We start from the raw sequence: 115,343 nt of genomic DNA on the forward strand, positions 1-115,343 counted from the left end.
AGATGTAGTTTCTTTCACCACAATCAGTACATGCTAAAGTTACATTTACGCGCATGATGAACCCTCCTATTCTTATTTCAATTAATATACGACCTTATTATAATACCATCTATGCTTATATAATTCCAGTACTATTTTTCAATAGGTTCATAGTGTTCACCAGTTATATAATAATAGCAACTTTCACTGATATTCGTGATGTGGTCTCCTATTCTTTCTAAGTATCTTGCAGCAAGATGTGCTTGACCAGAAATAAATGGATCGTTATCGATTAAATATGTCGTGTTATTAATCTCACGATATAAATCATCAATATCATTGTCGCGATCGATAATTTCTTTTATCAACAATATATCTTTATCATTAACTGCCGCTTCTAAATCTTTTAACATTAGCATAGCCAATTTACCCATCGTTTTTAATCTCGTTAGTATAAAGTAATCTGTTATTTTAACTCTTTTTCTGATTTGAGCAATATTAGTAGAATTGTCTGCCATTCGCTCTAATTCAGAAGCTATTTTTAAACCTGAAATCATAACACGAAGGTCTGTCGCTATAGGTTGTTGCTTTGTAATTAGCATAACTACTTTTTCATTAATGTCATATTCCATTTGGTTAATTTTTTTATCGTATTTGATTAAATTACGAGCATTGTTTCTATCTTCATCACTCAATACAGATATTGATTGTTCTATCATAAAGTATACTTCTTTACCCAACACAAATAAATCATTAATGAGTGAATTTAATTCATCTTCATATTTTTCTCTAATAACCATATTATCCAAATCTCCCAGAAATATAGTCTTCTGTTTTCTTATCTGTTGGGTTAGAGAAGATTTTATCTGTTTGATCGAACTCATTTACATAACCGTTTAAGAAGAACGCTGTTTTATCAGAAATTCTAGCTGCTTGCTGCATGTTATGTGTCACGATAATGATTGAGTATTTAGTTTTTAATTCTTGCACTAATTCTTCAACTTTTAATGTTGAAATAGGATCAAGTGCTGAAGTTGGCTCATCCATTAAAATAACATCTGGTTCAATTGCTAAACATCTCGCTATACAAATTCTTTGCTGTTGTCCACCAGATAATCCATATGCATTCTTATCTAGTCTGTCTTTACATTCATCCCAGATTGCTGCACCTTTTAATGAACGTTCAACGATTTCATCTAGTACCTTTTTATCTGTAATACCATGAATTCTAGGTCCATAAGTAATATTGTCATATATTGATTTCGGGAATGGGTTTGGTTTTTGAAACACCATACCAACATTCGTTCTTAATTCTTCAACACTGTATTTTTTGTCGAAAATGTTTTTATCTCTATAAATGATCTCACCAGATGTTTTAACACTTGGAATTAATTCAATCATTCTATTTAATGTTTTAATATAAGTTGATTTACCACATCCAGATGGTCCAATAATTGCCGTCACTTCATTTTCTGCAATATCTAAATTTATATTTTTAAGCGCATGAAAATCTCCATACCATAAATCTAAATTATTCGTTTTATAAACAATATTTTTATCTTCTACTGCTATTTGTTGATTTGCTGTCATTTCATTTGAAGGTATATTTTGAGATAAATCTCTAATTTTTACGTCTGTCATAGTCATGACCCCTCTTCATTTTGATTATTATAATTTTCTTTGATATTTATTTCTAATATAGATTGCGATTGAGTTCATAAGAATTAAAATTACGAGTAATACGATAATTGCTGCTGATGAAACGAACTGAAATTCTGCTTGTGGCAACTTAGCCCAGTTGTATATTTGCATTGGTAAAGCTTGGAAAGATTCAAATATACTATTAGGTGTTTTCATCAATATGGCAGGAATACCGATTACAACAAGTGGAGCTGTTTCTCCAAGTGCTCTTGATAGTGCAAGAATTGTCCCTGTTAAAATACCAGGTATTGAAGCTGGTAATACGATGTTTTTAATCGTTTGCCATTTAGTACCACCTAATCCTAATGATGCTTCTCTAATAGATGATGGAACAGCTTTAATTGCTTCCTGACTTGCTACGATAATAATTGGTAAAATCATAAGTGACATCGTTAATGCTGCTGCAATAACTGTCTTACCTAGAGATAAGTTTTCAATACCTGCACCACGTACAAATATTGTTAATCCTAATAAACCAAATACGACTGATGGCACACCTGCTAAATTTGAAATATTAACTCTTATAAATTTCGTAAACCAGTTTTCTTTTGCGTATTCAACCATGTATATCGCTGTACCAACACCAAGAATGATAGATATAGGTGCTATTGTCATCATGAGCCAAAGTGTCCCAATTAAAGCACCTTTAATACCTGCACGTTCAGGTGATGTTGATGAGAAGTTTGTGAAGAAATCTGTACTTAGATAAGGAATACCTTTTCTAAATATGTCAAATAGCAAAATAGCTAATACGATTAAGCCAATTAATGTACAAACGAAAAATATTGATTTTATGACTTTATTTTTCATTAGTCTTGTCGGTAGCTTTTTACGAACGACGGTTTGATCAACTAAATTAACTTCTGACATATTAATACTCCTCTCTAAATCGTTTTGTAATCCATTGTGAAATGATATTCATAATAAATGTGAATATAAACAATGTGAAACCTACAGCATAAATACTGTAATAAATATCAGATCCGTAAGTCGCATCTCCAGTTGCAACTTGGACAATGAATCCTGTCATTGTTTGGATAGATCCTATTAAACTAAAGCTTGAATCCGGTGTACTACCTGCCGCTAAAGATACGATCATTGTTTCACCAATAGCTCTTGATATCGCTAATACAACAGATGCGATGATACCAGATAAAGCCGCTGGAAATACGATTTTAGTTGCAAGTTCAAACTTTGTTGCACCTAATCCCAGTGCGCCTTCTTTAATTGAATCAGGTACCGAACTCATTGCGTCTTCACTCATACTCGTAATCATCGGTATAATCATGACCCCCACGACTAAACCTGGACTAATTGAGTTAAAGCTTCCTAAATCAGGGAATATACCTCTTAAAATTGGCGTTACAAATGTTAACGCAAAAAATCCGTAAACAATTGTCGGAATACCTGCTAATATTTCAAGAATGGGTTTAATAATTCTTCTTGATCTATCAGAAGCATACTCACTCAAATATAGTGCTGCACCTAATCCAACTGGAACAGCAAAGATTGTCGCTACTGCTGTAACTTTCAACGTTCCTAAAATCAGTGCGAAAATACCGTATTTAGGATCAGATGAAAATGGTGCCCAGTCTTTCGTAAATAAAAATTCAAATGGATTCACTCTCGTGAAAAATGTTGCTGTTTCAGTTACAAGTGTGAATAATATCCCGATTGTTGTAAGTACAGAAACTGAAGCGATTAACAATAAAATAATGGGAACAGCTTTATCCGCAAAAACTTTACCTTTATTATTGCTATTTTGCTTAATCAATTCTTGTACTGAAGTTTGTTGTTTCATAAAAATAACTCCTTCATTTTGAAAAAGGGCGATTACTGACCGCCCTCTGCTTAAATTTATTAATGATTATTTTTTAAATTTTTCTAACGTTTCTTTATCTTCTTTATACTCATCATCTTTCAACGGAACATAACCAGCATCTTTAGCAGCATCAGCTGAGTTATCAATTACATATTCCATAAATCCGTAAAACGCATCATTATCTTCTAGTGATTTATTTTTCGCATATACGAATAATGGTCTACTTAAAGGATAGCTACCATCATTTACTGTTTTATCTGTAGGTTCTATTGCTTTTCCATCATCTTTAATCTTCACAGCTTTAAGTGAATCTTTATTTTCTTGATAGAAGTTATATCCAAAGAATCCGATCGAATCTTTATTATCTTGGACAGATTTAACGATGACATTCGTGTCAGCATTTTTCTCAGATTGTAAATCTTTTTCATCTAATACTTCTTCACTAAAGAAGTCGTAAGTACCATGTGATTGGTCTGGTGAAAATGCTTTGATCTTTTTATCAGGGAATTTTGAATTAACATCTTTCCACGTTTTTGCTTTGCCGCTATAAATTTTTGCTAATTCATCCATACTCAACTCATCAACAAAGTCATTATCTTTGTTAACAGCTACTGTTAAGCCGTCTTGAGCAACTTTAAACTCAGTGTATTCTATTTTAGCTTTTTTCAATTTTTCTTTTTCTTCATCTTTAATATCTCTAGAAGCATTTGAAAAGTCTGTTTCTCCCGCTATGAACTTTTCAAATCCACCACCAGTTCCTGATACACCAATTGAAACTGAAACATCAGGTTGCTCGGCTGAGAAGTCTTCGTTTATTTTTTCCATAACTGGTGCAACAGTTGATGAACCATCACCTTTAACTTCACCACTTAATTTTTTATCATCTGAAGATTTAGTATCCCCGGAACTAGATTTTTCAGCTGCCCCACCACAAGCTCCTAATAAAAGTACAGAACTTAAAGCTGTTGTTGATCCGATTAATTGCCACTTTTTCATGTTAAATCCTCCTAATTAATATCGCCTTAATCTTTATTACATCTTTACTTTACAATTTCTTTATTAAGTACAAATAAATTGAATGTAAATTTTGTGTTAACTTCGTATGAAAACGTTTTAAAATGTAAAAAATGAAGAGAATGGTGTTTTATTATGGGGATATTAGTTACAAAAGTCGCAAGAACTGTAAATAAGAGCCCCCATAGTTACAAAAGTCGGGAGAACTGTAAATAAGAGCCCCCATAGTTACAAAAGTCGGGAGAACTGTTAATATAGACCCCTTAGTTACAAAAGTCCGGAGAACTGTAATTATGCATGCACAAACAAAATCGTAATCTACTCGAAAAACAAATTCACAAACAAAAAAATAACACCTCATTTCTACTGAATTAATCAGTAAAATGAGATGTTATATTGATTCAATCTTTATATTGAGTTATTTTCTATCTTTAAAGTAATAGTTAATAATATCTCGACCTAAATCCCCACCTGGTAACCATGGTTCTGGTACGGGTTGGTTTGTATATGTGATAGAGAATGATAATTCAGGATTTTTAGCAGGTGCATATCCAATATATGTTGAGTTTACTTTCGGTTTACCATCTTTGAATACTTCTGCTGTACCTGTTTTACCAGCTGATCTTACGACCGTTTTATTAAAACTAGAATAACCTGTTCCTTCTGGCTTATTAAATGCCATATCGAAACCTTTTTGTACTTGTTTTATTTCTGCATCACTATTATTAACCTTATTCATCACTTCACCTTTAAATGTCTTTTTAATAGGTCCAAGTGAATCTTCATTTGTAGAATTTCTAATTTCTTTTGCTAAATGTGGTTTCAATCTATATCCATCGTTCGCAATAGTTGCGACATATTGTGATAACTGTATAGGTGTATAAGTATCAAATTGTCCGATTGCTAAATCAATGTAGTTACCTGGGTTATCTTTAATTGGTTCAATTTGACCTGCTGATTCATTTGGTAAATCAATGCCTGTTTTAACACCTAAACCAACTTGATTTAAACCTTTACGTAATTTGATACCTGCTTGTTCTACATCAGATGGTAGTGACATACCACTACTGTATGGAGATCCAGCTAATAACAATGCTGTCTTATACATAAATACGTTTGATGAATGCATTAAAGCTTCAGCATCTGTAATTGTTTTTCTGCCATTTTGGTTAAAGTATGATCGTTTTGTTAAACCACCACTAAATTTTAATGGTTCATCGACCATTGTATCGCCAACATTTAATACGCCGTTTTGGTAGCCAGTAAGTAATGTAGCACCTTTAACAGATGAACCTACTGTATATTGACTCGTGAAGTTACCTATATGGTTATCCGTAATCTTGCCATTTTTGTCAATATCACGTCCGGCCATTGCTAATACATCACCATTTCTAGGATCTTGGACAACAACCATAACTCTGTCCATATCTGTAGCGCCTTTACTTCTTAATGATTCAATGTGTTTATCAATATATTCTTCAACTTTTTTCTGTAAATCTATATCGATTGTTAACACTAAATCGTTACCACGTGAACCTTGTGAAATAACTTCAGAACTTGTTATTTTCCCAGATTTATCAGTGACATATTTCATTTTCTTCTTAGAGCCTTTTAAAATATCTTCATATTGATATTCTAAGTAAGATTTACCAACTCTATCATTTCTAGAATATCCTTTCGCGAGATAGTCATTCACTAACTCTTTAGGCAAACCTTCTTCTTTACTTGAAACATTTCCAAATAAAGTTCTTAAAGTGTCACCATAAGGATAACGTCTTTCCCAGTCCATTGTTGTATTAACGCCAGGCAGTTCAGATAAATGTTGAGATACAGCTGCATACTCATCATTTTTAACACCTTCATTTTTTATAACAACAGGACTCAGCTGAGATCCAGAATTCATTTCTCTAAATATCGCAAGGATTTGTAAATCCTTTTTAGATAATTTATCTGTATATTTAGATGTCACTTTGTCGTACAAAGCTTTATCATAATCATCTTGACTAATATTGCCATCTGAGAATAAAGCTTGTTCATCTTTCATTAACTTATGAACTTCATCTTGATTTCTCAATATCCAAAAATCTTGCTTATCACGTTCTGTAATCTTTGAAGTATCCATCTTCATTAAGTGAGATAGTTTTTCAGCGATTTTTAAAATATCATCTTGGCTCGTTCTTCTATCTCTCGTGTATGTAATTGCCTTTTTAGACTCATTGTCTACTAATACTTTACCGTTTCTATCATATATACGGCCTCTAGGCACCGATTCATTAACTGTAATAGATTCTGTACTATCTATCGCACGCTTGTATTCTCCGCCTTTTACAATTTGTAAATAACCTAACCGCATAATGAGCACAGAGAATAAAATGACGACTACTGCCAATATTAGGCTTACGCGTTTATTCATTAATAGGCGAAATGCTTCTTCTTTTGATTTCTTTTTTACTCGTTTCAACAACTAAACCTACCTTTTTAACTCTATTATAATAATTTCATCATATATTATTATGACTTACATTGCTATTGATATAGGTAAATTTTTATAAAAAAAGAGTGGAGCTGAAATCTCGTTTAAATAAAAAGATTTCATTGCTCCACCCCATCAGGATGATTGTTTTATTAATCAGTCATCCAAATTTAAAGTCGAATTATTTTGCAGCTTGGTATAATTCGTTTACTTTATCCCAATTTACAACGTTCCAGAATGCATTAATGTAATCTGGGCGTCTGTTTTGGTAGTTTAAGTAGTAAGCATGTTCCCAAACATCTAAACCTAAAATTGGAAGTTTACCTTCTGAAATTGGGTTATCTTGGTTTGGAGTTGAAACAATCGCTAATTCGCCATTATCTACAACTAACCATGCCCATCCTGAACCAAAACGGCCAGCTGCTGCAGCTGCAAATTCTTCTTTGAATTTGTCTAATGAACCAAATGTAGAACTAATTGCATCTACAACTTCTCCTGAAGGCTCAGAAGCATTTGGAGTTAATAGTTCCCAGAATAATGAATGATTATAATGTCCGCCACCATTGTTTTGAACTGCAGTACGGATATCATCAGGAACAGAGTTTAAGTTTTTAACAATATCTTCAATAGATTTGCTTTCTAAATCTGTACCTTTCACTGCATCATTTAATTTTGTTACATAAGTGTTATGGTGTTTCGTATGATGAATCTCCATAGTTTCTTTATCGATGTGTGGTTCTAATGCATCATACGCATATGGTAATTTTGGTAATTCAAAAGCCATAAAAAATCATCCTCCTCATTTGTTTTACATACCTATCTTATCAAGATTAAAGTTTTATAACAAATAATTTGTTTAATAAATAATCAAAAAATTTTTAATTCTTATGTATCGCCTTGCAACAGGTGTTTTTAAACATTATTATTAAGTGAAGAAGAGGTGAATTTATGCAGTATATAAAAGAGCTTAAAAGGTTATTTAAGCATCCTAGTAAGTATCCAATGTTTAGAATTACGAAGTTAAGATACATATTCCTTCATATATTATTATTAAGTTGGATATTAATCATACCTAATTCTATTCAATACATACAAATCACTCAAAATTTATCAACGTTAGTCAATGATGAAGTGACAGAGATACCTGATTTTGAAATCAATCAGAACAAAATGATTTTATCACAAGATAAATCTATCCAATTAAATCATCATCAAACGGTAGAATTTACTAAATCTAATGATTTCGAGATGAAAGATCACCATTTAATCGTGTTTAAACCAAATCATATTGAGATTTCAAATTATAGTGACTACACAGAAATTAGCTATGGTTCCCTATCTTCCCTTGTTACCAATCAAGACGATTTAATTAAGTTTATTGAAACGATAAATGATTCTAAATATTTTTACTTAAGTTTGATTGTTGTCTTTCTATTATTTATTCAATTTTTAAGCTTATCTATCAAAATTGGTATTCTAGCATTTGCTGGACATTTATTGGGAATGATTTTACGAAGAAAGACTCGCTTTATGACTTGGTTCAAAATGATGACATTTGTGATAACGCTTCCGACTTTAGTCCTATTATTAGGAATGATTACAGTGATTCCTTTATTAATAATTGCTTCATGGTGTATAATCATTTTAAGCATTGTTATGATTGCTATGTATTTACCTAAAGGAAAAAGACCTGCTAAAGTGTAAAGATTAGCAAATTTAAACAAAGGAGTCTTATCATGTCAGAAATCATTCATCGCACTAAAACGAGACCTGTTAAAGTTGGGGATTTAACGATTGGCGGTTCAGATGAAGTTATTATTCAAAGTATGACGACTACAAAAACATATGATGTTGATGCAACTGTAGCTGAAATCAAACGATTAGAAGAAGCTGGTTGCCAAATTGTTAGAGTAGCTTGTCCAAATGAAGAAGACGCATATGCAATTAAAGATATTAAAGCGCAAATCAATATACCTTTAGTTGTAGATATTCATTTCAATTACAAATTAGCTTTAATTGCAATTGAAAATGGCGCAGATAAGATTCGAATCAATCCAGGAAACATTGGTAGACGTGAAAAAGTTGAAGCAGTTGTCAAAGCATGTAAAGAAAAAGGTATTCCTATTCGAATAGGTGTTAATGCAGGATCATTAGAAAAACATATTATTAAAAAATATGGCTACCCTACTGCTGATGGTATGGTTGAAAGTGCATTACATCATATTAAAATACTCGAAGATTTAGATTTTCATGACATTATCGTATCAATGAAAGCAAGTGACGTAAATTTAGCTATTGAAGCATACACGAAAGCAGCTCAAGCTTTTGACTATCCACTACATTTAGGTATAACAGAAAGTGGCACACTATTTAATGGAACGGTTAAATCGTCTGCAGGATTAGGCGCAATACTAAGCTTAGGGATTGGAAATACGTGTAGAATTTCCTTATCAGCTGATCCAGTCGAAGAAGTTAAAGTAGCGAAATCTTTGCTTAAAGCATTTGGTTTAGCGAGTAATGCTGCTACATTAATTGCTTGCCCTACTTGTGGACGAATAGAAATTGATTTAATCTCGATAGCAAATGAAGTAGAAGAATATATTTCAAACCTTCAAGTCCCATTAAAAGTAGCTGTACTTGGTTGTGCAGTTAACGGTCCTGGTGAAGCAAGAGAAGCTGATATCGGTATTGCTGGTGCACGTGGTGAAGGATTACTGTTTATGAAAGGCAAAACCGTTCGTAAAGTACCTGAAAAAACAATGGTTGAAGAATTAAAAAAAGAGATAGATAAATTAGCAATTGAAATGGAACAAAATAAAGAAGCTCAAAAAGCATAAAGTAAAAGGTGAATTTTTATGAATCAAAAGCCAAGATTAGGTATAGATATTGACGGCACAGTTACATGTCCAAAAACATTTGTACCTTATTTACAAAGAGATTTTAATCAACAACTTAAATATGAAGATATTACAGAATACAATTTAGCAAATGTCTTAAACTGTAAAGAAGAAGAAATGTTGAGTTGGTTTAAAAATAATGAATCACATATATACCAACATTCCCCTGTTGCAGAAGGTGCAAAAGACATTTTGAATCAATTAAAAGATGACTACGAACTTTATTATATAAGTGCAAGACATCATTATTTAGAAGATATTACGAAAGAATGGTTCCAATCTCATCATATACCATTTGATCAAATTACATTAACAGGCAGTCATAATAAATTAGAAGTAACAAAAGAACAGAATATTGATATTTTCTTTGAAGATAAATTAGATAACGCAGAAGATATCAATCATTATTTAAATATCCCTGTTTTCTTGTTTGACACACCATATAACCAGAAAGATTTACAAAATGATATATATAGAATTAAAAATTGGCATGAAGTATCAACGTTACTTAATAGAATATAGTTAAAACCTGGCCCATATGTGAGATGGACCAGGTTTTTTCATGTATTGTGTAATTAAATGGTCGGCTAACGATCTTGTTTTGTTTTCTTGAACGTTAGATTTTCTAACGATCTTGTTTTTGAGTCTTGATCGTTAGCGTACATAATTTTTTATTTTTTGCATATAAAGTGTCGGCTAACGATCTTGTTTTGTTTTCTTGAACGTTAGAATTTCTAACGATCTTGTTTTTGAGTCTTGATCGTTAGCGCACATAATTTTTTATTTTTTTGCGTATAAATTGCCGGCTAACGATCTTGTTTTCCATTCTTGAACGTTAGAATTTCTAACGATCTTGTTTTTGAGTCTTGATCGTTAGCGCATATTCAATTCTACCTGTTTCCCTCCAAATAAAAAAATGGTAGCTCCTCAAGCTACCATTTTTCTCTTATTATACTGTTTTGCATTGTTCACATTTACCGTATACTTCTAATTTATGTGATGCTATTTCTACATTTGGTAATTGTTGTTTAATTGAATCCATTGGGCAAAAGTCTATTACTTTTGTTGTACCACATGATTCACAAATAAAATGATGATGATGGTGACTTTGACATGCAATTCTAAATTTCATTTCGCCGTCTATTTCAGTACTTTCGATAATATTCAAGTCTTTAAATAAGTATAAATTACGATAAATTGTATCGAAAGATAATCCATTATAATCATCTTTCAATGCTTCTTGAATATATTTAGCTGTGATATATTTATCTTCATCTACAAATAATGAGATGATATCACGACGTTTATTTGTGTACTTATGTCCATCATTTTTCAATATTTGAATGGCTTCCTCTACTTTCAAGATGATAGCCTCCTTTTTTAATCAATACTTTACTATACGCAATACTAGCAAGTAATTCTATAATCAATAATCCTACTATAATACCTCCTGGTGAAATATTCAAATAGAAGGATAATATCAATCCTAGTACTACTGAGATTTCACCGAATAAAATACTTAATGCGATTAACTGTTTAAATCCTTTAGCTAATCTCATACTTGTAGCGACTGGCAATGTCATTAAACTACTCACTAACAAGATACCAACGACTCTCATTGAAGCTGAAATAACAAGTGCGACAATGACAATAAATAATAATTGGATCCACTTTGGCATGCCAATAACTTTTGAGTACTCTTCATCGAATGATAATACAAATAATGACTTGTACAATAACATAACAAAGATTAAGACAATGACCGTAATGACGATAATTGTAAATAAATCACTTAAGTTTACGGCACTAATTGAACCGAATAAATATCCAAATAAATCTTGGTTAAATCCATTTGCTAAAGAAATAAATATAACACTAATACCAATACCACCACTCATAATAATGGGTATCGCGATTTCTTGGTAATGTTTATATTCAGTTCTTAATTGTTCTATTAATAACGCGCCTGCTATTGAAAAAATAATACCAAACCATATCGGATTTATAGTAGCAAACAATGGACTAACACTCATTAAGAACAGTCCCATTGATATACCACCTAACGTCACATGGCTTAAAGCATCCGCAATGAGCGATAGCCTTCTAACTACAATAAATGCCCCTATTAAAGGTGCAATCAATCCTACTAAAATTCCACTTATAAATGAATATCTTATAAAATCAAAATTTAAAAACGCATCAATCACGATATAACACTCCTTCATTCAGGAGCATAAATCTATCTCTCGTTTCAACTGACATATCCAATCTCCTTATTTAAAATCTATTTATTTATTCTGCTCGACGTTAACTTTGTACTAATTCTTCAACTTCTTCATGTGCACAACAGTCACGATCATGTTGATGATCGACAAATTGTACGGGATGTCCATAGATTTTAGATATTGAGACTTCATCTAATGATTTAAATGACTCACTTGTACCATGGAAATGTATATGTTGATTTAAGCAAGCTACTTTACTTGCCGTATCAGCTACAACACCAATATCATGCGTTACAAGAATGATTGTAATCCCTTCTTGTTTTAATTGCGTCAGTAATTGATAAAATTCTGAAACATGTCTCGCATCAATACCTACAGTAGGTTCATCTAATATTAAAATACTCGGTTTAGAAATTAATGCTCTAGCAATAAACGTTCTTTGCTGCTGACCACCTGACAACTGTGCAATATTTTCATTCTTAAGATCACTTATATTTAATCTTTCTAATATGGCATCTACTTGTGCAGCATCTTCTTTATTAAACCATTTGAAAAGACTTTTATTTTTAGTTAAGCCACTCATGACAACTTCTTTTACTGTCGCTGGAAAGCCAGAACTAAAAGCATTAGATTTTTGTGATACGTAACTAATTTTTTCCCAAGATTTATATTGATTAATTTTTTTACCACTTATTAAGATATCACCTTTTTGTAAAGGTAATAAGCCTAATATCAGTTTCAGTAAAGTCGATTTCCCAGAGCCATTTGGGCCAACTATTGCCAAGAAATCTCCTTTATAAATTTGTATATTAATATGGCTAAGTGCCAATTTATTTGGATAGCTATAACTGATATCTTTTAACTCGAAAATCGGTGTTTCTTTTTCCATCTTCATCACCTCGTCAATAGAATACTATACAATGAATATGAAAGAATGTAAATAGTAATGTTTACGAACAAAAAAAGTCTGGGACATAATGTAATGTCTCAGACTTTTCTAGTATCTTGGCAGTAGATGTCTGAATTGAAAATGCGCTTGTACCAAGCTTTTTTCAACTCTAGTCATCCTTGCCGGGGCGGGACTACGAAATCTTTTTATACAAATTAGATTTCTGTCCCGCTCCCTGAATAATGTTATTGATTAAAGATTTTTTCTTTTAAATCTGGATCGAATGTACCATTTTTAATCATTTCGATTTCATATTTATATGGTGGTTTTTTATTCTTTTTGTCATCACCAACATATGGTGTTTCTAAGATTTTAGGTACTTCTTTAAATGCATCATGATTGACGATATAGTGCAATGCATCATAACCAATTGATCCAAAACCAATATTTTCGTGTCTATCTTTTCTTGCACCTTGTGGATTCTTACTGTCGTTTACGTGAAGTACTTTAATACGATCGATACCAACGATTTTATCAAACTCATTTAATACACCATCAAAGTCTTCTTTAACGTTGTAACCAGCATCATTTGTATGACAAGTATCGAAACATACAGATAATCTTTCATTATGGTTAACACCATCAATGATTTGAGCAAGTTCTTCGAATGTTTTACCACATTCAGAACCTTTACCTGCCATTGTTTCCAATGCGATACGTACATCATTATTATTTGTTAATACTTCATTTAAACCTTCAATAATTTTTTGAATACCTTTTTCTTCACCAGCACCAACATGAGCACCTGGATGAAGAACGATGTCTTTAGCACCTAGTGCTTCAGTACGTTCAATTTCTGATTGTAAGAATTCAACACCTAAATTAAATACTTCTGGTTTAGTTGTATTTGCAATATTAATGATATATGGTGCATGCACAACAATGTTAGATAAACCATATTCTTTCATTGCTGCTTTACCATTTTCAATATTTAAATCTTCAATCTTTTTACGTCTTGTGTTTTGTGGAGCACCTGTATAAATCATAAATGTAGAAGCATTATAACTTGCCGCTTCTTCTGCTGCTTGTAATAGCATCTTCTTACCACTCATTGAAACGTGTGATCCAATTAACATATTTGACACCTATCCTTTTCTACTTTGTCTTTTAGTTCTCTTAGAATGAGCTTTCTTCTCTTTAAATTTCAACTCATCTAATTCTCGTTTGAATTTCTTCTTATATCCAGGTTTTACTTTATTTTTATTGTTTCTTTTAATTTTTTGTTTTAGTGATTTTTCAATATTATCTTCTTTTTTTACACGTTTCGTACGCTTTTGACGATCTTTAATTTCTACAAATTCATCGTTTTTAATATCGACATGTTTAAACTTGTAATTATGCTTCTCAATTTGTGTAATTAAATCATCTTCATCTGGTGTATATAATGTAATTGCGATACCTTTATAATCACCACGACCTGTACGACCAACTCTATGTGTAAAGAAGTCTATTTCTTTAGGTAAATCATAGTTGATAACGTGACTTACGCCTTCAATATCAATACCACGTGATGCTAAATCACTTGCGACAACAAATTCAAAGTCTAATTGTTTAATACGCTTCATTTGTTGTGTTCTTTCTCTAGGTGATAAACCACCATGGATAACCCCAACTTTATATCCCTCTTCTGATAAATACGCAACTAATTCATCTGCTCTATCACGGCTATTAGCAAATATAATTGCTAAATAAGGATTAATCACATTCATAACTTTTAAGACTTTTTCTTTTTTCTCAACACCTTTAGTCGGTATTAAGTAAAAGTCGATATTGTCTTTGTTAGATGATGCTGTTTCAATTTCAACAAATTCAGGATTACTTAAATATTTATTTAAGAATGGATGTAATGCTTTAGGAATCGTTGCACTAAATACTGAAATTTGTGCGTTTTCATCTAATCTACTCGCAATACTATCTACTTTAGGCATAAATCCTAAATCAATCATTAAATCTGCTTCATCTACAACTACTGACTTCGCTAGATGTAAATCTAAAGCACGCTCTACAGCCATATCATCAATTCTATTCGGTGTTCCTACAACAACATGTGGTGTATTTTTAGATTTATCAATATCTCTTGATTTATCTGTTCCACCAATGTATAAGCTAACTTTTACACCTTTTTTAAATTGAGTTAAATGTGAAGCTGCATCATATAATTGCTTTGCTAATTCTCTTGTTGGTGCCAAAATAATCACTTGTGGTTCTTTTATATCGACGTCAATTTTATCAAATAATGGTAATAGAAATGCGTGTGATTTCCCAGTACCAGTTTGAGATTGTCCTATTATATTAGATCCTTTTTTAATTTTGGGTATAACTCTTCGCTGTATTTCTGTTGGCTGGTTAAAATGTAAATCTTTAACGGCCTCTACTAATTCATTTTCAAGTTGAAAATGTTCAAACGGATGCTTAGACATAAGCGACCCTCCTCGTTTCTTTTTCACTTCATACATTATATAGTAAATGCGCACTTTATGATAGGCTAAAAGATTTATTTTGAATTTTTATTTCGTTTCTTTAAGACTTGTGTGTTTGTTATAATAGACATTAATAAGGAGGGCAATTTATGGAAATTATAAAGATTACCCCTAGAGGCTATTGTTACGGTGTTGTAGACGCTATGGTTATTGCTAGAAATGCATCTTTAGATAAGTCACTTCCAAGACCCATTTATATACTAGGCATGATTGTTCATAATAAACATGTGACTGATGCTTTTGAATCTGATGGCATTATTACGTTAGATGGTCCGAACAGATTGAAGATTTTAGAACAAATTGATGAAGGTACCGTTATATTTACTGCGCATGGTGTGTCACCTGAAGTCAAAAGACGTGCTAAAGAAAAAGGACTCGTTTGTATAGATGCGACATGTCCAGATGTAGATAATACACATCAGTTAATACGTGACGTTAAATCAAATGGTTATCACGTCATTTATATTGGTAAAAAAGGACACCCAGAACCTGAAGGCGCAGTTGGTGTGGCACCTGATATCGTACATCTCGTTCAAACTTTAGAAGATATCGATGCCTTGCCTGAAGCATTAATGAACCAAAAACTCATCGTAACGAATCAAACAACTATGTCACAATGGGATGTTAAACATCTTATTGATGAATTAAAAGTTAAATATCCTCATATTGAAGTACATGAAGAAATTTGTTTAGCAACACAAGTTAGACAAGAAGCTGTTGCCACACAAGCAGATAAAGCAGATTTACTCATTGTCGTTGGTGATCCTAAAAGTAATAATTCAAATAGATTAGCCCAAGTTTCTAAAGAAATCGCACATACAAACGCATATCGAATTGCTGATTTAAGTGAATTAAAATTAGAATGGCTACAAGACATCGAAAGTGTAGCTGTAACGGCAGGTGCTTCAACTCCAACACCTATCGTTAAAGAAGTCATAGATTATATTAAAAATTATGACCCAACAGAAGTAAATGACGCAAACTTAACCAGTAATGTACCTGTTGAAAAAATATTACCAAAAATCAAAAAGCCTAAACCTGTAAAAATAATGGACTAAAAAAACTGCCGAGTGAATTCGGCAGTTTTTTACATATATTGATAAGGATCTGTATTAATAGAAGATGTTAACACTTTAATCGTTCCATTTGTCCATTCTTCTAATAATGACTTTAATCCTTCTTTCATAACATACTCACTATAATGATTAACATCTAAGACGTTTATACCGTCCATTAGTGCATCTAATGCTTCGTGATGTTTAACGTCTCCAGTAATAAATAAATCAGCTTGTTGTGCTTTAGCTAAATTTGCATATTCAATACCCGCACCACCAACAATTGCGACGCGTTTTATTTGCGCTGATTGGTCTCCTATAAATCTAACTGCTGGTATAGCGAGCTTTTCTTTATAGTTTTGCACAAATTCATTTACTGATTGCGTTACATTTAATTCTCCGATAATTCCTAAGCCTACAGAAGATGTTCTCGACATTTTGATGAAATCATAAACGGGTTCTTCATATGGATGCGTTTGAATAATGAGTTCTTTAGCAAGTGCTAAATCTTTATCATCAACCATTAATTCTAATTTCGTTTCATAAACTGTCTCAGTCTTATCAGCTTGTCCAAGGTGTGGATTAGCTGTTGCGCTCGGTTTAAATTGGCCTTTACCTTGAGACTGGAAAAATACTTCGCTGTATTCTTCTGTTTGAGCTAAATGATGTTCATTAAATGCAGCTTTCATTGCTTCAACATCTTGATCAGGTAAGAAAATTTGTACTTTATAATATGATTCTTGTTGTTCTTCTAATACTTTCATATTACTTAATCCTATTTGTTGTCCAATCATGTAACTAACGCCTTTAGGATGTACATCAAGATTTGTATGAAGTGCTATCAAATTGATGTCATGCTGAATCAATTTACGAATAATTGGACCATAGCTTTTATCCGTAATATTTTTAACACCTTTAAAAATAAGTGGATGATGTGCAATTATCGTATTGATATTGTTTTGAATGGCTTCATCTACAACTTCTAACGTACAATCTAATGTTGTTAATACACCGTTCACTTCACTTTTTTCTGAACCAATTAATAAACCAACATTATCCCAAGATTCACTCGTAGAAAATGGAACTTGTTTATCAATTTCGTGTAATAGCTCTTGAATAATCATTAAAGCACCTCTTTTATTTGAAGTATTTGTTGATTAATTTCATTATACCTATTTTTATCCTCATGATGTTCTAATTGTTTACTAATTTTATTAAGTGACTCTAACTCTCTTTCCCATTTTTCATAGAATAAATCATTTTTATTGGCTAATAATTTAGGACCAAATTTTAATTCTAATTCATTTAGGTCCATCTCACCTTTTTTAGCCACTATGATTTCATATATATGTTTTTTATCTTTAATAAGTTGTTCATCAACGATTTGATAACCAATGCTTTGTAATACTTTTCTAATTGGTAACGCATGTATATTAGCTTGTAAAATTAGATCAGGATGCCCAGTTAACTTATGCTTTCCTTCTTCAATAATTTGAGCAATTAATGGACCACCCATGCCACAAATCGTGATGGCATCGATCGTATCGTCTACTACTTCTAAACCGTCGCCCAGTTTAACTTCAATAAGTTCATTCATACCATATAATTTAGTATTCTTTTGAGCAGCAAGAAAAGGTCCTTTAACAACTTCTCCAGCAATCGCTTCTTTAATTAATCCATTTTGAATTGCGTATATAGGTAAATATGCATGATCGGAACCGATATCTGCTAATTTATGATGATTTAAATATTCACTTACCTTCATTAAACGTTTATTTATTTGGATCATTATTTTTCCCTTTCATTAAAAAAATCTTTTGCAATAGCAAAAGATTTTTTTGTGTTATTTAGCGCCATCTTTTAAGTACTTGACAAGTGTGTCTAAATCTTTATTTGAAATAGTAGCTTCGTCATGTGCAGGCATTGAACCTTTACCTTCACGAATGATTTTTTTCATTTCATCGGCACCTTTTTTGCTTCCAGCTAATTTAGGTCCCATTCCACCTTCAAGATTTTGTCCATGACAACTTGTACAATTGTCCTTAGCGAATGTAGCTGCATCAAACTTTTCAGTTTTTGCACCGCCACCGCCTTCTTTTTCTTCCTCTTTGTTAGCACCATGTGCTGACATGAAGAATATTAATCCTACACCGAGTAGTAAAATCAGAATAAACGGGATAACAGGATTACGATTCATTCATACAACCTCCCTTTTGTTAAACCTTCATACAATTATATTTTATATTAAAACAAGGCATTGTCAAAGGCTTTTTGGGATTAATATAAACTTTTCATGTTTAATCCATAAAATCTTTCAAACGCTTACTTCTAGATGGGTGTCTTAACTTGCGTAATGCCTTCGCTTCTATTTGACGAATACGTTCTCTTGTAACACCAAATACTTTACCAACTTCTTCAAGAGTTCTTGTTCTACCATCATCAAGACCAAATCTTAATCTTAATACATTTTCTTCTCTGTCAGTTAATGTATCTAATACATCTTCTAATTGTTCTTTAAGCAATTCATATGCAGCATGATCTGATGGACTTTGTGCATCTTGGTCTTCAATAAAGTCGCCTAAGTGACTGTCATCTTCTTCACCAATTGGCGTTTCTAATGATACTGGTTCTTGAGCAATTTTCAGAATTTCACGAACTTTTTCTGGTGGTAAGTCCATTTCTTCACCAATTTCTTCAGGAGATGGGTCTCTGCCTAAATCTTGTAGTAATTGACGTTGAACACGAATCAATTTATTGATTGTTTCAACCATATGAACTGGGATACGGATTGTACGTGCTTGGTCAGCAATCGCTCTTGTAATTGCTTGACGAATCCACCATGTTGCATATGTTGAGAATTTGAAACCTTTGTTAAAGTCGAATTTTTCTACGGCTTTGATTAGACCCATATTACCTTCTTGAATAAGATCTAGGAATAACATACCTCTACCTACATAACGTTTAGCGATACTTACAACAAGTCTTAAGTTCGCTTCAGCAAGACGTGATTTCGCAACTTCGTCACCTTGCTCGATACGTTTAGCTAATTCGATTTCTTCTTGTGCAGTTAATAAATTGACGCGTCCGATTTCTTTTAAGTACATTCTTACTGGGTCGTTTATTTTAACACCTGGAGGAGCACTTAAGTCATTTAAATTTAGTTTGTCATTTGTATCACTTGAATCTTTTTCATTAATAAGATTGATTTCATTCTCATTAATTAAATCAAAGAAATCATCCATTTGATCTGGATCCATTTCGAAGTTTTGCAATTTATCTGCAATTTCTTCGTGACTCAAATGTCCTGCTTTTTTACCTTGTTCAATTAATTGGTGCTTAACTTGTTCAATTGTAAGCACTTCTTCATTATTAGCGCTATTAATTTTGTTTAATTCTTTATCAGACATGAATAGGCCTCCCGGGTTATTAACTCTTACATTCTATTCCGATTATATTGTACAATTTGTTCTAAATATTGCCTTTGCAGTGCGATATCGCCTGCTTGCATTGCTTTATTCAATTGTTGATTCAAATATTCTATGGAATTTTCTTTGTGTTCGTTAGGACTGATAATCCTAATGTAGTCTTCGATTTCTTCTGTCTCTGGTTCATCATTGATGAGCAATGAATCTAGATACATAACCGTTTCAATGATTTGATGTTCTTCAATGTAACTTGAAAAATCACTTATGTTAAAAACATCGTTATTCTTATAATACCCATTTAAACGTGAAAAAATCACTCTATTATTCAATGAAGTGAAGTCTTCTTGATTAATCCTAGAATGATATTCTAAAAATAGCTGTTTATGATTCATAAAATGTTTTAACAACGCTTGCTCTGCTCTACCGACTTTATCAAGTTTTTTTTCCTTCATTTCAGGAACGAAATTATTATAATCGGTATAATTTTGAACAATATTAGGCGAAAGTCGATTTTTTAGACTGTTAACATCTACTTTATACAAATCTGCTACTTGTTGCAATACTTTTTTTCTTAAAAATTCCGATTGAATCAGATTGATGTCATGAATCAACTCTTCAATATGTTGTTCATGTTTTAAATCATTATTTTCGTTGGCATAATATAATTGTTGCGCTTTATATGCAACATATGATTGTTTTTGCCCTTCAACAAATGATTTGAAAGCATCACTTCCGTATTCTGTAATATAATCATCAGGGTCCATCGTTTTTGGTAAATTGACAACAAAGACATTTAATCCTTCATTTAATAAGTCTTTACCAACATTTATGGCAGCTTCTTTTCCTGCGAAATCTCCATCATACAGTAAAGTTACATTAGATGCCAGTTTTTTGACCATCGTAACGTGTTCTCTAGATAATGCTGTACCCATTGTTGCTACAACTTGTTTAATATCCGCTTCGAATGATTTTATGACATCCATAAATCCTTCTAATAGAATAACTTCATCATTTTGTCTTATAAATTTCCTTGCGCGATCAATGTTGTATAACATTTTTCTTTTTTGGAATATAGGTGTTTCTGGACTGTTTAAATATTTCGGCGATTGATCGGTATACGTTCGACCAGAGAAACCAACTGTCTTACCTTGGAAATTTAACAATGGAAAGATGATTCTGTCTCTGAATCGGTCAAAGTAATCAAACGTTTCATCATTTCGGCTTAACAAACCTGCTTCATAAGCAAGTACAGCATCATAACCATTTTTCTCTAAAAAGTCATGCGTGAATTTCGAATGGTTTGGTGCATATCCAATTTTTCTATCATTAATCAATTCTTCAGTGAAACCTCTTGATTTTAAATAGTTTAAAGCTGCCTCACCTTCTTCAGTATGCTTCAATATATAATGGTAGTTATTTGCCATCAACTCATGCATTTCAATCATTTTGATATGGTCATCCACAATACCTTCAGTTGGTGCTGTTTCTTGCTGTTCTATATGAATATCTACTTTATCACCCAATTCTCTGACTGCATCGACAAATGATATTCCTTTAATTTCTTGAATAAATTGAAAAACATTGCCGCCTTTCTTACAACCAAAGCAATGACAAATTTGTTTATCTTCAGATACTGAAAACGACGGTGTCTTTTCATCATGGAAAGGACATAATCCAATGTAATTACGTCCTCTCTTTTCTAGTTTCACATATTCACTTACGACATCTAATATGTCATTCTTCTCACGTATTTCATTAATGAGTTCTTGTTCTATACGCATCCTGTCACCCTTTAACGGTTTTGTTGTGTAATGATTTTAATAATGTCATTTGCTGTTTCTTCTATAGCTTTGTCAGAAACATCTAGTACAGGACAGCCAATTTTCTCAACAATTTCCTCGAAGTATCTTAATTCTTCTTCGATTCTGTCATCTTTCGCATAATTAGCATCATCACTTAAACCTAATTGAATTAATCTTGCTCTTCTAATCGCATTAAGGTTTTTTTGATTAATTTTTAAAGCGATACATTTCTTAGGATCTATTTCAAATAATCCTTCTGGTGGTGCAACTTCAGGCACTAATGGTACATTCATTACTTTATAACGTTTATGTGCCAAGTATTGTGACAATGGTGTTTTTGAAGTTCTAGATACACCAATAAGAATGATATCAGCTTTTGGTAAGCCACGTGGATCTCTACCATCATCATATTTAACCGCAAATTCGATTGCTTCAATTTTCTTGAAATAATCTTCATCTAATTTATGGATATTGCCTGGCTCATTAAGTGGGGCTTCATTAAGTTCATTGCTTAATATGCTCATCAATGGACCCATAATGTCTACATTTTCTATATTATTTTCTTCTAATTTTTCTTTTAAGTATAATCGCATTTCTGGTTTAACCAATGTATAAACGACTATTGATTTTTGTTCTAATGCTAATGATACAACTTCATTAATATTACTTTCATTCTCTATATACGGTAATCTGACAATATCTAAAGCATTTCCTTCTGTCTTATATTGAGACGTACATGCTTTCGTAACAAGCTCTGCCGTTTCTCCTACTGAATCGGATGCTATAATTATTCTTATCTCTTCCATTTAACTAATTCCTCCTACTCATCTTCAATAAGTGAAACAAATGCTCTTGTGATCGTTGTTTTTGTAATTCTGCCTTTAACTTTCATTTTGTCGCCTTTAAGTTTTTTGACAACTGGTATTGCATCTATTTGTTTATCAATTAATAATTTAGCTGCATAAATCAATAAGTCATCTTCTAAACATACTGTTATGTTTGGCATTCTACTCATATTAATACTAACAGGTGTATCTTTTAAGCTTTGACCACCTATTGCTGCTCTCAGTAAATCTTTTCTCGAACAAACGCCGATTAAATTCCCTTCATTATTTATAACAAATAATGTGCCAACATCTTCTAAAAACATCTTACATATTGCTTCATATACAGAAATACTTTCTTCTATTACGACTGGTATCGCCATCGATTCTTTTACGGTCATTTTTTTAATTGAATCACTTAATAATTGTGTACTTGATTTCCCTGTATAAAAATATCCTACTCTAGGTCTTGCATCAAGATAACCTGCCATTGTTAAAATTGCTAAATCTGGTCTTAAAGTTGCTCTTGTTAAACTTAATCGTTCAGCTATTTTTTCTCCTGTAATGGGTCCATTGTTCTTAACAATTTGTACAATTTGTTCTTGTCTTTGATTTAATTCGATTGCTCTCACCCCTTCGAACACAATTCAGATAGATTAATTATAACATGTAACGCAAATATTGCTCAATTTGAATATCTGTTTTCACTTGATAACTCTCCCATACCGTGCTATATTTTAATTAACTTTGAAATAAAAGCGAGTTAAGGATGGTGAAAGCTTAACATTAAAGTTTTGGCTTACAAAATTTTATAAAAAGTGAGTGGCTACACTAATTTGGGTGGAACCGCGGGTAATATACTCGTCCCAAGGCATTATTTGATGATGTCTTGGGGCTTTTTTAATTTAATTGAGGAGTGAATTTTTATGGCAAAAGATATGGATAAGGTAGTAACATTAGCAAAACATAGAGGGTTTGTATTCCCTGGTAGTGAAATTTATGGTGGTTTAGCAAACACTTGGGACTATGGTCCACTTGGTGTTGAACTAAAAAATAACATTAAAAAAGCATGGTGGCAAAAGTTTGTTCAACAATCTCCATACAACGTTGGACTAGATGCAGCTATTTTAATGAACCCAAGAACTTGGGAAGCTTCAGGTCACTTATCAAACTTTAACGATCCAATGATAGACAACAAAGATTCTAAAATTCGTTACAGAGCAGATAAATTAATTGAAGATTACATGCATAATGTTGAAGGTGATGAGAACTTTATCGCTGACGGTATGAGCTTTGATGAAATGAAACAATTAATTGATGATAAAGGCATCACTTGTCCTGAAAGTGGTACAGCAAACTGGACAGACATTCGTCAATTCAACTTAATGTTCAAAACATTCCAAGGTGTTACTGAATCTTCAACAAACGAAATTTTCTTACGTCCTGAAACTGCACAAGGTATTTTCGTAAACTATAAAAACGTTCAACGTTCTATGCGTAAAAAATTACCATTCGGTATTGCGCAAGTTGGTAAATCATTCAGAAACGAAATTACACCTGGTAACTTCATTTTCAGAACAAGAGAATTCGAACAAATGGAACTTGAATTCTTCTGTAAACCTGGTACTGAAATTGAATGGCAAAATTACTGGAAAGACTTTGCTGCAAAATGGTTAAAAGATTTAGGTATTAAAGAAGAAAATACAAAATTACGTGACCATGACGAAGACGAATTAAGTCACTACTCAAATGCAACAACAGATATCGAATATAAATTCCCATTTGGTTGGGGAGAACTTTGGGGTATCGCTTCACGAACAGATTACGACTTAAAACAACATAGTGAATTCAGTGGTGAAGACTTCAAATATCACGATCAAGAAACAAATGAAAAATTCATCCCTTACTGTATCGAACCATCATTAGGTGCTGACCGTGTAACATTAGCATTCTTATGTGACGCATACGAAGAAGAAAATGAAGGTGAGAAAGACCAACGTACAGTATTGCATTTCCACCCTGCTTTAGCACCTTATAAAGCAGCAATCTTACCATTAAGCAAAAAACTTTCACCAGATGCTATTAAAGTATATGAAAAATTAAGTGAAAGATTTGCAATCGACTTTGATGAGTCACAATCAATCGGTAAACGTTACCGTAGACAAGATGAAATTGGTACACCATACTGTATCACATTTGACTTCGATTCATTAGAAGACAACCAAGTTACAGTACGTGACAGAGACACAATGGAACAAGTACGTATGCCAATTGATGAAGTTGAAAACTTCTTAGCTGAAAAAATTAGATTCTAATACTAAACAAAAAACAGAGCAAAAACTTATAAATTAAGTTTAGCTCTGTTTTTTTATAATTAAGTTGTTAAGAAACCATTACGAAACACTTCACATAAGACTTTTACATTTTTAAGTTTTCGAGTTGGTTGAGTAATTTTTTGGTTCTAAATACAACTCCAACGTATTCGTCATACATATTATCGATTAAAGTTTGTATTTCTTTTTTGACTTGTTCGTTTATTTTAAAACTGTTTAAATGTTTGATCGGTAATTGATACATAAGATTCATAAAATATAATGCTCTATTAGATATTCGATATGCATGTTCATCGTGTATTAATGCTTGATTGCTAAGTGGTCCGTTATATTTGAAACTATAGGCATTTAGTTGCTGTTGATCCATATCTCCTGTTACGACGCACGCATTAAAAGTTGGTTCATAACCATATTTAGGCATACATTTCAACGCAACAATCATGCTCATCGTATCTGCATCAACGCCTCTTTCTACTGCTTGAAATACACCTAACAATAAATCATAAAAGAATACATCATGTTCTTCCGCTTCTAACGCCTTATCTACGACTTCTATACAATATGCACCATATGCACTTTTAAAAATATCGGATTGCATCGTTCTATGACTGTTTATAATATCAGCAGATGATAGTGTGCCCATTCCTTTAAACTTCGAAAAAATAAACAAGCCATGTACAAAGGGCTGAGTAGCACCTTGTAGTGGATGACTTGTTTTTTTAGCACCACGTGCCATTAATGGAACTTTATGACCGTGTTCATTTAATATAGTGATGATTTTATTGTTTTCACCATAATCTACAGAGCGAATGACAAATCCTTCTTGTTTATAAAGCATTATATCATCGCCTCCATTCTACTTAATACTCGTCTTCTCTATAACCAATTTGTTTAATGAAATTAGGTTTATTACGCCAATCTTTTTGTACTTTAACCCATAAATCCAAGTATACTTTTGAGCCAAGTAGCATTTCAATATCTCTTCTTGCACGTTTACCTATTTCTTTAAGCATTTTACCGCCTTTACCAATGACAATGCCTTTTTGTGAGTCTCTTTCAACATAAATTGTTGCTTCTACTTGGACTTTCTCACCTTCTGCTTTAGTCATTTTATCAACGTTCACACCGATAGCATGCGGAATTTCTTGATTCGTAAGGTGTAATGCTTTCTCTCTTATCAACTCAGCTACAACAAATTGTTCTGGGTGATCAGAAATTTGGTCTTTAGGATAATACATTGGACCTTCTTCAAGGTACTTTTTAAATTGTTCTAGTAGTGTCTCAATGTTTAATCCTTCTAATGCTGAAATTGGAATAATTTCTGCAAAATCCATTGTTTTTTGATACTTTTCAATTTCAACTAATAGTTGATCAGGGTGAATTAAATCTATTTTATTTAACACTAAAAATACTGGTGTTTTCGTTTGTTTCAACAATTCGATAATGTATTCGTCGCCTTTACCGATGCTTTCATCAACATTAACCATAAACATGATTAAGTCTACTTCTTTTAAAGTATTTTTAGCGATTTTCATCATGTAATCACCTAAAGCATGTTTAGGTTTATGAATACCAGGTGTATCAATAAATATCATTTGAGCATCATTTGTTGTTAATACACCTTGCACTTTGTTTCGAGTCGTTTGTGCTTTATCAGACATTATCGCTACTTTATGACCAATAACTTTATTCATAAAAGTAGATTTACCAACATTAGGTCTACCTATTATAGATATAAACCCTGATTTAAATTCATTCATTTATTCTAGATCCTTTCCTGAGAAACCTAAAGGTAATAATTCATTAACTGTAGTTTCAATTCTTTCATTTGTTTGATGTGTTAAAAATACTGGCATGTCATCATCACATAACTCTTTTAACACTTGTCTGCATGTGCCACATGGAGATGATGGTTTATCAGCATCTACTGTAACTGTAATACATTTGAAGTCTCCCGGTCTATACCCATCTGACATTGCTGCAACGAGTGCAGATCTCTCAGCACAAATTGTTGATGGGTAAGCTGCATTTTCAATGTTAGCACCATAATAAGCTTTACCATCTTTCGTTACTAAATATGCACCTACATTAAATTTAGAATATGGTGTATATGCTCTCTTTTGTGCTTCTCTTGCACCTTCATACCACTCTTGTTTGAATTCCATACCATTTCCCCCTATATGTTTATATTATTTTTGGTAAAAATATGATTATCCCGATTATTGCAGCCATTATTGATGTTAATAAAACGGCTAAAGCGGCTGTATCTTTAGCATGTTTAGCAAGTAAGTTATATTCATCCGTAAACATATCTACTACATACTCTATAGAAGTATTAATAACCTCTACAATGAGTACACTAAATATTGCAAATAAAATCCATAACCATTCAAATGTATTGAGATTTAATATTAAACTAACAATCAATACAAGTACAGCGAATATAAGATGTAATAAAAAGTTTTTATCTTTTTTTAGAATCGTCACTAAACCTGCTAAAGGAAATTTAAAGCGATTTACAAATTTATTCACGTGTTAATCCAAATTCATTTAATATTTCATCTTGTCGAGAAAACATTTCTTTTTCATCTTCTTCAGTCATATGATCATAACCTAGTAAATGTAAAAATCCATGTAATGCTAAAAATCCTAATTCTCTACTCAAACTATGATTATAAGACTCAGCTTGCTCTTTAGCAACTTCAAGACAGATGATAATATCACCTAACACTCTAGGCATATCTAAGCCTTCTATTTCAGGCTCATCTTCTTCTAACGAAAATGAAATAACATCTGTTACTTTATCTTTATCGCGATAATCACGATTGATAGCTTGAATCTCTTCTTCATCGACAAATGAAATTGAAAGTTCTGCTTCTTCAGTAATATTTTCCTTTTTAGCAGCAAAAGTGAGCAATGATTCAATTTGATTTTTTGTATCTTCATCAATTACTTGTTGCTCATCTATAAAATCCATTGTTAGCATATTATTTCTCCTCTTCGTATGCGTTTATTATTTTACCTACTAATGGGTGTCTCACAACGTCTGTTTGTTCTAAGTATGTCATTGCTATACCTTTTACACCACTTAATCGTTGATCAGCTTCAATTAATCCACTTTTCACACCTTTAGGTAAATCGATTTGTGTACGGTCACCTGTTACAACCATTTTTGAACCGAAACCTAATCTTGTTAAGAACATCTTCATCTGTGGGTGTGTTGTATTCTGAGCTTCATCTAGGATTACAAACGCATCATCTAATGTACGACCTCGCATATAAGCAAGTGGTGCGATTTCTATCGTACCTCTTTCAATTAAGCGTGATGTTTGCTCAGTTCCTAACACTGTATGAAGCCCATCATATAAAGGTCTTAAATAAGGGTCTACTTTTTCTTTTAAATCACCTGGTAAGAAACCTAATGATTCACCTGCTTCAACTGCAGGACGCGTTAATACGATACGTTTCACTTGTCCTAGGCGCAATGCCCTTGCAGCCATTACAACAGCTAAGAAGGTCTTCCCTGTACCTGCTGGACCTATACCGAATACTAAGTCATTGTTCTTTATATTATTGATATATACTCTTTGACCCATTGTTTTAGCTCTTATTATTTTGCCATTACTATCTTTAGTGATTTCTTCATCATATAAATTAATGAGTTGATCGATTGTTCCTTTGTCAGCCATTTTAACAGCTGCTTGGACATCATTAATCGTTATACTCGCACCACTCTCGATTACTTTTAATAAGTTCAATAATACTTTTTCAGCTTTTTCAACATTTTCTATACGTTTACCACGGACAGCAATTTCTTGTCCACGTGTTAATATATCCACCTCGAGTTCATTTTCAATATACTTTATGTGCTCATCTCCGTTACCCAACAGAGCTTGAGCTTGATCCATATTCTCGATTTGAATTAATGTAGGCATTAAATATCTCCTTTATAAGTTGAATTGTTGACACTTTAAATGTACCAAACCTTATTGTAACGTGCAATCTTATGCACTTTATTTTGTATATTATTTAGTTTTTCACGTGCAATAATGAGATTTCTAACTTTTTCATATTCATGTAGTCTATTGCTATTATTTAATTTAATTTTAGGATTAATTCGAATTAATGTAATAATAAACTCACGTTCTTCAATTGGACTCACTTTTTCGACCAATTCACCTTTTGAAACAATTTCTAACATACTGTTGCCTTCTATGGATTTAGTCATATTAATTTGATCGATATCAAAGATATTGTAACGATTTTTGAATAATCCTCTTCTTATGGATAAAAAATGCTCTTTTATTGTGTATCTTTCAAAAAGAATGTTTAAAATTATAAGAAAAACGAGAATAAAAGTAATGACTATTAAATACTTATTACTAATAAAAAGCGGTATTAAAGCAATAAAAAATAATAAAATCGAAATGATAATAGATAATATACTCTGTTTTTTCTTAAATACCATTTTCATCACACCCTCTTGAATCCTACCTTTATTGTAAGTCTAAATGGTATTTTTGTGAATAAAAAACAAGCTGAGACATTACATTATGTCCCAGCTTGTTTATATTCGTTATTTTAATTCATTTGGTCTTTTTAAAATTTCTGACCAAATGATACCATTTACGACTTGGTTTTCATCAACATTGATTGCTTCATCGTTAAACTTATGTTTACTGTTTAAATAGAGTTGTTTAACCATCGCTCTTCTCGTTCTTTCTGAAAGTTGCGTGTTGTTGATAATTTGCTCTGCTTCTTTTTCAACATCAGCTATACTTTCACGCTGTACATTCATTAAAGACTTTTTCTCTTCTTGGCTGTATGCCAATAGCTGTTTGATTGCTTCTTGTTGTTTTTTAGGTCTATTTTTATGAATTTGTTCTTTCTTCTGATTGATATAAGCATTCTCATGCTCATTAGATGTTTGCTCTGGTTGTTGTTCTACTTTATGTGTTTGAACAACAGGTCTTTCAACATCTATATTATATTGTTTAAGATGATTGGCAAGTTGATCTGCTAAGTTTTTATAATGGCCAGACATTCGTTCAGTTGAACTTGTTTCTGCTTTTTGTTTATAAGTTTCATACTTATTAACTAACTCTTTTAATTCTTGCTCAGCAGATTTTTTCTTATCTTCAGCTTGTCTATTTACTGGATTTTGTCTTTGTCTTGTTTGAGGTTGCTTATTTTTCTTTTTATTTTTAGAAGCGCCTTCGATTATACCGCTCACGACACTAAAAATAACCCAAATAACAAAGATGATAATGCCTATTTCCATTTTAAATCACCTCTCTTATTGGTTCGGTGAATTAGAATCTTGTGGCTTTGTACTCTTATTGATTGCTTCTCTCATGCCAGTGTCAGCTTCTATATTTTTTAAATTATAGTAGTCTTTAACACCTAAATTGCCTGATTTAAGTGCTTCTGCCATTGCAAGTGGTACTTCTGCTTCTGATTCAACAACTTTAGAACGCATTTCTTGTACTCTTGCTTTCATTTCTTGCTCAGTAGCAACGGCCATTGCACGACGTTCTTCGGCTTTAGCTTGTGCAATATTTTTATCAGCAAGTGCTTGTTCAGTTTGCAAGTCTGCACCAATGTTTTTACCGATATCCACATCAGCAATATCAATTGATAGAATTTCAAATGCTGTACCTGAATCTAAACCTTTACTTAATACTGTTTGTGAAATACTATCTGGATTTTCAAGTACTTTAGTGTGATGTTGACTTGAACCAATAGTTGATACAATACCTTCACCAACACGTGCGATGATTGTATCTTCACCAGCACCACCGACTAATCGATCAATGTTCGCTCTAACTGTAATTCTAGCTTTTGCTTTAACTTCGATACCATTCATCGCAACACCTGAGATAAATGGTGTTTCAATTACTTTAGGGTTAACGGACATTTGAACAGCTTCTAAAACGTCACGACCAGCTAAATCAATCGCTGCCCCTCTTTCAAATACTAAGTTGATTTCTGCTCTTTGAGCCGCAATAATTGCATCAACTACTCTATCAACATTACCTCCTGCAAGATAATGAGATTCTAACTGGTTCGTTGTTAATGCTAAACCAGCTTTGTGCGCTTTGATTAATGGGTTAATAACACGTCTAGGTGATACACGTCTCAAACGCATACCAACTAAAGTACCAATACCTACTTTTACGCCTGCTGCAATAGCTGAAATCCATAATCCTACTGGTACAAATGAGAATAAAATCATAAGTAGTACGATTAATATGACAGCAATAATTACAAAAGCAATTAAACCTGATAACATATGCATTTCTCTCCTTGTCTAAATTAAATTTCTCTTACGACAACTCTTGTACCTTCAACCTGTACAATTTTAACTTGCTTATCCTTCTGAATAAAACTACCATCTGAAACAGCATCTATTCTTTCGTCATCAACAAGTATAATTCCTGAGGGCCTCAATGCAGTGTATGTTGTACATATTTTGCCAATCAAATGACTTCTATCATCATGAGATGTATAGCCAGATTCTTTATTTGTAGAGTCTCTAAGAATGACTTTATCAAAGAATGGTATTTTACGATTGAATCCTTTCACTAATATCACCCACTCTATCGTTGTTAGAATTAATGCTACAGCAATAATCATACCCATAGTTAAGATATTTTCTCCAACTAATACGAAACTACCAATAATGGCAATAAAACCAAGGATACCTAGTACTGCTCCTATAACAAATAATTCAATTATTACTAACAATGCACCGATCCCAAAAAGTAAAACAGAAATCAAACTAATTTCATCAATTAAAACGTAGCCGATGAAAAAGATAAGTGTACAAATAAAGCTTAAAATTCCCGCAAAATTAATACGTTCTGAATATAATTGATATAGTGCACCTAGAAAAATAATACAAGTCAGTATCAATGTGACTAATGGCGTTGTAATAAACTCACCAATAGACGACATACTTTGACTTGAAACAATACCTAAATTCAAGTTGTTCTGAAAATAAGCAAATATGTATTCATACCCTGATGTCAATAATCTCACCCCTCATATTTATTATACAATAAAATAGCCGTGAACTAAAACGTATATACATAATATTCTAAATTTATAAACTTAAATGTTTTTCAAATAAATAAAAGAACACATAAACGATATCGTTTATGTGTTCTTTATGACGTTCAACGTTAAATATTGTTCATTATAATTAATTAATATTCATTGAGGGAGTTCAATAAAAAATTAATTATTTAAATTTACGTTTACGTGCTGCTTCTGATTTCTTCTTACGCTTAACACTTGGTTTTTCATAGAACTCACGTTTACGCACTTCTTGAATCGTACCGCTTTTTGAAACTGTACGTTTGAAGCGACGTAATGCATCTTCGATTGATTCGTTTTTACGAACTACTGTTTTAGACATCTGTATTTCCCTCCCTCCAAATATCAACAAAGCTTTATATGTCATTTACATAGTATATATTACTATGTACTTAAACATTATAAAATAAGTCATTTTTTAAGTCAATAATCATTTGTTATGAATATTAATATGCAACTAATCTTTCGTCTTTATTTGTTGCATGATCCACAACTTTTACAAGTTTACCTTTATTGATAGGATAACCTGGTGTTATAACTTTCACTTTCACTAATTCTCCAATTAGTGATTCATCGCCTTCAAATTCAATCTTCATGTAATTATCTGCATATCCGACTAGTTTACCATCAGTTGAACCTTTTTCTTCAGGTATCACTTCTAATACAGTTTGATCAAATTTAGAAGCATAATCTTTAGCTAATTGATTTGATAATTCAATTAAACGATGTACGCGTTCATTTTTAACTTCTTCATCAATTTGATCTGTCATTCTAGCTGCTGGTGTTCCTGTTCTCATAGAATAAGGGAACACGTGTAATTCAGAAAATTGATGTTTAACAATGAAGTCATATGTTTCTTGGAATTCTTCTTCAGTTTCACCGGGGAATCCAACAATTACATCACTTGTAACAGCTAAACCTGGTAAAGCTTTATGCAATTTTTGTAATCTTTCAGAGAAGTGTGCCATCGTATATTTTCTTCTCATACGTTTCAATACAGTATCAGAACCTGATTGTAATGGTATATGAAGATGTCTTACAACTTTAGTTGATTTATCGATAACATCAATAACTTCATCTGTAAGCTGACTCGCTTCTATAGATGAAATACGAATTCTTTCAAGATTTTCAACTTGTTCTAGATCTCTTAATAATTGCGCTAAGTTATAATCTTTTAAATCTTCACCATATCCACCTGTATGAATACCTGTTAAAACAATTTCTTTATATCCTGAGTTTACAAGTGTTGTTGCTTGGCTTACTACTTGTTCAGGATCTCTTGATCTCATTAACCCTCTTGCCCATGGAATGATACAGAAAGTACAGAAATTATTACAGCCTTCTTGAATTTTTAATGATGCACGTGTTCTGTCAGTAAAGTATGGAACTTCTAATTCTTCATACTTTCTGTTTTTCATAATATTACCTACACCATTAATAGGTTGTCTGCTTTGTTTATAGTCCTCAATATAAGAAATAAGTTTATGTCTATCTTGAGTACCTACAACAATATCAACGCCCGGAATTGCCATAATTTCAGCAGGAGATGTTTGAGCATAACAACCTGTTACACAAACAACTGCATCTGGATTTTTACGTATTGCTCTTCTAATCACTTGTCTACTCTTCTTGTCGCCTGTATTTGTTACAGTACAAGTATTAATGATAAAGACGTCAGCATTCGTTTCAAAATCCACTCTTTCGTAATCATTTTCCTTAAATAATTGCCAAATTGCTTCAGTTTCATAATGGTTTACTTTACAACCTAACGTATGGAACGCTACTGTAGCCAATTTTATTCACCTCATTAATTCTAATTGATAGCTTAAAGCAGCTAAAGCATACAATGGAGCGGTTTCAGCTCTTAATATTCTAGGTCCTAAACTCACCTTAATAGCATCATCATAAAGATTAACTTCATTTTCAGTTAATCCACCTTCTGGTCCAAATATCATTAAAACCTTTTGTCCATGTTTAAGGTTAGAACCAATTTGATGAAATTTGCTTGTTCCCCCACTTTTAGCTTCTTCTTCATAAGCTATTATTACATAATCATATTCATTCATATTATCATAAATTGATTTAAAATTCGACTTATACTTTATACTTGGTATAGTAAGTCTCATACTTTGTTCACTAGCTTCTTTAACAATTTTTTGCCATCTATCTAATTTTTTAGATATTTTTTTCTCGTCTAATTTGACAATAGATCTTTCGGATTGGACAGCAATAAAATGATGCGCACCCATTTCAGTTGCTTTTTGAAGCAACCATTCATATTTATCGCCTTTAATAAGCCCACTCGCAATCGTTATATCAACAGGTAGTTCCGTTTGTCTTGTAATGTCTTCTACCGTTTCTAACTCAATGCTATCGTCATGAAAAGCAATGATTTTTGAAATTAACGACTTTTGATCTTCAAAAGTTAATATAATTTCTTGATCGATACTTTTGCGCATCACATTTTTAATATGATGTATATCATCTGTATTATGTATAAAAAAACGCTGATTTAACTCAGCGTTTTCTTGTAAGAAATATCTTTGCATCATTTCTCCTACTTTCTAGCTCGTATTGAAACCCAACCATCTTCACGTAGTACTTTTTCGATAGTATAACCAGTATTTTGTAGTTTTTCAATTATTTCATCGGATTTTTCTTCAATAATGCCTGAAGTAATAAAGTAGCCATTATCATTCAATCTTTCATAACTATCTTCTATCATTAAATCAATAATATGCGCTAATATATTTGCAATAACCACGTCATATTGTTCTGTTTCTTCAGTAAGCAAATTGCCAGTATCTGCGACGATATCTTTTTCACAATCATTGATTTCAAAGTTTTCTTTAGCAACTTTAATTGCTAAATCATCTAAATCCACCGCTTTAATGTCGTTTACCCCTAGTAAATGACAAGCTATGCTTAGAATACCTGAACCTGTACCAACATCAATCACTTTGTGTTGAGGTTGTACAACCTCTTCTATATGTCTTAAACACATACTTGTTGTGGGGTGGTCACCTGTACCAAAAGCCATACCTGGATCCAGTTTGATGCAAAGATCACCTTCGTTATTTTGATATCCTTCTTGTTCCCAACTTGGAACAATCGCAAATCTTTCAGAAGCTTTAAACGGATGGAAATAATTTTTCCATTCATTTTCCCAATCTGATTCTTTAATAATCGTTTTCTCAAACGATAAAATTTCTGACTGAATGCCATTTACATTTGCAATTGTTTCTTGAATTTCTTGTTCTAATTGATCCGTAAATACTAATTCATTAAAATAACATTTAACCCTAATATCATGATCAGGATAATCTGCGGGATTTAATTCATAAATCTCACCGTATACATCTGTATGTTCTTTCTCTAATTCTGCTGAATCTTCAATTACGACACCATTTGCACCTAATTCATTTAACAATGCTGTAACTTCTGGTTCTGCTTCGCTATTTATCATGATAGAATACTCAATCCAATTCACAGGCTATTCTCCTTTAAAAAACTTTTTGGCTCTGTCTTTAAAGCTAGATGGTTGTTCTGTAATAGTTTCTCCACCTATTTCAGCAAACTCACGTAATAGTTCTTCTTGTCTTTCAGTCATTTTATCTGGTGTTACAACTTTAACAGTTACAAAGTAATCACCTTTACCGTAACCATGAACGTTTTGAACACCTTTTTCTCTCAATCTAAATTGTTTACCAGTTTGTGTACCTGCTGGAACGGTTAATGATACATTACCAGTCAATGTAGGAACAGTAATTTCATCACCTAATGCTGCTTGAGGAAATGATAGATTTAGATCATAGAAGATATTGTCTCCATCACGTCTAAATTTACTGTGTGGTTTCACTCTGAACACAACATATAAATCGCCTGCAGGTCCACCATTTACACCTGGTCCACCTTTACCAGCTAAGCGAATTTGTTGGTCATTATCAACACCTTCAGGTACTTTCACTTTGATTGTAACTTTTTTGTTTTGAGTACCTTTACCATGACAATCTGAACATTTTTCTTCAAATACTTGTCCAGAACCTTCACATTCAGGACAAACTTTTTGCGTTTGCATTCTGCCTAGAATAGTATTTTGTTCAACTGTTACATGACCTTGTCCGTTACAGTACGTACAAGTTTTTTTCTTAGTGCCAGGTTTAGCACCATTACCATGACATGTATCACATTCTACATCTTTACGAACTGTAATATCTTTTTCAGTACCAAATACAGCTTCTTCAAATGTTAATGTCATGCTATATTGTAAGTCATCACCTTGTCTTGGAGCGTTAGGATCTCTTCTAGCGCCACCGCCACCAAAGAATGAACCGAAAATATCTTCAAAGCCACCGAATCCAGAGAAGTCTTGTCCTCCAAATCCTTGTGATCCACCGAATCCTTGTTGCGGACCACTATGACCGAATCTGTCGTATTGCGCACGTTTGTTTTCATCACTTAGCACTTCATATGCTTCTGAAATTTCTTTAAACTTTGCGTCAGCACCTTCTTCTTGATTGATATCAGGATGGTACTTTTTTGATAATTTACGATAAGCTTTTTTTATTTCATCTTTAGAAGCATCTTTGGATACGCCAAGTACTTCATAATAGTCTCTTTTTGCCAATGTAATCTCTCCTTTACACACTGATTTATAATACGTATATGAATTAAAAAAGTCAAAGCCAATCACATTGACTTTGACTTTTTAATGATTAGTATTATTTTTTATCGTCTTCGTTGACTTCTGTATATTCAGCATCAACTACGTCATCATCGTTTGAAGTAGATTGGCCTTCAGCGCCTTCCGCACCTTGTTGTGCTTGTGCAGCTTGTTCATACATTTTAACAGATAATTGTTGTACGATTTCTTGAAGTGCATCTTTTTTAGTTCTGATATCTTCTATATCAGTACCTTCAAGTGCTTTTTTCAATTCTTCTTTAGCTTCTTCAGCTTTAGCTTTTTCGCTTTCATCAACGTTATCGCCAAGATCATTTAAAGTTTTTTCAACAGTAAATACCATTTGGTCTGCTTCATTTCTTAAATCGATTTCTTCACGACGTTTTTTGTCTGCTTCAGCATTTTTCTCTGCATCTTGAACCATACGATCGATTTCTTCATCTGATAATGATGAGCTTGATTCAATCGTAATTTTTTGTTCTTTGTTTGTACCTAAATCTTTAGCTGTTACATTAACGATACCATTTTTATCGATATCAAATGATACTTCGATTTGTGGCACACCACGTGGAGCTGGTGGAATATCCGTTAATTGGAATCGACCAAGTGTTTTGTTATCTGCTGCTAATTGACGTTCACCTTGTAATACGTGAATATCAACTGCTGGTTGGTTGTCAGCTGCAGTAGAGAATACTTGAGATTTAGATGTTGGAATTGTTGTATTTCTTTCGATTAATACTGTAGATACGCCACCCATAGTTTCGATACCTAATGATAATGGTGTAACGTCAAGTAATACTACATCTTTAACATCACCAGTGATTACGCCACCTTGAATTGCAGCACCCATTGCTACTACTTCATCAGGGTTAACACCTTTGTTAGGTTCTTTACCGATTTCTTTTTTGATTGCTTCTTGAACAGCTGGGATACGAGTTGAACCACCAACTAAAATAACTTCATCGATATCAGAATTAGATAATCCTGCATCTTTCATTGCTTGGCGAGTTGGACCCATTGTTCTTTCTACTAAATCGCTTGTTAATGATTCAAATTTAGCTCTTGAAAGTGTTGTTTCTAAGTGTAATGGACCATTTGCGCCACCAGAGATGAATGGTAATGAAATTTGAGTTGAAGATACGCCTGATAAGTCTTTTTTAGCTTTTTCAGCAGCATCTTTAAGACGTTGTAATGCCATTTTATCTTGTGATAAATCTATGCCATTTTCTTTTTTGAATTCTTCAACTAAATATTTAATGATAACGTCATCGAAATCGTCACCACCAAGTTTATTGTCACCTGCAGTTGCTAATACTTCGAATACACCGTCACCTAATTCAAGGATAGATACGTCGAAAGTACCACCACCAAGGTCAAATACTAATACTTTTTGATCTGTTTCAGTTTTATCTAAACCGTAAGCTAATGCTGCTGCAGTTGGTTCGTTAATAATACGTTCTACTTCTAAACCAGCGATTCTACCAGCATCTTTAGTTGCTTGACGTTCTGAGTCATTGAAATAAGCTGGAACTGTAATAACAGCTTTAGTTACTTTTTCACCTAAATAACTTTCAGCAGTTGATTTTAAGTTTTGTAAAATCATAGCTGAGATTTCTTGTGGTGTATATTCTTTATCTTCAACTTTCTCTTTATAATCAGTACCCATGTGACGTTTAACTGATTGAATTGTATTTGGGTTAGTTACTGCTTGACGTTTAGCAACTTCACCAACTTGTGTTTCACCATCTTTAAATGCAACAACTGATGGTGTTGTTCTGTTACCTTCTGGATTTTGGATTACTTTAGGTTCTCCACCTTCTAATACTGAAACTACTGAATTTGTTGTACCTAAGTCTATACCTATTACTTTACTCATAAGAATTATTCCTCCAATTTATAATTAATTAATCATCGAGTTCATTATTCGTTTACTTTAACCATTGCTGGTCTTAAAACACGATCTTTCAATTTATATCCTCTTTGTAACTCTTCAGTTACAACACCTGATTCAAAGTCAGGATTGTTATCTTGCATTACTGCTTGATGTACATTTGGATCGAATGGTTGGTTGTAAGATTCGATTTCTTCTAAACCATTATCTTTTAATGATTTAAGTAAATCGTTATAAACCATGTCTACACCTTTTTTGAAAGTTAAGAAGTCTTCAGACTCACCTTCTTGTTTAAGTGCACGATCCATATTATCTAGCGCAGGTAAAACATCTGTAAGTACACGCTGTGCTTGATAATCTTTAATAATGCTTGCTTCTTGTTTCATTCTACGTTTATAGTTTTCAAACTCAGCGTATAAACGTAAGTATTTTTCTTCTTCTTCATTTGCTTTTTGTTTAAGTTGTTCGAGTTCAGCTTCCGGAATTTCGACTACTTTATCTTGCTCAACCTCTTCAACATTTTCTTCAGTTTCATTTGCTTCTACTTCTTCAGTAGCGACAGATTGAGTTTGATCATTAGTTTCATCGAATTGTTCATTTTGCTTTTCTTCCGTCATTTCATGCCCTCCATTTTCTTTCCTTATTTAAAAATGATTCAAAAGTTGAATCACTTTGTTATAATGCATTGCAGTTGGACCAATAACGGCTAAATGACCAGTTATATCACCAGAAATTTCATAATTGGTACTTATAATCGAAATACCATGTAAATCTTTATTAATTTCTTGTCCAATTTTGACACTTATCGAATCATTAGAAGTTTCATTTAAAAATTGAGCGATACGTTCAGATTCAAGATACTTTAAAATCGATTGAATCATAGATACATTTGTTACATCTAACGCGTCAATTAGGTGCATCTTACCACCTAGAAACATTTCTTCATTATGATCATTAATTTGCGTTAATAATGCTTGTTTAAAATTATTAATAAATTCTTGATCAATGAATGACAACGATAATGATTCTAACGTTTTTATCATTGTAGTTAAAGTATTTTGCTTAAAATATTGGTTTAAGTAGTTCATAAATTTCTCAATCTGTAATTGATTTAAAGATTCATGAATTTGAATATGAACTTTCTCTACATAACCATCTGTAAATACAATGACGCCCATGAGATGAGTTGGGCTGACTCTCACAAAATGAATTTCAAATATAAATCTTGAAAATTTATTCGGTCCGAGTACTACAGTTGTATAATGTGAACGATTTGAAATTTCTAATGCTAACCATTTAAGCATTGCGTTGACATCATATTGATTTTTATCTTGAAAATGTTCAAACCAATTTAAACTTTTCTTACTTTGAGATTTAGTCTCAAGTAATTGATTAACATAATACTTAATCCCTTGTTCAGAAGGAATACGACCTGATGACGTATGTGTCTTCTCAAGAAGGTTCAAATCTTCTAATTGTTTCATTTCATTTCTAACTGTCGCTGGACTAATCGGCAATTGATGCCTTTCAATAATCGACTTAGAACCAATTGGTTGTCCTAACTCAACATAATCCTCAACAATTACATTCAAAATTTGTAATTGCCTCTCAGTAATCATGTCATCACCTCGATTAGCACTCTATCTTCCCAAGTGCTAATTATAATTTATCAAATTGGTCAAAGAAAGTCAACGTTAAAGCATTCAATTTTTATATCTTTTTTTAATACATATTTTTAGCTTAATAAAAACTTCTCAAACACTTCATTCCCGATTATTTGTCCGCGATTACTTAAGCGTAAATAATCTTGTTCATCTAGTAATAATTCTTGTTCAATGAGTTCTTTCACATGTTGACCAAATACATCTTCTATTGATTGGTCAAACTTATTTTTGAATTTTGATTTAGAAACACCTTTTGTCATTCTTAATCCAAGAAACATTTCTTCTTCCATTTGTTCTTTCAATGACACTTCTGTACTTTGCAATACAGGCATTTCACCATTCTTTAATTTCTTAATATATTGATTAACCGGATTAATATTGCCATAGCGTACACCATTAATATAACCATGAGCACCTGCACCGAAACCATAATATTCTTCATTTTTCCAATATACTTTATTATGAAGAGATTCATGCCCTTCTTTCGAGAAGTTTGAGATTTCATATTGATTTAGGTTAGAATCTGCTAATTTCTTTTTCAAATGTTGATACATTTCTTCACCTAAATCTTCATTAGGTAACTTCAAACGCCCTTTTCTATATAAATTATAGAATTGCGTCTTAGGTTCAAGTATAAGTGCATAACTTGAAATATGATCTACATCAAGTGATAGTGCCTTATTAAGTGAATCATCAAATTGTTCTAATGTTTGACCTGGTAAATGAAACATAAGATCTAAACTTACAGAAGGAATTTTGTGTTTTCTAGATAATGTAACGGCTTTTTCAATATCGTCACTATGATGAGTTCTTCCTAACACTTTTAACAATTCATCATCAAATGTTTGAACACCTAATGACAATCTGTTCACACCATATTGTTTGAGTAATTTTATTTTTGCTTCTGTTAATTCATCTGGATTAGCTTCAAATGTATACTCTTTTGTAATCACAAATAAATCGTTAATAGCTTGCAGTAATCTTTCAAGTTGTGCTTCAGATAATGCTGTAGGTGTACCTCCACCAACAAAGACAGTCTCAACTTCTTTATCTTTTCTCGTTGACATCTCTTTTATCAAACAATCTAAGTACTCATCTACCGGCTGATTAGCAATATAGAACTTATTAAAATCGCAATAAGTACAAATTCTCACACAGAAAGGTATATGAATATATACACTTTTTGCCATATAAACGCTCCTTTAAAAATAGAAACAGCTACATATTATGCAGCTGTTTCAAAATTATTCTTCATCCATTTTAAGCACGGCTAAGAAAGCATCTTGTGGAATTTCCACATTACCTACTGATTTCATCTTAGCTTTACCTGCTTTTTGTTTTTCAAGTAATTTACGTTTACGGCTAATATCCCCACCGTAACATTTTGCTAAAACATTTTTACCCATAGATTTAATGTTTGTTCGAGCTACTATTTTATTACCAATTGCTGCTTGAACTGGTACTTCAAATTGTTGTCTAGGGATTAATGTTTTTAATTTATCTACTATTGCTTTACCTCTATCATATGCAAACTCTTTATGGACGATAAAGCTTAATGCATCTACTTTATCACCATTTAATAAAATATCCATTTTAACAAGTTTACTCTCTTGATATCCAATTAATTCATAATCAAACGATGCATAACCTTTCGTATTAGATTTCAACTGATCAAAGAAATCAAATACGACTTCAGATAATGGAAGTTCATAAATAATATTGACACGAATATCATCTAAATAATCCATCGTCTTAAAGTTACCACGTTTTTTCTGACAAAGTTCCATTACAGCACCCACATAATCATTCGGAACCATCATTGTTGCTTTAACGTATGGTTCATATATTCTGTTGATTTTTTGTGGGTCTGGGAATTGTGATGGGTTATCAATTTGTAATTTTTCGCCATCTGTTAATTCACATTCATAAATAACTGAAGGTGCCGTCGCAATCAGTTCAATATTAAATTCTCTTTCAATTCTTTCTTGAATAATTTCCATGTGTAGTAAACCTAAGAATCCTGTTCTGAAACCAAAGCCTAAAGCTTGAGAAGTTTCAGCTTCAAATTCTAAAGATGCATCATTAAGTTGAAGCTTTTCAAGTGCTTCTCTTAAATCATTGTATTTACTATTATCGATTGGATATAATCCACAGAATACCATTGGATTCATCTTTTTATATCCTTTTAAAGGTTTCTCAGCAGGTCTGTCAGCTAAAGTGATTGTATCACCAACATTGGAATCTCCAACATTTTTAATTGAAGCTACAATGTATCCTACATCTCCGACAGATAACGTATCAACTGGAAGTTGTTTCGGTGTATTAATCCCCACTTCAGTAACTTCAAATGTCTTACCTGTAGACATCATTTGAATTTTGTCTCCAGCTTTAACTGAACCTTCAACAACACGTATAGAAGAAATTACACCTCTATAAGCATCAAAAGAAGAATCAAAAATAAGTGCTTGTAATGGGTTATCTGGATCACCTTCTGGAGGTGGTACCATCTCTACAACTTTCTCTAATATGTCTTCAATTCCAATATTAGATTTAGCGCTTGCAAGTACAGCATCACTTGCATCTAAACCAATTACGTCTTCAATTTCTTGTTTAACACGCTCTGGTTCAGCTGCAGGTAAATCAATTTTATTGACTACAGGTATTAATTCTAAGTCATTGTCTAATGCTAAATATACGTTTGCTAACGTTTGAGCTTCGATACCTTGTGCAGCATCTACAACTAAAATCGCACCTTCACATGCTGCTAGTGATCTTGAAACTTCATATGTAAAATCGACATGCCCCGGTGTATCAATTAAATGTAAGATATATGTTTCCCCATCTTTAGCAGTATAATTTAATCGAACAGCATTAAGTTTGATTGTTATACCACGTTCTCTTTCAAGATCCATAGAATCTAATAATTGTTCTTTCATTTCACGTGATTCTACACTTTTTGTATTTTCCAAAATTCTATCAGCTAACGTAGATTTACCATGGTCAATATGAGCAATGATAGAAAAGTTTCTAATTTTATTTTGGCGCTCTAGGCGTTTAGTTCTGTCCATTTGAACTCCAACTTTCTCGTTAATTTTACATGTATTAAATGTAAGTCGCATCTTTGATATGATACCGTCTTTATGAAATAAATGCAAACGTATTATCAAACTATCAATAAAGTGTTATGCTTTATAAGGAATGTGTAAATAATCATTGCACTTATGCCCTACATTTGATAAAATATTTTTTGTTGCAATCAAAAATTCTTTGATCACGGACAACATATTTAGGAGGTGACTCTCATGCCAAACATTAAATCTGCTATTAAACGCGTTGCTGTTACAGAAAAGAAAGACGCTGCTAACATTTCACAAAAAAATGATATGCGTTCAGCTGTAAAAGCTGCTAAAACTGCAATCGAAAACAATGCTGAAAACAAAGCTGAATTAGTTTCATTAGCTGTTAAAAAAGTTGATAAAGCTTCTAAAAACAATCTAATTCATTCAAATAAAGCTGATAGAATTAAATCAAGCTTAATGTCAAAAGCTAACTAATTATGTGAGAGCGTGACACAGAACATTCTGTGTCACGCCCTTTTTTTATGGAATGAAATACCAACCTCACATCTTATATTTTTAAAATGAAAAGTTCTAATATGAGTACTTTATCCATATATGAAGATTTCAATTGGTAATCTGTATCAGCACAAATATCAATAGTCGATAATAAACGATCGAGTGATAGCTTTCTCGTAATACGAAGTGCCAGTTTAACCCTATATGGATGTACACCAATCGTTTTGGCTATTTGTTGTTCGCTATAATGTTTACCAGCAAGAATCTTACATTGATAATACAAGCGATAATTACTTGTGATTAACGCTAATAGCTTAATCGGCTCTTCTTTCATATTGATTAAGTCTTTCAGTAAATTAATAGACTTTTCTTTTTGACCCTTCTGAATATATTCCGTTAATAAAAATACATTCTGTTCTAGAGAACGACTCACAATTTCTTTAACGTCTTGTTTATTAATAACCGCTTCATCACCAATAAATAACACTAATTTATCTAATTCTGCTTTAATAATATTAAATTGAATACCTGTCAGTTCTAAAAATTCTATTAGTGCATCTTCTTTTATATCTTTATATTGTTCATGCAAATAAGATTTAATCCATTGTTTTATTTCTTGTTCAGTCATTTGGTCAATTTTATTGAGCCTTGCATTTTTCTTAACTGTTTTAACGAGTTTCTTTCTTTCATCTAATTTCTCATTAAATACATCAAATACGACTAACGTTTCACCATCATATTGTTCAATAAATTGAATTAATTGATCGATATTTTGATTGATTTGAGTACTAACTTTTTCTCCTGTAAATAAATAAGCATTCTTAATATGTACGACTTTTTTGTCTGAGAGGAATGGTAAAGTTAATGATTCTTCTATCGCGCTTGAAATAGGTGTTTCATATAAATCAAATTTAACATAATTGAAATCGTCTCTTTCTCCACCTAAATATTGATTTATAATTTCGTCAGATTTTTTCTCAATAAGTGCATTTACTGCACCATAATTCAATACAATATTGTCTTCCAAAATAAGTCTCCCTCTCTTATAAAGTTCTAATTAAGTATAGCATTTTTAAGTTTAATATCATATAATGAAAGTAAGTATAGGAGGGAGTCATATGAACAGATTTGAAGGTGAAAATACTCAAGGGCGTAACAATGATGTTAAAGACTCTGGATTTGGATTTATAATTGGTTTCGTATTCTTAGCAGCAATTTATATTATTGCACAAGTATTCAGTTTACTACCAAACTAATATATCAAATCCATTTATATAAGCTTACAAACGACTACTGTCGATTGTAAGCTTTTTTATTATGTTCTTGTAGTCCATTTGTCATCATCATGTTGTCTTTATTGATTTCAAATTGCACCATTCCGTAATCTTGTGTATTGAACACTTTACAATTGTTTTGTTTAAGTTTATTTACAATAGCCTCTTTCGGAAGTCCATGCCTATTATGTCGACCAGAACTTATGACACAAATATGTGGCTTTGCTTTGAATAAAAAGCGATCACTTGTACTTGTCAAACTACCATGATGCGCTACTTTTAAAATATCATAATTCCCTTTAAGTTGACTCAATATACTTTCCTCTACCTTTGCTGTTGCATCACCTGTTGTTAATATTGCTCTGCCAAACGTAGTGATTTCAGTAACGATTGATGTATCATTCTTATCTTCATAATTCGGACTATTTTGGTTAAAAAACTTATATGTCGATTCTCCAATCTTTAATTCGCTCAAATATGAGCTATCTACAATTTGTGTGTTCGTTTCTTTAACCTCTTCTAACAAATGTTTTAATTCAAGGCTATCCCAAGTCTTCTTATTAATAATTAAATGTTTGATTGATACTTGTTTACTCAAAGTACCTAATTCTCCCATATGATCTGCATATGGATGTGTAATGATTAAATAATCAATCTTTTGAAATCCCTTTTCTTTAAGTTCGGGCACAATAATTGAATCTGTATAATTTGATATTTTACTTCTAGTTTGCCATGGTTTCTTCTTCAATTTATCTTTACCACCAGTATCTATCATCACAACTTGATTCACATCATGATGATAAGCAATCATTGCATCTCCTTGACCAATATCAAGAAATTTTAAAACAACCTCGTTATGATTAAAATGGTATGTGATTCCAATGACTAACATTGCGAAAAGGAGTAACGATGTTATATATTTCTTTTTAATAAATAACATTAAAACTAGTACTACAATAATGAGAATGATTAAATATATCCATTCTGAGAGATTTCTTACAACCAACTCATTTATTGGAATATGACTCATAACATCTATTAATTTAAAAGTTTGATTCATACAGATTTCTATTAGTGTTGTAAATAAATTGGGAACTTTACCAAAAGTGGCAAACATTAACATGAATAACATAACAAGTGGAAAAATAATTAATTCAAAAAGTGGGATAAAGATGAAGTTTGTTATAAACCCTAACCATTGAAAAGTATTAAAGTGAATCAGTAATATGACAAATGAGGATAATTGAGATACGACATTGATCGTAATGATTTTGTGGATTGTATTAAAAGACTTTATAAGTGGTACACATAAAATGATAAACGTGGAGACGATATAGGATAATTGGAAACCATAATCGAAAATAATGTGAGGATTATAAATTGTATAAACAATAAAAGTGATAGATAGTATTTGTAAAGCGTCTATTTTCATGATTTTATTCAAAATCATATAAACCATTACTACCCCTACTGCTCTAAGAACACTCGGACTTAAGCCAGTTAAGACAGCATATATTGGCAACAATATAAATATCATATTCTCGGCATGATGATATTTGATATTCATTCTAAGTAATAATTTAAATAAAAATATATTTAACAATGCGACATGTGATCCACTTACAGCATACAAATGATATATACCTAATTTCTTAAGTTGATCTATTCTTTCTTCACTTAAATAACTTGTATCACCTAACGTGAGCGCAATAATATCATCAACACCATCTATATCAAGTTGTTTCATCTCATAAATTAAATTCGTTCGATATAGTTGAATACGTTCGATAATAGATAATGACCGATTCGAACAAGTATTTAAAAATAAGTGTTCTATCTTAATAACACCTTTAATATCATGATTTTGCAAAAACTCAAAGTATTGAAATTTTAATGCGTTAGTATTAGGTAAAGTTTGATTAACAGAGTATGTAATACGGCAATTTTTTAAATAAGGCATTTTCTTCAAAAATTTAAGCTTTTCTTTTTCATTTTTAATCGTATAAAATGCTTTATACGTTTGATTATGGATTTGTCCTTCAGCTTGAAAGCCGTCTCCATCAATCGTTATCTTATCTCCAAACTGAATCATTTCAGTATAATTTTTATGATTTTTTGAAACTTTAAATGATTCGTAATATTGTATTGGATCATTCGGATAAATTAAGCAACCTATCATAAAAAATATAAAGCTCATCACCAAAATTTTTAATGATTGCCATTTAATATAGCAACTTATAACTAAGATAATGAGCATGACTATACTTACATAGGGATGTACAAAGAAAATTAAACCGGACAATAAATAAAGTGCAAAATAAAACCACATCTTATATATTAGTCCTTACTTCAAATATTTAATAATGTCTTCTGGATGGAAATTAATTTTTTCATAGTGTACACCAGACTGTTCTAGCAATTGTATTGCATATGTATGATTATGATAATCGTCAGCATAATAAATTTGTTTAATACCAGCTTGTATAATTGATTTCGTGCAATTTAGACAAGGAAAATGTGTAACATAAATAGTTGCACCTTCTGAGGAAACACCTAACTTAGCACATTGTATAATTGCATTCATTTCAGCATGAATGGTTCTTATACAATGACCGTCCACTACAAGGCAGCCATTATCTATACAATGTTCTTCTCCTGAAACAGACCCATTATATCCACCAGCAATTACTCTATTATCTTTAACAATTGTTGCACCAACAGATAATCTTTCACATGTTGACCTTAATGATAATAGATGACTTTGAGCCATAAAATATTCTTTCCATTCAATTCTATCCATTACACATCGACCTACCTTTCATATATTCTTATTGTAAAATTTAACAAGTATAAATGCAATTCAATTTAAAACGATAAAGTCTTTTAAACTTTCTACTGTTTTATCTCCAAATCCTTTAACATTCTTCAAATCATCCACAGTTTTAAATTCTCCATTTGTTTCTCTATATTGTAAAATGGCATCTGCTTTACTCGGACCGATACCAGGTAATTTTTCAATTTCTGATTTATCTCCTGTGTTGATATTAACTTCTACTTTATCATTAGAAGGTTGGTTTGTATTAACACTTGGCACATGTTCTCCAGTTATTGGAACATATATATACATTTGATCTTTAAGTCGTTCTGATAGATTGATTTTAGACAAATCTGCATTATGCTTTGTTTGAGCTTTCTTTAATACATCATGTACGCGATCCTTTGAAGACATTGAATATGTATTTGGATAATTAACAGCTCCTTTCACATCTACTACTACGTTTCTATTAACTTCTTTAGTAGATTTAGATTCATCCATCTTATCAACTGACTTCTCTTCTGAAGACTGTTGTTTAACTTCATTTATAGTATCTTGTTGATGAATAATAGCTTCATGATCATCATTACCAGTGAAAAGGCTATTACAAATAAAAAACAATACAACAATCATGATGATTGCAAGTTGATAATTCTCTATTATCCATTCTTTTATTTTATGAATGTATTTCAAAAAAACACCTCCTACATAATTAAACGTAGGAAGTGTTCTAAATTACTTTCGTGCAACTATAAAATGTCTATCGCCTTTTTCATCAAATTGTTCAATATTGAAATCAGTAAATACATTTTCAACTTTAAATCCAGCAAAGTCTAAAAGTTGTTTATAAAGGTCGATTTCATATGTGACTTGATAATGTTCTTCATCGAATCGTTCGTAAAGTCCATCTTCTCTTTCAATGAAAAATGACATTTGATGATATACACTATTTGGTTCTTCACCAGCAATAGCTTGCCAGGCTAAAGTTAATTGTTCGGTTTCATCAATATAGTTACGGTTATTAAATTGGTGATTCATCTTATATAGTGAATGCACATCAAATATAAGTAATCCACCATCATTTAAAAATTGATTAACATAGTTAAATACTTGAAGAACTTCTTCAGGGTCGGTTATATAGTTCAAGCTGTCACAAAAGATGGTAATTACATTGTAACTTTGAGGTAAGTCTAAATCTCTCATATCTTGACAATACCAATTAATATTAGGATTACGACTTTCAGCTACTTCTAACATCTCTTCACTTAAATCAAGACCACTTACGCGACCATATTCTAATAATTGCTCTGTTAAGCGTCCTGTCCCACAACCAATATCCAAAATATCGTTATCATTACCTGTAACATAATGACCGACGATGTGTTTCCATTTATCATATGGTTGATCTTCAGTTAGAAGGTCATAATAATGACTCATACGATTGTATGCCATTATTGTGCTACCTCATTTAGTGTAATAATTGGTGCGTCTTTATATAATCTTTCTAAATCGTAGTAATCACGTTCTTCTCTATGGAATACGTGTACAACAACATCGCCTAAATCAATTAATACCCATCTTGCTTCATTAAAGCCTTCTAGTCTTTTTACTAATACATCATTAATTTCCGCTTCGTCTTTAACATTTCTTGCAATAGCTTGAACTTGCTTGTCACTGTTACCATGACATACAACAAAATAATCAGCTATATCGCTAATACCTTTCATATCAATTGCAATAATATCTTCAGCACGTTTATCATCACATGCAAGTAACGTTTGTTTCATTAAATCATTTGAATTCATTTAACCATTCCTTTATTGTTCTGAATGCATATTATAATAATTTAAGCATTCTATAGTTTTTAAATGTACTGTTTTATCCTTATTAATTAAGTGTAACACTGTACGTTTTGATATTTCATAAACTGCTTTATCCAAGTTGCGTTCTTTAAAGACAATATCTCTAATTTCATCTACACCTGGAGTTGTTCTTTTAGGTTCAATATAGTCAGCAATAAAAATTATTTTTTCAGTCTTATTCATTTGTGCTCTACCAGTCGTATGATTATAAATTGCATAATAAATATCTTCGTCATTTATATCATATTGATCTTTAAGCCTTGCAGCAGCAACTGGTCCATGTAGTATTTCTGAGCCATAACTTAATAAATCTTGCCCTAGATCATACTGCGTTACACTTTGGTATAACGCTGAAAGTTCTTCATATTTACATAAATCATGCAGTATACCTGCTAATTCAACTTTTTTCATATCACCATCAAAGATTTCTGCCATTTTCTTACCTGTTTCGGCAACTCTCATAGAGTGATTATATCTTTTTGTTGGTAACGTTTCTTCAACCAATTTGACTGCTTTTTTAATTTTCATACAATCGTCCCCTTTTGATATATCTTTCAATTCGTGGCGTAACGAGCATCTTTATAGATTGACGATTTTTACATCTATTGCGAATGTCTGTTGAGCTTACATCAATTCTAGGAATGTGTAATGCTAACATCCCTTCTTTTACATCTTGTTTATCAACTTCTCTATTAACTACGACAAATGTTAATAATTCTTTCAATTCCGCAATGTTTCTCCATTTATGCAAATTCTCGTATTGATCTGAACCGATTACAAAATATATTTGATAATCAGGAAATTCTTGTTTAAATTCTTTAATTGTATCAAATGTGTAACTCGTACCTTTTCTATTAAGTTCTCTCTCATCAACTTCACCGAATTGCAAATCTTCAATAGCTAATTCTAACATTTTTACACGTTCTGATTCTATTAAATAAGATTCGTTATGTTCTTTAAGTGGTGATTGATAACTTGGTAAGAAAATGAATTTATCAGGTTGAACAAATTGATATGCTTCACTCGCAACTAACATATGTCCAATATGAATTGGATTAAATTGACCTCCATAGATCATGAGCTTTTTCATAATATTATGGTAGTTCTAATCTTTTATTTTCTTTAGATTCTTTATATAAGACAATAATATTACCGATAAGTTGTACGAGTTCAGCACCTGCTTGTTCAGCGATTGATTCAGCTACTTCTTTATGATCATCCATATTGTTTTGTAAGATATGAATTTTGATCAATTCTCTTTTTTCAAGTACGTCTTGCACTTGTTCTATCATATTGTCATTTAATCCACCTTTACCAATTTGGAAAATTGGATCTAAATGATGCGCTTCTTTTCTTAAATATCTCTTTTGTTTACCTGTTAACATAATGATCTCCTTTTAAGTTCCTCTTGTACTTTATTTCTCATTGATTCTATATGAGCTTCTTGGCCCGTCCATATTTTAAAACTTTCTGCGCCTTGATAAACGAACATATCCAATCCGTTATATATTGCAATACCTGCTTGTTCACATGCTTTGAGTAGCGGTGTCTTGTCAGGAATATAGATAATATCACAAACTAAACTACTTTTACTTATCTTCTCCACAGGAATAATGAATTCACTATGCTGAGTATTCATGCCTACCGGTGTAGTATTAATAATAATATCAAATGTATGAAGAATAGATTGAACATCTGTAAGACTTATTGTATTTATATCAATTTGCCAATTATCAAATCTAGACATTGTTCTATTTGCTACTGTTATTTTATGATTCGTGAACTTCTGCATTTCCGAAACAATACCTTTACTCGCACCACCAGCACCGAGCACTAAAATTTTACGTTCTTGAATACTACCATAATGTTCAATTAAACCTTTAACAAAACCAATACCATCTGTATTATACCCAATCCATTTATTATCATGTATTAGAACGGTGTTAACAGCACCAATATGCTTAGCATTTGATGATACTTCATCTAAATAAGGCAAGATGGATTCTTTATGCGGTATTGTAATATTAAATCCATCTAAAGCTTTTTCATTTATAATTTCTTTAATTTGTTTAAATTGTTCTGGTGGGATATCTAAAGCACCATATTCATCTTCTCTACCTAATGCTTCAAAATTTGCTGCATGCATAATCGGTGAAAGTGAATGGCTAATAGGATGTCCGATAACTCCAAACTTCATTTAATTCACCTCTTATAAAATAGATGTTCTTAATGTAACTTCAACTTCTTTAGGTGCCGTAACATGTATTTCTGCACCTGCATCTACAGTTACAAATCCTAATCCAGAAATCATAACATCTTTTCTTTCAGCTTCAGTTGTAATCTTAGTTGTTTTTAAGTTGTCGAAGTTAAAGTTCGTTGGATCATATGGAGGTTTAAGCAGTTCACCAATTTGACGTTTCCATAAATCATCAGCGTTTGATAACTTTGTTCTATGAATGTGTACGTCGTTTGATACAAAACATGTTAAAGAACGTCTACCGCCACTTACATAATCTACTCTAACTAAACCACCTAAGAATAAGCTTTGTTCTTCGTTTAATTGATACACTTTAGGCTTAATTTCTTTTTTAGGCATAACAACTTTTAATTCTTTATCTGTAACGTAATGTGTCATTTGATGACTTTGAATAATACCTGGTGTATCAAACATATATGAATCATCATCTAATGGAATATCAATCATGTCTAATGTTGTACCTGGAAAATGACTTGTTGTAATCACTTCTTTTTCGCCAACACTCTTTTCAATCAATCTATTGATTAATGTAGATTTACCTACGTTTGTTGTACCCACTACATAAACATCTTTACCATCTCTAACTTTCTCGATAGTTGATAATAAATCATCAATTCCTTGATTTTTATATGCAGAAATCAGTACAACTTCGTCTGGATTAAGTCCAAAGTCTTTCGCACGATTTCTTAACCAAATTTCAACTCTTCTTTTATTAATGGCTTTAGGTAAGATATCCATTTTATTCGCGACAAGTACAACTTTTTTCTTACCTACTATATCTTTTAAGCGATGTATCATTGATCCTTCTAAATCAAATACATCCACAACATTGACGATTAGACCATCTTCATTGTGAAGAGATTTCAACATATTTAGAAAATCTTCACTTGTTAAATCAACATCTTGGACTTCATTATAATTTTTAAGTCTAAAACATCTTTTACAAATGACATCTTCTTTATTCAAACTTGATTGTGGAACGTATCCAGCTTCATTCGGATTTTCAGATTGAAGTGTTGCACCACAACCAATACATTTAGCAAACTCTGTCAAATTTATTCCTCCCAGTTAATTAAACCTTTTCTCTTAAAGTAATTTAAAAATCTTCTTTCAATTAATCGATTGAATTTCGTAACGAAACCGTCTGTCTTTTTCACAGGTACGACCATAATTGTATATAATCCGTTTCTATTTCCACCAAACACATCTGTTAACATTTGATCACCAATAACAACTACTTCAGACTTATTGACGTTCATTAATTTAGCTGCTTGTCTAAAAGCTTTACCACGTGGTTTACGCGCTTTAAAAATATAATCAATATTTAATGTTGATGAAAATGACGCAACACGTTCTTGATTATTATTAGAAACAATCGTAACTGTTATACCATTATCTTTCATATTTTCAAACCAATTTCTCACTTCATCTGTTGGATCTTTAACATCCCAACCAACTAATGTATTATCTAAGTCTGTGATAATTGCTTTTATATTTTTAGATTTTAAATGTTCAGGTTCGATTTTAAATACTGATTGAACATATTCATTTGGTAAAAAATATTTTGTAAATAATCCCATTATTACACCTCAATATTATCTTTTATTTTAACATAAATTATATTTACATTCCTTTAGTTCAATACAAAATAAAAGTGTTGCAAATCACTTACGATTCGCAACACTAAATATTATTCTGTAATTTCACGGTCAGAAGATTTTTCAACTTCTGTATTCGCATAAATCACATAACCAACAAGTGCTGTAGCAATGACAGCGATAGCCATTAATATTAACATGAAACTGCCTCCTTATGCCACTCTATTTAATAATAATTTTACAATTTTACTAGAATTGACGCAAGCTACTTTTAAAAATTCTTCAAAAGTAACATCAGATTCTTTATCTGCTAAATCTGAAACAGCTCTCGTAACAATAATAGGCACATTATATTGGTAACAAGTTTGCGCAATTGCACCAGCTTCCATCTCTACGACACTTGCAGTAGGAAAGTTAGATTTAATCACTTTACGCTGATCAATTGAGCCAATGAAACTATCACCTGTAGCAACTTCACCAACAATACCATTTAAATCAAGTTGTTCTATTGATGATTTAGCTAAGTCAATTAATTCCTTATCAGTTTCATAAACTTCTGGCATACTTGGTACTTGTCCCAATTTGTAGCCAAATGCCGTTGCATTGACATCATGATAATAAACTTTATTACTAATAATGATATCACCAATATTTAATTCGCTATCAACAGAACCTGCTGATCCCGTATTGATGATTAAATCTGGTTTAAATTCATTGATTAGTAATGTTGCTGTAATTGCAGCATTTACTTTACCAATACCACTTTGTGCTAATACAACTTGTTTATCTTCTATATTACCTTTATAAAAAATAACATGTGCAATTTGGATTGTTTCTCTATTTTCAATAGATGACTTTAATATTTCTACTTCTTCTTCCATTGCTCCAATAATACCAATCATGCTTTATCACTCCATCATATTCATTCAATATTTATATTAACATAATTAGTATACTTTGAAATAAGTTTTTAACTATTCCACAAACTTTGTAAGCCTTGTAATGATAATACCCCTGCTATTAATGTTGTAACAACAGCAACAACACCAATTACAATCATCCAAGTTGGGTGTTTATAGTCACCAACGATACTTTTCTTCTTAGAAGCAATTAAAATTGTTCCTAAAGTTACTGGTAAAATTAAACCGTTCAATGCACCAGCAATAATCAACAATTTAACTGGCTTACCAATTGTTAAGAATACAATAGATGAAACAACTATAAAGATAATAATAACTAAGTTTCTATGATTTTTAATAGATGGATGTAATGATTGAATAAATGTTGTACTTGTATATGCACAGCCAATTACGGATGATAATGCAGCTGCAAATAATACAACACCGAATACTTGTTTACCGACAGGTCCTAATACATGTTCAAATACAGAAGCTGGTGGATTGTCTGGATTTAAAGTGAATCCTGTAACAACAACACCAAGTACTGCTAAGAATAAAAATGTTCTCATTATACCCGTTGTTAAAATACCTGAAATGGCCGCTCTATTTACAAATGGAATATAGCCTTTTCCAGTGATACCCGCTTCTAACAATCTATGAGCACCTGCAAATGTAATATAACCACCAACAGTTCCACCAACCAATGTGATGATTGGTACGATGAGTTTACTAATATCATCAGGTACAATCATTTTTTGTGCCGCTTCGACAACTGGTGGTTTCGTTAATACCATTACATAAGCAACAATGGCAATCATGAGCACACCTAAAATTTGTGTAATAATATCTACGACTTTTTGTGCGTTTTTAACAACAAATATTAAAATCGCTAATACGCCTGTAATACCTGCACCAATTCTTACATCTAAACCGAATATCGCATTAAGTCCTAGTCCAGCACCTGCAACGTTACCGATGTTAAATGCTAGCCCACCAATAGCGATTAATATTGCGATAAATGTACCTAACCCCTTAAACACATCATTCGCGATATCTTGTCCACCTTTACCGACAACTGTGATAACGCGCCAAATATTAATTTGCGCACCGATATCAATCAGAATAGATGCAAGTATTGCAAATGCAAAGCTTGCAAGAAATTGCTCAGTAAAAACTGCCGTTTGAGTTAAAAATGCTGGTCCAATAGATGAAGTAGCCATTAAGAATACTGCACCCCATAGAATTCTTCTATGTTTATTTGTTATTTCAAACGGTTGATTTAACTCCTCATACCCTTTATTTTGCTTCATACGCTTTCCTCCTATTTCATTGCACTAATTTCTATGCCTTCAGCTTTAAACTGTCGAATAATTTCTTGAACAAAATCTAAAGCATGTTGTCCGTCTCCATGTACACAGATTGTATCTGCTTCAATCGGAATTTCATTTCCATTTATCGTCATAACTTTAGATTCTTTTACCATTTTAATAACTTGTGCGACAGCTTGGTTAGTATCTTTTATAAGCGCGCCTTCTTTTTTTCTTGAAACTAATTGGCCATTATCTTCGTATGCACGATCAGCAAATACTTCGCTCTTATACGTTAAATTATGACGTTTACATGATTCGATTAGTTCACTGTTAGATAAACCAACAAATAATAATTGATCATCAAAATCTTTCACTGCTTTAACAATTGCATCGGCAATTACTGGATCTTTAGCACCCATTTGATACAACGCACCATGTGGCTTAACATGGTGTATTTTTGTTTGATGTATTTTACAAAATCCAGATAATGCACCTAATTGATAAATGACTAAATCATAAACTTCTTCTGGTGTAACATCTATGTTTCTACGACCAAATCCAATTAAATCTTGAAATCCTGGATGAGCACCAATATGTACATCATGTTGAACTGCCAATTTAACTGTTTCATTCATAACGTGCTGATCTCCTGCATGAAAACCACAAGCGACATTTGCAGAAGTAATTAAAGGTAATATACTTTCATCATTACCAAGTTTATAGTTACCAAAGCTTTCTCCTAAATCACAATTCAAATCAACTTGTACCATAATACCCTCTCCTTAAACGATTTTATGTTCATGTAGAAATTTAATGGTTATATCATTTTTAATATATGGTTCATAGCTCAACACGCGATATAAAAAGTCTAACGTTGTCGGAAAACCATCAATGACCGTTTCTTCTAACGTACCTTTCATTTTTTCAATTGCTTCAAGTCTATCTTCACCTTTAACAAGTATTTTAGCGACTAATGAATCGTAGTATGGTGGAATTTGATAGCCATCATATAACATACTGTCTACTCTCGTATTAAATCCATTAGGTAAATGTAATGCTTGAACAACACCTGCTGCTGGGCGGAATTGTTTTTCTGGATTTTCAGCATTTATACGACATTCAATCACATGCCCATCAAAATGGATATCCTCTTGATTAATAGATAACTTCTCACCATTAGCTACTAATATTTGTTGCTTAATTAAATCAACACCTGTTAATAATTCTGTGACTGTATGTTCAACTTGAATGCGCGTATTCATTTCTAAGAAATAATAGCCGTCATCAGTTAGTAAAAATTCAATTGTTCCAGCACTTTCATAATTACAAGCTTTAGCAGCTTTAACAGCATCAGCATGTAGTGAATTTCGCGTTTCTTGATCTAATGCTGCACAAGGTGCTTCTTCGATTAACTTTTGGTTCTTTCTTTGAATTGAACAATCTCGTTCACCGAGATGAATTGCTTCTCCATGTTTACTCGCGAGTATTTGAACTTCCACATGTCTAGCTTCATCAATAAATGTTTCAATATATACACGTTTATCTCCAAAGTATTTTTCGCCTTCAGATTGAGCTTCTTTAAAGAATTGTTCAAGTTGGTCAGGTTCTTGTACGATTCGAATCCCTTTACCACCACCGCCACTAGCAGCTTTTAATACAAATGGATACCCTACTTTTTGAGCAACTTCTTCTGCTTCTTTAACTGTCTTTACTTCTCCAATAGACCCAGGAATAATAGGTACGTTCGCGTTGTACATCGTTTCTCTTGCTTTTATTTTATCTCCCATTAAATCCATCGTGTTATAACTAGGACCAACAAAAATAATATTTTCTTCATCTACTCTTTTTCTAAAAGTCGTAGATTCTGATAAAAATCCATAACCAGGATGAATCGCGTCAGCTTTACTCATCTTACAAGCTTCTAAAATGCGTTCAATATCTAAATAACTATCACTTGATTGACTTGGTCCAATACAAATGGCTTCATCTGCTAATTGCACATGTAAACTATCTTTATCTGCTTTGGAATATATTGCGATTGTAGTGATATTCATCATTCTACATGTTCTAATAATTCTTACCGCAATTTCACCTCTGTTTGCAATCAGTAAACGCTTAATCATATAAATCCCCCTTATTTCAATGTGATAATCGTTTGTCCGTATTCAACAGGATCCCCATGATTAATTTGAATATCATTAACGATACCGTCATACTCACTTATAACTTCATTGAGCACTTTCATTGATTCGATATATCCGACAACTTGACCTTTTTTCACTTCATCTCCAACTTTGACAAGTGGATTTTGTAATGTTTCTTCATCTTGTAAATAAAATGTTCCAAGAATTTCCGCTTCAATTGTATTAAGCTGTTCTTCTTGTTTTGAAGTTGGCGTGCTTTCTTCAATATTATTGGCTGGTGTTGTAGTCACGTTATTTGAAGTTGATTTTAAATCTAACTCAACTTCGACAGTTTCATCTTTATACTTCATATAATTCACTTGATTTTGTTTCATGAGTTTAATAAGTTCTTCTATCTTTTCTATATTCATGATTGATTCCCCTTTATAAGTTTTGCTATTTTTTTAGATTTAGGACGAATATTGCTTAAATCTTTATATTTTTTCAGTTTAATATCATCTATATCTGCTTCTAATTGTTTAATATATGTTTGATATTCAACAGTTGCTTCCTCAAACGAAATCCATTTAAAAGTAATGCTGTCATTTGCTTTTAATTGAGAGAGCTTTTCTCTACCTACAAAACTAACTGTAGCAATCTTTGTATAACCACCTATCGTCTGACGATCATTAAGTAATATAATTGGTTGACCATTAATAGGAACTTGTACACTACCTGGTGCAATCGGTTCAGATATAATATCTGCGTTATGCTTATGTACAAGTGGTTCTTCACCATTAAGTCGATAGCCCATACGATCTGACATTTCTGATATCGTATATGATTGATTAACAAGTTGGTCATGTGCTTCTGATGTAAATTCATCAAATTGTAGACCTTCCATAATTGGAATGATATTTGCATCTTCTAATTGATTGATATTAAACGTATTACCTATAATGTCATGGTTGATTGTTTTATCTTTGAATTTCAAAACATCATTTCTGTTTAATGTTCTTCCATTCATGCCACCTATCCCACTTCTAGTATGTGTTGATACACTGTCTAATATGGGTTCAATATTTAAAGACTTATGAAAAGCTAAATAGCCTCTCGCCCCAGATAAAATAGTCTTTATATTGAGCACTTGCCCTTTTTCTACATAAATTGCTGTATTTACTGGTATTGTTTGATCATCAAGCTGTATATCAGCATCATACGCAACAAATGCAACTATGTTCGATTCTTCAAATTTCAATGTGGGACCATTTAAAGTCACTTCTAAAACAGGTGCATTGTCATTATCCACTAAAGCATTGGCGATATTGTATAAATATTGATTCATAACACCCGCTTCAGAAAATCCATCTTTTTCAAACTTTGATCGACCAATATCTTGAACAGTCGTAAACAAACCGGGTTTTATACATTTCATTTCAATTCACCTACTAACTGACTATAATCAAATGTGCCATTTGCAATTTCGTCTTCGATTCTTGTAAATTCTTCTTGATGAATTGCTTTAAAAGCAATATAGTCTCCAGCTTCGTATAAAATCATAGGCTCTCGATCTAAGTTAAAAACATCTATCGGCGTGCGACCAATAATTTGCCATCCGCCTGGTGATGATTTCGGATAAAGGCCTGTTTGATTATTTGCAATTCCAACAGATCCTTGGACGATTTTACTTCTTGGCGTTTCCTTTCTAGGTGTATGTATTTTCTCATTTAGTCCTCCTAAAAATGGAAAGCCAGGTAAAAATCCAATTGCATAAATTAAATAATTTTCTTCAGTATGTATTTGAATCACATCTTCTTCTGATAATTGTGCATGGTCAGCAACAATATTTAAGTCTGGTCCAAATTCACCACCATATACAACTGGTAGTGTTATCAATTTCTTTGAACGTGATGCATTTTCTTGATTAAGATTTAAATGATGTAAGTCTAGTTCATCAAGGACTGTTTCGTATGTATAATGTTTAACATCAAATGCGACCATGATGGATCGATATGATGATGTCACACTTATAACAGCTGGATGCTGCAATGATTCAATATGTAATGCGATTGTCGAAATTTTATTCCTTATTTCTGGACTGATTTCATTTTGTTCATAAATCATAAAATGCGTCTCACTCACTTGCTTAATATCCAATTTTACCACCCCTTTGTTAACGCTTTTAATAATCAGATAATTAAATCAATTATACTTTATCATAATACCATGATTTATATATAAAAAAAAAGCTGTAAAAACGTTTGTTTAATACGTTTCTACAGCTCTTCTATTAAATTATTATACGATTAATCGATTTTTACGATTTTAACTTTCATTTCGTTACCATTTGGTAATGGAACATTTACTTCTTCGTTTAATTTTTTACCAATTAAAGCTTTAGCAATTGGAGATTCATTAGAAATTTTACCTTCAAATGGATCTGCTTCTGCTGAACCTACAATTTTGTAGCTTTCTTCTTCGTTACCTGGAATTTCAGTAAATGTTACAGTTCTACCGATTTGCACGTCATTTTTTGAACCATTATCTTCAATAATTTGAGCATGACGAATCATGTTTTCAATTTTTTGAATTTCTTGCTCAATGAAACCTTGCTCATCTTTAGCTGCATCATATTCAGAGTTCTCAGATAAGTCACCAAAACTACGTGCTACTTTTATTTTTTCAACGACTTCTGGTCGCTTAACTGTTTTTAATTCTTCAAGTTCTTTTTCTAATTTGTTAAAACCTTCCTGTGTCATAGGAAATTCTTTTTGTGTTTCCATTCTTCCATCTTCCTTTACTTTATAATTATTTAAATATTTTTAACTAACGATTGAATTTTCGTAGTCATAATATCAATAGCTACCTTATTACTACCACCTTCAGGGATGATGATATCCGCATATTTCTTCGTTGGTTCAATAAACTGGATATGCATCGGTCTTACAACTGATAAGTATTGATCAATTACTGACTCCATCGTACGTCCTCTTTCTTTAATATCTCTCGTTAAACGACGTAAAATTCTTAAGTCAGCATCAGTATCAACATAAATCTTAACATCCATTAAATTACGTAAATCTTCATTTTCAAGCGCGAATATACCTTCAAGTATAATAACATCTTTAGGTTCGAATCTAATCGTCTTATCGCTTCTCGTGTGATTTGAATAATCATACGTAGGCACTTCAATTGCATGTCCATCTTTAATTCTTGTTAAATCTTGTTTCAATCTTTCATTATCGAAAGCGAATGGATGATCATAGTTAGTCTTCAATCTATCTTCAAAAGACATATGTGATTGATCTTTATAATAGTAATCTTGTTCTATTAATGCAACACTATATCCATCTAAATTTTTCATAATTTCGGATGTTACAGAAGTCTTACCTGAACCAGAACCCCCTGCAATACCTATAATTGTAGTCTTTCCCATCAAACGATTCCCTTTCTCATCATGTTATTTGGATAAATCTGACGATCCACTTTTATTTGAATGACTTGAAGTGGATGTCTGGCTGCGTCTAGCTCTTCACCATTTTCATCATATATCTTATCAATGACTTGAGTGAAGTTTTCAATCTCAGGTCCAAAAAATTCAATTTCTTGTCCTGGCTTGAAATAATTTCTTTGTTGGATGGTAGCTATTTGTGATACTTCGTCATAGTCTAACACTAATCCACAAAAATCAAAAGGTGTTTTTTTATTTGATTCGTGTCCAAACATTTGTTCTTCGTAATGTGGTACACCTTCGAAGAACGCTGGTGCAGTGTCTCTATTCGCACATTTATCTAATTCAATCAACCATCTAGGATCAATTTTAAAGTTTTCTGGATCCTCAGCATAGCGATCAATTACTTTACGATATACAGATACAACAGTAGCAATATAATGAATAGATTTCATTCGACCTTCAATTTTTAGAGAATCTATACCGATGTCCATCATTTTAGGTATTGATTCGATTAATTTCAAGTCTTTTGGACTCATTGCAAAAGGTGTGATCTCATTACCATCGAAATATGGCTCTAATTCTCCATCTTCTTCTACTGAAATTAAATCATAATCCCATCTACAACTTTGACAACAGCCACCTCTATTTGAGTCTCTAGCTGTCATATGATTACTTAATGTACATCTACCAGAATATGCAATACACATTGCACCATGTATAAATGTTTCTATTTCAATATCAACTTTTTCTTTCATTTCGCGCATTTCTTCAGCACTCGTTTCACGAGCTAGAACGACTCTCTCAAGCCCTTCTTCTTTCCAATATTGAACTGCGCGATAATTTGATAAAGATTGTTGTGTACTTAAATGGATTTCTAAATTAGGTGCAACACGTTTACACGTTTCTATAATAAGTGGATCGGCAACTATAATTCCGTGTGCACCAGTTTCATTTAGATTTTTTAAATATTCTTCTAGTCCTGGAATATTTTCATCATGAGCAAAAATATTTGTTGTAACATAAATTTTTGCGCCATATTTTGCTGCAAACTGAACGCCTTCTTTTATTTCTTCCATCGTAAAGTTATCAGCATTTGACCTTAAACCATATTCTTGTCCACCTAGGAACACTGCATCCGCACCATAATGAACAGCAATTTTGAGTTTTTCTAAATTTCCTGCAGGCGCTAGAAGTTCTGGTTTTTTTATCTTTGTTTGACGACTTGCGCCAATAGGTTCTAGAACTTTCATATATATCATTCCTTTAATATAACTTAATAAACTGTTTGTTTGAACATAAATCCTTGATCCATTGGACGATGATCTTTTTGAACCGCTTCAATTGGTTCAACTAACATAAATTTTTCATCTTCATATAACTCTGGATCTTCGTTATATAAGTCAATCGCTTGTCTATATTGCTCAGTCGCGATATTAATATATTCTTCTGTTTGAAGTACGCCGTCAATCTTAAACGCATCAATTTGTGCTTCTAATAAGTCCTCTAAGTCTTCGATTAAGCAAATATCATTCGGACTCATAATGTGTGTACCATTATAATCTTCATAAATTGGATATTTATTACTTCTTTCTTCATCATATAAAAGCATGTCTTTATTTTCTTTACGATTTTCAATTTTCATGACTTTATCTTGATACATAAAGTAATTACCAAGTAATTTTCTTTTAGACTGGAACATACAAGTCATGCCATGTACTTGAACTTCTATTTCGACATTACTTTTTTCTTTAATTTCTAGTACTTCTTCAATACTTAACTCACGAGCCAACACTGCTCTAGCTGAACCTCTATCACCCCAATAATTACATTGAAAATGATTTGTCACGATTGTTTCAGCATTCCAATTTAAAGGTATAGGATTCTCACGATTTTTCATTGCCATAACTACTGCTGGATCGCCAAAAATGATTCTATCTGCCTTTAATTCATGTAACAGATCAATATAAGATTCCAAATCATCAATATGTTCATTATGAAAAATACCATTTACCGCTACGTATGCTTTTTTACCATGATCATGGATAAGCTTAATGGCTTCACGAAGTTCTGGTTCTTTAAATTCACCAGCAAGTCTTAATCCAAATTTTTCTTCACCAATGACAAATGCATCAGCACCTAATTTGATTAATTGTTCAATATGTTCAACGGACTTAGGGGTCACTAGTAATTCTGTCATTACAATTTCTCCTTTTTAGAAATGGCCATTCCATCACCAATATTAATCAATGTCGTTTTATAATTTTCATGATTCATTAACCAATGATTATATTTTTGAACTTTCTTAACCATTTGTTTAACGTTTCTGTTTCTTACAATTTCAATATTACTTACAAAACCATGGTATAAAATATTGTCTGTAATAATGATGCCATCATCTTTAAGCAGTGGTTCATAAAGCTCAAAAAACTTTTGTGATTGTGCTTTAGCAGCATCGATAAAAATCATATCAAATGACTGGTCGGTAGGTAATAATTCAAAAGCTTCTAATGCATCAGAAAAGATAACATTAACTTGGCTTTCATAACCAAAGTCTTTAATATTTGAAATAGCTTGTTCATACATTTCTTCTTTTCTTTCAATCGTCCACACATTAATACTCGGATCACATGAAGCAAAATGCATCGCGCTATATCCAATTGCCGTTCCAATCTCTAGAATACTTTTCACATCTTTAATTCTAATTAATTGTTTAACAAACTCTGTGGAGATTTTGTCCATTATTGGAACATTATATTGTTCAGCATAATGCCTTAATTCATCGATATTTGATGAATTTTGAAACAACAATTGTTCGATATATTCTATATCTTTTTCCATGTCATTACTTCCTTACACTCGAATATAATAAAAAACCCAACTAGTCTCCTGACTAGTTAGTATGTATCAGTCATATCTACAATATGATTTCATAAACATTAGATATTTTACCATATTTTCGAATAAAAAGTAAGTATATATAAACAAGAACGCTTTTAAAATTTAAAAGCGTTCTTGTTATATTATTTATCTCTATTCTTTTCTTGTTCTTTTAAGTTCTCTGCAAATAATACTTTACCCTTTTTGGTTGTTGTATAGTAAAAATAATCTGTTTCAGGTGGGTTTACCGTTGTTCTAGCTGTTTCATCAGATATGTTGCATATTGGACCTATAGGTAATCCTTTATGTGCATATGTGTTATATTTTGAATCATTTTTATAATCTTTATCTGATAATGCTTCAGTTGTCTCTTTTTTATTTGCATATCTTACAGTCGCATCTGAATTCAAAGCAATTTGTGGATTGTTTTCAATTCTGTTTAACAGTACTGAAATATATCTCGATTTATCTGTAACGTTTTTCATTTCTGATTCTACAATAGATGATAATGTTAAATACTCATGGAAAGTAATCTTCTTTTCTTCATAGTTAGTCGTATATTTAAAGCCACCATTTTCTTTATATATTTTATAAGTTGTATGGTAAGTTTCATTCAGCATTTCATTTGTAACGTCATCAATCGTCACATCTTTTTTTGAAAACTGATACGTATTTGGTGCTAAATAGCCTTCTAATGGGTATCTTAAGTTTTTATTTAATACTTCGTCCGTTAACATATCGGGATATTTTTTTTGATATTTTTTCACAAAATCTTGATCTCTCATTTTCTTCAAAAAGCTTTCGCGACTAATAGAAGTATTCTCTTCTAAAATACCTGCAATTAATTCTATATTCGAACCTTCTTTTACATCATATTGGACCGCTGTTTTTAAATACACTTTTCCAGTTTCTAAACTTTTGGCAATATCTCTAGGTGACATTGAAGGAGAAAACTTATATTCTCCAGCTTGAAAGCTAGAAATATTATTGAGTTTTAAATAATATTTGAAAATAGTAGCATTTCTAATTATTTTTTTATCGGATAACTCTTGGCTTAACATTTCAGTATTCGTGTTTGGATTAACATTGACAATAACTTGCTCATTGCTATCGGCGTTAACAGGTTTCACATTAATACCTACTACAATCAAGCCTATTAAAGTAATTAATATAAGTAATAAAAAGAGGATGCTTATGATTGTTAAACTAATATACTTAGATAATAATCTCGCATCTTTATATATACTATTTTTTTCCATATGTAACTCCTTATGTAAAATAAATACCCCTAATGATTATATCACATTAGGGGTAAAGTGTACTATTACATATTAAATTTTAAACATCGTCCATTTCAGTATTAACGATTTCTTCAATCATATCCCACTCTTCGTCAGTTTCAACTGGTAATAATTTACCACCTTCACCGTCGTCATTTGCTTCATTGATCATTGGGATTAATTCAATTTCTTCATCATCTGCTGTACCTTCTTCAGCTAAGATGATGTATTCTTTCTTGAATTCTGGGTGATAGAATTCTAATACTTTACGGTATAAGACTTCGTTATTATTTTCGTCTATTAATGTTAATAATTCTTCCTCATTGTTAATTTCTAAATGTCCTTCGTGATTATGTTCAGTCATTATTCATTCTCCTCATCAATTATTTAATAGAATCTAGGTAACCCTGTAATATAAATACAGCTGCCATTTTGTCTATTACTTTTTTTCTTTTTTTTCGAGAAACATCTGCTTCTAATAATGTGCGTTCAGCACCAACTGTGCTTAATCTTTCATCCCACATTACCATTTTTAATTCTGGTCTTTCTTGTTGAAGTAAATCTTTGAATTGAATGGATGCCTCTCCGCGAGGACCAATAGAATTGTTCATGTTTTTTGGCAATCCTATAATGACAGTATCAACATCATATTCATCAATGATTTTTATAAGTTGGTCAATTCCAAAATCTTCGTTTTCTTCGTTAATGCGGAGTGTATCTATACCTTGAGCTGTCCAACCCATCGCATCACTTACAGCTACACCTATTGTTTTACTACCGACGTCTAAACCTATTATCCTGTTTTTAAGCATTGAATTCATTTTCTTGCTTTAAATAGTGTGATACAAGCTCTTCCATAATATCATCTCTATCTAAACGTCTTATTTGATTTCTTGCTTCGTTGTGTCTAGGTATATAAGCTGGATCGCCAGAAAGTAAATAACCGACTATTTGATTTACTGGATTATAGCCTCTTTCTTCTAAAGTTCGATAAACATTTTGTAGTACTGTTTTGACATTTTCTTTTGGAAAATCATCATAGTTAAATTTCATAGTTTTATCAAAATTATTCATCTTTATTTACACTCCCTAACTCCATTAACTTAATATTAATTATATCATATTCTAATTACACGTAAAATTATAGCGTTTTAATGTAGTCTTTAACAAACTGTAATGCTTCTGTTACTTTAGATGGATCTGTTCCGCCACCTTGAGCCATATCAGGACGACCGCCACCTTTACCGTTTGTAATTTGAGCAGCTTCTCTAATAATGTCACCAGCTTTAACTTTATCCGTTAAATCTTTAGGTACTGAAGACACAAGTGAAACTTTATCTCCGTTGACACTAGCTAATAATAGAACTGTATCTTGCATTTTAGATTTGAAATCATCCATGATTGATCTTAATACTTTTGGATTTTCAGCTTCAACTAATTGTGAAAGTACTTTAATGCCATTAATTTCTTCAACGCTATCTTCAATATTGCCTGATTTTAATTCAGTAATTGTTTTGTTCTTTTGTTGAACTTCTTTTTCTAAGTCTTTATTATGTTGTTGAATTTGTTCGATTTTTTCAATTGTTCTTGCTTGGTCTTTAATTTTGACATGTTGCATAACATCTTTAAGGATTGTTTCTGTTTCTTTTAATGTTTCATATGCCTTTCTACCTGTTACAGCTTCGATTCTTCGAACACCTGCACCTGTACCAGATTCTGAAACAATTTTGAAGATACCAATTTCACTTGTGTTACGTACGTGTATACCACCACATAACTCGATTGAGTATGATGACATTTCAACAACTCTTACAACATCACCATATTTTTCTCCGAATAATGCCATAGCGCCTTTTTCTTTAGCTTGTTCTATTGGCATTTCTTCGATTACTACAGGAATGTTTTGCCAAATTTTTTCGTTAACAATTTTTTCGATTGTTTCTAATTCTTCTTGTGTAACTTGACCAAAGTGTGAGAAGTCAAATCGTAATCTATCACTTTCAACTAATGAACCTGCTTGATTAACATGCGTACCTAAAACTTCTTTTAAAGCTGCATGTAATAAGTGAGTTGCTGAGTGGTTTTTGATAATTGATTTACGATCATCTTTATTAACAATAGCTTCTACAGTTTCACCAACATGAACTTGTCCAAATGTCACATGTCCAGCATGTAAATTTTGACCATTAGGTGCTTTTATAACTTCTGTCACTTCAATTTCAAATTGATCATGACGAATGATACCTTTATCCGCTACTTGACCACCTGATACTGCATAAAATGGTGTTTCTCTTAAAATAAATTGGATGTTTTCTCCACTTTCTACTTCATCAACTAATTCACCATTAAATATAATATCTGTAATTTCTGTTTGTGCTTCTGTTACGTCATAGCCAACGAATTTACTTGGTGTATTAATGCTACCAAGTACTTCATTTTGAACTTGCATTGATTGCGTCTTTTGACGTGCAGCTCTCGCTCTTTCACGTTGTTGATGCATTTCATTTTCAAAACCTTCATTATCTATTGAAATGCCTTCTTGTGCAGTGATTTCTTCTGTTAACTCGATTGGGAAACCATACGTATCATATAATTTAAATGCATCTGATCCAGATAATACATTATCCTGTTGCTTAGCTGATGCCATCATTGTGTTTAAAATTGCTAAACCTTCTTCAAGTGTTTCATGGAAACGTTCTTCTTCAGATTTTACAACTTTTTTAATGAAGTCACTTTGCGCTTTAACATTTGGATAATAAGGTTCCATAATATCTGCTACGATATCAACTAATTTATATAAGAATGGCTCGTTAATATTAAGTGATTGACTGAAACGAACAGCTCTTCTTAGTAATCTTCTTAATACATATCCTCTACCTTCATTTGCAGGTAACGCACCGTCACCAATCGCAAAACTGATCGTTCTAATATGGTCTGAAATAACTTTAAATGCGATATCTTGTTCTTTATTCTCTAAGTATTTTAATCCACTAACCGCTTCAACTTGTTCAATAATTGGAATAAATAAATCTGTATCATAGTTCGTTGGCACATCTTGAGAAATAGATGTCATACGCTCAAGACCCATACCTGTATCAATATTTTGATTTGGAAGTGGCGTATAAGTATGGTCAGCATTATGGTTAAATTCACTAAATACTAGATTCCACACTTCTAAATAACGTTCATTTTCTCCACCTGGATACATTTCTTCAGCTGGATCTTCTTTCCCGTATGTGTCGCCTCTGTCGTAGAATATTTCAGTATTAGGTCCAGAAGGTCCTTCACCGATATCCCAGAAGTTACCTTCGATTCTAATAATTCTACTTTCTTCAAGACCAATCAAATCATGCCATAAATCATATGCTTCTGTATCTTCAGGATGAATCGTTACATATAATTTCTCTGGATCCATTGCCATCCATTTATCACTCGTTAAAAATTCCCAAGCATATTCAATTGCTTCACGTTTAAAGTAATCACCAATTGAAAAGTTTCCTAACATTTCAAAGAATGTATGGTGTCTTGCAGTAAAACCAACATTTTCAATATCATTTGTTCTAATTGCTTTTTGAGCATTTACAATTTTAGGATTTTTAGGGATTTCTCGACCATCAAAATATTTTTTTAAAGTCGCAACACCTGAGTTTATCCATAATAAAGTATCGTCATCAATTGGCACTAAAGGTGCAGATGGTTCAACCATATGTCCTTTTTCAACAAAAAAGTCAATATACATTTGTCTGATTTCACTAGCTTTTAATTTTTTCATTGTCTTCACTCCTCAATTAAAATAAAAAAACGTCCATCCCCTAAAAAAGGGACGAACGTATCGCGGTACCACCCTAGTTATGACTAAAAGTCATCACTTTAAGTTTATTAAACTTTTATAAAAGAAGTAGCGTTCAATAATCATTGTCATGTTTCTCACCAACCAACATGTCTCTTAAACAATCAATTATTTACTCGGTTTCTTTTTTGTATTCTATTTGATTATAATCACTCGATTTTTAGATGTCAATTATTTCATAAAATCATATGGTGTTTTATCATTCATATTAATCATCGGATCGATTTCAAACATATTATCTTCAGTTAAAATAATATGTTTCGTTTGAATAGATTCTGTTTCAGACTCCGTATCTTCTTCAACATCAGTATCGAAATACATTTTTAATTTCGTATCAAACGATGTCATTCTCTCATGACCTAGCGTTTGAATACCTTGGTTAAAGGCTTGTTCTTCACCGCACACAACAAGCGACTGTTTCGCACGTGTAAGTCCAGTATATAGAATGTTCTTTTGTAACATTCTAAAGTATTGTCTGACAATAGGCATGATGACTATCGGGAATTCTGACCCTTGTGATTTATGAATTGAACAACAATAAGCATGTGTAATTTCTGATAAATCTTGTTTAGTGTATGTTATGTCATTCCCTTCATAATCTACAATGACGACATCTTTGCCAAGTGCATTTTCTTCTGCTTTGTAAACACCTGTTACTACACCAATATCACCATTAAATACATTATCATCTGGACGATTAATAAGTTGTAGTACTTTATCATTTTCTCGATATTCAATATCACCATATTGAAGGAATCTTGTATCTTCATCTTTCGGATTTAATATATCTTGCAATAATTCATTTAATTTATTAATACCAGCTGGTCCTCGGTATATTGGAGCTAGCACTTGAATATCTTGCATATTATATCCTTTATTAACAGCACCTTGAACGACCTTTTCTACAACTGTCGCAATTTGATTACTACTGCACGGAATAAATGAGCGGTCGTGATGTTTTTCATTAATAGAAACAGGCAATCCATTTTTTATTTTATGCGCTAAATCTATGATAGATGATCCTTCTTGTTGTCTATATACTTCTGTTAAGTTCACTCTCGGTATAACTTTAGAATCAATCAAATCTTTAAAAATCTGACCTGGACCAACAGATGGTAATTGATCTTCATCCCCTACAAATATGATTTGGGCATAATCAGGAACTGCTCTTAAAAATTGGTACATTAACCATGTATCTACCATAGACATTTCATCTAGAATGATTAAATGAGCATGTATGTCATTATCTAACACATCATCCGGTTGCGTATCTTTACTCCATCCAATTAATCTATGAATTGTCATCGCTTCTAGTCCAGTTGATTCACTTAAACGCTTTGCTGCACGTCCAGTCGGTGCTGCTAATACAATTGGAAAGTCTGTTCCTTCTTGATAATCATCATAATTCAAACTCACACCATGTATTTCAGAATACAACTCACAAATGCCTCGAATAACGGTCGTCTTACCTGTTCCAGGTCCACCTGTTAAAAGCATCATTTTATGATTAATAGCTGTTTCTAACGCTAATTTTTGTCCATCTGCATATGAAACATCATTCATATCTTCAATTTGACCAATGTGTAATTGAAGATCACTTTTCTCAATTTCTTTAAGTTCATCTTGATGTTGATAAAGTCTATGAATAATTTGCACACTTTTTGCTTCTGAATAATAAAGTGAAGGTAAAAAACAATTATCATTTTCGATAATAAGTTTATTTTCTTCACTCATTTCGATAATGACACCATTTATTTGATCTTTATTTACAACTTCAGGTTGATTATGATTTAACAATTCATACGCCCCGTTGACCAAAATATCAACAGGTAAAAATGTGTGACCATTCTGTAATGATTGCTGGTCTAAAAAGTAACTCACACCTGCTACAAGTCGATCATGATGATCTTTAGATATCCCAACTTGTTCAGCTATTTGGTCAGCTCTTTGAAAACCTATACCATTTATATCCATCACTAAACGATAAGGAGATTGCTTAATAATATTAAGTGTTTCATCTTTATAAAATTGATAAATTGCCATCGCGAGTTTCGGTCCGAATCCAAGTTCATTAAGTTTTATCATAATGCGTTCAATGGCTTGATTTTCACGTATGGATTCTGCAATCGTGTCTCTTTTTTGCTTATTGAGTTTAGGTATTTCTTTAAGGACATCCGGGTCATCTATAATTTTCTGAAGTGCATCTTCACCAAGTTTGTCCACGATTGTTTCTGCTGTTTTCTTACCAATACCTTTAAATAAATCACTCGATAAGTAATGAATAACACCTTGTTTTGTTTGTGGCAATTCTTTTTCAAATGTTTCAGCTTGTAGTTGTTTACCGTATTTTGGATGGTTTGTTACTTTACCTTTGAAAAGGTACGTTTCTCCTTCAACTATTTGAGGTAAGTAACCAACAATTGTGACTTCTTGATCAAAATCTTCATTTGAATCCATCACATCGACTTTAATAACGGTATAATAGTTATCACTGTTTTGAAAAAGAATTCTAATAACTTCACCTTTTACATGTGAAAGATCAAATAAAGATAAGTTTTCCAATGTTAGTCCTCCTCTTCTAATAATTGTTCAAACATGTTGATAGCATGACCACTTAATAAATGATCTGGTTGAATGTCGACCGCTTTTCTAAAATAAACAAGTGCTTCTTCAGCATTTTCATTTTTCATATATTTAGCCAATCCTAAATTGTATAATGCGTCTACATGTTTAGAATCTTTTTCTAATACTTTTTCTAGTTGTACAATGGCCTCATCGAACATTTCTAATTGGCATAATGTTAATCCGTATTGGAATCCAATTTCTACATCATCTTCATTTAGCTCATGAGCTCTCATTACATACGGTATAGCTTCAGTATGTGCACCTAATTCGTTGAAACTCATTCCTAACATAAAATTAGTATCTGCATCATTAAGCCCTCTTTTAATCGCATGTTGATATAATTTAATCGCTTCTTCAAAGCGCTGTTGGTTGTAGTATAAATTTGCAAGACTATAATAAGCACCACCATGACTTTCGTTTACAGTAATGGCTTTTTGGAAGAATTTCTCAGCTCTTTCAATATCATTTGCTTCTGCTAATATTGTCCCTGCGTTGATATAATTGGTTACTTCTTTTGGATCTTCTTCTATATTTTCAAATAAATGCGACAATGCTTCGTCGAATTTTTTATTTTGAATTAATTTAACAATTTGTTCTTCACTATGCATGTTGTGACTCCTTTAAATATCATTACTTGCTATTATAACAAAAATAAAAATAGACTGAGACATAAATTTATCTCAGTCTATATATTTTATACCATATAATCTAATTGCTTTTCTGTTTTATATACTTCATCGATTGTTGCGCCACCTAAACAAACATCACCGTCATATAATACGACAGCTTGACCAGGTGTAATTGCACGCACTGGTTCGTCAAATATCACTTTAATTTGATTGTCAGAAATTTTTTCTACAGTTACTTGTGTATCTTTTTGTCTATATCTGAATTTTGCTGAACATTTAACCGGTTGTGAAAAATCAAGATCATTCACAAATGAAATATCAGAAGCGATTAAATAGTCACTATATAATGCTTCGTGGTGGAAACCTTGTTCAACATATAGGATGTTTTCTTTTAAATTTTTACCGACTACAAACCAAGGATCTCCGTCTCCGCCAATACCAAGACCGTGTCTTTGGCCAATAGTGTAATACATTAAGCCACTATGTTCACCCATGTCAACACCGTCTAATGTTTGCATTTTACCGTTTTGAGCAGGTAAATATTGAGATAAGAATGTTTTAAAGTTTTTCTCACCAATAAAACAGATACCAGTAGAGTCTTTCTTTTTAGCAGTTGCTAAGTTTTGTTCTTCGGCAATTTTTCTTACTTCACTTTTTTCTAATTCACCAATTGGGAACATCACTTTAGATAATTGATCTTTTGTAAGTTGATTTAAGAAATAAGTTTGGTCTTTGTTGTTATCAACACCACGTAGCATTTCAACTTTATCACCATCACGATTAACACGTGCGTAATGACCTGTAGCAACATAGTCCGCACCTAGTTTAAGTGCATGATTTAAAAATGCTTTAAATTTAATTTCTTTATTACACATTACATCTGGGTTAGGTGTTCTACCTTTTTTATATTCGTCTAAGAAATACGTAAATACTTTATCCCAATATTCTTGTTCAAAGTTAACTGCATAATAAGGTATATCTAATTGGTTACATACTTCGATGACATCATTATAGTCTTCAGTAGCTGTACATACACCATTTTCGTCTGTGTCATCCCAATTTTTCATAAAAATTCCAACTACATCATAACCTTGTTCTTTTAATATATGTGCAGTTACCGAGCTATCTACGCCCCCGCTCATCCCAACGACAACGCGGGTAGATTGATTATTCATTTTCTTCCTCCTTAAATTGTTGATATATTTTCATTATCGTACTTACGATATAATTAATTTCTTCTTCAGTCGTTAATGAGCTGAAACTAAATCTTACAGATTGCTTCACTCTATTATCTTCACCGAACATCGCTTCTAGAACGTGAGATGGTAATGTTGAACCGGCTGTACATGCAGATCCACTTGAAACATATATATTTGCCATATCTAGTAACGTTAACATCGTTTCAACTTCAATAAATGGGAAATATAAATTTGTAATATGACCAGTCGTATCTGTCATACTACCATTCAATTCAAACGGAATTGCACGTTGTTGTAAACCTACAATGAGCTTTTCTTTCAAGTTCATTAAATGAATATTACTTTCATTCATGTGTTCATAAGCGTCTTTCAGTGCTGTTGCCATACCACAAATATATGGAACATTCTCTGTACCCGCTCTTCGCTTTACTTCTTGTTCGCCACCTTGAATAAACGTTTCGAACTGGACACCTTGTTTAACCAACAATGCACCTATTCCTTTTGGACCGCCAAATTTATGCGCAGTTATGCTTAACATATCAACTGGCATTTCATCGAATTCTATTGGCATATGACCGATAGCTTGAACTGCATCAACATGAAATACGATATCCGTATTCTCTATGACTTCTGCAATATCATACATAGGTTGAACTGTGCCGACTTCATTATTCACTAACATAATTGACACCAATGTCGTGTCAGGTCTGATTGCTTGTCTCAAAGCATCAATATCGACAATACCTTCTGAATTTACATCTATATACGAAACATCGAAACCTTCACGTTCAAGTTCTTCAAAGACATGCAGTACAGAATGATGCTCTATTCTACTCGTTATAATATGTTGACCTATATGTTTTCGTTTTCGTGCTATACCTTTTATTGCTGTATTATTAGACTCTGTTGCCCCACTTGTAAAAATAACTTCTTGAGGCTTTGCACCTAATAATGTAGCAATCTCTCGTCTTGAATGATCTAAATACTTTCTGCCGTCTCTCCCTATTGAATGAATAGATGACGGGTTTCCAAAGTGTTCAGATAATATTTCTGTTATTTTTTCAGTTACAACGGGCTTAACTGGAGTAGTTGCTGCATAATCTGCATATACTTTCATGTTGGACGTCCTTTCTTAGTTTTCAATGTACCTATTCTAGCACCATTTTTATGAAAAGACTAGAACTCTGTTTCACGATTTCTTTCTTCTGTATATTGTTCTAATTCTTTTAATTGATGTTTCATAGATTCTGTATTAATTGGATCTTTAACTTGAACATTTTCATGCGTCATTTGATGATTTTTGATCGTCCATATTTGGTCTTTAATTTGTGATTTAAAATAATCATCATGAGATACAATAAGGACCGATCCTTGAAATGATTGTATTAATTGGATGATTTTTTCTTGCATGCCAATATCAAAATAGTTTGTCGGCTCATCTAAAATCATAATATGAGGATTTGAAAAATATAATTTCACAAATTGTAACCTACACTTTTCACCCATCGACAATGTTTCAACGACATCATTTATTCTATCTTTATCAAAATAAAAGCTTGCTAAAATGGTTCTAGCATCTGCTTCTTTCATCTCAGGAATTTCTAATATTTCATCTAAGACATTATGATGCATATTTAAGTTTTCAAAATCTTGAGAGAAATATCCAATTTCTAATTCTGGATGAACAGTTATATCACCTTTAGTCGGCTCGAGTTCACCGAGTATCAATTTGATTAAAGTTGATTTTCCTGTTCCATTTCTGCCTTCTATAATCACATTTTGATTTCGCTTAATATAGAATGATACATCTTCGAATATCTTCCTATTATCATATGCAAACGACACATGGTTAAATTGAACTAAATAATGTGATTTAAAATCATGATGTTGTATTGAAAAATTTTTCTCTTTTTTATTTGGATTAGCGATGTGCTCTTGATCAAGTTTACGATTTAATTGTTGTTCTTTTGATTTGAATCGTTTCGCTAACTTACTTAATTGTTTTTGTTGATACGGGTTTCTCACAGAAGCACTTTGTTCTGCTTTTTGATACCACGCTTTATATTTTTTGATCGTTTCTTCAATAGCCGCTTGTTCTTTTTGTTGCTTTTCATATTGTAGCTTTAATGTTTCATGCTCTATATCTTTTTGTTGTTTGTATTTATCGTATTTACCGATATATTTCTTAGCACCATCAGGACTCAATTCTAATATAGCATCTGGTGTTTCATTTAAGAATGTTCTGTCATGAGATACAAATAATATAGCACGTTGTTCTTGTTTAAAAGCTTTCGTCAACCATTCCTTCATTTCTAAATCCATATGATTTGTTGGCTCATCGATTAATAATAACGATGCCTTAGACATTTTTACTTTTAAAAATGAAACTTTTGTCTGTTCTCCACCACTTAAAGTAGAAATTTTCTGTTCTAGTTGTTCCTCTTTTATGCCGAGCTTTTTTGCTTCTGTTACGATTTCTCCTTCTATAAGGTATCCATCTAACTCAATATATTTATTAATCATATCTGTATGATTAAGTTGCGATCTAACCTTGGCGATTTCTGGGTAAGATTCAATTATATAATCCATAACTGTCCAATCATTATAAGGTGTTAAATCTTGTTCCATCATCGCTGAATCAACTGTTTGATCTTGGTGAATCACTTTTAATAATGTAGACTTTCCAACACCATTAACACCAACGATTGCTAAATGTTCATGGTCCTCTATTGAAAAAGTCAACTCGGGTATTAATACTTTATGTTCAACTTCTAATGCTTTTTCTTCAAATAAAAATAGCATAATGTAGCCTCCTATACCCATGTATTACACATGAAGACGCACCATTACACTATTCTCAGTTTGTAACGGCAACATCATATTATAGACATACTTATCCATTCATCATTGCGTAATACAATGGTTTTTTTACGATATTTACTATTAGCGCAAAAAATTATTGGATATCCATGCCTATTGTTGATGCCACCTCTCTGTAAATTTGCATTAATTATAACTTTTAGTTACATATTAGTCAAATGTTGTTGAGCAATTAAATAGTACAACATAAATACAGTTGATATACTTCCAATATATAATTATGTAAGGAGCGTCACAAAATGAAATCAAAATTCCCAGTTTCTGCATTAAATCTAGTTCCACTTAGAAAAGGTGAAACGGAACAAGATGCTATTAAGAATATGGTATCACTTGCTCAAAATGTAGAAAAATTAGGCTACGAACGTTACTGGATTGCAGAACATCATAATGCACCAAATTTAGTAAGTTCTGCAACTGCTTTACTCATTCAACATACACTTGAACATACAGAGTCTATTCAAGTAGGTTCAGGCGGTATCATGTTACCAAACCATGCGCCTCTTATTGTTGCTGAGCAATTTGGAACAATGGCTACAATGTTTCCTAATCGATTAAATCTTGGCTTAGGACGAGCACCAGGTACCGATATGATGACCGCTTCTGCACTAAGAAGAGATTCACATAAAGGTGTATATACATTTGGTGACGATATTAAACAATTACTACAATATTTTGGTCCTGAAGAACAACAATCATATGTAAGACCATATCCAGGTGTAGATACAAATATACCGATATATGTGTTAGGATCTTCAACGGACTCTGCACATTTAGCTGCTCGATTAGGTTTACCATACGTCTTTGCAGCACACTTTGCACCAGATCAAATGGCTCAAGCAATCGAAATATATAGAGACTTATTTGAGCCATCAGAATATTTAGATGAGCCATACATGACCGTTTGTTTAAATGTCATTGTCGGCGAAACAGATGAAGAAGCGACTTATTTATCTTCAACTATGCACTTAATGTTCTTAAGTATTGTAAGAAATGCGCGCATGCCATTACAACCCCCTACTGATCAACTTGAAAACATTTGGTCACCACAAGAAAAATATATGGCGCAGTCTAAAACAAACACATCTTTCATTGGTAGTGAAGAAACTGTAAAACAACAATTGATAGATTTCCAAAACAAATACAATGTAGATGAAATTATGGCAGTGAGCTATATTTATGATTTAGATAAACAATACCAATCATATGAATCATTCAAGAAAATTGTAGATGATGTATACGGGGAAGCATAAAAAACGATCATAAAGTGATGAGTCATCACTTTATGATCGTTTTTTATTTTAAATTACTTTGTATAAATAGTTGAACGTTGCTGTTAAATAACACGCCACTATTATGGCTATCTGGTACGCCACCATAATGTAAACCAATAACTTGGTTATTTGCATTAAAGATTGGTGAACCTGAATTACCACCATAAGTACTTAAGTCGTAAGATACGTCACTACCTGAAGCAGATAATATATTACCTTTACTTTCCCATAATGTTGCAATAGGTTTATCTCCTGGATAACCTGTTACTGTGATGTTATCACCTTTTTTAACTGAAGATGTATCTGCGATTGTCGCTGCTTGAACAGCGTCACCAATAGATTGACCTTTACTATTTTTACCGACTGTAACGACTGCTAAATCTTCACCGCCTGGCGCTACTTTATAATCAGTTGCTGTAAATGTACCAGCTGGGAAATTCCCATCGCCATTTGCTGCTGGTGAGAATTTTAGTACAGAAGCATCACCATTCGTAGCATCTACTACATGTTTATTTGTAAGAACGGTATTTTTACCGACAACTACACCTGATGCAATTGATGTACCTCCGATATCAGCGAATGCAATCGATTGATAATGTGCAGACGTTGTATTCGTAATTTGTGTACGATCATTTTTCGGTAATATAACTCTAGATGACGGACCATCTGTCTTTGCGTTAACTTCAAACGGTAATGAAATGAAACTTAATAATAAAACTGCTACTACACTTAATATGTATCGTTTTAAATTTTTCATATACTCTCCCCTTTGTTGTAGTGTACAACTATCTTAATATGAAAGTAATATCAAAGGGGAATATTACACTACATAACACATATTCATGCTTAACTGTTAAAATAACGAAATATTTTGTGCAGTTAGGCATGAATTCGATACAGTTAAGAAATAAAAAATAAGATAGCAATCTCCAATATTCGACTTGAAGATTGCTATCCTATTTAATTTGAGAACTAGATATAGAACATATATCCTTCAAGTTCATCTTCATTTGTATAATTTGCTAAGTATTCTAGTGTTGTATTATCTAGAACTGCTTTTACAGCGTCTCTAATACGAATCCACAATTGTTGTTGTGCAGGTGGCTCGTCTTCTATACCTTCAACAGGTGTAATTGGCCCCTCTAACAATCTAATCACATCACCAGCTGTAATTTCTGATGGTGCTTTTTGTAATTGATAGCCCCCTTTGGCACCTCTTACACTTTTAATAAGACCAGCATTACGTAGCGGTCCTACTAATTGTTCTAAATATAAATCACTTAAATTGTTTTCTTCAGCGATTGACTTTAAAGATGTACATCCTTGACCATAACGCTTAGTCAACGATATCATAAGTGTTAAGCCATATCGTCCTTTAGTAGAAATTTTCATGTACTACACCTCTTATTTTCTAAAAAAATATTATTAATTCATTTTATCATTTTTTGTACACTTTGAGTAATTAGAAAGGTTGATTCCAAATGAAAAACGAACCATTAGCTTATAGAATGCGTCCCCAAACGATTGACGATGTGATAAGCCAAGAACATTTAGTCGGTCCAAAAGCCATTATTAGGAGAATGGTTAACACTAAAAAGTTAACTTCTATGATTTTTTATGGACCTCCGGGAATTGGAAAAACGAGTATCGCCCAAGCTATTGCCGGGAGTACTCAATATAAATTTAGACAACTTAACGCTGTCACTAACACTAAAAAAGATATGCACCTTGTCGTTGAAGAAGCCAAAATGTCTGGACAAGTTATACTTTTACTAGACGAAATTCATCGTCTAGATAAAGCAAAACAAGATTTCTTATTACCGCATTTAGAATCTGGCAAAATCGTTCTTATTGGCGCAACGACGTCAAACCCATACCATGCTATCAACCCAGCTATACGAAGCAGAACGCAAATATTTGAACTATATCCTCTTAATGAAGATGATATCATCATTGCTTTAAACAGAGCAATTGAAGATGAAGAAAATGGATTAGCATCATACGCTCCTGTTGTAGACAAAGATGCTTTAGAATATTTCGCAAAAGCAAGTTACGGCGATGTGAGAAGCGCTTTAAATGCACTCGAACTTGCTGTACTAAGTGCTGATGTTCAAGATGACAAACGTCATGTCACGATTGAAGATGCGAAAGTTTGTATTCAAAAGAACGCTTTCCAACACGATAAAGATGGCGATCAACATTATGATGTTATGAGTGCATTCCAAAAATCTATTAGAGGAAGTGATGTCGACGCAGCGCTACATTATTTAGCTAGATTAATTGAAGCGGGAGATTTACCAACTATTGCAAGACGCCTTCTTGTAATTAGCTATGAAGATATCGGTTTAGCTTCTCCAGGTGCTGCAGCTAGAACATTATCAGCTATTGAAGCGAGTGAACGTCTCGGCTTTCCAGAAGCACGTATACCATTAAGCCAAGCAGTCATCGAGCTATGCTTATCACCTAAATCTAATTCAGCTATTGTATCTATTGATGAAGCTCTATCAGACATCAGAAAAGGTAAAGCTGGGTTAGTTCCGAAACATTTGAAAGATGGACACTATCAAGGTGCAAAAGAATTAGGCAATGCAATTGGTTATAAATACCCACATAATTATGAAAATGGATATGTAGAACAACAATATTTACCTGATACTTTAAAAGGCAAACAATATTATCAACCGAAGCTCACATCTAAATCTGAACAAAAATTAGCAGAAATATATCGCAACTTAAAAAAATGAGGCTGGACGTATCCAGTCTCATTTTTTATTATCAAAGCTGCTAGCTATTTATCTTTGATTCTTTTTACTGGGATATCTTTCAAAATATCATTCACAACATAGCTCGCACAAATTAAACCAACAACGCTTGGTACAAAAGCATTAGATGATGGTGGCATTTGCGCCTTTCTAACTTTTGCGTTTTTATCGCCTACAACTTCTTTTACATCTTCTCTTATCATAATTGGACTTTCATCACTAAATACAACATTAATACCTTTATGAATGCCCATTTTTCTTAATTTTAGACGTATAATTTTCGCCATAGGATCTGTATGTGTTTTAGAAATATCAGCTATTTCAAATTTAGTAGGGTCTGTTTTGTTTGCAGCACCCATACTTGAGATAACGTTAATACCTCTTTCCAAACACTCTTTCATAAGATGAACTTTATACATGATTGTATCACTAGCATCTACAAAATAATCAATGTCGTATTCATTAAATAAAGCTTCGTATGTTTCTTCAGTATAGAACATGTGCAATGAAGTGACTTTACAATCAGGATTAATTAATTTAATACGCTCTTCCATTAAATCTACTTTTGATTGACCAATTGTTGTTGTTAATGCATGTAATTGTCTATTTACATTTGTGATATCTACATCATCTTTATCTATTAATATGATATGACCAATATTAGTTCTCGCTAATGCTTCAGCAGCAAATGAACCTACACCGCCTACGCCAAGGACAACTACTGTTTTACTTTTTAATAAATCTAAGCCTTCTTTACCAATCGCTAATTCATTTCTTGAAAATTGATGCTTCATCATTATTTACTCCTTTACACAAAAATACGCAAGACATAAAGTCTTGCGTACCGATAGAATCCAATTGTGCCGTAATATTAAGTGCTAGATCATTTTGGCCTGCTATATACAGGTGGGTGCCCTGTTTCTTATTTTGCATGTCCTCCTTACGAGGCGTATGCGCTATTAAGAAAACCAATTAGGCTCCCTTGATCAAAAGTGTTAGGTCAAAATATAAAAAGCTTATTACGAACACTTCAGATGACTACCTTATAAATTTATTTTATCATAATTCTTCTAAATAACAAGTATTTATACTTTTAATTATTTTTCATCTAAATCAAGTTGCAAATGTAATTCATGTAACTGACTGTTAGATACTTCACTTGGCGCATCTGTTAATAGACAAGAAGCACTTGCTGTTTTAGGGAATGCAATTGTATCTCTTAAGTTTGTTCTTCCTGACAATAACATAACTAATCTATCTAAACCTAAAGCAATTCCGCCATGTGGTGGTGCACCATATTTGAACGCTTCAATTAAGAATCCAAATTGTTCTTGTGCTTGTTCTTCAGTGAATCCAAGTGCTTTAAACATTTTTTCTTGTAGTTCTGATTTATGAATTCTAATAGATCCTCCACCTAATTCAAAGCCATTTAAAACGATATCGTATGCATTCGCTTCAACATTTGTTGGATCAGTTTCAAGCATTTCTTCATGCTCTTTTTTAGGTGCAGTAAATGGATGGTGCGCTGCAACATAACGTTCTGATTCTTCATCGTATTCAAATAATGGCCAATCAGTTACCCATAAGAAATTATATTTATTTGGATCAATTAAACCACGATCTTTACCAAGTTTATTTCTTAACTGCGCTAAACTTGCTGCTACGACATCTTTTTTGTCTGCTACGAATAATACTAAGTCTCCTGCTTTAGCTTCAGTTCGTTTTAATAATTCAGCAGTAATATCTTCATCAAAGAATTTGCTAATTGGACCGTTTAAGCCTTCTTCTGTTACTTTAACCCAAGCTAAACCTTTAGCTCCATAAATACTTGCAAATGATTGTAATTGGTCGATATCTTTTCTAGAGTAGTCTGCTGCACCATCTTCAACGACGATTGCTTTAACTTCTCCACCATTTTCAACTGCAGATTTAAACACTTTAAAGTCCATTTTTGAAGCAAGTTCTGATAAGTTAATCAGTTCCATACCAAATCTTGTATCTGGCTTGTCAATTCCATATCTTTCCATCGCTTCAGCGTATGTCATACGTGGGAATGGCGTTGTAATATCAATACCTTTTACATCTTTCATGATACGTTTCATAAGACCTTCATTCATTTTGATAACGTCTTCTTGATCTACAAAGCTCATCTCGATATCGATTTGCGTAAATTCAGGTTGTCTATCCGCTCTTAAATCTTCGTCTCTAAAACATTTAACGATTTGATAGTATTTATCAAATCCACCAATCATTAATAATTGTTTAAATATTTGTGGAGATTGAGGTAAAGCATAGAACTCTCCATCATGTACACGAGATGGTACTAAATAGTCTCTTGCACCTTCTGGCGTAGATTTAGTTAATACAGGTGTTTCTACTTCGTAAAACTCACCTTCATCTAAGTAATTTCTTACTGCACGTGTAATTTGATGTCTCATTTTGAATGTTTGAGCTAAACTTTCTCTTCTTAAGTCTATATAACGATATTTTAACCTTACATTTTCATCAATATCATTCATATCTGTTATAGAAAATGGAGGTGTTTCAGATTCATTTAAAATTGTAATTTCAGAAACTTGAACTTCAACTTTACCCGTCTTGATTTTGTCATTAATTGATTTCTCGTCTCTTTTAGTTACTAAACCTTTAACTTGAATAACATATTCAGAACGGATTTTCTCAGCAACACTTAAAGCTTCTTGAGAGAAGTCTGGGTTAAAGACAATTTGTACAACGCCTTCGCGGTCACGTAAATCAATAAATATTAAACCGCCTAAGTCACGTCTTTTTTGTACCCAACCATTTAAAGTAACGGTTTGACCAATATATTCTTCAGTTATTTTACCAGCATATGTTGTTCTTTTTTCCATTATGATTCCACCTTTAAATAATTCTCTAATTCTGATAATGAAACAAGTGTCTTTTCACCAGTTTCCATATTTTTAACTTCCACTTCTTGTTTTTCTAATTCATTCTCACCTAATACAATCGTATATTTCGCATTTAATCTATCGGCTTGTTTCATTTGACCTTTTAATTTACGTTGTAAATAGTCTTTATCACAACTAATACCAGCCATTCTTAATTGATTGATTAATTGAACTGACATTCTATCCGCTTCTTCACCCATTGTTGCAATAAATAAGTCGATAGTATCTTCTTCTTCAATTTCAATACCTTCAGCTTCTAGCGCTAGTAACAAACGTTCAATACTCAATGCAAAACCAATACCTGTTTCTTTAGGACCATCAAGTAATTCTAGTAAGCCGTTATATCTACCGCCACCACATAAAGTTGTAATAGCACCAAATCCTTCAGCATTACTCATTACTTCAAATGCTGTGTGTGTATAATAATCTAACCCACGTACTAAATTCGTATCTATTTCATACTCGATACCAAGTTCGTCTAATAAGCTTTTTACCTCTTCGAAATATTGTTTAGAATAGTCATTTAAGTATTCCGTAATTTTAGGCGCATTTTTAACTGCTTCTTTATCTCTGTCTACTTTACAGTCCAATATACGCATTGGATTTGTGTGTAATCGACTTTGACAATCGCTACAGAAAGTATCAATTACTGGTTCAAAGTGTGCTTGTAATGCTTTCGTGTAATCAGCTCTTGATTCTGCATCACCAATACTATTGATGACTAATTTTAAGTCTTTCAATCCGAAAGATTTGTATATGTGTACGAGCATTGAAATAATTTCAACATCAATAGCAGGATTTTCTGATCCTATAGCTTCTACCCCGAATTGAACAAATTGACGATAACGCCCTTTTTGTTTTCTTTCATATCGGAACATTGGACCATTGTAATAAAGCTTAACTGGTTGATTAGGTTCACCTTGCATTTTGTTTTCGATGTAACTTCTAACAACACCTGCAGTGCCTTCAGGTCTTAATGTAATGCTTCTATCACCTTTATCTTTAAATGTGTACATTTCTTTTTGTACAACATCTGTTGAATCACCGACACCTCTACTAAAAAGTTCAGTACTTTCAAATATTGGTGTTCTAATTTCTTTATAATTATATATTTTCATTAACTCATGTAATTTGTTCTCAATGTATTGCCATTTATAAGTGTCTTTTGGTAATAAATCTTGTGTACCGCGTGGTATATTAATCATAATATTTCCTCCTTTAAAATATAAAAAGCCCCTTGTATGCATATACATACAAGGGACGAATAATCCGTGTTGCCACCCTAATTAGTATTTAATGATTCATTAAATACTCACTTAACAACATTATAACGGATGTTAACCGATCTTATTTTCGTAAGATTCCCTCTTCTTGTGTTCAAAAGTATACGCAGTATTCATATAACTTTCAGCAAATGTTATACTCTCTGTCTCCTACTATATCGGCATACTATTCAAGAATAAACGGTATATAATCTATTTCATAATTTATATTAATATTAAACCCATAATCTGTAGTAGTCAATATCTAATTTGAAAAGTAAACTTTCAAACCGTCAACAATACCTGTTTCTACAATGTGTCTATATTTTCTATCAACAATTAAATCTTCATCTGTAGGATTACTAATATAACCTAACTCTAACAATACAGCAGGCATTTTAGTTTGACGAATCACTTGGAAGTTTTCGTTTCGTACACCTCTATCAGATAGTATGGATTTTTGATTGATTGAAGTTTGTAACGTATCTGCAAATTCTTTTTGAGAATCATGATGGTAATAAACTGTTAAACCATGTGGTGCTGATGAATCTAATGCATCATTATGGATACTAATAAAGACATCTCCATCACCTTGTCTATCTTTTAATTTAACATATTCATCTTTTGTTCTCGTCATTTTCACTTTAGCGCCTTCAGCTTCAAGCATTTCTTTAAGTTCTTTTGCAGTTTTTAATGTAATGACTTTTTCGGTTACATCTTTATGTTTTGAACTCGATGCACCTTGGTCACTTCCACCATGACCAGGGTCTAAAATAATCACTTTTCCTTTTAATGGTTTTAATACTGGATTAACATCTTCTTTAATATCAAGATTTGTATGCCAACCAGCAATCCAGCCTTTTTCATTTTGATCATTTTTAACTTCGAACCATTTTCCTTCTCTATCTGTTATATCAAAACTATCTCCTTTTTTTACATCGAAAATAATTGGATAATAAGCGGCAGGTCCAGTTCTTAACTCACCATCTTCTTTCATAGATAATGTTTTAGGTTCGTCCTCTTTAGGAAGCAATAAATAAATAATAATGATTAACAAAACAATCAGTAAAATGGCAACACTGATGACAGGAACAGGCTTTATTCTCCTCTTTTTAAACCATAAATTAATTCGGTTCATTGAATGTTACCATCCTTACTTTCGAATATAATCGTAATTGGTCCATCATTGATTAATGACACATCCATATGTGCGCCAAACTCTCCTGTTTTCACGTTAATGTTATAAGAAGCTAACTGTTCATTAAAATATTCATATATCTTTAATGCTTCATCTGGACTTTTAGCATTTGTAAATCCAGGTCTATTACCTTTTTTTACTGAAGCATATATTGTAAATTGTGATATCGACAAGATTTCACCACCGACTTGGTGTATATCTAAATTCATTTTACCTTCTTGATCTTCAAAAATTCTTGTCTTTGCTATTTTCTTAGCGATAACATCTGCATCTGCATATGTCGATTCTTGTCCAACACCGACTAATAATAAGAATCCTTGCTTAATTTCATTTTGCGTATTTTCAGATGTTACTTTAGCTTGGCTTACTTTTTGTAGAACAACTTTCAAAAAAATTCACCTCTTAATTCCATACACGACTTACTGTATAAATATCGCCTAATTGTTTAATTCGATCAACAATTCTATATACGTCATTCACATTTTTAACCATTACACTAATGTTAATAACAGCATTTTTATCTATATCAGCTTTACCTGAAACTTTTACTAATTGTACTTTAATGGCATTCACAACTTGAAGTACTTCATTTAATAATCCATTTCTGTCGTAACCTGTAATTTCTAAGTCTACTTGATAATTTTTTTGTTCATTTGTATTTTTAACCCATTCAACATCGATTAATCGTTCGTTTTCGTTAACGATGTTTGGACAATCTTTACGATGAACTTTAACGCCATGACCTTTTGTAATATACCCAATGATTTCATCACCAGGTATTGGATTACAACATTTAGAAAGTTTAATAAGCATGTTATCTAAACCTTCAACATAGACACCAGTATCTGTTCTAATATCTTGTTTAATTGGAATGGATTTATTAACTTCTTGCACTTGGTTAAGCGATTGTTTCTTACGTTCAAGTCTAAGCTTTTCTGTTAGTCTATTAACAGCTTGAAGAGCAGTTATACCACCAAAACCAACTGCAGCATATAAGTCATCTTCATTTGAAAAATTATATTTTTCGTTAACAAGTTTAATGTTTTCAGCATTTAATACTTCATCTACATTGTAGCCATGCTCTTTAATTTCCGCTTCAATCATGAATTTACCTTTTTCAATATTGGCAGAGCGGTCTTGTTTCTTGAAGAAACTGCGGATTTTACTTTTCGCACTTGAAGATCGGACGATTTTTAACCAATCTCGACTTGGTCCATATGAATGTTTACTCGTTCTAATCTCGACAATATCACCAGTAGATAGCTTATAATCGATCGGAACGATTTTACCATTAACTTTCGCACCTATCATTTTATTACCTACTTCACTGTGGACAGCGTAAGCAAAATCAATTGGAACTGCGCCATATGGTAATTCAACTACATCACTTTCAGGTGTAAAGACGTATACTTTATCACTTTGAAGGTCATATTTTAAAGATTCCATAAATTCTTCTGCATCAGGTGAAGTATTGTCAGTTTCAGCTATTTCTTGTAGCCAACTCATTTTTTGTAAATATTCTTCTGATTTATTGCTTAAATTCTTACCTTCTTTATATGCCCAGTGTGCAGCCACCCCATGTTCTGCAATTTCATGCATTTCAAAAGTTCTGATCTGTATCTCTAACGGATCTCCATTTGGACCAACGACTGTAGTATGCAGCGATTGATACATATTCTGTTTAGGCATCGCGATATAGTCTTTAAATCGACCAGGCATTGGTTTCCATAATGTATGAACAAGACCTAGCACAGCATAACAATCTTTGATTGAAGGAACGATTACTCTTATTGCAAGTAGGTCGAAAATTTGTTCGAATTGCTTTTTCTGTTTGACCATTTTTCTATAAATACTATAGATATGTTTAGGTCTACCACTTATGTCGCCAGAAATATTCATAACTTCCATTTCAGACTCTATATCTTTAATCGCATTTGCGATATACGATTCTCGTTCGCTTCTTTTCTTCTTCATCAAGTTAACAATTCTAAAATATTGAACACTATCAATATATCTTAATGAGATATCTTCAAGTTCCCACTTAATTGTATTGATCCCTAATCTATGCGCAAGTGGTGCATAAATTTCTAACGTTTCTTTAGCAATACGTTTTTGTTTTTCTTTAGGCATCGCTTTTAAAGTACGAACATTATGTAATCTATCTGCTAATTTAACTAATATAACTCGGACATCTTTAGCAATTGCTATAAATAATTTTCTATGATTTTCAGCTTGTTGTGTTTCTTTAGATTTATATTTAACTTTTTTTAATTTCGTAACACCATCTACAATAATGGCTACTTCTTCATTAAACATTTCTACCAAATCATCATACGTATAAGGTGTATCCTCAATTACATCATGAAGGAATCCAGCAACTATAGTTGGACCATCCAATTTCATTTCGGTTAAAATACCCGCTACCTGAATAGGATGCATGATATATGGCAAATTATTTTTTCTAATTTGTCCTTGATGTGCTTTAAAAGCCAAATCATAACTCTTTTCTACTAAACGATATGCATCTTCAGATAAGTAACTTTTAGCTTTATATAAAACATCATCAGCACTATATGGATATTCTTTATTCATAGGGACACCACCTCATCAAATAAAATTCTCTTGAATATTACTATTATAGCAATTTTCAATAGTAATATGCCACCGTTAATTATAATAATTAAAAATAAAATAGCCACAAAGTGACTATTTTATTCATCGTATGAAATTAACGAAACAACATCGTAACCTTTTAATTTTTCAATGCCGTTTAAATATTTAAGTTCAATTAAAAATGCGATACCCACTACGATTCCACCTAATGATTCTACTAAGTGAATTGCCGCTTCAATTGTACCACCTGTTGCTAATAAATCATCTGTAATCAATACACGTTGACCAGGTTTGATTGCATCTTTGTGCATCGTTAACACATTTGATCCATATTCAAGATCATATTCATAACGAATCACTTCACGCGGTAATTTCCCTTCTTTACGTACTGGTGCAAAACCAATACCCATTGCATATGACACAGGACAACCAATAATAAATCCTCTTGCTTCTGGTCCAACTACAACATCAACTTGTTTGTCTTGAGCATATTGTACGATTTGGTCAGTAGCATACTTGTATGCTTCACCATTATCCATAATTGTCGTAATATCTTTAAAGTTAACACCTTGTTTTGGCCAATCTTGTACTTCTGAAACGTATTGTTTTAAATCCATTATACTTCCTCCTCAACATCACTTAACAATGAATGCATCCACTTAATTAATGATTGGCTATCATTGTACAACAATGTCTTTTCTATTTCTATTTGTTGTTTTCTTGCTTGATATAACGGTGCGTTTTCAATGTCATTTTTTCCCGCATCTTTATTTATTTCAATTATACCACGATTCATTGTAATAAAGTTTAACTCATAAAAGCAATTCAAAATGAATTTCAATTGATCAGGTTTAATTTTTAATGCTTCACATAATTTCATACCATCATTTTGAATATTGGTTGATTGATTCATATATAAGGCTTTATAAGCTTGTTTGAACTTTTCATCACTTGGAATACCTTCAAAGTATGAATTGGTTTGCCCTTTAAATACAAGATAATATTTTTCGGCTTTAATATTAGATAAAGTTTGTTTGAATGATTCTAAATCTTGTGGTAAATCTCTTAACACACACGTTTCGACTTCATTTGGATAAGTATCACCATAATGTATATATTGCTCATTTATTTTCTCTGATGATGGGTTAATGACAAATAATGCATTTTCTTGATCAATTTTTAACAAGTCATGTTTATTTTTACTTCTATAATCAAAAATAGCATGGTCATTACTCAACGCTAAATCTTTAAGAATAATTTGTGGTGATTGATGTCCATTCCATTCATTAACATTTAAACTACCTGCAACATTGATTGTCGTATCATTTGAAATATCATGAATGAGATGTCCAGCATTCCAATGTAATGCTGCAATATTTTTGTCTGTTAAAGTTAATTTAAGGTGTTTATTACCTTGACCAATACCTTTAACAGATTTAACCGGAACTTTACTAATTGAAAATAGAGGTGCTAATAAATTAGTACCAAAAGGTCTTAATCTTTCTAAATCAAATATGTTATCAACCGTAATATCTGAAGTTTCTATTTCTGCATCAACGATTAACTGTGGTAATAATTTTTTACCTTCTGTTATGTTGTGCATATCTGCATTCAAAGCTTTCTTCAATGGTTCAATCGCGTCAATATCTAATGTCATACCAGCCGCCATATGATGACCACCAAATTTACGAATTAAGTCGCTATGGTTTGTTAGAAATTCAAACATTGAAACTTGTTCAATACTTCTTGCTGAACCTTTAGCATGGTTTTGCTCAATATCGACATTTAATACAATTGTTGGTAAATGATACTTCTCGACTATTCTTGAAGCCACAATACCTAATACACCTTCATTCCAATCTTCTTTTGCAAGTATTAGAAATTGGGCATTTTGTTGCATTTCAATTTCAGCTAGCTCCATAGCTTCATTCGTAATATTTTCAACAATTGCTTTACGTTCTGTATTAAATTGGTCCACTTCTTCAGCTAAGAACATTGCTTCATCGTCATCATCACTCATAAGCAATTCTCCAGCTAATCTGGCATCATCTAATCTACCAACTGCGTTTAAACGAGGTCCGATAATAAATCCAACTGTTTGTTCACTCACTTCATCCGTAAAATCAGCTACGGATAATAAACTTTTAATCCCTGGTAAAGGTTGTTCATTTAATATGCGTAACCCTTGTTTAACCATATATCTATTTTCATCAGTTAAGCTCACTAAGTCGGCAATCGTACCGATAGCAACTAAACCTAAGAACGCATCTGGTATATCTGCTTTAAGTGCTTTAGAAAGTTTATATGAAACACCTACACCAGCTAAATATTTAAACGGATAATTAAAATCAGGGTGCATAGGGTGAACAATCGCATATGCATTAGGCTTTGTTTCGCCAAATTCATGATGGTCTGTCACAATCACATCAATACCAAGTTCATTGGCAATATCAATTTCATGATGACCTTGAATACCATTATCCACTGTAATGATAAGAGAAACACCTTCATCATGTGCATTTCTAAACGCCGCTTCACTTGGTCCATATCCTTCAGTAAACCTATTAGGAATATACCAACCTACTGTAGCGCCCATAGACTCTAAAGTCTTAACGAGAATCGTTGTAGATGTGACACCATCTGCATCATAATCACCATATACTAATATTCTTTCATCATTTTCAATAGCTTTATGTATTCTCGAAGTTGCCTTTTCCATATCACTTAGTAACATCGGATCGTGGAATAACACTTCATTAGATAATAAACTTTCAATTTGTTCTTCAGACGTATAGCCTTTTGAAATTAAAGTTTTTTCTAAAAGTGGCGAAATTTTATATTTTTTTATGATTTGCGGATCAATATTTTGATTGAGCTCTGATTTTTTCCATTGATAACTAGCTTTAGTCATATCAAATCTCCTCATTTCTACTCAAAACATTATACATGAAATATCATACTTTCTCTACTAAACAAATAAAACATGAGCAAAGAGTCGATTTGTATCTAGAGGAGATTGTTAGTTGCACTTTGTCGGGATTTTGTAATTATAGGGTTCCATAGTTACAATTCAGACGACTTTTGTTACTATGGCCCTCCTTAGTTACAATTCCTCCGACTTTTGTTACTATAGGCCCCCTTAGTTACAATTCAGACGACTTTTGTTACTATGGCCCTCCTTAGTTACAATTCCTCCGACTTTTGTTACTATAGGCCCTCCTTAGTTACAATTCTTCCTACTTTTGTAAACACAATCACCAAGTTAAACCTTTATCATTTATTCTAAAACAAAAAAGTACCTGCCCTATTAATAAGGACAGGTACACGATTTATTAAACTAATATTTTTTCATCGTTTGATTTTTTCTCAGTATATACAACTAATTTACCATTTTCTGATTTTTTAAGTTGTCGTTTTTTCAAGATACCCCATAAAGGTACTGCGACGAATACTGATGAGAACACACCGGATACTAAACCGATTAATAGTGCTAATGAGAAGTTGAAGATACTTGATGATCCAAGTATTAATAATGCGACAACTACGATTACAACTGTTAATACGGTATTGATTGATCTTGTCATCGTTTGTCTAATAGATGAGTTAACGATCATATCAACAGTTTCTGGTTTCGTTATCACTTTCACTTTACGTAAATTTTCCCTTACGCGGTCAAACGTAACGATCGTGTCATTGATTGAATAACCAATAATTGTTAGAACTGCTGCAATGAATGTAATATCCACTTCGAGTCTGAATAAACTGAATACTGCTACAATCATAAATACGTCATGTAGTAACGCAAGTACTGCAGTAGTACCCATTCTCCACTCAAATCTAAAGGATACGTATAATACAATTCCTATTGCTGCATAAAGCATTGCTTTTAATGCATTTCCTGCTAACTCTTGACCAACAACTGGTGAAACCGTACTTACGTTTGGATCATGACCCAATGATTTACCAAAGTCAGATTTAACTTTTTGTATTTCAGATTTGTTTAATGCATCTTTAAATTGTACGGTTGCCATTTTGTTTCCAGTTCCACTTGTTGTAACTTGTGACGGATCTAATCCCATATCTTTAAACTGTTTAGAAACTTGTTCAGTCTTGATAGCTTGATCAGATTGTAAGTCAACACGTGTACCACTTGTGAAATCAATACCTAAATTCAATCTGAAGATCGATACAATGATGGCACCAACGATAATTGTAATAATACTAAATGTTAATAATGGTTTAGCAAGTTTTACGAAATTTATTTTGTCATAGACTGTTCTTAAATCATGAACATCTAATCTTTCACTAATATCATGTCTATCTTTCTTAGAAACACCAAACCAATTGTATTTTTTCTTGAAGTAATTTGAGTTTACTAATAAACCTAATAATATTCTAGTGAAGAATACTGACGTTACGAAACTCATTAGAATCGCAAGTAATAACATTGTTGCGAAACCTTTTACTGAACTTTCACCAAATACGAATAATACGAGCGCTGCTAAAATTGTTGTTAAGTTAGCATCTAATATCGTAATAAATGAAGAACCTGAACCTTTTTTGAAGGCTTGTTGTAAAGTCCTTCCGATCCGTAATTCATCTTTTATCCGTTCGTACATGATGATGTTAGCATCAACGGCCATACCTACACCTAATACTAAGGCTGCAAGTCCTGGCAATGTTAATACCCCTGAAATAAAGTTAAATGCTAATAATGTTAAGTAAACATAAGCACTTAATGTTATGACAGCTACAACACCAGGTAATCGGTAGTAAATGAGCATGAATAAGAATATAATACCTACACCTATTGTAGAAGCAAGTACTGTTTCATCTAATGCATCTTTACCAAATTGCGCACCTACTGATGTAGAATAAACTTCATCTAATTTAACAGGTAGTGAACCTGAATTTAATAAGTCTGCAATTTGTTTTGCTTCTTTAACACCTTGTTCACCATTGAATCCACCAGAGATTTCAACATTTTCTGAATTGATTGGTTGGCTTACAGTTGCTGCAGAAATATATTTTGGTTCTTTACCTTCTTGTTCTTTTTTAGCTTCTTTCTCGTAACTGTCTCCTTTTTCATAGTCCATCCAAATGACCATTAAATTAGGATTCATTTTAGAAACTTTTTCAGTTACTTCTTTGAACTTTTTGGCATCTTTAAGCTTAAGTGTAACGGCTACTTCGTTTGTATTGTCTTTAAAGCCTTGCTTAGCGCCACCTTGAACTAAATCTTTACCAGATAGTAAAACTCTATCCTTTGCATCTCTGATTGTTAAATTCGCTTGTGTAGAAAGTACTTCACGAGCTTCATTCTGGTCTTTAATACCAGCTAATTGAACTCGAATACGATTACCTTCCTCAACTTGAATTTTCGGCTCAGAAACACCTAATACGTTTACACGTGACTCTAAAGTCTTTGCAGTAGATTTAACCGCATCATTATCAATCTTATCACCTTTGTCTAAAGGATTAACTTGATATAATACTTCAAAACCACCTTGTAAGTCTAGACCTAAATTTACATTCTTTGTTATATCTTTTGTTGTTGATCCTATTAAACTAAAAACCAACACTGCAAGAAGTAAAAAGGCTATAATTCTACTCCGCTTTTTCACGATAACACCTCTTACATATATTTAATTCACTATATATGTTATAGCATACATCAACTATAGTTGAATAGCCATAACATTCATGAATGAAAAAAAGACATGGATAACCATGTCTTTTAACATCAAATATGATACATAATATTAAACCAATTTCCTAAAAAAGTAAACTATTTTATGAAGGGTCTACTTGTTTGATAGCTGGTTTTTCAAATGTAATTTCGTGTCCTTTATCGTTTACAGAAACAACAACGATAGACTCATCAACTGCTCTAACTGTACCTTTGATACCACCGATTGAAGTTACTTTTTGACCAACTTCTAAACGGTTTAATAATTCACGATGTTCTTTAGCACGCTTTTGTTGTGGTCTGATCATTAAGAACCAAACAAGCGCAAAAATTAAGATAATAGGTAATAATTGTACTAATACTTCCATATTCAATCTCCTTTAAAAGTTTTTGGGGTTATCTACATTTAGTCCATACTGCTCGAAAAATTCATCTTTGAAATCAAGTAATCGATCTTCTCTTATTGCTTGGCGAATGTTCTCCATAAGTTTTAATAAGAAATACAAATTATGATATGTAGTAAGACGAATTCCAAATGTTTCATCTGCTTTAATCAGATGACGCAAATATGCTTTAGTATAGTTTCTGCATGTATAACAATCACACTCTGGATCAAGAGGTGATAAATCTTGCTGATATTTAGCATTTTTTATAACGACTCTACCTTGAGATGTCATACATGTACCATTTCTAGCTATACGTGTAGGTAATACGCAATCAAACATATCGATGCCCCTAATTGAACATTCGATTAATGCGTCTGGAGAACCAACTCCCATTAAATATCTTGGTTTATTAAATGGCATTAATGGCGTTGTATGTTCAACCATTCTGTACATGACAGGTTTAGGTTCACCAACAGACAAACCACCAATTGCATAGCCAGGAAAATCAAGTGAAACGAGGTCTTTAGCACTTTGCTCTCTAAGATCCTTATATTCTCCACCTTGGATAATACCAAATAAAGCTTGATCTTCAGGGCGACGATGAGCTTCTAGACATCTTTCCGCCCATCTTGATGTTCTCTCAATTGAATTTTTTACATATTCATATTCAGATGGCATTGGAGGACATTCATCAAACGCCATCATAATATCTGAACCAAGATCATTTTGAATATGCATCGCTTTTTCAGGACTTAAGAACAATTTAGAACCATTTAAATGATGTCTAAAATGTACACCTTCTTCTTCGATTTTTCTCATATCACTTAAGCTGAATACTTGAAAACCACCAGAATCAGTAAGTATAGGTCCATCCCAATTCATAAACTTATGTAATCCACCCACTTTAGAAATGATATCACTTCCAGGTTGTAACCACAAATGATAGGTATTACTAAGTATAATTTTTGCTTCCATTTGTTTAAGCTCTTCAGGGCTCATTGTCTTAACGGTTGCTTTAGTTCCAACAGGCATGAACATTGGCGTCTCAAATGAACCATGAGGTGTATGCACAATCCCGAGTCTTGCACCTGATTGCTTACAAGTTTTAATGTGCTCATATGTTACTGCAGGCATATTGTTACTCCTTTTCTATATTAAAATCATTGCATCGCCAAAACTAAAGAATCTATACTTTTCTTCAACTGCATGTTTATATGCATTTAAAATATGTTCTCTAGTTGATAATGCAGATACCAACATAATAAGTGTTGATTTTGGTAAATGGAAATTGGTAATTAATCCATCTATCGCTTTAAATTCGTATCCCGGATAAATAAATATATCTGTCCAACCGCTTTCTTCAACAAATTGGTCATTTTTAGAACGAATTGTTTCTAGTGTTCTTGTAGACGTTGTACCTACAGATATGATTTTATGACCACTTGCTTTTACACGATTTAATAAATCAGCCGTCTCAGCAGTCATTTGGTAATATTCTGAATGCATCTCATGATCATCTATATTATCTACACTGACTGGTCTAAATGTACCTAAGCCAACATGTAATGTAATAAAAGCAATGTGGACGCCTTTATCAGCGATTTCTTGTAATAAATGTTCAGTGAAATGTAAACCTGCTGTAGGCGCAGCTGCAGACCCAACTGCTTTAGCATAAACTGTTTGATATCTATCTTGGTCATCTAAACGTTCTTTAATATATGGTGGTAAAGGCATTTCACCAAGTTCATCTAATCTTTCTTGTAAGATACCTTCGTATGAAAGTTTCATAATGCGTCCACCTTGTTCAAGTTCTTTGACACAAGTCGCAATAATTTTACCTTCCCCAAATGACACAGATTGACCAACTCTAATACGTTTAGCTGGTTTAATCAATACTTCCCATTCATTATCTTCTTGTTGCGTTAGCATTAGCATTTCTACTTTTGCACCAGTTTCTTCTTTGATACCAAATAATCTTGCTGGCATCACTTTCGTATCATTTAATACTAAACAGTCACCTGGTGAAAGTTGATTGACAACTTCTTTAAACGTTAAATCTTCCAATTCACCTGTTGCTTTATTACATTTTAATAACCTACTGCTTTCTCTATCTAACAGTGGTGTTTGTGCAATTAATGATTCAGGTAAATCAAAATCGAAATCTTCAATATTCACAAACTTTGCCTCTTTCCTAATCCTTTTTAATGTCGAAGTGATCGTAACTTAATGCAGTTGCACGACGACCTCTTGGCGTTCTTTCTATAAATCCTTTTTGGATGAGATAAGGTTCATAAACGTCTTCAAGTGTTATACGTTCTTCACCTATAGTAGCTGCTATTGCATCTAATCCAACTGGACCACCTTTATAATTATTCAGGATACAGTGCATAATTTTATAGTCTATATGGTCGAGTCCTTCTTCATCTACTTGCAATAAATCTAAAGCATGCTTTGTAATATCTATTGAAATTGCTTCGTCACCTTCAACTTGAGCAAAATCACGTACTCTACGTAACAAACGGTTTGCTATACGAGGTGTCCCTCTACTTCGTTTAGATAATTCGACTGTGCTATTTTGATCAATGTCTACTTCAAATACTTCAGCAGTACGCTTTATAATTTCTTGTAAACTATTATCGTCGTAATATTCTAATCTAAGATGCACACCGAAACGATCTCTCAAAGGTGCTGAAAGGCTCCCGACACGCGTTGTGGCACCTACTAGCGTAAATGGCGGCAAATCGATTCTAATACTTCTTGCTTCTTCACCTTTACCAACAACGATATCTAAGAAGAAATCTTCCATTGCAGGGTATAACACTTCTTCAACAACTCTGCTTAATCGGTGTATCTCATCTATGAAAAGTACATCTCCAGGTTGTAGCGCAGAAAGTATGGCTGCTAAATCACCGGGTCTTTCAATAGAAGGTCCGCTTGCAGTTCGTAAATTAACATTCATCTCATTAGATATAATATGAGCTAAAGTTGTCTTACCTAGACCAGGTGGACCGTAAAGTAAACAATGATCTAAAGGTTCTTCTCTTAACTTAGCAGCTTTAATAAATATATCTAAGTTTGATTTAATATTGTTTTGACCAATATATTGATTTAAAGTATCTGGTCTTAATGAAAGTTCACTTTGGATATCATCTTCGTGCCCATGTTCATCCATTAATCGCTCATCCAAAAAATCACCTCATTTACTGAATAAGTAATGCTAAACCTCTTTTAACACAAGCATCTACTGAATCAAATGATTCTTTTTCTAGGTTCTTCTTAACTTTTGTAATTTCTCGTTTAGAGTAACCTAATGCTTCTAAAGCTAACAATGCTTCTTCTAATACATCTTGACCGGCATCTTTACTTTCTGGGAATAACTCAGACTCTTCTGTGATGATTAATTTTCCTTTTAAATCAAGAATAATTTGTCTTGCTGTTTTTTTACCGATACCTGGAAACTTTGTTAAATATAATTCATTTTCATTTTCTATAGCAATTGCTACTTCATTAGGCGTGCTTGTCGCTAAAATTGCTAAAGCTGACTTCGGTCCAATACCAGTCACTTTAATTAAGCTTAAAAACATATCCTTTTCTTCAAGATTCACAAATCCATATAATAATTGGGCATCTTCACGCACAATTAATTGTGTATATACTTGCGTTTCTTTATCTAATTGAGATTGAAAACGATATGAGTTAGGTGTTTGAATTTCATAACCTATACCATTTGCCTCAACTACAATATGAGAAGGATATAATTGTGTAACGATTCCTTTTATATATGCATACATTTAGACAACTTCCTTTACATACTCATTCCAATAATTTCTACTTCATCAACATATGGACTTTCTTTAATTGCATCCATTAATTCTTCTAATGATAACTCAATATTTGCAGCATTAAGAGAAATTGTAATCGTTGCTCTATCCTTTATTGGTAGACTTTGATGTATGGTAAGTACAGAACCTTTAACTTCAGCAATTTTATTCAAGACAGTTGCGAGCATTCCCACTTCATCTTGTACATATAAAATTAACGTTAAATTTTTGGTCTGTTCTTCTAATCTATCAATTGGAAATATTGTATCTTTATATTTATAAAAAGCACTTCTAGATAAATTAAATTCTTTAACTGCATCATAAATCGTTAAATTATTATTTTTTAATAATGCATTTTTGACTTTGATTGTCTTTTGCACTGACTCTGGCAAAACATCTTCTCTGATTAAATAAAACCTTTTTGTTGATTCATTTGATTTTTTCAATTGGAACACGCCCTATTCGACAAATTCAAATTCTCCACCTAAAATTCTTACAATATCACCATTTGAAGCACCGCGTTCTCTTAAGGCATCATCAATACCCATTGAACGCATTTGTCTTGCAAATCTTCTAACTGCTGCATCACGATTAAAGTCCGTCATTTTGAATAATCTTTCAATCGAATTACCTGATACAACATAGGCACCATCGTCATCTCTTGTAATAACAAAATGATCTCGTGATTTTTCGTGTTTATAGACAACACGATGTACGCCAGTTTCTTCTTCGACCGAATCGAAGTCCATTCCTTCAGTTTCATCTAATAAATCAGCAATTTGATAAAGTAGTTTATCAACATTATGACGTGTAACTGTACTAATAGGAATAATATTAACATCTTCTTGAAGTTGTTCTTTAAACATTTCTAATTGTGTTTCTGAATCTAGTAAATCCATTTTATTCGCAACAACAATTTGTGGTCTTCTAGAAAGATTTTCATTATATGATTTTAATTCTTGATTAATTGTAACATAATCTTCATATGGGTCTCTGCCTTCCATCCCACTCATATCAATTATATGAACAATTACTCTTGTACGTTCAATATGTCTTAAGAATTGATGACCTAAACCTACACCTTCAGAAGCACCTTCAATTAAACCCGGTAAATCTGCCATTACAAATCCTCTACCATCATTTGTTTGGACAACACCTAAATTAGGTTTAATCGTCGTAAAGTGATAAGCACCGATTTTTGGTTTTGCTTTGGAAACAATAGATAATAATGTTGATTTACCAACGCTTGGATAACCTACTAAACCTACATCTGCCATAAGTTTAAGTTCTAACATGACTTCAAGTTCTTCACCAGGTTCACCATTTTCACAGAAATCTGGTGCCGGATTACTTGCTGAAGCAAATCTTGAGTTACCTCTACCACCACGGCCACCTTTAGCGACTGTAGCGCGTTGACCATGTTCAACAAGGTCAGCTAAAATCTCTTCATTTTCAGCATTTTTAATAATTGTACCAGGTGGTACTTTTAATACTAAGTCGTCTGCTCCACGACCGTGCATATTACTACTTTGTCCATTTTCACCTTTATCAGCTTTAAATTTTCTTTGGAATCTAAAGTCTAATAAAGTACGTAAACCTTCATCTACCTCAAATACGACTGACGCACCTTTACCACCGTCGCCACCTGCTGGTCCACCAAATGGAACATACTTTTCACGACGAAAAGCTACTAAACCGTTACCGCCATCACCGGCTTTTAACGATATTTTGACCTGATCTATAAACATGTTTACACCTCTATTTCTTTTATGTTAATAAAAAATTCTAATTCTATATGATTTTGACTTTCTGATAAAATTTCAACGTTATATTTAGAAAATGATTGTTCAATTTGATTAAGCTCCTGATTAGTCGCACTTAACCAAATAATCATTGTGACAAATTCCTCTTCTACTGTAAGACTAATATGAATATTTTTTTCATCCATATTGTTAATCACAACATATTTCAAATCATTAAATATATTTGCTAAAGTATTATCTGTTCTTTCTAAGTTCTTTTGATAATAATCGATATTTGAGTTGTCAATTTCAAATGTCCATTTAGAGCCTGACAAAGATAGTTTGTATTCAAATACATTATGAACAAATTTTCTACACGGTGCATTTAAAAACAACTGTTCTTGCTTGAGATTTTTGTACAATTCATCAATTAATAAATCAACCTCTTCATGTTTTCCTAACTGTTTATATGTATATAACAATTGGAACTGATTCACAAAATCATGTCTAGACTTTAAATACACATCTAAATTATTCATTCCATCACCTTTATTATCATTATTCATAACACTCATTATAACATTTTAATATTATGAATAAAAAAAGAAACTGCATTTCTGAATACCTTCATTATAAATAAAACGTACCATTCATGTTTATATAAATAACTGCCAACATAATGATTGAGGCTGGGACAATTATACATGTCCCAGCCTCATCTAAATATAAAGATTATTCAGCAGCTGCGTATACAGATACTTTCTTTTTGTCACGACCAAAACGTTCGAATTTAACAACGCCGTCGATTTTAGCGAATAATGTATCGTCTCCACCGCGACCTACGTTTTCACCAGCGAAAACTTTAGTTCCACGTTGACGATAAAGAATAGAACCACCAGTAACGAATTGACCGTCAGCACGTTTAGCACCTAAACGTTTTGATTCAGAGTCACGACCGTTCTTTGTAGAACCTACCCCTTTTTTCGATGCGAAAAATTGTAAGTTTAATTTTAACATGAGTTACACCTCACTTGTAATTTAGTTTAATATATTGCCCATATTCTTCTTCGATTGTTTTCAAAGAAACGATAAGGCCTTGTAATAATATTTGCGCTTGTTCATTTTCTAAGTTTACACTACGTATATGAAAATATCCACCGTCGTCACTGTAATCTATATCAGGTGACTCATCAGTTAATCCAATAATAGCATTTGTTGTACCAAAGACAACTGCTGAAGCACCGGCACAGACTAAGTCTTTACCGTATTCACCTGAATCAGCATGTCCAGACATTTCAATATCTGTAACTTGCCCTTCTTGATTCAAACTAACATCTACATTAATCATAAATTATGCGTTGATTTTTTCGATTGTTAATTTAGTGTAAGGTTGACGATGACCTTGTTTACGTTTGTAGTTTTTCTTAGCTTTGTATTTGAATACAGTGATTTTTTTACCGCGTCCTTGTTTTTCAACTTTAGCAGTAACTGAAGCACCTTCAACAACAGGTGATCCAACTTTAACTGAATCTCCACCTACAAATAATACTTGGTCAAATGTGAATGAATCACCTTCATTTACGTCTAATTTCTCAACCCAAATTGTTTGACCTTCTTCTACTTTAACTTGCTTTCCGCCAGTTTCAATTATAGCAAACATACTTGCACCTCCTAATTTTTTAAGTCACGCCATTCATAGGTGACATACGTACTTTAAGACCTATGATTGAGCGGTTGTATGTAGCTAGAAACTACTCAACTTCAATAGAGTACCACCTACAGCTATTGATGTCAATAATCTTTCATTAATTAGTATTTCTTTCTAATAATTTTAATACAAATGGGAAAATGATGATTAAACATATTAAATTAAATATGACAGTTGGAATTAATCTAAATAGAATAATTTGGCCAATATTAATAGAGGCAATGCCTAAAAATCCATAAAAAACCATGACCCATATTTCAAGTAATACAACTGAAGATATTAAGAGAATAACCATCATCAAAATATCTCTATAAAATACTTTAAATAGTTTATCCATCATAATCACAAAAATAGCATATCCAAATGTATAGACACCGTATATACCGCCATAATAAATATCTGTAAAAATACCTGTAACGATTGATAAAATAATGGCAACTTTAGGATTTTTGTATACAGCAATTATGAGTAAGTACAAAAATGTTAATCGAGGCACGATAATAAATGTCTCATCAAATAAATGTAAAGGTGATAAACGTGTTAATAATGAATCTAAGTAAAATAATAAGACACCAATTAAAGGAATAACGTAAAATCTCATTATTCCTCACCACTTTCTTCAGATGAAGGTATCGTTTCTGGATCACGTTTAGCAACATATACATGGTTTAATTCTTTAATATTTGTAGATGTCTTGATATAGGCAACTTTAGATAAACCATATTCATCATTTTCTACTTTTTCAACTTTACCAACTAATATACCTTTAGGAAGTTGGTCACCTAAACCATTTGTTACAACTTTAGATCCTTTTTTGATACTGTATTTATTATCGATATCACTAATAACAAGTAAATCTTTATCTTCGTCATATCGATTAATCATACCAAAGATATTATCATCATCTTGCTGTATATCTACTGAAAGCTTACTCGTTTTAACACTTGTAGATATTAATTCAACTTGTGAAGAAAATTGGTTTGCTTTTTTAATTCTACCTACTAAACCTTCACTCGTAATGACAGCCATATTTTCTTTCATGCCGCTCTTTTTTCCTTTATCAATAATGATTGTATTCATCCATTGATCTGGACTTCTACCGATTACAGTAGCTGATATTGGATTGAATTGCGAAATATCCTTCATATCCAATTCTTTTTTTAAGGCTTTGTTTTCTTTTTCTAATCTTGCTTTATCAGCTTTGATTTGATCTGTACTTTTTACTTCTTCTTTTAGTTTATCAACGTCTTCGTCTGAAGTGAAAATTCCAGAGAAGAAATCAGAAACAAAAGTAACTGGATAAGATACGATTCTTCCACCAAACGATGATGTATCACTCGCATATTGTTCACTAAGCGATGCAGATTGCGCTCTCACTGAATAACCAACAATTACAATTAATAAAACCATAGAAATTAGAAAAATCATTATTTTATTATTTTTAAAAAAATTCGACAATCCGAACACCTCTTAATCTTCAAATGACTCATTAACAATGATATTACTATTTTAGCTTACACAGCACTTTAAATAAAGTAAGAGACTGCCGAAATAAAAATTTAATATGCAGTTTTAGGTAATAATTCTATATTTGAGTGCATTGCACTTAAATCATTCATTAAATCTTGCTCTGTTTGATAAACATACATCTTTGGTTCCCCAAATTTATACAAGATATACTCTGTTCCTCTTTGCCCTGCAACATAGTTGTCGTCATATCCCATACGTTCTAGTCCTGAAACATCCATGAATTCACTTTTATTGATCCAATTAAATGCTTGTTTAGTTTGACCTAATGGTACATTTTGTAATAATGGATTATCTTCAATTTTATAAGTTGCATTTGCATGTTGTGGAGCTATTTCTTCAGTCGTTTGTTCATTACTATGATCAAACGGATTTAAATCACTCAATGCTGGTACGTTTCTATATACAATAACAATGATAATGACAATTGCTAATAACGCTAATAAATTTCTAATTAATCTAAATAACCATCTCAAAATTATAGACACCTCTCATTCATTTATATTATACGAAAATTGCTCAAATAACATCATCGGGCTTTAGACCTAAACCTTTAATCATTCTGTAGTCTGATGTATTTAATGAGTTTATTCTTTATAATGAATTCAAGAGGTGATAAATTTGGAATTAATATATATATTTTTAGCTATCTTGTTTTTAATTATCTTTTTTAGATTTTTCGTTGGATTATTAAGAGTTGTAATAAAATTAGCAATCATCGCTTTAGTTATTTACTTCATATATCAAGGCGTACTTTACTTTATGTGACCGCAATGATGAGTTTAAAAAATATAAAACAATGGCCTGGGATAATATATCCCAGGCCATTAGTTTGTTTAACACGATTAATCTGTTAAAGACTGCATTTGATACATTTTGTAATATTGCCCTTCTAACTTGATTAACTCATCATGATTTCCTTTTTCAATAATGTGACCTTTATCAAGAACAATAATTTGATCAGCATTCTTAATCGTTGAAAGTCGGTGCGCAATAATAAATGATGTTCGTCCTTTAGACAACACAGTCATTGCTTTTTGTATAATTTCTTCCGTTTCAGAATCAATACTTGATGTTGCTTCATCTAAAATCAAAATTTCTGGATCAAATGCAAGTGCTCGCGCAAATGAAATGATTTGTCGCTGTCCAGAACTTAATGTACGACCTCTTTCAATAACTGGTTCATCAATCCCTTTTTTAAAGTGTTCTAACACTCTATCTCCACCCACTGCATTTAAACTTTCAACAGCTTTTTCTCGCGTTACTTTAGGATCGTCTAATGTAATGTTGGATAAAATAGTCCCTGTATATAAGTATGGGTCTTGTAATACAATGCCCATATGTTTTCGCATATCTCTTTTATCAGTCTTAATGGTCGGTATACCATCAATTTCAATTGTTCCATTAGTAGGATCATAGAATCTGAATAGTAAATTCATAATAGAACTTTTCCCAGAACCTGTATGTCCAACTAACGCAATTGTTTGTCCTTTATCGACATCTAAATTGATATCTTCCAAGACGTATTCACCTTCATTATAAGCAAACGAGACATCTTTAAAATGTACACGACCTTCTATTTTTTTAGGCAACTGAATTTGATGTTCTGGCATCTTTTCTTCAGAGACATTCATCATTTCAAATACTCTTACGCAAGAAACTCTTGCCTGTTCTAATTGTCCCAACACGTTTAATACACCAAACAAAGGATCAAACAATCTTGTTATATAATTTACAAGAATATATAACGTTCCGACTGAAATTGCGACTGAAGAATTTAGAAATTGTGTTCCAAATACGACAATTAACATTAAAAACACAATACTTCTAATCGTACTTAACAAATTATGTTCTGTCAGCGAATCAAATTGTATGATTTTTTTATAATTGTTTAAATACGCTTGATTCATTTCATCAAAATCATTCATAATTTGTTTTTCTTGTTTAAATGCTTGAATGATATTCATACCATTTATAGATTCATTGATAAGTGCATTCATATCACTATTTTTTTCTCGAATGACATAGTTGTATTTACCCGTTACTTTTTTGTACCACAATAACCAAAGTATTACGAAAGGTATTGTAATCAATGCGATAAAACCAATTTTAATATTAATAAAGAATATCGCAATAATGACACCTATCATCGTAATAAAAGCTGAAATAAAGTTTGGTAATATAACAGTGAATAGTTCGAGTATCATTTGTGTATCATTCGTTATTCTAGCTACTACTTTTCCAGCTGGTAAATTATCAAAGTATTTAATCGGTAACTTTTGAACGTGTTCAAAGAGCTTAATTCTTAACTCTTTAATTACATCTGATCCAGCACGTTGAAGAACGAGTGTTTGAAAATAACTTAATATCGCATGAATAAGTGACACTACAAAGAACAAACTCAATAATAGTAGCACTGGTCGTAATTGTATAATTTGTGAAGCAGATGTTTTAACATAATGATCAATAATATACATCGCAACCAATGGCCCTAATAATTCGAACCCCACTGCTCCAATTAAAATAACAATACCAATGATGAATCTTTTCTTATATTTGCTAACAAATGGAAAGAGTTGATTTACAATACTCACTTGCTATACACCTCCTTCAACCGTTGTCTTTCAAATTGAGATTTGTACCAACCATTCATTTGGAGTAATTGGTCATGTGTACCTGACTCCGTGATTTCTCCGTGGTCCATGACAACAATTTGATTAGCATGTTTAACACCTGATAATCGATGTGTCGCAATAATGGTAGTTTTACCTTGTCTATATTTTTGTATATTTTGTATAATTTTCTTTTCTGTTTTTGCATCAACAGCAGATAGTGCATCGTCTAAAATTAATATTTTAGGATCCATAATCAATGCTCTAGCAATTGCTATTCTTTGCTTTTGACCTCCAGAAATTGCTATACCTTTTTCTCCTACTAATGTTTCTAAACCTTGTGGTAAACGTTCGATATCTTTTTCAAAGTATGCTAATTTAATCGCTTCTTCGATTTCATTGTCGGTAGCATTCGATTTACCAAATCTAATGTTATCTCTAATAGATCTAGAGAATAAAATGTTTTCTTGAGATACATAACCAATTAAACTTCTTAAATCACTTTTTGAAATTTGATTAATATTAGTATCTCCAAGTACGATTTCTCCATCACCAGTAGGATATTCTTTCAAAATTTGTTTGATTAATGTCGTCTTACCAGAACCAGTTGCACCGACAATACCTAAAGTTTCACCCTTACCTAGTATGATATTAATGTTGTTCAAGTTAATGGATTCACTTGATGGATATTTAAACACAACTGAATTCATACCTATATCATGTGAAGGCATGCCTTTATTTTCTACATCAATTACTGTTTCCGCTTCATTTAACGTTTCTTCAACACGATCTATAGACGCATTACCTCTTTGCATAATATTAATCAAAATACCAACTGAAAACATTGGCCATACGAGCATATTTAAATATACAGTGAATGAAATTAGTCCACCAATTGTCATTTCACCACTGTTAACGAGAAATGCTCCATAACCTATTCCGATCACTTGACTCATAGCAGTGATAATAATCGTTATTGGTTGAAAAAACGCATCCATTTTTTCAACATTCATAAATTTTTCTACGACACTTTCGGTCATATTTTTGAAATCTTTGTTGAGTTTATCTTCTTGTACATATGCTCTTGTGACTCGTACACCTTCAATAGATTCAAGTACACTGTCATTCATATCACCAAATGATTTTTGTGATATTAAATAGCGTTTATGAATTCTTTTACCTAATTCAATTTCTAATATGGCTAGTAAAGGTAATGGAATCAGTGCAAATAGTGTAAGCTTCCATGACACTGTAATACCCATCGTTAATATTATCGTTCCCATAAATGTTGTAGAATCAATTAAAGTTAAAATCCCTATCCCTGCAGTATTTCTAATTTGATTTAAATCGTTTGTAGACTTTGCCATTAAATCTCCAGTTCGATTTTTCTCAAAAAATGTTGGACTCATAGATAAAAATTTTTGCATCAGTTTACGTCTCATAATTGATTCAAGTATTTGAGAACCTGAAAAGATTAGAGTTCTCCAAATATAATTCACGATATAAGCCAAAATTAATACAATTATAAAAATAATTACTAATTGATGATATATTTGTTCAGTCAAAGAACGGTCACTTATCTTATCTATAGTCTGCCCTACTATCCAAGGTGGCAATACTTCTACAACGTTCGCAATTAGCAACAGAATAATTGCAATCGTATATCTCTTCCAATGACCTTTAAAAAACCACATTAACTTTTTAATTGCTTGAAACATGTTGTCCCCCCTTAACCCCTATCATTAAACACAAAAAAGCACACGCATCCTTAAAGAAAGCGTGTGCTTAAATTACATTCTAAAGGAAGTGAATATACTACTCCCTAATGCTTCATATTTAACGTAGGGGTAGTGATGTATGATGTTGTTTGTTTATAAAATCTTCTTCTGATGTTTCTCATAAGTCACTACCTCCTCTCTCATAAATTTAAGTTAATGATAGCCTTTTCAAAAATTAATGTCAATATAATATCCGAAAATTTACAATTTTATTTATTTGTTTAATATTTTATTTAAAATGAATAATGTAATTGAAACGAGAATACCCCAAGCAATTCCCGCAACAATTGAACCAAGTATTAAATTAATTGAAAGTGCAGAACCATCTTTTGTTAAAGTAAGAATAATAGATGCTAAGAATACACCTATGATACCTAACATCAACGTGATGCCATAGTCTTTTCTAACAATTGGTCGCTTTTTCTTGCGTTGAAATAAAGAAATGATAAATAGTAACGGTAATACGACAAATATGAACGTTATGATTTGCAAAATAAAAACTCCTGACTCATTTTTAATTACATTATAACATTGAATCATTCAGTTATATTATTAATTTCTAAGTCTTCACGCATGATATAGTCATTTTCAAATATGCTAATAAATTCTCCATCACCAATGATAATATGATCTAATAAATCGATGCCCATTAAATCACAACAATATAAAATTCGCTTTGTCGTTTTAATATCTTCTAATGATGGTGTTGGATCGCCACTTGGATGATTATGTGCAATCACAATTGAAGCAGCAGAATGCTTAACTGCCTCTCTCAATAAATCTCTCGGATGAACAACCGCCATATTTAATGAACCAATAAAAATCGATTGTTCATGTATAATTTGATTCTTTGTATTTAATAATAAAGCGACAAAGTGTTCTTGCTTTAAATATCTTAATTTTTCCATTAAATAATCTGCAACATCTTGTGGTTCATTGATTTCTACTTTGTCGAGAACAGTATTGCTATGCATTCTTTTAGCTAATTCAATAACCGCTAGAATAGTAATTGCTTTAGATTCACCAATACCATTAACACTTAGTAATTCAGACAATGTTAAATGTCTTAGTTCTCTTGTATTTTCAACTAAATTCAATACTTTATTTGCACATTCTAGACTAGAATATTGTTTGCTTCCTGAATTAATAATGATCGCCAATAGTTCTCTATTTGTTAATTTATCCGGACCATATGATTTAAGTCTTTCTCTCGGTTTATCTTCATGTTGTAAATCTTTAATTTTAATAACCATAGTAGCCTCCTAAAAAATAATCATTAAGTTGAATTTGGAATAATTGTACAAATATAATTGCAAGTGTCATAAAAGGAACGAGTGGTACTTTTTGAATTTTATTTCGTGTGATACATACATAAAGTGTGATCAATACACCCGCAAAAATAAAAGTAAACATAAAACATAATATAAAATGTGATACCGATAAAATTAAACTGAGTAACGAAAATAATTTAATATCTCCATAACCTAGCCCTCCCCTTGATATGAAATATAAGATGTGCAAAATTAATATGATAATCAGTGTGTAAATAAATTGTTCTCGCGTTATTCCAAATAAATAAACACTACATACTAACATAATGATGAGCATATGATTCGGTATGACAAAATGATGGAAATCATAAATGGACAAAGGTATTAAAAAGATAATTAAGAAGTAATACAAAAGAGGATTTAGTTGAACTGTTGAAAGAATGGGAATAAGAAAGAGTATACCTAAAAGGACTTCACAAATTAATAAACTTATTGGAATATCCTTCTTACAATAACGACATTTACCGCGCAATGCTACATAACTTACAATGGGTATTAAATCTATTGGTTTAAGTGATGTATGGCATGATTCACAAACAGAACGCTTCGTTAACAAATGAAAGTTCACTTTCTTCACACCCGTAAGTTGATATATATAACTTGCAATGATTACACCGAATATAAACATTTTAAACATTCTTTTTAACTCCTTTTTGATATAAATTAATATACCAAATAACACCTCAATATTTATAATCGCATTTTGTTAGTAAATAGCTCTAATACTTTTAAACGCTTTATAAATCCATTAAAAAAACTTGAAAAACACCTAAAGATAGCATGTGTTTTTCAAGTTTTGTAAAATTTTAAAATTTAATAACCTAGGGCTAATGCAATAATAATACCAACTAAGCAGATAACAACCCACAGTAATAATAACTTCCAAATAAATTTAACCCAAGTTGTGTATGAGATTCCTGCTACAGCTAATCCTCCCATTAACGAAGCTGATGTTGGGAATATACTATTACTTACTGCATCACCATATTGGAAGGCAAGTACTGCCATTTGTCTATTGATATTCAATAAATCAGAAATAGGCACCATTAATGGCATAGTCGTCATCGCTTGACCAGAACCAGATGGGATGAAGAAATTCAAAATCATTTGTATGATAAACATCATCCCTACCGTAATACTTGCTGGTAAATCTTGAATTGTATTTGTTAAATAATAAACGATTGTGTCTATAATTTTACCATTTTCTAATACAACGACGATTGCTTTAGCGAAGCCAACAATTAATGCTCCAAATAAAATAGACTGCATACCCTCGATTAATGCATCGAAAGTACCGTTAAAACCTAGACCAGCAATAAAACCTGCCAATAATCCGACTAGCAAGAAATTAGCACTCATTTCATTAAATGACCAACCAAATGTAAAAATACCAAATACGTTAAAACATATTGCACTAACTAATAAAATTAAACAAAACATTTGTCGCTTTGTAAATCTACCAATTTCTTCTTGCGGTCCTATTTGATCTTTTTCGTGTTGTTCTAACTCATATACTAAACTTTTCTTTGGATTCTTTTTAACTTTTCGAGCGTAAAACATAACGTATGCAATACCTACAATTAATACACAAATATAAATAATTGTTCTAAATTCCCATCCTGAAAAGAGTGGAATTTCTGCAATCTGTTGAGCAACGCCAACTGTAAATGGGTTGAGCATTCCGCCGAGAAAGCCAGCAGCAGCGCCCATGATAATCATTGCAGCACCTGTCATTGCATCATATCCGACTGCTCTAGCAATCGCTATACCGATTGGCACAAAAATAATCGTCTCTTCAGCTAAACCTATCGAGAAACCAAGCAATGAAAAAATGAACATCGTTAGTGGAATCATTAACTTACCGTTTTTACCAAGCTTATTCATTGCAGCATTGACGCCATTGGTAATGGCACCTGTCTTATGAATAATGCCAAATGCACCACCAACTAAAAATATGTAAAAGATAATATCAGCACCACTGATTAATCCTTCAGGTATTGATCTAAATATTTCTAAAAAGCCAGAAGGTTCACTATCTACTAAATGATATGTACCCGAAACAACCTCTTCCCGATCATTAACAGACTTCCTGTCAAATTCCCCAGAAGGTATCACATATGTCAGTAAACAACTCATAGCAATAATGAAAAGCAATATAGCATATGTATGAGGATTCTTGAACCTTATAAATTTTCCGACTATATCTTTCAAATTAATCCCCCCTATTTATAAGTACCATCATACACTATTATCAGAAAATATTGAATATTATACACAAAAATGCTTATTTCAAGTTATAACTTAAAATAAATAACATCTATAGTAATAATTTATTTATTGTAAATAAATATTATTCTTCAAATCTACGATTTTGTTCGTGCATGCTTGCCTAGGGTATGGTTCGAGCCTGTAGTCTCTCACTCATACAATTCCCTCAGGCGTCAGCACGTTACAAAATCGTTAAAAATAATATGAGAACATGCATGCGCATAAAAAAATGCCGTCAAAGTCAATAACTTTAACGGCATTTTATATTAATCTTTAAATAATTTTCTTACTTCACTAATAAAGTATAAACTTCCTGTTACAACGAGTAATTCTCCATCGTATTGTTCAATAAATTGAGGATAGTCTTTAACTTTTTCAATATGGTGGTGCTCTAAATAATCGTATACTGCATCTATTGGTAATGCTTTTGGAAAATCAAATGTTGTTACATAAAATCTATTAGCTATTTCTTCTATGCTATTCATCATTTTCCCTATTGGCTTACCATCTATCGCTGCAAATAATACATCGATTTTTTTGTCTGAATAGTATTGTTTTAATGTATCTACTAACGCATCAATACTTTCTCTATTATGCGCACCGTCTATTAAAATAAGTGGTTCTTCTTGAACTTTTTCAATTCGACCTGACCATGTTGTATGTTCTATCGCATCAATCATTGTATTAAAGTTTAATTGAATCATACCTCTTTGATACATTTCAATAAGTGTTGTGATCGCTAGTGCAGCATTTTCATGCTGATGTTGACCTATCATTTTGAGTTGAATGTTTTCTAATTCATAACTACCATATCGATACGTAAATTCAGTATCATCTGATAGTACATGAAAATCGCGATCTAGTTCTAGACCTTTATTGTAATTTTTCTCAACTACTTCTCTAACGAAATGTAACGCATCTTTAGGCTTAATCGCATATACAAGAGGAACACTTGGTTTAATGACACCAGCTTTTTCTCTTGCAATATCCATATACGTATCTCCTAAAATATTAGTATGATCTAAACCGATACTTGTTAACACCGTCATTATTGGTTGAAATACATTCGTTGAATCATTTAAAGCACCTAATCCCGCTTCAATGATGACAAAATCTACAGGATGTACTGTACCAAAATATACAAACATCATTAATGTAATGATTTCAAATTCAGTAGCAGGACCTAAATCAGTTTCAGATTCAAGTCGTTCAGATATTGGTTTAACAATCTGAACTAACTCAACTAATTCATCATCTGTAATTGGTGTTCCATTAATACTGATTCTTTCATTGAAAGTGACAATATATGGCGATGTGAAAGTGCCGATTTCATAGTTATTAGCTACTAGGGCTTCTCTTAAATAACTGACAGTTGAACCTTTACCATTTGTACCGACTACGTGAACTGCTTGAATCTTTTCTTCAGGATTACCTAATTTGTCGAGCATCCACTTCATTCTTTTAACGCCTGGTTTAATACCGAACTTCGTGCGTTCATGTATCCAGTGTAAACTATCTAAATAATTCATAAGATTTCCTAGCCTTTCAGTTGTTCAATTCTTGCTAATACACCATCATATTTTTCTTGATAATTAACTTTTTTATCTTTTTCTTCGTTAATAATCTTTTCAGGTGCATTTGCAACGAATTTTTCATTGCTTAATTTTTTATTAACACGATCTAATTCTTTTTGCCATTTTTGAAGTTCTTGTTCAAGTCTTTCTATTTCTTTATCCATATCAATTAAACCTTCTAAAGGTAATACAACTGTTGCACCAAATACAACTTCAGTCATTGCTTTTTCTGGAATATCAACTTTCGTATCAATCACTAGCTCACTTGGATTACAGAAACGCATTAAATAGTCTTTATTGTCTAAAAGTTGTTTTTTCACTTTTTCGTCTTTAGCTTCAATGTGAATTGGTACTTCTTTAGACATTGGCGTGTTCACTTCACGACGTGCTTGTCTTACAGATTTAATGATTTCAACTAATAGTTGCATAGATACTTTACTATTTTCATTTGATAATTCTGGTCTTACTTCTGGCCATGAAGCTTGAATAATTGTTTCGCCTTCATGTGGTAATGCTTGCCAAATATGTTCTGTTACGAATGGCATTAATGGATGAAGCATACGCATTGTTTGGTCTAACGTATAAGCTAGTACTGAACGTGTCATTTGTTTTTTAGCTTCGTCATCACCATTCATTGGTATTTTACTCATTTCGATATACCAATCACAGAATTCATCCCAAATAAAGTTATATAATACACGGCCAACTTCACCGAATTCATATTTATCACTTAAATCCGTAACGTTCGCAATTGTTTCATTTAATCGTGTAAGAATCCATTCATCTGCAACAGATTTTTCACCAGATAAATCTATATCTTCAAATTTAAAATCTTCACCGATATTCATAATGCTGAAACGAGACGCATTCCAAATTTTATTGATAAAGTTCCATACCGCTTCAACTTTTTCAGTAGAATAACGTAAGTCATGACCTGGAGATGAACCAGTAGCTAAGAAGTATCTTAAACTATCTGCACCATATTCATCTATTACATCCATTGGGTCAACACCGTTACCAAGTGATTTACTCATTTTACGGCCATCTTCAGCTCTTACTAAACCGTGTAGTAAAACGTCATTGAACGGCTTTTTACCTGTAAATTCTAATCCTTGGAAAATCATTCTTGATACCCAGAAGAAAATAATATCATAACCTGTTACTAACGTATTAGTTGGATAGTAACGTTTGAAATCTTCATTGTTTTCATCTGGCCAACCTAATGTTGAGAATGGCCATAATGCAGAACTAAACCATGTATCTAGAACATCTTCATCTTGAGTCCAATTCTCGATATCTGCTGGAGGTTCTTCACCAACGTATGTTTCACCTGTTTCATTATGGTACCATGCTGGAATTTGATGACCCCACCATAATTGTCTTGAAATTGTCCAGTCACGAATGTTTTCCATCCATCTATTGAATGTACCTTCAAAACGTTCTGGTACAAAATTAATACGACCATCTGTATCTTGATTGTCTAATGCTTGTTTAGCTAATGGCTCCATTTTAACAAACCATTGTGTAGATAAATAAGGTTCAACTACTGCGCCACTTCTTTCTGAGTGTCCAACAGAATGAACATGTTCTTCTATTTTGATTAATTCGCCAGTTTCTTTTAAGTCTTCGATTAATTGTTTACGGCATTCAAAACGATCTAAACCATTATATTTACCTGCAAGCTCATTCATCGTACCGTCTTCATTCATTACATTAATTTTTTCAAGTTGATGTCTTTCACCAATTTCGAAGTCATTAGGGTCATGAGCTGGTGTAACTTTCATTGCACCACTACCGAATTCAATATCAACATAGTCATCACCAATAATCGGTAATTCACGGCCAATAATCGGTAAGATAACGGATTTACCAATTAAATGTTTGTAACGATCATCATTTGGGTTAACAACGATTGCTGTATCACCTAACATCGTTTCAGGACGTGTCGTTGCAATTTCAATTGCACCTTCACCGTCTTTAAAAGGATATTTAATATGATAGAAATGACCTGTAATATCTTCGTGAATAACTTCAATATCAGAAATAGCTGT

116 protein-coding genes, 1 other RNA gene and 2 other annotated features (2 of these 119 running past the window's edge) are annotated in these 115,343 nt (G+C 32.2%); of the genes, 9 read left to right on the forward strand and 108 right to left on the reverse strand.

Translation table 11 applies throughout. The annotated features are described in order from the left end of the window. The 8 genes from rpmG to LQ673_RS06525 all read right to left on the reverse strand — a co-directional run. Positions 1 to 55, reverse strand: partial view of a 50S ribosomal protein L33 gene (gene rpmG / locus LQ673_RS06490; RefSeq protein ID WP_016911879.1) — the 5' end (the start) only. The gene continues 95 nt to the left of window position 1, outside the view; the window shows 55 of its 150 coding nt (coding positions 1-55); its start codon is at positions 53 to 55; its stop codon lies beyond the left edge, outside the window. Positions 56 to 131: 76 nt separating this feature from the next. After that, positions 132 to 779, reverse strand: a complete 648-nt coding sequence (gene phoU / locus LQ673_RS06495) for a phosphate signaling complex protein PhoU (RefSeq protein WP_049318772.1) — start codon at positions 777 to 779, stop codon at positions 132 to 134. A gap of 1 nt (position 780) precedes the next feature. Beyond that, the gene (pstB, locus tag LQ673_RS06500) at positions 781 to 1,569 is read right to left on the reverse strand and encodes a phosphate ABC transporter ATP-binding protein PstB (protein WP_232174216.1); all 789 of its coding nucleotides are present in this window, start codon (positions 1,567 to 1,569) and stop codon (positions 781 to 783) included. A gap of 78 nt (positions 1,570 to 1,647) precedes the next feature. Then, positions 1,648 to 2,550, reverse strand: coding sequence for a phosphate ABC transporter permease PstA (gene pstA, locus LQ673_RS06505; RefSeq protein ID WP_025904173.1), 903 nt, complete (start codon positions 2,548 to 2,550; stop codon positions 1,648 to 1,650). Between the two features lies 1 nt (position 2,551). After that, entirely contained in the window at positions 2,552 to 3,481 is a 930-nt protein-coding gene (gene pstC, locus LQ673_RS06510; protein ID WP_037588290.1) for a phosphate ABC transporter permease subunit PstC, read from the reverse strand. Between the two features lie 66 nt (positions 3,482 to 3,547). Further along, positions 3,548 to 4,498, reverse strand: coding sequence for a PstS family phosphate ABC transporter substrate-binding protein (locus LQ673_RS06515; protein WP_037588292.1), 951 nt, complete (start codon positions 4,496 to 4,498; stop codon positions 3,548 to 3,550). A 436-nt stretch (positions 4,499 to 4,934) separates the two neighbouring features. Then, entirely contained in the window at positions 4,935 to 6,980 is a 2,046-nt protein-coding gene (locus tag LQ673_RS06520) for a peptidoglycan D,D-transpeptidase FtsI family protein (protein ID WP_126477514.1), read from the reverse strand. Between the two features lie 190 nt (positions 6,981 to 7,170). Continuing rightward, positions 7,171 to 7,773, reverse strand: a complete 603-nt coding sequence (locus LQ673_RS06525) for a superoxide dismutase (protein WP_025904177.1) — start codon at positions 7,771 to 7,773, stop codon at positions 7,171 to 7,173. A 164-nt stretch (positions 7,774 to 7,937) separates the two neighbouring features. On the opposite strand from LQ673_RS06525, the gene LQ673_RS06530 reads away from it, so the two are divergent. The 3 genes from LQ673_RS06530 to LQ673_RS06540 are packed head-to-tail and all read left to right on the forward strand — an operon-like array spanning position 7,938 to position 10,408. Then, positions 7,938 to 8,693 carry a DUF1189 family protein gene (locus LQ673_RS06530; RefSeq protein ID WP_126477515.1) on the forward strand — a complete coding sequence of 252 codons (756 nt, stop codon included), beginning with the start codon at positions 7,938 to 7,940 and terminating at the stop codon, positions 8,691 to 8,693. Positions 8,694 to 8,725: 32 nt separating this feature from the next. Then, entirely contained in the window at positions 8,726 to 9,826 is a 1,101-nt protein-coding gene (gene ispG / locus LQ673_RS06535; protein ID WP_103361136.1) for a flavodoxin-dependent (E)-4-hydroxy-3-methylbut-2-enyl-diphosphate synthase, read from the forward strand. Between the two features lie 18 nt (positions 9,827 to 9,844). Further along, complete coding sequence (locus LQ673_RS06540) at positions 9,845 to 10,408, forward strand: 5' nucleotidase, NT5C type (protein ID WP_191835613.1); 564 nt, start codon at positions 9,845 to 9,847, stop codon at positions 10,406 to 10,408. A 427-nt stretch (positions 10,409 to 10,835) separates the two neighbouring features. Here the strand turns inward: LQ673_RS06540 and LQ673_RS06545 are convergent, their stop codons facing one another. The 5 genes from LQ673_RS06545 to LQ673_RS06565 form a co-directional block, all read right to left on the reverse strand. Beyond that, complete coding sequence (locus LQ673_RS06545; protein ID WP_025904181.1) at positions 10,836 to 11,249, reverse strand: Fur family transcriptional regulator; 414 nt, start codon at positions 11,247 to 11,249, stop codon at positions 10,836 to 10,838. Further along, on the reverse strand, positions 11,212 to 12,093 hold the full coding sequence (locus LQ673_RS06550) for a metal ABC transporter permease (RefSeq protein ID WP_037588309.1): 882 nt from the start codon (positions 12,091 to 12,093) through the stop codon (positions 11,212 to 11,214). The genes LQ673_RS06545 and LQ673_RS06550 overlap by 38 nt, the downstream gene beginning before the upstream one ends. Positions 12,094 to 12,193: 100 nt before the next feature. Further along, positions 12,194 to 13,000, reverse strand: coding sequence for a metal ABC transporter ATP-binding protein (locus LQ673_RS06555; protein WP_025904183.1), 807 nt, complete (start codon positions 12,998 to 13,000; stop codon positions 12,194 to 12,196). Between the two features lie 245 nt (positions 13,001 to 13,245). Next, on the reverse strand, positions 13,246 to 14,136 hold the full coding sequence (locus LQ673_RS06560; RefSeq protein WP_025904184.1) for a deoxyribonuclease IV: 891 nt from the start codon (positions 14,134 to 14,136) through the stop codon (positions 13,246 to 13,248). A gap of 9 nt (positions 14,137 to 14,145) precedes the next feature. Further along, a complete protein-coding gene (locus tag LQ673_RS06565) occupies positions 14,146 to 15,480 on the reverse strand; it encodes a DEAD/DEAH box helicase (protein WP_025904185.1) in 1,335 nt (444 codons plus the stop codon). 149 nt (positions 15,481 to 15,629) lie between these two features. On the opposite strand from LQ673_RS06565, the gene LQ673_RS06570 reads away from it, so the two are divergent. Beyond that, positions 15,630 to 16,598: a 4-hydroxy-3-methylbut-2-enyl diphosphate reductase gene (locus LQ673_RS06570; RefSeq protein ID WP_191835614.1), complete on the forward strand. Its 969-nt coding sequence runs from the start codon at positions 15,630 to 15,632 to the stop codon at positions 16,596 to 16,598. A 29-nt stretch (positions 16,599 to 16,627) separates the two neighbouring features. Here LQ673_RS06570 and LQ673_RS06575 read toward each other — a convergent pair whose 3' ends face one another. The 7 genes from LQ673_RS06575 to ccpN all read right to left on the reverse strand — a co-directional run bounded on the left by LQ673_RS06575 (position 16,628) and on the right by ccpN (position 23,278). Next, positions 16,628 to 17,719 carry a Nif3-like dinuclear metal center hexameric protein gene (locus LQ673_RS06575; protein WP_191835615.1) on the reverse strand — a complete coding sequence of 364 codons (1,092 nt, stop codon included), beginning with the start codon at positions 17,717 to 17,719 and terminating at the stop codon, positions 16,628 to 16,630. Then, positions 17,719 to 18,384: a tRNA (adenine(22)-N(1))-methyltransferase gene (locus LQ673_RS06580; protein WP_191835616.1), complete on the reverse strand. Its 666-nt coding sequence runs from the start codon at positions 18,382 to 18,384 to the stop codon at positions 17,719 to 17,721. Before LQ673_RS06580 ends, LQ673_RS06575 begins: the two co-directional genes overlap by 1 nt. Positions 18,385 to 18,438: 54 nt before the next feature. Next, on the reverse strand, positions 18,439 to 18,792 hold the full coding sequence (locus tag LQ673_RS06585) for a c-type cytochrome (protein ID WP_025904189.1): 354 nt from the start codon (positions 18,790 to 18,792) through the stop codon (positions 18,439 to 18,441). 100 nt (positions 18,793 to 18,892) lie between these two features. Further along, positions 18,893 to 20,002 carry an RNA polymerase sigma factor RpoD gene (gene rpoD, locus LQ673_RS06590; RefSeq protein ID WP_025904190.1) on the reverse strand — a complete coding sequence of 370 codons (1,110 nt, stop codon included), beginning with the start codon at positions 20,000 to 20,002 and terminating at the stop codon, positions 18,893 to 18,895. 26 nt (positions 20,003 to 20,028) lie between these two features. Then, the gene (gene dnaG, locus LQ673_RS06595; RefSeq protein WP_239705285.1) at positions 20,029 to 21,801 is read right to left on the reverse strand and encodes a DNA primase; all 1,773 of its coding nucleotides are present in this window, start codon (positions 21,799 to 21,801) and stop codon (positions 20,029 to 20,031) included. A gap of 11 nt (positions 21,802 to 21,812) precedes the next feature. Then, on the reverse strand, positions 21,813 to 22,628 hold the full coding sequence (locus LQ673_RS06600) for a pyruvate, water dikinase regulatory protein (protein WP_037588325.1): 816 nt from the start codon (positions 22,626 to 22,628) through the stop codon (positions 21,813 to 21,815). Between the two features lie 14 nt (positions 22,629 to 22,642). Further along, positions 22,643 to 23,278: a transcriptional regulator CcpN gene (ccpN, locus tag LQ673_RS06605; RefSeq protein ID WP_191835618.1), complete on the reverse strand. Its 636-nt coding sequence runs from the start codon at positions 23,276 to 23,278 to the stop codon at positions 22,643 to 22,645. A gap of 294 nt (positions 23,279 to 23,572) precedes the next feature. Between ccpN and LQ673_RS06610 the strand changes: the two genes are divergently transcribed. Further along, positions 23,573 to 24,961 carry a glycine--tRNA ligase gene (locus LQ673_RS06610; protein ID WP_025904194.1) on the forward strand — a complete coding sequence of 463 codons (1,389 nt, stop codon included), beginning with the start codon at positions 23,573 to 23,575 and terminating at the stop codon, positions 24,959 to 24,961. 103 nt (positions 24,962 to 25,064) lie between these two features. On the opposite strand, the gene recO is transcribed toward LQ673_RS06610, so the two are convergent. The 20 genes from recO to lepA all read right to left on the reverse strand — a co-directional run bounded on the left by recO (position 25,065) and on the right by lepA (position 43,381). Then, positions 25,065 to 25,817 carry a DNA repair protein RecO gene (gene recO / locus LQ673_RS06615; protein ID WP_159315601.1) on the reverse strand — a complete coding sequence of 251 codons (753 nt, stop codon included), beginning with the start codon at positions 25,815 to 25,817 and terminating at the stop codon, positions 25,065 to 25,067. A gap of 22 nt (positions 25,818 to 25,839) precedes the next feature. Next, positions 25,840 to 26,739: a GTPase Era gene (era, locus tag LQ673_RS06620; RefSeq protein WP_191835619.1), complete on the reverse strand. Its 900-nt coding sequence runs from the start codon at positions 26,737 to 26,739 to the stop codon at positions 25,840 to 25,842. After that, positions 26,740 to 27,144, reverse strand: a complete 405-nt coding sequence (gene cdd / locus LQ673_RS06625; protein ID WP_025904197.1) for a cytidine deaminase — start codon at positions 27,142 to 27,144, stop codon at positions 26,740 to 26,742. A 19-nt stretch (positions 27,145 to 27,163) separates the two neighbouring features. Next, a complete protein-coding gene (locus LQ673_RS06630; protein WP_191835620.1) occupies positions 27,164 to 27,511 on the reverse strand; it encodes a diacylglycerol kinase family protein in 348 nt (115 codons plus the stop codon). Beyond that, entirely contained in the window at positions 27,504 to 27,965 is a 462-nt protein-coding gene (gene ybeY / locus LQ673_RS06635) for an rRNA maturation RNase YbeY (RefSeq protein WP_025904199.1), read from the reverse strand. The genes LQ673_RS06630 and ybeY overlap by 8 nt, the downstream gene beginning before the upstream one ends. Position 27,966: 1 nt before the next feature. Then, the gene (locus LQ673_RS06640; protein ID WP_037588335.1) at positions 27,967 to 28,914 is read right to left on the reverse strand and encodes a PhoH family protein; all 948 of its coding nucleotides are present in this window, start codon (positions 28,912 to 28,914) and stop codon (positions 27,967 to 27,969) included. 35 nt (positions 28,915 to 28,949) lie between these two features. Then, positions 28,950 to 29,453, reverse strand: a complete 504-nt coding sequence (locus LQ673_RS06645; protein WP_232174156.1) for a PH domain-containing protein — start codon at positions 29,451 to 29,453, stop codon at positions 28,950 to 28,952. A gap of 102 nt (positions 29,454 to 29,555) precedes the next feature. Continuing rightward, on the reverse strand, positions 29,556 to 30,260 hold the full coding sequence (locus tag LQ673_RS06650; protein WP_191835621.1) for a hypothetical protein: 705 nt from the start codon (positions 30,258 to 30,260) through the stop codon (positions 29,556 to 29,558). A 15-nt stretch (positions 30,261 to 30,275) separates the two neighbouring features. Then, the gene (gene floA / locus LQ673_RS06655) at positions 30,276 to 31,271 is read right to left on the reverse strand and encodes a flotillin-like protein FloA (RefSeq protein WP_025904203.1); all 996 of its coding nucleotides are present in this window, start codon (positions 31,269 to 31,271) and stop codon (positions 30,276 to 30,278) included. A gap of 23 nt (positions 31,272 to 31,294) precedes the next feature. After that, on the reverse strand, positions 31,295 to 32,011 hold the full coding sequence (locus LQ673_RS06660) for an NfeD family protein (RefSeq protein WP_191835622.1): 717 nt from the start codon (positions 32,009 to 32,011) through the stop codon (positions 31,295 to 31,297). A gap of 211 nt (positions 32,012 to 32,222) precedes the next feature. Further along, positions 32,223 to 32,399, reverse strand: a complete 177-nt coding sequence (gene rpsU / locus LQ673_RS06665; protein ID WP_016998564.1) for a 30S ribosomal protein S21 — start codon at positions 32,397 to 32,399, stop codon at positions 32,223 to 32,225. A gap of 124 nt (positions 32,400 to 32,523) precedes the next feature. Then, positions 32,524 to 33,870, reverse strand: coding sequence for a tRNA (N(6)-L-threonylcarbamoyladenosine(37)-C(2))-methylthiotransferase MtaB (gene mtaB, locus LQ673_RS06670; RefSeq protein ID WP_191835623.1), 1,347 nt, complete (start codon positions 33,868 to 33,870; stop codon positions 32,524 to 32,526). Between the two features lie 6 nt (positions 33,871 to 33,876). Next, a complete protein-coding gene (locus LQ673_RS06675) occupies positions 33,877 to 34,626 on the reverse strand; it encodes a 16S rRNA (uracil(1498)-N(3))-methyltransferase (protein ID WP_126477619.1) in 750 nt (249 codons plus the stop codon). Between the two features lie 8 nt (positions 34,627 to 34,634). After that, the gene (prmA, locus tag LQ673_RS06680) at positions 34,635 to 35,567 is read right to left on the reverse strand and encodes a 50S ribosomal protein L11 methyltransferase (RefSeq protein WP_126477525.1); all 933 of its coding nucleotides are present in this window, start codon (positions 35,565 to 35,567) and stop codon (positions 34,635 to 34,637) included. A gap of 3 nt (positions 35,568 to 35,570) precedes the next feature. Further along, complete coding sequence (gene dnaJ / locus LQ673_RS06685; RefSeq protein WP_037588347.1) at positions 35,571 to 36,704, reverse strand: molecular chaperone DnaJ; 1,134 nt, start codon at positions 36,702 to 36,704, stop codon at positions 35,571 to 35,573. Positions 36,705 to 36,798: 94 nt separating this feature from the next. Then, positions 36,799 to 38,634 (reverse strand): molecular chaperone DnaK, encoded by a 1,836-nt coding sequence (gene dnaK / locus LQ673_RS06690; RefSeq protein WP_191835624.1) that lies wholly within the window; start codon positions 38,632 to 38,634, stop codon positions 36,799 to 36,801. 44 nt (positions 38,635 to 38,678) lie between these two features. Next, positions 38,679 to 39,266, reverse strand: coding sequence for a nucleotide exchange factor GrpE (gene grpE / locus LQ673_RS06695; protein ID WP_037588350.1), 588 nt, complete (start codon positions 39,264 to 39,266; stop codon positions 38,679 to 38,681). 27 nt (positions 39,267 to 39,293) lie between these two features. Next, positions 39,294 to 40,268, reverse strand: coding sequence for a heat-inducible transcriptional repressor HrcA (gene hrcA / locus LQ673_RS06700; protein WP_191835625.1), 975 nt, complete (start codon positions 40,266 to 40,268; stop codon positions 39,294 to 39,296). A 116-nt stretch (positions 40,269 to 40,384) separates the two neighbouring features. Then, on the reverse strand, positions 40,385 to 41,503 hold the full coding sequence (gene hemW / locus LQ673_RS06705; RefSeq protein WP_191835626.1) for a radical SAM family heme chaperone HemW: 1,119 nt from the start codon (positions 41,501 to 41,503) through the stop codon (positions 40,385 to 40,387). A 54-nt stretch (positions 41,504 to 41,557) separates the two neighbouring features. Beyond that, positions 41,558 to 43,381: a translation elongation factor 4 gene (lepA, locus tag LQ673_RS06710; protein ID WP_049318748.1), complete on the reverse strand. Its 1,824-nt coding sequence runs from the start codon at positions 43,379 to 43,381 to the stop codon at positions 41,558 to 41,560. A 234-nt stretch (positions 43,382 to 43,615) separates the two neighbouring features. Here lepA and rpsT point away from each other — a divergent pair, with 234 nt between their 5' ends. Continuing rightward, the gene (gene rpsT / locus LQ673_RS06715; RefSeq protein ID WP_025904213.1) at positions 43,616 to 43,867 is read left to right on the forward strand and encodes a 30S ribosomal protein S20; all 252 of its coding nucleotides are present in this window, start codon (positions 43,616 to 43,618) and stop codon (positions 43,865 to 43,867) included. 73 nt (positions 43,868 to 43,940) lie between these two features. On the opposite strand, the gene holA is transcribed toward rpsT, so the two are convergent. Next, positions 43,941 to 44,915, reverse strand: coding sequence for a DNA polymerase III subunit delta (gene holA / locus LQ673_RS06720; protein WP_191835627.1), 975 nt, complete (start codon positions 44,913 to 44,915; stop codon positions 43,941 to 43,943). A gap of 91 nt (positions 44,916 to 45,006) precedes the next feature. Between holA and LQ673_RS06725 the strand changes: the two genes are divergently transcribed. Then, positions 45,007 to 45,144 carry a YqzM family protein gene (locus LQ673_RS06725; RefSeq protein ID WP_075577996.1) on the forward strand — a complete coding sequence of 46 codons (138 nt, stop codon included), beginning with the start codon at positions 45,007 to 45,009 and terminating at the stop codon, positions 45,142 to 45,144. 34 nt (positions 45,145 to 45,178) lie between these two features. On the opposite strand, the gene LQ673_RS06730 is transcribed toward LQ673_RS06725, so the two are convergent. The 33 genes from LQ673_RS06730 to sal(A) form a co-directional block, all read right to left on the reverse strand. Further along, positions 45,179 to 47,359 (reverse strand): DNA internalization-related competence protein ComEC/Rec2, encoded by a 2,181-nt coding sequence (locus tag LQ673_RS06730; protein ID WP_239745023.1) that lies wholly within the window; start codon positions 47,357 to 47,359, stop codon positions 45,179 to 45,181. A gap of 147 nt (positions 47,360 to 47,506) precedes the next feature. Next, entirely contained in the window at positions 47,507 to 47,962 is a 456-nt protein-coding gene (locus LQ673_RS06735) for a ComE operon protein 2 (protein WP_037588364.1), read from the reverse strand. A gap of 60 nt (positions 47,963 to 48,022) precedes the next feature. Next, positions 48,023 to 48,670: a helix-hairpin-helix domain-containing protein gene (locus tag LQ673_RS06740; RefSeq protein WP_191835629.1), complete on the reverse strand. Its 648-nt coding sequence runs from the start codon at positions 48,668 to 48,670 to the stop codon at positions 48,023 to 48,025. 42 nt (positions 48,671 to 48,712) lie between these two features. After that, on the reverse strand, positions 48,713 to 49,432 hold the full coding sequence (locus tag LQ673_RS06745; protein ID WP_374199836.1) for a class I SAM-dependent DNA methyltransferase: 720 nt from the start codon (positions 49,430 to 49,432) through the stop codon (positions 48,713 to 48,715). Beyond that, positions 49,429 to 49,782 carry a ribosome silencing factor gene (gene rsfS, locus LQ673_RS06750; protein ID WP_025904219.1) on the reverse strand — a complete coding sequence of 118 codons (354 nt, stop codon included), beginning with the start codon at positions 49,780 to 49,782 and terminating at the stop codon, positions 49,429 to 49,431. The genes LQ673_RS06745 and rsfS overlap by 4 nt, the downstream gene beginning before the upstream one ends. 12 nt (positions 49,783 to 49,794) lie before the next feature. Further along, positions 49,795 to 50,367 (reverse strand): bis(5'-nucleosyl)-tetraphosphatase (symmetrical) YqeK, encoded by a 573-nt coding sequence (yqeK, locus tag LQ673_RS06755; RefSeq protein WP_159315590.1) that lies wholly within the window; start codon positions 50,365 to 50,367, stop codon positions 49,795 to 49,797. Then, positions 50,357 to 50,929, reverse strand: coding sequence for a nicotinate (nicotinamide) nucleotide adenylyltransferase (gene nadD, locus LQ673_RS06760; protein ID WP_037559799.1), 573 nt, complete (start codon positions 50,927 to 50,929; stop codon positions 50,357 to 50,359). Before nadD ends, yqeK begins: the two co-directional genes overlap by 11 nt. Before the next feature lie 4 nt (positions 50,930 to 50,933). Then, a complete protein-coding gene (yhbY, locus tag LQ673_RS06765) occupies positions 50,934 to 51,224 on the reverse strand; it encodes a ribosome assembly RNA-binding protein YhbY (RefSeq protein WP_103360667.1) in 291 nt (96 codons plus the stop codon). Beyond that, on the reverse strand, positions 51,218 to 52,036 hold the full coding sequence (aroE, locus tag LQ673_RS06770) for a shikimate dehydrogenase (protein WP_191835631.1): 819 nt from the start codon (positions 52,034 to 52,036) through the stop codon (positions 51,218 to 51,220). Before aroE ends, yhbY begins: the two co-directional genes overlap by 7 nt. Before the next feature lie 12 nt (positions 52,037 to 52,048). Next, positions 52,049 to 53,149 carry a ribosome biogenesis GTPase YqeH gene (gene yqeH, locus LQ673_RS06775; RefSeq protein WP_191835632.1) on the reverse strand — a complete coding sequence of 367 codons (1,101 nt, stop codon included), beginning with the start codon at positions 53,147 to 53,149 and terminating at the stop codon, positions 52,049 to 52,051. A gap of 2 nt (positions 53,150 to 53,151) precedes the next feature. After that, positions 53,152 to 53,676 carry a YqeG family HAD IIIA-type phosphatase gene (locus LQ673_RS06780; protein ID WP_191835633.1) on the reverse strand — a complete coding sequence of 175 codons (525 nt, stop codon included), beginning with the start codon at positions 53,674 to 53,676 and terminating at the stop codon, positions 53,152 to 53,154. Positions 53,677 to 53,906: 230 nt separating this feature from the next. Beyond that, positions 53,907 to 54,596, reverse strand: coding sequence for a 5'-methylthioadenosine/adenosylhomocysteine nucleosidase (locus LQ673_RS06785; RefSeq protein WP_126477531.1), 690 nt, complete (start codon positions 54,594 to 54,596; stop codon positions 53,907 to 53,909). A gap of 68 nt (positions 54,597 to 54,664) precedes the next feature. Further along, on the reverse strand, positions 54,665 to 55,903 hold the full coding sequence (locus tag LQ673_RS06790; protein WP_103360755.1) for an NRAMP family divalent metal transporter: 1,239 nt from the start codon (positions 55,901 to 55,903) through the stop codon (positions 54,665 to 54,667). Positions 55,904 to 55,914: 11 nt separating this feature from the next. Beyond that, positions 55,915 to 56,673, reverse strand: coding sequence for a 5-oxoprolinase subunit PxpA (gene pxpA, locus LQ673_RS06795; RefSeq protein WP_037588380.1), 759 nt, complete (start codon positions 56,671 to 56,673; stop codon positions 55,915 to 55,917). Between the two features lie 12 nt (positions 56,674 to 56,685). Continuing rightward, positions 56,686 to 58,023 (reverse strand): acetyl-CoA carboxylase biotin carboxylase subunit, encoded by a 1,338-nt coding sequence (accC, locus tag LQ673_RS06800; RefSeq protein ID WP_239705345.1) that lies wholly within the window; start codon positions 58,021 to 58,023, stop codon positions 56,686 to 56,688. Between the two features lie 14 nt (positions 58,024 to 58,037). After that, a complete protein-coding gene (locus LQ673_RS06805; RefSeq protein ID WP_191835635.1) occupies positions 58,038 to 58,457 on the reverse strand; it encodes an acetyl-CoA carboxylase biotin carboxyl carrier protein in 420 nt (139 codons plus the stop codon). Continuing rightward, positions 58,454 to 59,461: a 5-oxoprolinase subunit C family protein gene (locus tag LQ673_RS06810; RefSeq protein WP_191835636.1), complete on the reverse strand. Its 1,008-nt coding sequence runs from the start codon at positions 59,459 to 59,461 to the stop codon at positions 58,454 to 58,456. Before LQ673_RS06810 ends, LQ673_RS06805 begins: the two co-directional genes overlap by 4 nt. Continuing rightward, positions 59,458 to 60,183: a 5-oxoprolinase subunit PxpB gene (pxpB, locus tag LQ673_RS06815; protein ID WP_126477537.1), complete on the reverse strand. Its 726-nt coding sequence runs from the start codon at positions 60,181 to 60,183 to the stop codon at positions 59,458 to 59,460. Before pxpB ends, LQ673_RS06810 begins: the two co-directional genes overlap by 4 nt. 149 nt (positions 60,184 to 60,332) lie before the next feature. Then, positions 60,333 to 60,809: a transcription elongation factor GreA gene (gene greA, locus LQ673_RS06820; RefSeq protein ID WP_025904231.1), complete on the reverse strand. Its 477-nt coding sequence runs from the start codon at positions 60,807 to 60,809 to the stop codon at positions 60,333 to 60,335. 29 nt (positions 60,810 to 60,838) lie between these two features. Further along, entirely contained in the window at positions 60,839 to 61,462 is a 624-nt protein-coding gene (gene udk, locus LQ673_RS06825; protein ID WP_025904232.1) for a uridine kinase, read from the reverse strand. Further along, positions 61,462 to 62,730 carry a peptidase U32 family protein gene (locus tag LQ673_RS06830; RefSeq protein WP_037588390.1) on the reverse strand — a complete coding sequence of 423 codons (1,269 nt, stop codon included), beginning with the start codon at positions 62,728 to 62,730 and terminating at the stop codon, positions 61,462 to 61,464. The genes udk and LQ673_RS06830 overlap by 1 nt, the downstream gene beginning before the upstream one ends. Positions 62,731 to 62,753: 23 nt before the next feature. Then, positions 62,754 to 63,677, reverse strand: a complete 924-nt coding sequence (locus LQ673_RS06835; RefSeq protein WP_191835637.1) for a peptidase U32 family protein — start codon at positions 63,675 to 63,677, stop codon at positions 62,754 to 62,756. Further along, complete coding sequence (locus tag LQ673_RS06840; RefSeq protein ID WP_159315577.1) at positions 63,677 to 64,318, reverse strand: O-methyltransferase; 642 nt, start codon at positions 64,316 to 64,318, stop codon at positions 63,677 to 63,679. The genes LQ673_RS06835 and LQ673_RS06840 overlap by 1 nt, the downstream gene beginning before the upstream one ends. 182 nt (positions 64,319 to 64,500) lie before the next feature. Then, entirely contained in the window at positions 64,501 to 65,616 is a 1,116-nt protein-coding gene (gene mltG / locus LQ673_RS06845; protein WP_239705242.1) for an endolytic transglycosylase MltG, read from the reverse strand. A gap of 79 nt (positions 65,617 to 65,695) precedes the next feature. Beyond that, the gene (locus LQ673_RS06850) at positions 65,696 to 66,001 is read right to left on the reverse strand and encodes a DUF1292 domain-containing protein (RefSeq protein ID WP_025904237.1); all 306 of its coding nucleotides are present in this window, start codon (positions 65,999 to 66,001) and stop codon (positions 65,696 to 65,698) included. A gap of 19 nt (positions 66,002 to 66,020) precedes the next feature. Then, positions 66,021 to 66,449, reverse strand: a complete 429-nt coding sequence (ruvX, locus tag LQ673_RS06855; protein WP_025904238.1) for a Holliday junction resolvase RuvX — start codon at positions 66,447 to 66,449, stop codon at positions 66,021 to 66,023. Next, positions 66,442 to 66,711 carry an IreB family regulatory phosphoprotein gene (locus LQ673_RS06860; RefSeq protein ID WP_037588397.1) on the reverse strand — a complete coding sequence of 90 codons (270 nt, stop codon included), beginning with the start codon at positions 66,709 to 66,711 and terminating at the stop codon, positions 66,442 to 66,444. Before LQ673_RS06860 ends, ruvX begins: the two co-directional genes overlap by 8 nt. 67 nt (positions 66,712 to 66,778) lie before the next feature. Further along, a complete protein-coding gene (gene alaS, locus LQ673_RS06865; protein ID WP_191835639.1) occupies positions 66,779 to 69,409 on the reverse strand; it encodes an alanine--tRNA ligase in 2,631 nt (876 codons plus the stop codon). 44 nt (positions 69,410 to 69,453) lie between these two features. Further along, positions 69,454 to 69,619, reverse strand: a binding site (T-box leader). A gap of 39 nt (positions 69,620 to 69,658) precedes the next feature. Next, the gene (gene recD2 / locus LQ673_RS06870; protein WP_191835640.1) at positions 69,659 to 72,049 is read right to left on the reverse strand and encodes an SF1B family DNA helicase RecD2; all 2,391 of its coding nucleotides are present in this window, start codon (positions 72,047 to 72,049) and stop codon (positions 69,659 to 69,661) included. Positions 72,050 to 72,051: 2 nt separating this feature from the next. Next, positions 72,052 to 72,720, reverse strand: coding sequence for a tetratricopeptide repeat protein (locus tag LQ673_RS06875; protein WP_191835641.1), 669 nt, complete (start codon positions 72,718 to 72,720; stop codon positions 72,052 to 72,054). 86 nt (positions 72,721 to 72,806) lie between these two features. Beyond that, complete coding sequence (gene mnmA, locus LQ673_RS06880; RefSeq protein ID WP_103360766.1) at positions 72,807 to 73,916, reverse strand: tRNA 2-thiouridine(34) synthase MnmA; 1,110 nt, start codon at positions 73,914 to 73,916, stop codon at positions 72,807 to 72,809. Then, complete coding sequence (locus LQ673_RS06885; protein WP_191835642.1) at positions 73,909 to 75,057, reverse strand: cysteine desulfurase family protein; 1,149 nt, start codon at positions 75,055 to 75,057, stop codon at positions 73,909 to 73,911. The genes mnmA and LQ673_RS06885 overlap by 8 nt, the downstream gene beginning before the upstream one ends. Positions 75,058 to 75,116: 59 nt before the next feature. Then, complete coding sequence (gene sal(A) / locus LQ673_RS06890; protein ID WP_191835643.1) at positions 75,117 to 76,742, reverse strand: ABC-F type ribosomal protection protein Sal(A); 1,626 nt, start codon at positions 76,740 to 76,742, stop codon at positions 75,117 to 75,119. Positions 76,743 to 77,059: 317 nt separating this feature from the next. Between sal(A) and LQ673_RS06895 the strand changes: the two genes are divergently transcribed. After that, complete coding sequence (locus LQ673_RS06895) at positions 77,060 to 78,070, forward strand: LLM class flavin-dependent oxidoreductase (RefSeq protein WP_025904246.1); 1,011 nt, start codon at positions 77,060 to 77,062, stop codon at positions 78,068 to 78,070. 43 nt (positions 78,071 to 78,113) lie between these two features. Here LQ673_RS06895 and LQ673_RS06900 read toward each other — a convergent pair whose 3' ends face one another. Together LQ673_RS06900 and cymR are read right to left on the reverse strand one after the other, a co-directional pair. Continuing rightward, positions 78,114 to 78,848: a trypsin-like serine peptidase gene (locus LQ673_RS06900; RefSeq protein WP_191835644.1), complete on the reverse strand. Its 735-nt coding sequence runs from the start codon at positions 78,846 to 78,848 to the stop codon at positions 78,114 to 78,116. Between the two features lie 215 nt (positions 78,849 to 79,063). Next, positions 79,064 to 79,483 carry a cysteine metabolism transcriptional regulator CymR gene (gene cymR / locus LQ673_RS06905; RefSeq protein WP_239745024.1) on the reverse strand — a complete coding sequence of 140 codons (420 nt, stop codon included), beginning with the start codon at positions 79,481 to 79,483 and terminating at the stop codon, positions 79,064 to 79,066. Positions 79,484 to 79,572: 89 nt separating this feature from the next. On the opposite strand from cymR, the gene LQ673_RS06910 reads away from it, so the two are divergent. After that, positions 79,573 to 80,835, forward strand: coding sequence for a replication-associated recombination protein A (locus LQ673_RS06910; RefSeq protein ID WP_191835645.1), 1,263 nt, complete (start codon positions 79,573 to 79,575; stop codon positions 80,833 to 80,835). A 44-nt stretch (positions 80,836 to 80,879) separates the two neighbouring features. Here the strand turns inward: LQ673_RS06910 and LQ673_RS06915 are convergent, their stop codons facing one another. The 32 genes from LQ673_RS06915 to LQ673_RS07070 all read right to left on the reverse strand — a co-directional run. Beyond that, a complete protein-coding gene (locus LQ673_RS06915; protein ID WP_025904250.1) occupies positions 80,880 to 81,647 on the reverse strand; it encodes a tRNA threonylcarbamoyladenosine dehydratase in 768 nt (255 codons plus the stop codon). Between the two features lie 53 nt (positions 81,648 to 81,700). Further along, positions 81,701 to 81,893: non-coding RNA, 6S RNA (ssrS, locus tag LQ673_RS06920), on the reverse strand. A 57-nt stretch (positions 81,894 to 81,950) separates the two neighbouring features. Further along, on the reverse strand, positions 81,951 to 83,723 hold the full coding sequence (gene aspS, locus LQ673_RS06925; protein WP_191835646.1) for an aspartate--tRNA ligase: 1,773 nt from the start codon (positions 83,721 to 83,723) through the stop codon (positions 81,951 to 81,953). Then, the gene (gene hisS, locus LQ673_RS06930) at positions 83,723 to 84,988 is read right to left on the reverse strand and encodes a histidine--tRNA ligase (RefSeq protein ID WP_126477547.1); all 1,266 of its coding nucleotides are present in this window, start codon (positions 84,986 to 84,988) and stop codon (positions 83,723 to 83,725) included. The genes aspS and hisS overlap by 1 nt, the downstream gene beginning before the upstream one ends. 322 nt (positions 84,989 to 85,310) lie before the next feature. Continuing rightward, positions 85,311 to 86,183 (reverse strand): N-acetylmuramoyl-L-alanine amidase family protein, encoded by an 873-nt coding sequence (locus tag LQ673_RS06935; RefSeq protein ID WP_191835647.1) that lies wholly within the window; start codon positions 86,181 to 86,183, stop codon positions 85,311 to 85,313. Further along, positions 86,180 to 86,632 carry a D-aminoacyl-tRNA deacylase gene (dtd, locus tag LQ673_RS06940; RefSeq protein WP_025904254.1) on the reverse strand — a complete coding sequence of 151 codons (453 nt, stop codon included), beginning with the start codon at positions 86,630 to 86,632 and terminating at the stop codon, positions 86,180 to 86,182. Before dtd ends, LQ673_RS06935 begins: the two co-directional genes overlap by 4 nt. Before the next feature lie 13 nt (positions 86,633 to 86,645). After that, a complete protein-coding gene (locus tag LQ673_RS06945) occupies positions 86,646 to 88,835 on the reverse strand; it encodes a RelA/SpoT family protein (RefSeq protein WP_191835648.1) in 2,190 nt (729 codons plus the stop codon). A 119-nt stretch (positions 88,836 to 88,954) separates the two neighbouring features. Beyond that, positions 88,955 to 89,473, reverse strand: coding sequence for an adenine phosphoribosyltransferase (locus LQ673_RS06950; protein WP_025904256.1), 519 nt, complete (start codon positions 89,471 to 89,473; stop codon positions 88,955 to 88,957). After that, the gene (gene recJ / locus LQ673_RS06955) at positions 89,473 to 91,767 is read right to left on the reverse strand and encodes a single-stranded-DNA-specific exonuclease RecJ (RefSeq protein WP_191835649.1); all 2,295 of its coding nucleotides are present in this window, start codon (positions 91,765 to 91,767) and stop codon (positions 89,473 to 89,475) included. The genes LQ673_RS06950 and recJ overlap by 1 nt, the downstream gene beginning before the upstream one ends. 421 nt (positions 91,768 to 92,188) lie before the next feature. Beyond that, on the reverse strand, positions 92,189 to 94,480 hold the full coding sequence (secDF, locus tag LQ673_RS06960) for a protein translocase subunit SecDF (RefSeq protein WP_191835650.1): 2,292 nt from the start codon (positions 94,478 to 94,480) through the stop codon (positions 92,189 to 92,191). A gap of 169 nt (positions 94,481 to 94,649) precedes the next feature. After that, positions 94,650 to 94,913 carry a preprotein translocase subunit YajC gene (yajC, locus tag LQ673_RS06965; protein ID WP_025904259.1) on the reverse strand — a complete coding sequence of 88 codons (264 nt, stop codon included), beginning with the start codon at positions 94,911 to 94,913 and terminating at the stop codon, positions 94,650 to 94,652. A gap of 12 nt (positions 94,914 to 94,925) precedes the next feature. After that, the gene (tgt, locus tag LQ673_RS06970; protein ID WP_025904260.1) at positions 94,926 to 96,065 is read right to left on the reverse strand and encodes a tRNA guanosine(34) transglycosylase Tgt; all 1,140 of its coding nucleotides are present in this window, start codon (positions 96,063 to 96,065) and stop codon (positions 94,926 to 94,928) included. Between the two features lie 15 nt (positions 96,066 to 96,080). After that, positions 96,081 to 97,106 carry a tRNA preQ1(34) S-adenosylmethionine ribosyltransferase-isomerase QueA gene (queA, locus tag LQ673_RS06975; RefSeq protein WP_037588426.1) on the reverse strand — a complete coding sequence of 342 codons (1,026 nt, stop codon included), beginning with the start codon at positions 97,104 to 97,106 and terminating at the stop codon, positions 96,081 to 96,083. A gap of 16 nt (positions 97,107 to 97,122) precedes the next feature. Next, positions 97,123 to 98,103: a Holliday junction branch migration DNA helicase RuvB gene (ruvB, locus tag LQ673_RS06980; protein WP_371683273.1), complete on the reverse strand. Its 981-nt coding sequence runs from the start codon at positions 98,101 to 98,103 to the stop codon at positions 97,123 to 97,125. 28 nt (positions 98,104 to 98,131) lie between these two features. Then, positions 98,132 to 98,722 carry a Holliday junction branch migration protein RuvA gene (gene ruvA / locus LQ673_RS06985; RefSeq protein WP_191835651.1) on the reverse strand — a complete coding sequence of 197 codons (591 nt, stop codon included), beginning with the start codon at positions 98,720 to 98,722 and terminating at the stop codon, positions 98,132 to 98,134. A 14-nt stretch (positions 98,723 to 98,736) separates the two neighbouring features. Then, positions 98,737 to 99,198 carry an ACT domain-containing protein gene (locus LQ673_RS06990; protein ID WP_025904264.1) on the reverse strand — a complete coding sequence of 154 codons (462 nt, stop codon included), beginning with the start codon at positions 99,196 to 99,198 and terminating at the stop codon, positions 98,737 to 98,739. A 12-nt stretch (positions 99,199 to 99,210) separates the two neighbouring features. Next, positions 99,211 to 100,500 carry a GTPase ObgE gene (gene obgE / locus LQ673_RS06995; RefSeq protein WP_239705240.1) on the reverse strand — a complete coding sequence of 430 codons (1,290 nt, stop codon included), beginning with the start codon at positions 100,498 to 100,500 and terminating at the stop codon, positions 99,211 to 99,213. Between the two features lie 2 nt (positions 100,501 to 100,502). Then, on the reverse strand, positions 100,503 to 101,033 hold the full coding sequence (locus LQ673_RS07000) for a Spo0B domain-containing protein (RefSeq protein WP_191835652.1): 531 nt from the start codon (positions 101,031 to 101,033) through the stop codon (positions 100,503 to 100,505). A 193-nt stretch (positions 101,034 to 101,226) separates the two neighbouring features. Then, positions 101,227 to 101,511, reverse strand: coding sequence for a 50S ribosomal protein L27 (gene rpmA, locus LQ673_RS07005; RefSeq protein ID WP_025904267.1), 285 nt, complete (start codon positions 101,509 to 101,511; stop codon positions 101,227 to 101,229). A 10-nt stretch (positions 101,512 to 101,521) separates the two neighbouring features. Next, on the reverse strand, positions 101,522 to 101,842 hold the full coding sequence (locus LQ673_RS07010; RefSeq protein ID WP_037588433.1) for a ribosomal-processing cysteine protease Prp: 321 nt from the start codon (positions 101,840 to 101,842) through the stop codon (positions 101,522 to 101,524). A gap of 3 nt (positions 101,843 to 101,845) precedes the next feature. Next, on the reverse strand, positions 101,846 to 102,154 hold the full coding sequence (rplU, locus tag LQ673_RS07015; RefSeq protein ID WP_016911517.1) for a 50S ribosomal protein L21: 309 nt from the start codon (positions 102,152 to 102,154) through the stop codon (positions 101,846 to 101,848). 12 nt (positions 102,155 to 102,166) lie between these two features. Further along, positions 102,167 to 102,240, reverse strand: a sequence feature (ribosomal protein L21 leader region). Positions 102,241 to 102,299: 59 nt separating this feature from the next. Next, positions 102,300 to 102,803 carry a rod shape-determining protein MreD gene (mreD, locus tag LQ673_RS07020; protein WP_191835653.1) on the reverse strand — a complete coding sequence of 168 codons (504 nt, stop codon included), beginning with the start codon at positions 102,801 to 102,803 and terminating at the stop codon, positions 102,300 to 102,302. After that, positions 102,803 to 103,660: a rod shape-determining protein MreC gene (mreC, locus tag LQ673_RS07025; protein ID WP_037588437.1), complete on the reverse strand. Its 858-nt coding sequence runs from the start codon at positions 103,658 to 103,660 to the stop codon at positions 102,803 to 102,805. Before mreC ends, mreD begins: the two co-directional genes overlap by 1 nt. A gap of 101 nt (positions 103,661 to 103,761) precedes the next feature. After that, positions 103,762 to 104,205, reverse strand: a complete 444-nt coding sequence (locus tag LQ673_RS07030) for a DUF4930 family protein (RefSeq protein WP_191835654.1) — start codon at positions 104,203 to 104,205, stop codon at positions 103,762 to 103,764. A 369-nt stretch (positions 104,206 to 104,574) separates the two neighbouring features. Beyond that, the gene (locus LQ673_RS07035; RefSeq protein WP_239705233.1) at positions 104,575 to 106,323 is read right to left on the reverse strand and encodes an ABC transporter ATP-binding protein; all 1,749 of its coding nucleotides are present in this window, start codon (positions 106,321 to 106,323) and stop codon (positions 104,575 to 104,577) included. Further along, the gene (locus LQ673_RS07040) at positions 106,320 to 108,059 is read right to left on the reverse strand and encodes an ABC transporter ATP-binding protein (protein ID WP_126477551.1); all 1,740 of its coding nucleotides are present in this window, start codon (positions 108,057 to 108,059) and stop codon (positions 106,320 to 106,322) included. Before LQ673_RS07040 ends, LQ673_RS07035 begins: the two co-directional genes overlap by 4 nt. A 273-nt stretch (positions 108,060 to 108,332) precedes the next feature. Continuing rightward, entirely contained in the window at positions 108,333 to 108,611 is a 279-nt protein-coding gene (locus LQ673_RS07045; RefSeq protein ID WP_191835657.1) for a hypothetical protein, read from the reverse strand. A gap of 44 nt (positions 108,612 to 108,655) precedes the next feature. Further along, a complete protein-coding gene (gene radC / locus LQ673_RS07050; RefSeq protein WP_037588446.1) occupies positions 108,656 to 109,372 on the reverse strand; it encodes a RadC family protein in 717 nt (238 codons plus the stop codon). Continuing rightward, entirely contained in the window at positions 109,362 to 110,087 is a 726-nt protein-coding gene (locus tag LQ673_RS07055) for a prepilin peptidase (RefSeq protein WP_191835659.1), read from the reverse strand. Before LQ673_RS07055 ends, radC begins: the two co-directional genes overlap by 11 nt. A gap of 176 nt (positions 110,088 to 110,263) precedes the next feature. Next, positions 110,264 to 111,661 carry a YfcC family protein gene (locus LQ673_RS07060; protein WP_191835660.1) on the reverse strand — a complete coding sequence of 466 codons (1,398 nt, stop codon included), beginning with the start codon at positions 111,659 to 111,661 and terminating at the stop codon, positions 110,264 to 110,266. A 323-nt stretch (positions 111,662 to 111,984) separates the two neighbouring features. Continuing rightward, on the reverse strand, positions 111,985 to 113,247 hold the full coding sequence (locus LQ673_RS07065; RefSeq protein WP_191835661.1) for a bifunctional folylpolyglutamate synthase/dihydrofolate synthase: 1,263 nt from the start codon (positions 113,245 to 113,247) through the stop codon (positions 111,985 to 111,987). Between the two features lie 8 nt (positions 113,248 to 113,255). Beyond that, a protein-coding gene (locus LQ673_RS07070) for a valine--tRNA ligase (RefSeq protein WP_191835662.1) crosses the window boundary here: on the reverse strand, positions 113,256 to 115,343 show its 3' portion. Its footprint extends 543 nt past the window's final position; only the last 2,088 of its 2,631 coding nucleotides appear in the window; the start codon falls outside the window, past its right edge — the gene reads right to left on this strand; its stop codon occupies positions 113,256 to 113,258.

The organism is Mammaliicoccus sp. O-M54, from assembly GCF_022386035.1.
In the GTDB taxonomy this organism is placed as follows: Bacteria; Bacillota; Bacilli; order Staphylococcales; family Staphylococcaceae; genus Mammaliicoccus; species Mammaliicoccus sciuri_A.

What these genes read in the sequence shown, in the direction of transcription:
- LQ673_RS06565 (WP_025904185.1), bottom strand. Translation starts at nt 15,480, where the DNA reads ATGTCTAAGCATCCGTTTGAACATTTTCAACTTGAAAATGAATTAGTA.
- LQ673_RS07000 (WP_191835652.1), bottom strand. Translation starts at nt 101,033, where the DNA reads ATGAATAATTTAGATGTGTATTTAAAGTCTAGACATGATTTTGTGAAT.
- pstB (WP_232174216.1), bottom strand. Translation starts at nt 1,569, where the DNA reads ATGACAGCAAATCAACAAATAGCAGTAGAAGATAAAAATATTGTTTAT.
- LQ673_RS06610 (WP_025904194.1), top strand. Translation starts at nt 23,573, where the DNA reads ATGGCAAAAGATATGGATAAGGTAGTAACATTAGCAAAACATAGAGGG.
- LQ673_RS06530 (WP_126477515.1), top strand. Translation starts at nt 7,938, where the DNA reads ATGCAGTATATAAAAGAGCTTAAAAGGTTATTTAAGCATCCTAGTAAG.
- recJ (WP_191835649.1), bottom strand. Translation starts at nt 91,767, where the DNA reads ATGACTAAAGCTAGTTATCAATGGAAAAAATCAGAGCTCAATCAAAAT.
- LQ673_RS06580 (WP_191835616.1), bottom strand. Translation starts at nt 18,384, where the DNA reads ATGATCCAAATAAATAAACGTTTAATGAAGGTAAGTGAATATTTAAAT.
- mnmA (WP_103360766.1), bottom strand. Translation starts at nt 73,916, where the DNA reads ATGAATAATCAATCTACCCGCGTTGTCGTTGGGATGAGCGGGGGCGTA.
- grpE (WP_037588350.1), bottom strand. Translation starts at nt 39,266, where the DNA reads ATGACGGAAGAAAAGCAAAATGAACAATTCGATGAAACTAATGATCAA.
- LQ673_RS06730 (WP_239745023.1), bottom strand. Translation starts at nt 47,359, where the DNA reads ATGAGCTTTATATTTTTTATGATAGGTTGCTTAATTTATCCGAATGAT.
- LQ673_RS06910 (WP_191835645.1), top strand. Translation starts at nt 79,573, where the DNA reads ATGAAAAACGAACCATTAGCTTATAGAATGCGTCCCCAAACGATTGAC.
- pstA (WP_025904173.1), bottom strand. Translation starts at nt 2,550, where the DNA reads ATGTCAGAAGTTAATTTAGTTGATCAAACCGTCGTTCGTAAAAAGCTA.
- hrcA (WP_191835625.1), bottom strand. Translation starts at nt 40,268, where the DNA reads ATGATTACTGAGAGGCAATTACAAATTTTGAATGTAATTGTTGAGGAT.
- aroE (WP_191835631.1), bottom strand. Translation starts at nt 52,036, where the DNA reads ATGAAGTTTGGAGTTATCGGACATCCTATTAGCCATTCACTTTCACCG.
- LQ673_RS06575 (WP_191835615.1), bottom strand. Translation starts at nt 17,719, where the DNA reads ATGATTATTCAAGAGCTATTACACGAAATTGATAAACAAGTTCCATTT.
- pstC (WP_037588290.1), bottom strand. Translation starts at nt 3,481, where the DNA reads ATGAAACAACAAACTTCAGTACAAGAATTGATTAAGCAAAATAGCAAT.
- LQ673_RS06830 (WP_037588390.1), bottom strand. Translation starts at nt 62,730, where the DNA reads ATGAAAGTTCTAGAACCTATTGGCGCAAGTCGTCAAACAAAGATAAAA.
- LQ673_RS06540 (WP_191835613.1), top strand. Translation starts at nt 9,845, where the DNA reads ATGAATCAAAAGCCAAGATTAGGTATAGATATTGACGGCACAGTTACA.
- LQ673_RS06810 (WP_191835636.1), bottom strand. Translation starts at nt 59,461, where the DNA reads ATGAAATGTATAAAACCCGGTTTGTTTACGACTGTTCAAGATATTGGT.
- LQ673_RS06555 (WP_025904183.1), bottom strand. Translation starts at nt 13,000, where the DNA reads ATGGAAAAAGAAACACCGATTTTCGAGTTAAAAGATATCAGTTATAGC.
- cymR (WP_239745024.1), bottom strand. Translation starts at nt 79,483, where the DNA reads ATGAAAATTTCTACTAAAGGACGATATGGCTTAACACTTATGATATCG.
- mltG (WP_239705242.1), bottom strand. Translation starts at nt 65,616, where the DNA reads ATGGAAAAAAATAGTATATATAAAGATGCGAGATTATTATCTAAGTAT.
- LQ673_RS07010 (WP_037588433.1), bottom strand. Translation starts at nt 101,842, where the DNA reads ATGATTAATGTAGATGTTAGTTTGAATCAAGAAGGGCAAGTTACAGAT.
- LQ673_RS06785 (WP_126477531.1), bottom strand. Translation starts at nt 54,596, where the DNA reads ATGATTGGTATTATTGGAGCAATGGAAGAAGAAGTAGAAATATTAAAG.
- floA (WP_025904203.1), bottom strand. Translation starts at nt 31,271, where the DNA reads ATGTTATCAGGTTTAATTGCTTTTGTAATTATTGCTGTCATATTAATC.
- ispG (WP_103361136.1), top strand. Translation starts at nt 8,726, where the DNA reads ATGTCAGAAATCATTCATCGCACTAAAACGAGACCTGTTAAAGTTGGG.
- LQ673_RS07055 (WP_191835659.1), bottom strand. Translation starts at nt 110,087, where the DNA reads ATGTTTAAAATGTTTATATTCGGTGTAATCATTGCAAGTTATATATAT.
- LQ673_RS06915 (WP_025904250.1), bottom strand. Translation starts at nt 81,647, where the DNA reads ATGAAGCATCAATTTTCAAGAAATGAATTAGCGATTGGTAAAGAAGGC.
- LQ673_RS06725 (WP_075577996.1), top strand. Translation starts at nt 45,007, where the DNA reads ATGAACAGATTTGAAGGTGAAAATACTCAAGGGCGTAACAATGATGTT.
- LQ673_RS06735 (WP_037588364.1), bottom strand. Translation starts at nt 47,962, where the DNA reads ATGGATAGAATTGAATGGAAAGAATATTTTATGGCTCAAAGTCATCTA.
- LQ673_RS06515 (WP_037588292.1), bottom strand. Translation starts at nt 4,498, where the DNA reads ATGAAAAAGTGGCAATTAATCGGATCAACAACAGCTTTAAGTTCTGTA.
- recO (WP_159315601.1), bottom strand. Translation starts at nt 25,817, where the DNA reads ATGCTTTATAAACAAGAAGGATTTGTCATTCGCTCTGTAGATTATGGT.
- aspS (WP_191835646.1), bottom strand. Translation starts at nt 83,723, where the DNA reads ATGGAAAAAAGAACAACATATGCTGGTAAAATAACTGAAGAATATATT.
- LQ673_RS06640 (WP_037588335.1), bottom strand. Translation starts at nt 28,914, where the DNA reads ATGCCTACATTAATTCAAATCGAGAATATGGATCAAGCTCAAGCTCTG.
- lepA (WP_049318748.1), bottom strand. Translation starts at nt 43,381, where the DNA reads ATGGACAGAACTAAACGCCTAGAGCGCCAAAATAAAATTAGAAACTTT.
- LQ673_RS06780 (WP_191835633.1), bottom strand. Translation starts at nt 53,676, where the DNA reads ATGGGATTATTTACAAAATATTTTTTACCAAATGAATATGTTCAATCA.
- yhbY (WP_103360667.1), bottom strand. Translation starts at nt 51,224, where the DNA reads ATGTTAACAGGTAAACAAAAGAGATATTTAAGAAAAGAAGCGCATCAT.
- dnaG (WP_239705285.1), bottom strand. Translation starts at nt 21,801, where the DNA reads ATGCGTATAGAACAAGAACTCATTAATGAAATACGTGAGAAGAATGAC.
- LQ673_RS06945 (WP_191835648.1), bottom strand. Translation starts at nt 88,835, where the DNA reads ATGAATAAAGAATATCCATATAGTGCTGATGATGTTTTATATAAAGCT.
- ruvB (WP_371683273.1), bottom strand. Translation starts at nt 98,103, where the DNA reads ATGGATGAACATGGGCACGAAGATGATATCCAAAGTGAACTTTCATTA.
- LQ673_RS06570 (WP_191835614.1), top strand. Translation starts at nt 15,630, where the DNA reads ATGGAAATTATAAAGATTACCCCTAGAGGCTATTGTTACGGTGTTGTA.
- LQ673_RS06950 (WP_025904256.1), bottom strand. Translation starts at nt 89,473, where the DNA reads ATGGATTTAAAACAATACGTTTCAGAAGTACAAGATTGGCCAAAACAA.
- rpsT (WP_025904213.1), top strand. Translation starts at nt 43,616, where the DNA reads ATGCCAAACATTAAATCTGCTATTAAACGCGTTGCTGTTACAGAAAAG.
- nadD (WP_037559799.1), bottom strand. Translation starts at nt 50,929, where the DNA reads ATGAAAAAGCTCATGATCTATGGAGGTCAATTTAATCCAATTCATATT.
- LQ673_RS06560 (WP_025904184.1), bottom strand. Translation starts at nt 14,136, where the DNA reads ATGTTAATTGGATCACACGTTTCAATGAGTGGTAAGAAGATGCTATTA.
- radC (WP_037588446.1), bottom strand. Translation starts at nt 109,372, where the DNA reads ATGGTTATTAAAATTAAAGATTTACAACATGAAGATAAACCGAGAGAA.
- LQ673_RS06875 (WP_191835641.1), bottom strand. Translation starts at nt 72,720, where the DNA reads ATGCATAGTGAAGAACAAATTGTTAAATTAATTCAAAATAAAAAATTC.
- LQ673_RS06835 (WP_191835637.1), bottom strand. Translation starts at nt 63,677, where the DNA reads ATGACAGAATTACTAGTGACCCCTAAGTCCGTTGAACATATTGAACAA.
- LQ673_RS06900 (WP_191835644.1), bottom strand. Translation starts at nt 78,848, where the DNA reads ATGAAAAATTTAAAACGATACATATTAAGTGTAGTAGCAGTTTTATTA.
- LQ673_RS06850 (WP_025904237.1), bottom strand. Translation starts at nt 66,001, where the DNA reads ATGACTGAACATAATCACGAAGGACATTTAGAAATTAACAATGAGGAA.
- phoU (WP_049318772.1), bottom strand. Translation starts at nt 779, where the DNA reads ATGGTTATTAGAGAAAAATATGAAGATGAATTAAATTCACTCATTAAT.
- obgE (WP_239705240.1), bottom strand. Translation starts at nt 100,500, where the DNA reads ATGTTTATAGATCAGGTCAAAATATCGTTAAAAGCCGGTGATGGCGGT.
- LQ673_RS06650 (WP_191835621.1), bottom strand. Translation starts at nt 30,260, where the DNA reads ATGGAAATAGGCATTATCATCTTTGTTATTTGGGTTATTTTTAGTGTC.
- LQ673_RS06600 (WP_037588325.1), bottom strand. Translation starts at nt 22,628, where the DNA reads ATGGAAGAGATAAGAATAATTATAGCATCCGATTCAGTAGGAGAAACG.
- LQ673_RS06860 (WP_037588397.1), bottom strand. Translation starts at nt 66,711, where the DNA reads ATGAATAATTTTGATAAAACTATGAAATTTAACTATGATGATTTTCCA.
- LQ673_RS06840 (WP_159315577.1), bottom strand. Translation starts at nt 64,318, where the DNA reads ATGGAAAAAGATATAGAATATATCGAACAATTGTTGTTTCAAAATTCA.
- LQ673_RS06935 (WP_191835647.1), bottom strand. Translation starts at nt 86,183, where the DNA reads ATGAACCGAATTAATTTATGGTTTAAAAAGAGGAGAATAAAGCCTGTT.
- ybeY (WP_025904199.1), bottom strand. Translation starts at nt 27,965, where the DNA reads ATGCTAACAATGGATTTTATAGATGAGCAACAAGTAATTGATGAAGAT.
- LQ673_RS06525 (WP_025904177.1), bottom strand. Translation starts at nt 7,773, where the DNA reads ATGGCTTTTGAATTACCAAAATTACCATATGCGTATGATGCATTAGAA.
- rplU (WP_016911517.1), bottom strand. Translation starts at nt 102,154, where the DNA reads ATGTTTGCTATAATTGAAACTGGCGGAAAGCAAGTTAAAGTAGAAGAA.
- mreD (WP_191835653.1), bottom strand. Translation starts at nt 102,803, where the DNA reads ATGAGATTTTACGTTATTCCTTTAATTGGTGTCTTATTATTTTACTTA.
- LQ673_RS07065 (WP_191835661.1), bottom strand. Translation starts at nt 113,247, where the DNA reads ATGAATTATTTAGATAGTTTACACTGGATACATGAACGCACGAAGTTC.
- LQ673_RS06895 (WP_025904246.1), top strand. Translation starts at nt 77,060, where the DNA reads ATGAAATCAAAATTCCCAGTTTCTGCATTAAATCTAGTTCCACTTAGA.
- cdd (WP_025904197.1), bottom strand. Translation starts at nt 27,144, where the DNA reads ATGGAATTCAAACAAGAGTGGTATGAAGGTGCAAGAGAAGCACAAAAG.
- LQ673_RS06805 (WP_191835635.1), bottom strand. Translation starts at nt 58,457, where the DNA reads ATGAATATAGAAAAGATAGAAGAACTTATTAAACTCATGAAACAAAAT.
- alaS (WP_191835639.1), bottom strand. Translation starts at nt 69,409, where the DNA reads ATGAAAAAATTAAAAGCTAGTGAAATCAGACAAATGTATATTGACTTT.
- LQ673_RS06585 (WP_025904189.1), bottom strand. Translation starts at nt 18,792, where the DNA reads ATGAATCGTAATCCTGTTATCCCGTTTATTCTGATTTTACTACTCGGT.
- yqeK (WP_159315590.1), bottom strand. Translation starts at nt 50,367, where the DNA reads ATGAAAATTAAAAAAGCAGTCAAATTGGTTGAAGAAACGTTACCAACA.
- tgt (WP_025904260.1), bottom strand. Translation starts at nt 96,065, where the DNA reads ATGCCTGCAGTAACATATGAGCACATTAAAACTTGTAAGCAATCAGGT.
- ruvX (WP_025904238.1), bottom strand. Translation starts at nt 66,449, where the DNA reads ATGCTTAAAAACAGGATAATAGGTTTAGACGTCGGTAGTAAAACAATA.
- greA (WP_025904231.1), bottom strand. Translation starts at nt 60,809, where the DNA reads ATGGAAACACAAAAAGAATTTCCTATGACACAGGAAGGTTTTAACAAA.
- pxpA (WP_037588380.1), bottom strand. Translation starts at nt 56,673, where the DNA reads ATGGTACAAGTTGATTTGAATTGTGATTTAGGAGAAAGCTTTGGTAAC.
- ruvA (WP_191835651.1), bottom strand. Translation starts at nt 98,722, where the DNA reads ATGTATGCATATATAAAAGGAATCGTTACACAATTATATCCTTCTCAT.
- LQ673_RS06885 (WP_191835642.1), bottom strand. Translation starts at nt 75,057, where the DNA reads ATGAAAGTATATGCAGATTATGCAGCAACTACTCCAGTTAAGCCCGTT.
- dnaK (WP_191835624.1), bottom strand. Translation starts at nt 38,634, where the DNA reads ATGAGTAAAGTAATAGGTATAGACTTAGGTACAACAAATTCAGTAGTT.
- LQ673_RS06790 (WP_103360755.1), bottom strand. Translation starts at nt 55,903, where the DNA reads ATGAAGCAAAATAAAGGGTATGAGGAGTTAAATCAACCGTTTGAAATA.
- rpmA (WP_025904267.1), bottom strand. Translation starts at nt 101,511, where the DNA reads ATGTTAAAATTAAACTTACAATTTTTCGCATCGAAAAAAGGGGTAGGT.
- rsfS (WP_025904219.1), bottom strand. Translation starts at nt 49,782, where the DNA reads ATGAATTCAAATGATTTAATGAAACAAACGTTACTTGCATGTGATGAT.
- rpoD (WP_025904190.1), bottom strand. Translation starts at nt 20,002, where the DNA reads ATGTCTGATAAAGAATTAAACAAAATTAATAGCGCTAATAATGAAGAA.
- udk (WP_025904232.1), bottom strand. Translation starts at nt 61,462, where the DNA reads ATGGGAAAGACTACAATTATAGGTATTGCAGGGGGTTCTGGTTCAGGT.
- hisS (WP_126477547.1), bottom strand. Translation starts at nt 84,988, where the DNA reads ATGATTAATATACCACGCGGTACACAAGATTTATTACCAAAAGACACT.
- LQ673_RS06645 (WP_232174156.1), bottom strand. Translation starts at nt 29,453, where the DNA reads ATGAAAATGGTATTTAAGAAAAAACAGAGTATATTATCTATTATCATT.
- yajC (WP_025904259.1), bottom strand. Translation starts at nt 94,913, where the DNA reads ATGGAAGTATTAGTACAATTATTACCTATTATCTTAATTTTTGCGCTT.
- LQ673_RS07040 (WP_126477551.1), bottom strand. Translation starts at nt 108,059, where the DNA reads ATGTTTCAAGCAATTAAAAAGTTAATGTGGTTTTTTAAAGGTCATTGG.
- LQ673_RS06675 (WP_126477619.1), bottom strand. Translation starts at nt 34,626, where the DNA reads ATGCAAAGATATTTCTTACAAGAAAACGCTGAGTTAAATCAGCGTTTT.
- hemW (WP_191835626.1), bottom strand. Translation starts at nt 41,503, where the DNA reads ATGGCAAAAAGTGTATATATTCATATACCTTTCTGTGTGAGAATTTGT.
- era (WP_191835619.1), bottom strand. Translation starts at nt 26,739, where the DNA reads ATGAATGAATTTAAATCAGGGTTTATATCTATAATAGGTAGACCTAAT.
- rpsU (WP_016998564.1), bottom strand. Translation starts at nt 32,399, where the DNA reads ATGTCTAAAACAGTAGTTCGTAAAAACGAATCAATCGAAGATGCATTA.